Here is a 113392-nt window from a genome sequence, read left to right as displayed (position 1 = left end):
CACTCCTGGTTCCTCGACCCCGCGATCATCGACTCCGGCACACCGGATGTGCGCAATGACGAACCGCTGTTCATCCAGGACCCCGGCTCCTGGAACCGTCGCCCCACCGCGGTCACCGGTATCGACAACCTGTTTCTGGCCGGCGAATGGATCAAGACCGACCAGAACGTCACGACCATGGAGGGCGCCAACGAGGGCGGCCGCTACGCCGCCAACGGCGTACTGCAGGCGTCGGGTTACAACGGCGACATGGTGAAGATCGTCGAGTTGTTCCAGGCGCCGTGGTGGGTGCCGTTCAAGAACGCCGACCGGGCTCGTTACCGCGCGGGACTTCCGCACCTGCTGGATATCGTCGACACGAGGTGGCCGACCCGGCGGTAGCGGGAAACCGGGGTCGGTCACCTCGATCGCGCGCTACGGTCTGGGGATGCACGGACGCCTGGTCGACCCGGACTCCACCCTCGCCACCGATCCCCGCTCCGATCCCCGAATGGTCAAGGCCTTCGCGCAGTTCGGTCTCGACGGCCGACTGCCCGCCGCACCGCTGAGCGTGGACGCACCGCTCGAGGACCGCATTGCCTTCGCGACCGTGAGCGAGGAGGGGATGGGCGCGATCCTTGAAGCGTTGGCCAAGGGCCTGCCCGAGGTATCCGGGGTGACCACATCGACGACAACCATTCCCGGCCCCGACGGCAACGACATCACGCTCTACATCAGCCGCCCCGACGACGACGGCGGCCTGATACCCGCCGTCGTTCATCTGCACGGCGGCGGCATGGCGATCGGCAGCGGCGCCGACATCGGCTACATCAAGATCCGTGAATGCCTCGCCGCCACAGGGCTCGTCGTGGTCGGCGTCGAATTCCGCAACTCCGGCGGCAAACTCGGCCCGCACCCGTTCCCTGCCGGTCTCAACGACTGTGCCGCCGCGGTGCGCTGGGTGGCGGCCAATCGCACCGAGCTCGGTGTCAGCCATCTGATCGTGTCGGGGGAGTCCGGCGGCGGAAACCTCACGCTGACCGTCGCGCACAAGGCCAAACGAGAGGGCTGGCTACACGAGATCGCCGGGTGCTACGCGCAGTGCCCTTACATCTCCAACCGCTGGCTCGAAGAGTGCGATGACCTGCCCTCGCTGGCCGAGAACGACGAGTATTTCGTCAGCCGCCACCAACTTGCGCTGTTGGGTTCGATCTACAACCCCGACGGCTCCCATGCCGGCGACGCCACCTGCTGGGCGGCGGTGGCAACGGACGAGGAACTCAACGGCCTTCCGCCGCATGTTATTTCGGTCAACGAATTGGACCCGCTGCGCGACGAGGGTCTCGCCTACTACCGGCGCCTGCTGCGCGCGGGTGTTCCCGCGGTGGGCCGGGTGGTCGCGGGCACCTGTCATGGCGGTGACCTGCTGTGCGGGGCTTATATGCCCGAGGTGTTCGACGCATCCATCCGCGACGTCAGCGGGTTCGCGAAATCGCTCGGCTAGTTAGTCGTCGATATCGATGGCTGCCTGCTGGCCACCGCCAGTCGGTGCGGCGCTGTTGACGGCCGGCAGGGGCGGTTCGGACTTGGCATTCGAGGACGGCTTACCGGTCGCACCCCGGTACGGCGTGCACACGCCGACGAAAGGCACGTCCTGACATGGTCCCTGGGGCAGCGCGGCCGCAATCGAAGCTGAGGACAGTGCGGCAGCGGCGACCGCGATCGCGGCAACAGCCGATCGAACTCTCAGACCGAGCATCGTGGTTCCTTCCGCCGATGCCTACATGAACGCCGCTGTGCACCAGGATAATCCCTGCACGTCGCCGAAAACAGGTCGTCTAGCTGGTCTTACAGTTAGCCCGGTTATGAGTCTCGATCATTGCGGGCGTCCCAAATGCGTTCCGTCTGCGGGCCGACGTCGGGGTCGTGGGTTTGCTGAAAGTTGCGTCCGCCGCGGGCGTAGGTCGCGAGAACCGCTGCGGGGACGTCGGGTTCGAGGATGGGCTCGCGCAGCCAGCGGCACGGCCGCACATGCACCAGGTCGACTGCGGCGGCCTCCTCGGCGTCGTCCCGGCGGTACGGACCATCGATGCGGCCCAACCAGAAAAGCCCGTCGGCATCGCGGGTCCATACGAAGGACCCGTCTTCGGCATCGGCGAATCGGTCCACGCGGCGAGCCAGCCGCTCGCCGAAACCCGCGTCGCCGAAACCGACGAGGCCCAGAGCCAATGCCCGGTCGAGCGATTTCTGGGGGTCGATGTCGTCGCGGCGAGACCGCATCGGGGCCCGGTACACGGCGGTCATCCGCGATATTCTGCCTGTGACATGGAGACGTTCAAGCGCTATCTGATGTTTCAAGCCATGATGTTCGTCTTCGGCATCGTCGGCCCGATATTCCTGATCCTGTACTTCGCGTCCCAACCGGACCCCACCATGCGGTGGGCGTACTGGATCGGATTGTTCATTACGGCCGCAGACGTTCTGATTGCGTTGGGGCTCACGGCTTCTACGCAAACGAATCGGGAACCCGCAGACACCCGCATCGCGGTGAAGCTCCTCGAGCGGCGCCGGCGCGACTAGCTGAACGGCGCCCGTTCGTCGATTCGCCGCGACAGGCGACCTGCGCCGCGCCAGACCCGGGCGGTCCAGTCCTCGTCCTCATCGGTGACGAAGTTGCCCATCACCCGCACCGCGATGTTCATCAGCGTCGCCGACCGCATCGCGAGCGGCCCGGTTGCCGGCAGGAACCGCGGGAACGTCAGCAGCAGCGCGAGCCGCCGGGCCACCGAGAACCCGCGCGCATAGTGCGCCGACAGCACCGCGGGCCACGCCTGCGACAGATCACCGGTGCCCAGCAGTTCGGCGGCCAGCCGGCCGGTTTCGAGACCGTAGTCGATACCTTCGCCGTTGAGCGGGTTCACGCAGGCCGCAGCGTCGCCGATCAACATCCAGTTCTGCCCGGCCACACCCGACACCGCCCCGCCCATCGGCAGCAGCGCCGACAGGCCGGCGCGCGGTTCGCCGACGAAGCCCCACTCCTCACGACGTAGCCCGGTGTAATAGGACATCAGTGGCCGCAGCGCGGCGTCGGCCGGGCGCTTGGCCGTCGCGAGCGCCCCGACGCCGATGTTCACCTCGCCGTTGCCCAGAGGGAAGATCCAGCCGTATCCGGGCAGCACCGCACCTTCCGGCGAGCGCAGCTCCAGGTGCGAGGTGATCCACGGTTCGCTTGCGCGCGGCGTGCCGATGTAGCCGCGGATCGCCACGCCGTACACCGTCTCCTGATGCCATTCGCGGCCCAGCACGCGGCCCAGCGTCGAGCGGGCTCCGTCGGCGACGATCAGCTCGCCGCAACCGATCTCGGCGCCCGAATCGAGTGTCACCGCCGCCACGCGCCCGGAGGCGTCATGGCGCACGTCGACGGCTTTCGCGCCGAGCATCATCTTCGCGCCGTCGTCGACGGCGACCATGCGGATGCGGTCGTCGAGTTCGGTGCGCGGAACCGCGCTCGAGGTCGACGGAAACGACCGTCCCGGCCACTCGATCTCGACGTCCGCCCCGAAGCCGGACATCCGCAGGCCACGATGCCGCACCCGACCGTCCAGCCACGGCCCGAGGCCGAGGCGGCGCATCTCCAGCACGGCGCGCGGAGTCAGCCCGTCGCCGCAGGCCTTGTCGCGGGGGAACTGCACCTTGTCGATGACGAGGACGTCGCGGCCGTTGCGCGCCGCCCACGCGGCGGCGGCCGAACCCGCGGGGCCGGCCCCGACGACGACCACGTCCGCTCGGTTGTCCATGGTTCCCAGTATGTTGGCAGGGTGAGGACGCCAGCGACGGTGGTAGCCGGGGTGGACTTCGGAGATCCCGAATTCGCGCAGGAAGTGCGCGACGGGGTCGCCCGCATCGAAGACCTGATGGCCACTGAGCTCGGCAAAGCCGACGAGTTGATGGCCGAAGCGGTACAACACCTGTTCCAGGCCGGCGGGAAGCGGTTCCGCCCACTGTTCACGGTGCTCTCCGCCCGGCTGGGTCCGGACCCGGATGCCTGGCAGGTCACCGTCGCGGGCGCGGTCATCGAACTGGTGCACCTCGCGACGCTGTACCACGACGACGTGATGGACGAGGCGCAAGTCCGTCGCGGTGCGGACAGCGCCAACGCGCGCTGGGGCAACAACATCGCGATCCTGGCAGGCGACTACCTGTTCGCGACTGCCTCGCGTCTGGTCAGCAGGCTCGGACCCGACGCCGTTCGCATCATCGCCGACACCTTTGCCCAGCTGGTTACCGGCCAGATGCGGGAAACCCGCGGCGCGGCCGAACACGTCGATTCCGTCGAGCACTACCTGAAGGTCGTCTACGAGAAGACCGCATGCCTGATTGCGGCGTCCGGCCGGTTCGGGGCGACATTCTCGGGTGCCGACGAAGAGCAGATCGAGCGGTTGAGCCGGCTGGGCGGCATCGTCGGCACGGCTTTCCAGATCTCCGACGACATCATCGACATCGACAGCGATCCGGACGAGTCCGGCAAGGTGCCGGGCACCGACCTGCGCGAAGGTGTGCACACCCTGCCGGTGCTGTACGCGCTGCGTGACGACGGTCCCGCCGCCGACCGGTTGCGCGAGCTACTGGCCGGACCGGTGGAAAACGACGACGACGTGGCCGAGGCCCTGCGGCTGTTGCGCGGGTCACCGGGTATGACCAGGGCCAAGCAGACCGTCGCGCAGTACGCGGTGCAGGCCCGCGAGGAGCTCTCCCAGCTGCCCGAGGGGCCGGGCCGTCAGGCCCTGGCGACCCTGGTGGATTACACGGTCAACCGGCACGGCTGAGCACCGGAACTTGCGGAGCCCGCCTAAGCGTTGACTCAGCGAAGTCTTTCTTTCCGAAGGAGGAAGCGATGACCTGGCATCCGCACGCGAACACCGCCAAGACGTTCGCTCTGCTGGTGGGGTTCTCGGCGCTGATCGTGTTCATCGCCGCGCTGTTCCGCAATACGGCGCTCATCGGCCTGGCGGTGCTGTTCGCCGTCGGCATGAACGCCTACATGTATTTCAACAGCGACAAGATCGCGCTGCGGGCGATGCACGCGCAGCCCGTCACCGAAATGCAGGCCCCGGTGATGTACCGGATCGTGCGCGAGCTGGCCACCACGGCCCGCCAGCCGATGCCGCGGCTGTACATCAGCGACACCGACGCGCCGAACGCGTTCGCCACCGGCCGCAATCCGCGCAACGCCGCGGTGTGCTGTACGACCGGCATCTTGCAGATCCTCAACGAACGTGAACTGCGGGCGGTGCTCGGGCACGAACTCTCACACGTCTACAACCGCGACATCCTGATCTCGAGCGTCGCCGGCGCGATGGCCGCGGTCATCACCGCGCTCGCCAACATCGCCTACTTTGCGACGATCTTCGGCGGTAACCGCGAGGGCGCCAATCCCTTTGCGATCCTGTTGGTTTCGCTGCTCGGCCCCATCGCGGCGACGGTGATACGGCTGGCTGTGTCGCGGTCGCGGGAGTACCAGGCCGACCAGTCCGGCGCGGAGCTGACGGGCGATCCGCTGGCGTTGGCCAGCGCGCTGCGCAAGATCAGCGCCGGCGTCGAGCAGGCACCGCTGCCGCCCGACCCCAAGCTGGCCGATCAGGCGCACCTGATGATCGCCAACCCGTTCCGCGCGGGCGAGAAGATCGGCAAGCTGTTCTCGACGCACCCGCCGATCGGGGACCGCATCGCCCGCCTGGAGTCGATGGCCGGTCGAGGCCCTGGCTACTACTGACACCTCACCGGTCAGTGGTCTGTCAGCCGCAGTTCGACCATCGGCAGGGCGGTGTTCTCGGTGGTGATCGGTGCGCCCAGGGTCGATTCGAGGACCGGCTTCATCGTCTCCCACGCCCGGCGGTGCCGGTCGACGTAACGGCGCAGCGCAGCATCCGCTTCGTCGGTGCTGAGCGGACGCGCGATCGCGGGCCTCGACAACCGGGTACCGACGGACACCTTCACCCTGGGATCGGCCTGGACGTTCTTGTACCACTGCGCGCGGGTGCCGAAGCCGGAGGCGACGATGTAAGCCTCCGGGTCAGTCCGATCGAGCACCTCGAGCACCACTTGCCGGGTCTGCCCCGACTTCCGGCCGATGTGTTCCAACAACAGGATCCGCGAGCCGAAGATGAACCCGAGGCGTACCCGATACAGCCCGATCGGGGCACGCATCAGCCGACGTGACCGCAGAGCCTTGGTGCCTGCGCCCACCAACACGTCCGAGACTCGGTGAACCAGGTTCAAAAGCGCGCACATCGAGATCCTCCTTCGCTGTGCGTATTTGCCACTCCGTGGGCATGTGGTGTGTGAGCGGCCCACAGAGTCCTTGTCTGAGCGCGTAAAAGGGGAGTAGAACCGACAGTACGGACCAGCCCGACGGACGGCGAACCCCAACGGAAGGGCGGTGGGTCGGTCATGTCGTCAGCGATGTCGTTCGCCTGGCCTGCTCGGTTGGAGCAGCGGGTCGCGCGCATCTGTGCGCGGGCTCAAGATCCGCTCGAACTACTGTCTGCGGTCGCTACCGTCGTCCGGGCAAAGATCTCCTACGCCGCCGCGGGCTGGCTGCTCACCGACCCCGACACTTTGCTCATCACCGGGGTGCATGCCGAGAACGTCACACGTCAGCAGAATCTCGCACTCATCGAATGCGAGTTGACCACCGACGACGTGAACAAGTTCGTCGACCTCGCACGGCGGGAGGTCCCGGCGGCTTCGCTCGGCATCGAGACCGGCGGTGATCTGAGCCGCAGCACGCGTTGGTCGAAGATCTACCAACCCAACGGATACGGCGACGAGATGCGGGGCGTCTTCAGTTCCGGGTCGGCCACCTGGGGGCACTTCTGCCTCACCCGGCGTGCCGAGGACCCGTTCTTCACCGAGGTCGAGGTCGCCACGATGGCGAGGCTCTGCCCGCACGTGGCCAACGGCATCCGGGCGTCCCTCCAGCTCGACGGTAGGCCCGTGCCGTCCGTTCCCACGGCGCCCGCGCTGCTGATACTCGCCGACGACGGCAGCATCGAGTCGATGACACCGCAGGTCAGCGAGTGGCTGGGGCCCGTCGAGGTCGAACGTCTGGAGAGCACCATCGTGCTGCACGAGGTCGCTCACCGGGCGCGCGTTCTCGCCGAAACCGGAGTCGGCGAGCCGGCGATGGCCCGCACCAGGGGCCGCTCCGGTGACTGGCTCGTGGTGCGGGCAGTCCGTCTGGAGCGGGAGGGGGCGGAAACAGGCTGCACCGCAGTGGTTTTGGAGCAGGCGCGCCGTTCGGACATTGCCCCGCTGCTGGTTCACCTGAGCCAGCTGACCCGTCGCGAGAAGGAGGTCACCCAGCTGCTGTTGACCGGCATGTCCACCCGGGAGATCGCCGGCCGGCTGTGGATCACCGCCGAGACGTTGCGCGGTCACATCAAGGCGATCTTCGCCAAGCTAGGTGTGAACAGCCGTCCGGAGCTTGCGGCACTACTCTCGCAAGACCTCGTCCTTCGGCAGTGACTCGCGCAACTTTGGAGCCGCCAGCTGCACGGCAATGTCGTCGGCTACCCGTCTAGCCAACGTTCCAACGAATCTCGTCAGCCCCGGCCGGTACACGTAGCCGACGAAGCGAAGACCTGGCAGTACCTCGGTGCCGCGTCCGTCGCGGGGCATGCCCCGCTGGTCGAGGACATCGAGATGGGAGACCATGGCATCCAGTCCGGTTCGGTACCCGGTGGCCGCGATGATGGCATCGACCTGAACAGAGGTGCCGTCCGCAAGGACCGCTCCGTCGGGTTGGAGTCGGTCGACGGCCGCTACCACGCGAAGCGAGCGATCGCGGATCGCATCGATCACTTGACGATCGACGATTGCAGTGCCCGCGCCGCGGCGCTTGAGTCCAGCGATCGGCCCCTCCGGCGGCTTGCCGAACCCGTAATCGCTCAGATCGCCGATCATTCCGCGCTGCACGGCAAGCAGAATCTTGTCGACGAGACCGGCGGGAAGCCGGAGAAAGAGCGGCATCGGCAGGTCGAAGGGCAGCCGACCGACTTGCCGCAGAAGAATGTTCGGCGGAGTGCGCACCGCCAGCAGTACCTCTGGGCAACCCGAGCGGCTCAAGTCGTGGGCGATCTCGAGCCCGCTGGAACCCGCGCCGGCGACCAACACACGCTGACCGGCGAACCGGTCGGCGTTGCGGTACTCCGCGGTGTGCACGACCCGCCCGACGAAGCCGTTGTCGGCTGCCCAGTCGGGGAGAGCAGGCTGATTGAAGATGCCCGTTGCGACCACGACATGGCGTGTCCTGCGTGGACCGCCGTTGGTGGCAACCTTCCAACCTCCCTCGGGGAGCGGGTCGAGTCGCTGCACGTCGACACCGAGTTCGACGGCAACATGGTGGCGGCCGGCGTAGGTCAGCAGATAGTCGACGTACTGGTCGCGGGTCGGAAACTGACCGAAGCGACGCGGGAACGGGGCGCCGGGCAGAGCCGAATTGCGGCGGCATGTGTTGAAACGCAGGGCGTCGTAGCGACCTGACCAGGCGGCGCCGATCTGCCCGCCACGCTCGACGACGGTCACGTCCACTCCCCGCGCGAGCAATTCGGCGGCGCAGGACAATCCGGCCGGACCGCTGCCGATCACCAGCACGGTGTGCTCGGTTGTCATGGCGGTTCCTCCGTGAGCTTTCGCTGTGGTTACAGCGTCGGCCGAACTCGCGGTTCGCGCCATCCCGCAGGTGGGGGGTCCACCCCTCTGGCCGATGCGGGTAACACCCTGTCGACCTGCGGCGATGTGATTCGTGTGCTGCGAGTATTCCCGCTACCCCTTAGGGTGTGGACCGTGCTGAACAGGGTTTTGATCGGCGTCGTCGGGTCCGCGGGGGCGGCCCTGATCGGCGCGCACGGTATCGCCGCCGCTCAACCGTCCGAGCCGCCGGCGCCACCGGCGCCGAACGTCAACGCGCTCGCGCCGGTGAAGCTGTCGGAGTTCGCGAAGATGGACGGCCACTGGTATGCGTTCAAGACCCCCGACGGATTGACGTGCGTGCTGCAGCGCAACGGCGGCTACGGCTGCAGCGGTGCGATCCCCGCGGCACCGAACGGCGCCAACTTCGTCAGCGGCGGCCCGGGTGTGCCGCAGTTCTCGGCGACGACGGCCGATGTGTTCGCCGTCGTCGGCGACGCCAAGCCGCTGCCGGCCGGTTCGCGAATCAGCTTCCAGACCGTCAGCTGCGGCAGCGACGGCGGCGTGACGACGTGCTCGGACAGCCGAAACCAGTCCGGCTTCGTGTTGAGCCCCGCGGGCAGCCACATCATCAACGGCGGCAGGGACCCGCTGCTGGAGCGGCCCGAGGGCACGAACCCGTTTTTCAACTGAGCTAGAACCCGGCGCCGTGCACCTCGTGCCCGGGCTTCTCGACCATCAGGCCGCGGTAGGCGTCCTCGACGGAGGAGCCGTGGTTGACCACGGCGTCGACCTCGCGGGCGATCGGCATCGAAATCCCGTACTGGTCGGCGAATTCCATGATGACGCTCGCCGCCTTCACACCCTCGGCGACCTGGTTCATCGACGCGATGATCTCGTCGATCGGCTTGCCCGCACCCAACTGCTCACCGACGTGGCGGTTGCGGCTGCGCTGGCTGGTGCAGGTGACGATGAGGTCGCCGATGCCCGCCAGGCCGGCGAATGTGTCGCGGTGCCCGCCGGTCGCCTCGCCGAGTTTGGACATCTCGCGGATCGCACGGGCCATCACCATCGCGCGGGTGTTCTCGCCGATCCCCAGCGAATAGCCCATCCCGACCGCGATCGCATAGACGTTCTTCAACGCCCCGGCCATCTCCACGCCCACCACGTCGTCGGTGGTGTAGGTGCGAAACCGCTTGGTGCGGAACAGTCGTGCCAGATCCGCGGCGAGTTGCTGGTCGGGCATGGCGAGCACCGCGGCGGCGGCGTACCCCTCGGCCACCTCACGCGCGATGTTCGGCCCGGCCAGGATTCCGGCCGGATGCCCGGGCAGCACCTCGGAGACGACCTGGCTCATCCGGAAGTTGGTGCCCTGCTCGAGGCCCTTGACCAGCGATACCACCGGAACCCACGGCCGCAGCTCCTTGGCCAGCTCGGTGAGCACGCCGCGAAAGCCGTGTGACGGAACGCCCATGACGATGACGTCGGCGCATGATGCCGCTTCGGTGAAGTCCGTCGTAGCCTTCAGACCCTCGGGAAGCTCGACCTCATTGCCGAGGTACTTCGAGTTGCGGTGGTTGTCGTTGATGTCATCGGCGGTCTCCTGTGAACGCACCCACTGCAGCGTCGGCCCGCGGCGGGCGCAGATGGACGCCACGGTGGTGCCCCAGGAGCCTCCACCGAGGACGACGACTTTCGGTACACGTTGCGCAGGTGCCATGCCGATCAGGGTAGGTCGGACGGCTGATCTTCACGGGCAGTTCACGAACTGCGGCGGTCAGTCGCCGGCGAGGAAGCCGCGGACGGCGCGCTCCAACACTTGCGTCGCAGTGACCATCGCGTCGATGGAGATGCTCTCGTCGTAAACCGCCCATCCGTCGTCGCCGGGCCCGAAAGTCACCGCGGGGATACCGGCATGGCGGAACCGGATGGTGTCGTTGAACGCGGGTTTGGTGTAGCGGCGGACGGCCTCGCCGGTCACCGCGCGGTAGGCGTCGTCGATCGCGGAGACGAGCGGTTCGGAGGCGGGCACCTCAGCGGTGCCGGCGACGAACGTCGGCCCCGGTACGTAGGTCACCTGGGTCTCGATTCCCGCGGGCGCCAGTTGGCTGATCCGCTGCTGGAAGGCGAGGAGCAACTCTCCGGAGGAGACGCCGGGTCCGATGTTCACCGCGGCTACCCGCGCCACCGCCTCGAGTGGAGTGAATTGCGCCATCCCGGCCTCGCCCGCCGACAGGCCCACCACGGAAATCGGCCAGTCGCCGACCGGGTTCTGGCGGATCTGGGTGAGTGCCTCGGCGAGAAACTGCGCCGGGTTGGCGCCGGTGTCCGGTCGCCAGATGTGGCTCGACGTCCCGCGCGCGACGATGTCGATCAGCGCGTGTCCGGTCTGCGCCGTGGCCAGCGCGATGCCGTGCCGCGCACCGTCGGACCACGCCGTCGGTTCGACGGTGATCGACGCATCGGGTCGCAGCCCGTACTCGTCGACGAGATAACAGGATCCTTCGATGCCGTTGCGTTCCTCGTCGACGGTGAGCGCGACGAGCAGCGTCCCGGTCCTCGGCGGGTCCGCGACGACCCGGCGCGCCGCGGTCAGCAGCGTCGCGAGGTTCGCTCGCGTGTCCGACGTGCCCCGTGCGTAGATGCGCCCATTCAATTCCGTTGCCCGGTAAGGATTATCGGCGCAGACGGTCCAGCGGCTGGGCGGGCCGGAAGGGTAGGTGTCGAGGTGGTCGTTGAGCATCAGTGTTGGACCGGGACCGAATACCTTGGTGGCCAGCACGTTCTGTCGGGTGGGGTGTCTGTCTGCCGACCAGCCTGACGTCGAACCCCCACTCGGTGAGCAGCGCTGCGACCGGTTCGGCGATGCGTGTCTCCTCCGGCGGCCGCGCGGGCCCGTCGAGGCTGTTCTCACACCAGGGTTGGCCCGCGGACACCAAAGTCCTGGTGAGCTCGACCAGTTCGGCCCGGTCGACGGGGGTGACGGTGAGGCTCATGCTGTTTCGCTGCCGATCAGCTGCCGCAGGCCGTCGCGGTCACGCCCCTGTGCAAGTCCGAGGGTGACGAGGAGGCGGGCTCGGTGTGGGGTCAGCCCGGCCGCGAGTACCGCGCCGGTTGCCGCCAACGTGGCGACCCCGCCCGGATATCCGTACCGCGGTGCCACGCGCGCGTCAGGCGCCCGCGTCGTGATCACGACCAGCGTTCCGTCTTCGATCAGGTGTTGTGCGGCCCTGGCCTGGCCGGGTGGCAGGTTGCCTGCGCCGTTGGCGGCGACGACGACTGCGGGCCGCCCGGCTCCCGCGAACCTGAGCCCGGCGCCGTCGTCGCCCAGTGCGGCGAGCACCAGCGGCACCGGCTCGATCGGCGAGTTCGGCGCGCCGTGTGCCGCTCGCCGCGGCGGTGTGCGGAACCATTCGACATGGCCTCCGCCCACCACCCCGATCGGCCCGCGTCCGGGCGCGTCGAACGCGTCGCGTGCCACGCCGGACACCTTGAGGACCTCCCGTGCGGAGAAGATGCGACCGGAGAACACCACGACCGGGTCGATGTCAGCCCCAGAGGACGCGACGGTCAGCGCGTCAGCGAGGTTGGCCGCACCGTCGCTGTCGGGGCGTTCGCCCGCGATCATCGATCCGGTGACGACCACCGGAACCGGCCAGCTCTCGCGGTAGGCCAGCCAGGCCGACACCTCCTCGATCGAATCGGTGCCGGTCGTCACGACTATGCCGCCCACACCCTCAGCGACGAGCGCGCCGACCCGCGTCGCCAGCCGTTCCATCAGCTCGAAGTCGACCTCCGAGCCGCCAACCAGCGCCAGATCCTCGGCCCCGCCGAATCCGTCGACTCTGTCGGCCAGAGCTGTCGCGCCGCGGAAAGGGACAGCGCCAGAGTCGGTCTCGCGCATCGATATCGTGCCGCCGAGCCCGATCAACCGAATGTCACTCACTGGGCGTCACCCTCGAGCGGGGCACGCACAATGATGGCGCCGTAGTCGGGAATCTGGGCGTCGGCCGGAACGCGGCCGATGCTCTGCGCCCACCGGGCGCGGTCGGCGAGGTCGGCAGGCAGCTCGGGACCGAGGGCGGTGTTGAACTGGAACTCGCCGATGACACCTTTGACGAGTTGTTCGTCGAGACCGGTTGCCTCGGCGACAGCGGCCAGCGCGGCGGGATCGCCGTTCGTCAGCGGGGCGTCAGCCTTCTTCACGGCGGCGAGGAACTCGGTGAGTGCGGCCTGGTGGGTGGCGAGCGTGTCGGCGTTGGTGAGGTAAAGGCTGTGCTGGCTGTACTTCTCGGGGCCCTGTAGCTCGACAACGTCGTCGCCGAGCTCGGCGACGGACTTTGCGAGGGCCGGCTGGAACACGGCGACGGCATCGACGCTGCCATTGCCGAGTGCGGTGGGTATCTCGGCCGGGCCCGTCTGCACCAATTGCGCCTCGACACCGGCCTGGTCGAGGAACTTCGTCGCGAAGTAATGCGCGCTGCTGCCGAGCGGCACGGCGATGGTGCGGCCCGAAAGGTCGGGGATCGACGTGATTCCTGCCGAGCGTCGAGCCACGAAACGGCCTTCGGCCCAACGTGATCCGTCGGCGATGATACGCAAATTCGGATTCTTCAGTGCCGCGGCCGACGTCGGGACGTCACCCCCGTTGGCCACGTCGACCGCGCCGCCGGCGAGAGCCTCGAGTGCCGCGGCGCCGGTGGGGAACGGCACCACGTTGATGCTCACTCCGGAATCGGCGAAGTAACCGAGCTTCTCGGCGACGGGGACCTGCGACCAGCAGGGGTCCACCACCCATCCGACCGTCAAAGTGTCTGCGGCCTTGGCAGATTCGGCGCTACTGCAGCCGGTGATGGCGCCGATCGCGGCCAGGACGGTGGCGGCGATGGCGGTGAAGCGTCGTAGGTTCATGTGATCTCCGGGGTTAGACGATGGGGCTGGGGTCGGGACGCAGGAGGTCGTGCAAACGCCTGCGAAGCGGTGCGTAATCGGCGAATTCGGCGACACGGCTGGCGGGCCGCGGACGCGGCAGGGGATTGTCGAGATGGTCGGCGAGGGTGCCGTTCGCTCCCATCACCACGATGGATGAGGCGATCCGGAGAGCCTCGTCGACGTCATGGGTGACGAAGACGATGGTCGTTCCGGTGCGCTCCCACAGGTCGATCACGAGGTCCTGCATCTGCGAGCGGGTCAGTGCGTCGAGCGCACCGAAGGGCTCGTCCATCAACAGAACCTGCGGGCTGTTGGCGAGAGCGCGGGCGATGCCGACGCGCTGGCGCATCCCGCCGGACAGTTCGTGGGGCAGTTTGTTCTCGACATCGCGGGACAACCCGACGGCGTCGAGCAGGGTGCCGATTCGTTGTCGGCGTTGCGCGCGCGGCACTTTCGCCGCACGCAGCGCGAACGAGATGTTTCCGGCGACGGACGTCCACGGAAACAGCACGTCGCGCTGGAAGACGACGCCGCGCTCGCGGCCCGGTCCTGTCACCAAGGCACCGTTGAACGAGACCTGACCCTCGGTCGGCGTGACAAACCCCGCCATGCAGTTGAGCAGCGTCGACTTGCCGCACCCCGACGGCCCCAGCAGCGCGAGGAACGCGCCCGCGTCGACGGTCAGATCGAGATCGTCGAGCGCCCGGTTGCCGGCCGCGTATTCGACCGTGAGACCGGAGATTCCGATGCCGCCCGCCGTCATGACTGTTCCTTGGCCCAGCGGACAAGTCGATGGGTACCGCGGTGGAACAGCTGATCGGCCAGTGCGCCGACGACGCCGAGTGCGATCAGGCAGGCGAAGAGACGGTCCGGCTGGCTGAACAAGCGCGCTTGGTCGAGTCGGAACCCGAGACCTTCGGTCACGCCGGCCTGTTCGGAGGCGACGATGAGGATCAGCGACATCGCGATGCCCTGCCGCAGACCGGTGAGGATGAACGGCAACGCGGCGGGCAGGACCACCGAGGTAAAGACCTGGTGTCGCGGCGCCCCGAGGCACGCCGCGACGCGGAGGTAGTCGTCGCGGGTCGAGGAGATGCCGGCGTGGGTGTTCACCCAGACGGGGAAGAACACGCCGAGGGTGGTGAGGAACAGTTTCGATTCCTCGCCGATGCCGAACCACAGGATGGCCAGCGGTACCAGCGCGATCGCGGGAATCGGTCGGATGACCTGAATGGTGGGTTCGAGCAGTACGCGGGCGACGCGGCTGCGGCCGGTGAGGCTGCCGGTGATGATGGCCAGTGTCGAGCCCAGCAGGAACCCGCTGAGCGCGCGGCGGAAGCTTGCGGCGGCATCCTCGATCAGCGTGCCTTGGGCGTGCATGTCGAGGGTGGCGGCGACGACGTCAGCTGGGGAGGGGAGAAGGGACGGCGAGAAGATCTGCAGGTGGACGAGCAGCGTCCACAGGGCGACGACGCCGAGCAGGCTCAGCCCGGCGAGAAGGCCGAAGAGGTAGCCGCGCGACGATCGGGAAGGGATGGCGGCTTTGCGCGCCCGCGACGCCCGTGGGGTGCGAAGTATCGGCGGTGCCGCCATCGCGCCATCCCTTCGAGCCGGTGACCTGGTTGGCCGGAACGGTAAAGGGAAATCAAGATCGCGGCGCGGGCGTGCGGCCGGGTGCAAGTCGCGTGGGCGCGAATCCGCCACGGGGGGCTGTACACGACCTGCGGGGTCACGGGTAATGCGCCACCGCCGAGCGCGCTAAATAGTTTCAATCAGTTTGATCGAAGCGCGCCCGCCGCCTCATTTTTGCTTCCATGGCTGTGCCGAGGGCCGACGAACGACCCTGGCTGCAGTTTCGGCGCGCCGCCTGGGTCGCTCAGCGGTAGTTGACGAATTGCAGCGCGACGTCGAGGTCGGCCTTCTTGAGCATGGCGATGACGGCCTGCAGATCGTCGCGCTTCTTCGATGAGACCCGCACTTCGTCGCCCTGGATCTGGGCTTTGACGCCCTTGGGGCCCTCGTCGCGGATGAGCTTGGTGATCTTTTTGGCGTTCTCGCTGTCGATGCCCTGCTTGATGGTGCCGCTGACCTTGTAGGTCTTACCCGAGGCCTGCGGTTCGCCGACGTCGAAGGACTTCATCGAGATGTCGCGGCGCACCAGCTTTTCCTTGAACACGTCGATCGCGGCCTTGACGCGTTCCTCGGTCGAGCTGGTGATCGTGATGGTCTCCTCGCCCTGCCAGGCGATGGAGGTGTCGGTGCCGCGGAAGTCGAAGCGGGTGGCCAGCTCCTTGGCGGCCTGGTTCAGGGCGTTGTCGACTTCCTGGCGGTCGACCTTGCTGACGACGTCGAACGATGAATCCGCCATGGGATCGCTCCTCCTTGATGGTCGGGTGACGGTCAGGTGCCGTTTTCGTCTTCAGCCCATCCTCGTTGTACCCTGCTAGTCGCACCAAACCGGGTCGCCCGGAGGTGCACAACACCCAGGCAGGTTGCCCGAGCGGCCAATGGGAGCGGACTGTAAATCCGTCGGCTTACGCCTACGCAGGTTCGAATCCTGCACCTGCCACTCTGCATGTCAGGTCCGCTTTCGCGCGGGCCTGCCTGCCTTTGTGAGCTAGCAAATGAGGCTAGCGGCCTAAGGCAACGCCCGAAGCGCCACGCGGCGCGCCCGCGATCCCTTCAAGGCGGCGAGCGTCTCCTCCGAAGGTGCAGCCACGAGCAGCGCCACGAAATCGTCGAGCAGAGAGCTGACGTGCAATGCATACGACGGAACCGGCAGTCCGAACGCACGGTATCGATGACGGTCGGCGCAAGCGTGCACACACATCGCGGAGACCCTGTGGATCCGCTCCTCCCGGATGGGTCGCGGAATGTGCTTGGTGATGTCGCTGACCCTCTTGACGTACTCCCGATGCGAGCGCTGATGCTCCTCAGGCAGATTGGCGAGCGGACTGACCGACGAGTCGTAGCGCAGCAGCTGCTCCAAGAACGAGACGTAGAAGCAGTTCTCGTCCTCGGCCAACTCGATGAGCGGCAGCTGATGCGCCTCGATGATCGCCCGTAGATCATCGGCGGGAGCCCGGGCGGCCAGCAGCCGGCGTCGCTGAGTCAACTCCTCGAGGCGGTGCAACAGAATCGCTTGTATCAAGCCATCTTTGGACCCGAAGTGGTATTGGACCGCCGACTTGTTGGCCATGCCCGCCTCGGCGCCGATCTGGCGCAGTGGAACGCCGTCCAAGCCGCGCTGCGCGAACAACCGCTCGGCGGTGAGCACCAGCTGCTGCTTCGCCGACGGCTCCACCGGCACAGACGCGGATTTTGACATGACGCCCAGAATCCCACACTGGACGGATTAAGTCTATCGACTTAGAGTTCAGTCGACCGACTCTAAGGGGTGCACATGGCCGACCCGGCATATCAGGACGTGATGCTCGCTGATCCTGTCTTCGGGCCCGTCTGGGAACGACCGGGCCTCAGTAGGCGAGATCGCCGGTTGGTCACGCTCACCTGTGTATGCGCCCTTGAGAGCGTCGACCACATGAACCAGCACATGTACGCCGCACTTGCCAGCGGTGACATCACCTACGACGAGATCCTCGAGTTCGTACTCCAATTCGCCGTCTACTGCGGCTGGCCTCGGGCGTCCGAAGCCGAAGGAGCGGCTCGCAGCCAATGGGCACGGTTGGCCGCCGAGCGCGGTGAGGAGGTCCCCCCGCGGTCCGATCTGCCGGTGGACTCTTTAGGGCCGACCGATCACCACGTCCGCCTCGACGAGGGCGAGAAGTGCTTCGTCGAGGTCAACCTGCTTCCCCCGCCACCGCGCGACTCGCCGTACTTTCAGGCGGGCATCCTCGCGTTCGTCTTCGGCCATCTCTGGCAACGACCCGACCTCGGCCGTCGTGAGCGCCGCCTGATCACCGTCGCCGCCGTCGGAGTGTCGGGCGCGCTCGGGCCGATCTACTCGCATGTCGGCTCGGCGCTGGAGTCGGGTGATATCACCCGTGCGGAGATGAACGAGGTCATCCTGCAGTTCTCCGCCTACAGCGGATTCCCCAAGGGCCGCCTGCTGCAGACGGCCGCCGACGAATCGTGGCGGCGGATCGCGTCCGCCTCGGAAGGAGACTGATGTCGAAGCCACTCGAAGGCAAGGTCGCCTTCATCACCGGTGCCGCCCGAGGGCAGGGCCGCGCGCACGCGGTGCGGTTGGCGCGCGACGGAGCCGACATCATCGGTGTCGACATCTGCGAGGACATCGCGACGATGACGTATCCGAACGCCACGCTCGACGACCTCGAGGAAACCGAACGGCTCGTCGAGAAGGAAGGCCGCCGCATGGTGGCACGCAAAGGCGATGTCCGCAGCTTCCACGACATACAGGCCGCGGTCGACGCCGGCGTCGAGCAGCTCGGCCGTATCGACATCATCATCGCCAACGCCGGAATCGTCCGCCTTGCAGGCGAATCCGACGACTTCATGCAGGACTGGCAGGACGTCATCGATACCAACCTCACCGGCGTCTACCACACCATCCGAGCCGCCCTGCCCGTCATGCGCGACGGCAAGCGCGGCGGGTCGATCGTCATCACCAGCTCCACCGCGGGCCTGAAGGGCACCGCCTCACTCAACGCCAGCGGTAACGCCTACGCGGCTGCGAAGCGAGGCGTGGTGGCGCTGATGCAGAACCTCGCCAACTACCTTGCCCCGGAATGGATCCGCGTCAACACCATCCACCCCACCGGGGTCCTCAGCGGCATGACGCAGAACGACGCGATGAACGCGCTGATGGCACAAGCCGCGGAAGGCGGCCAGAACGCGATCTCCGGCATGGAGAACGCGCTCCCGTTGCCCATCCTTCAGCCCGAGGACGTCGCCAACGCCGTGGCCTTCCTCGTTTCCGAAGAGGCCAAGTTCATCACCGGCATTCAATGGCCGCTCGACGCCGGCTTCACGATCCGGTGAACCTGCAGGACGCCACCGCGGTCATCACCGGCGGAGCCAGCGGCATCGGCCGTGCGACCGCACACTCCCTGGCCGCGCGGGGAGCGCGGGTCGTGATCGCGGATGTCCACGCCCACAACGCCGATGACGCCTCGGCGCAACTGCGAGAGAACGGTTACACGGCCGAGGCGTTCGTATGCGACGTCGGAACCGATCACGCCTTTGCCGACCTTCGCGACTTCGCTCTGGACCGGTTCGGGTCGGTCGACATCGTGATGAACAACGTCGGCGTACTGACCAGCGGTCGACCCGACCATCTGCCGGTCAGTGAGTGGGAGCGGATCATCGATATCAATTTGATGTCCGTCGTGCGCAGCAACGCCGTCTTCCTCCCGCTTCTCATCGCGCAGGGTCACGGCCACATTGTGAACACCGCGTCGTTCGCCGGTCTCTACACGTACTCCTACGACCGGATGCCTTACGCGGCGACGAAGGCCGCGATCGTCCAGATCTCAGAAGGACTCCGGCTTTATCTGCAGCCGCAGGGGGTCGGTGTCACCGTGCTCTGCCCCGGCCCGGTGGCGACCAACATCCTCGCGACGATGCCTCCCACATTCGGTCCCGAGGTCCAAACCGGCTACCCCGGCGAACAATTTGGGATCCTTCTACCAGACGAGGTCGGCGAGCAGGTCGCCGAAGCCATCCTCAACGACACCTTCATGCTGTTCACCGACGATCAGGTTCGCGACGTCCTCGTCGAGCGCGCCTCGGACTGGAACTCCTTTATCGCCAAGCAGACCGAGAAGCTGGCCGAAAGCTGAGGCGACCGCCCCGGCCGCATTCAGCGCCGGGTGATCGCGCGGCTGACCACCTCGGCCACTTCCTGTTCGGTCAGCGCGCTGTCCTCGATCAGCGCGTGTGACAGCACGGTCCGGACGACGACCTCGGCCGCGGCGACCGGCGTCAGGGCGAGTTCGTCCGAAGGCGGTATTGCCTGCGCGACCATCGCCGCCACCGTCTGCACCAGGTTCATTCGGCTGTTGCCGACCGGCAGCCCGGCGTAGAGCAACCAGTGGGGTTCGTGGTCGCGAACGTAGACGAACGCCTGGTGAGTGCGCAGGTAGCGCAGCGCGGTGGTGACGATCGCGGCGGTCTGCGCGGTCGGGTCCGCCTGCGGGTCAAAGGCTGCGACCGTCGCGGCGATCATCGCGCCGATCTCCTGCTCGGCGATCGCGCCCAGCAACCCGTCTTTGTCGCGGAACTCGCGGTAGGCCGTGGCCCGCGAGACGCCGGCACGCTGCGCGACCTCGCGCAAGGTCAGCCGATCGAGGCCGCCCTCGGCGATCAGGTCCAAAGCGGCCCGCACCAGCTGTGCCGACGAACGAGTCCTGGCCACCGACTCTTTCTACCGCAGCACCATTGCGGCCTACCGCAAACTGAGACTAGATTGCCAATTAGTCTCAGTAAAGGAGTGCGCCCGGTGACCCAGACTCCGAGCATGTCGACCGACGGGCCCGCCCTGCCCGAACTCGATCGGTACCTGGCGTCCCTTCCGGTCAGCGAGCGGGACCAGCTGACGGCCCAGCTCGCGGCCCTCAGCGACGCCGACGTCCGAAGCCTCGGCGTCAGCGAGCCGCAACTGGCCGAATACGACTACTCGGTCGACGACATCGACGGAACCATTCCGGCCGACCTCGAAGGCACCCTGTACCGCAACGGGCCCGGCCGCTGGCAGGACCACAGCGGTCGGCCGCTGCACCATCTCTTCGACGGCGATGGCATGCTCTCGGCGTTCACCATCGCCGACGGATCGGTCCACTACAAGAACAGGTACGTGCGGACCAACCACTATCTCGGCAAGACCGGGCTGAACCCTATGGGCACCGCCGCGCCCGGTGGCATCAAGTCCAACATCGGTCGCCTTCCGCCGAACCTGGCCAATACGAACGTCGTTGAACACGCCGGCCGGCTCTACGCGCTCTGGGAAGGTGGACCGCCCCACGAAATCGACCCTGAGACACTGGAGACCACCGGCGTTCGCCGATTCGGCGGTGAGTTGCGGTGGGTGGGTTCGTATTCGGCGCATCCGAGTTTCTGTCCGCGTACCGGCGAGATGTACAACTTCGGCGTCGAGTTCATCCCACGGCCACACCTGCGGATCTATCGCACCGATCCGGCGGGCCGGCTGAAGCACTACCGTTCGGCGCGACTGCCCTACGTCGCCATGGTGCACGACTTCGCGCTCACGGAGAGCCATCTGGTGTTCGTGGTATCGCCGATCATCCCGGCGGCTTTACCGGTGCTGTTGGGGCTCAAGCCGATGGGCGACGCCATGCGGTACCGGCCCGAGAAGGGCAGCGTGTTCGTGTTGGTGCCGCGCGACGGCGGCAAGATCCGCACCATCGAATACGACCCCGTTTTGATGTTCCACCTCAGCAACGCCCACGACGACGGCGGTGACACCGTCATCGACGCAATCACGTACGACGACGGGCGACTCCTGGGGCGGCTCAACCGATTCCATGTGGCGCCCCTCGATGACGCACCCTCGACGTTCATGAGGTACCGCATCACGCGGTCGGGACGTGTCCTGGCCGAACCGCTGTCGGGGCTGCCCTGCGAATTCCCCCGGCACAACGACGCATTCGAGGGCCGCAAGCACCGGTACGCGTACCTCAACACGCGCCACCATCTTGTCTCGTTCTACGACTCGATCACCAGACTCGATCTGAGCGACAATTCCGCGGCGACGTACACCACGCCCGAGGCCGGAAACAGCTTCTGCGAACCGGTATTCGCCGCCAAACCCAACGCGACCACGGAGGACGACGGTTGGGTGCTCTCCGTCGAGTACCAGGCGCGGACGCATAAGTCTCGGCTGGTGATCTTCGACGCAGCGGATATCGCCGCCGGCCCGATCGCCGCCGCCAACCTGCGCCACCACATCCCGCAGGGCTTCCACGGCAACTTCGTCCCGCGGCCCCGGTGACGGTGTGAGGCTTCGGACGGTCCTGACGAACCGGTTATGACGCGGATCGGCGGTCAGGACGCTGCGGGACAGCGACCTTGGCGACCGACTCCATGGCCACCGCAAACCGCGGATAGATGACGGCGGGGCCCACCCAGCGCGCGAGGAAGGTTCGCAGTTCGGTGCCGGTGGGGTGTTTCTTGTTGGTGTCGACGAGGTACGAGTACAGGATCCGCAGCAAGAACTCGGCGAGCTCGCCGAGCGCCTCTTCGTCGAACCCGTTTGCCTCCCAGTCCACCTCGTACCGGTGCAGCATCGATCGGCTGAAGGCCATCGCGGTGTCGGACGACAGCGACGGTGCGAGCTCACCGCGGGACCTCTTACTCAGGATGTAGATGATGCGATCGTCGCGGGACAGGTTCTCGATCGCGAACGCCAGCCCCTCGACTACGGCGGTGACGGCGTCGGTTTCGTCGCCCACGTGATGGGCCAACTGATCGAGGAAGCCGTCGCCGGAGCGCATCACTGTCGCGAGCAGGAGCGCCTCGGTGCCCGGGAAGTAGCGGTACACCGTCTGCCGGGTCACCCCCAGCGACCGCGCGACGTCGGCGATTCGCATGGCCGAGCCGCGCTCGGCGATGATCTCGTCGGCGGCATCGAGGATGCGGCTGATCGCCTCCTCGTCAGAGGCGGGTGTGTTGCCCGACCAGCCATGGCGCCGCGCCACTAGTCGCCCACCTCCGCGCCCTGCATGTCGCGATCCTAGCGGCGGGGTTCGCCAACACCGGCCATGCCGACCGAGTACCAGTGGGCGGCGCTCTTCGGCTCCTCGTCGTATCTGTCGCACCAGCGTTCCGCGAACGGAGGGAGATTTTCGTGGGTCGGGTCATGGTTCGGCCCCTGTGATCGGACCAGGCCGGTCAGCATTGCGATCATCTCCTTCCTGGGCACGCCGGCGTAGGTGGCCTGCCCGGGCTCGGTCATTTGTCGGGCGGCGCGAGCCGCCGCGAGCAAGGACGGCGGTGTCATTCGGTCGGGCAGCAGGCGGCCGTAGTGGCCGCCGTCGGCTGCCGGGACATGCTTTTGGAACCCGCGAGAGACGATCCCGGCGATCTCGCCGAGGTGCACGGCGACGGAGCCGATCGTCCTGGCGCGATAGAGAAAGTCGCCGTGCACGGCGTTATACACCATCAGCGCGGAGCTGCGATGCTCGATCTCCTCGACGAAATGCCAGAGGAACAGCGATGCGACGCGTTCGTCGCCCGGTGCGAACAGCTTGTCCTCGTGGTCGAGGAACACCTTGAAGTAGGGCGTGAAGGTGTTCTCGATCACCGCGGTGTACGCGAGCCGCCACGCCAAAGGTTTTGTGGCAGTGAGGCGGTCGTAGGAGGCGATCACCTCGTCCATCGTCTCCTGCAGGCCCGGCCACCGCCGGACCAGCGCACGGAAGTGGCTCATGTGCGCCGCCGAGTGTTGTGCCTCCTGCCGCAGGTAGGCGTTCGCCTCCTCGGCTTGCCGTGGATCGCGCATCAGCGGGATCGCTTCGCGGGTCGCGTCGACGATGAACTTCTCGAAGCCGGGTGCGAAGAAGGTGATCAGATTGCACTGCATCGCGAACGCCGGCCGCTGCGGGTTCCAGTTGAACGGCACGTCGTCGCCGCCGAGATCGAATCGGACGCGCCGCATCTTCAGGTTGGACATCGTCGTCGGACTCCTCGTCGAGTGGGTCGATCAAATCAGACCATACGTCTTGCGAATTGTGTATTCTTCGCGAATGGGCCGATTGGCGGAATGTGATGCTCTGCTCGGTCAGCCCTTCGACGACCCGGACGATGTGATCCGCGCCGCCGTCGCCGACGCGAGCGTCCCCGCCCTGCTGATGTCGATGGTCCACATGACCGGCGACATGGGCGTGCTCGACGAAATGCCCGGCCCGTATGCGCTCATCGCGATGGACCTGCAGGGTGCGATGAGCGAACCCGACAAGCAGAAGGTACGCGACCGCGCCGTCGAGGTGATCCGCGACTACCGAGACCGCGGATGCCCCGCGCCGTTCGTGCCGGACGCCGAGCAGATGCGGGTGATGCTCAACGTGATCTCGGCGGGCACGGTGACCGAGGAGTTCGTCGACTATGTCGCCGCGGACCTGCGTTTCACCGACGCCGATCAGTGTGGACCGGTGCTGGCATCGACCGCGCAGCAGCGCCACGACTTTCCGGTCGTCGTCATCGGCTGCGGTGAAGCCGGACTGCTGGCCGGCATCAAGCTCAAGGCCGCCGGTGTGCCGTTCACGATCGTCGAGAAGCGGTCCGCGGTCGGCGGCACCTGGCTGGCCAACCGGTATCCGGGCTGCCGTGTGGACATCGCCAGCCAGTACTACACCTATTCGTTCGAACCGACCGACCACTGGCGGCACTACTATGCCGAACAACCCGAGATCCTGCAGTATCTGCAGAACGTCGCCGACAAGTACGGCGTCGTGCCGCACGTGCGCTTCGACACCGCGGTCACCGGCGCGACGTGGGACGAGAACTCGGCAACCTGGCGGGTCACCGTCCGGGGCGCCGACGGGCGAACCGAGGAACTGACCTCACGCGCCGTGATCTGCGCCGTCGGCCAGTTCAGCAACCCGGTGATCCCAGACATCAAGGGCGCCAACACCTTCAGCGGACCGTCCTTCCACACCGCCGACTGGCGTGACGACGTCGATCTGAAAGGCAAGCGGGTCGCCGTCATCGGCGCCGGCGCCAGCGGGTTTCAACTCGTGCCCGCGATCGCGGACCTGACTGAGCATGTCGACGTCTATCAGCGCACCCCGCAGTGGATGGCGCCCAACCCGATGTACCACGACGTCGTTCCCGACGGGGCACGGTGGGCGATGCGGCACCTGCCGTATTACGCGCGGTGGCTGCGGTTCGTGTCGTGGTGGCCGATCGCCGACGCGCTCGACGAACAGGTCCGCATCGACCCGCACTGGGACAACGGCGGCTTGTCGTGCAACGCGTCCAACCACGCCATCCGCGAGATGTTCATTGCGTGGATGCGCAACTTCTGCACCGACGAGGACCTGCTGGAGAAGGTCACACCCAAATACCCGCCTATGGGCAAACGGACGTTGCAGGACAACGGAACCTGGCTCACCACGCTGCAGCGCAACGATGTCGAGTTGGTCACCGACGGCATCGCCGAGATCACGTCCCACGGCGTCATCACCGTCGACGGCGTGCACCGCCGCGCCGATGTGCTGGTGTGGGCCACCGGTTTCGATGTCAACCATCAGCTCGGCCCGATCGATGTGCGCGGTCTCGACGGGCTCGCACTCAACACCGCCTGGGGTGATTCGGCGTACGCGTACCTGGGCGTCACGGTGCCGGGATTCCCGAACTTCTACTGCATGTACGGCCCAGGCACCAACGGCGTCAACGGCGCCAGCATCATCTACAACTCGGAGTGCCAGATGCGCTACATCATGGGCTGCATCGACATGCTGCTGGCCGGCGGGTACGACTCGGCGATGCCGCGGGCGGACGTCTGCGCCGACTACGACCGTCGCAACCAGGAACGTCTCAGCCAGATGGTCTACAGCCACCCTGCAATCTCGAGCAGCTACTACAAGAACGCGTCGGGTGGGTTGCCCACTCTGTACGGGTTCCGCATCTTCGACTACTGGCGATGGACGAGCCACCCCGATCCAGACGACTACGAACTGCGGAGCTCGGACAGGACCGCTGAACTCAGCCGACCTTGAGGTACTCGAGGATGGCGCTGCCGACCACTCGGGGCTGATCGACCTGCAAGAAGTGTCCGGCACCGGGAATCGTGCGCACTCGGCTACCCGGCGGGAGCGCGTCGATGACCCCGTCGAAATAACCGGGCTGGACCGCGCCGTCCTGTTCACCCTGGAGTACGAGCACCGGATGGCTGGGCAGCTTGAACCGGAACCGGTGCAGGCCCGCGTATTGCGCTGCGGGACGGGTGAATCGAACCATGGACCGGTAGTACGACACCGCTGCCTTGCGGTGGGCGAGCGAGGGCAGCGCGTCCAGCGTCGCTGCGACACCGTCGCGCACGTCCACCCCTGGTGGCGACCAATCCCTCCAGAGTCGGGGGATCACCCGGTGCAGCACCCGCTCCGGCACGAACGGCAACTGGAAGAACAGCACGTACCAGCTGCGGCGCAGTTGGATCGCGGCCATCCGCAGATTCTGGCCCAGCCCGCGCCGCGAGTTGTCCATCGCCGCGAGCGGGGGCACCGACATCACGATGTGCTCGGCGAACGGGGAGCCCGGGTAAGCGGCGAGCCCGCTGGCGGTGAACGCGCCCCAATCGTGGCCGATCAGCACCGCGTCGGCCGGTCGGCCGAGGTGCGCGTGCAGGTCGACCATGTCGCACATCAGCGCGCCCAGGTGATAGTCACCGTCGGGCGCGGGTTCCGTCGGGTCATAGCCACGCGTGAACGGCGCGATCACGCGAAAGCCGTTGTCCACCAGTATCGGTGCGAGCGTCCGCCAGCTGTACGCACTGTCCGGGAAGCCGTGCACGCAGATGGCCGGCCTTCCGTCCGCGGCTCCCCAGCTGAGCGCGCTCATCCGCAGCCGCGGGAGATCGAACTCGATGAGTTCCGGATCGGTCATTTCGTGACCATACATTAATTCACATCTGTATTGTGTGGGGTGACGATCGGCGATGAGGAGCACAGGCTCGATGAGCTTCGACGTGGTGATCAAGAACGGCCGGTACTTCGACGGAACAGGCGGTCCGTCGGCTATCCGCAACCTCGGCATCCGCGACGGCCATGTCGCCGTGGTAACCGACGAACCGATCGGCGGCGTCGAGGAGATCGACGCGTGGGGGAAGTGGGTTCTGCCCGGGTTCATCGATATTCACACCCATTACGACGTCGAGGTGCTCAACGGTCCGGGCCTGACCGAGTCGCTTCGCCACGGCGTGACCACGGTGGTGGTCGGATCGTGCTCGCTGTCGACGGTGCATGTCGGCGGCGTCGACGCGGGTGATCTGTTCGGCCGGGTGGAGGCGATACCGCGCGAGCACGTCATCGCCGCCATCGATCGGCATAAGACCTGGTCCACCGCCGAGGAGTACGCCCGGGCCCTCGAGGCGCGGCCCCTCGGGCCGAATATCACGGCGTTCATCGGCCACTCCGACATGCGCACCGCCGTCATGGGGCTCGAGCGCGCGACGACGTACGACGATCAGCCGACGAAGGCAGAACTCGCGCAGATGGAACGGTGGCTCACCGAGGCGCTCGACGCCGGCTTCATCGGCCTGTCCTCCCAACAGCTGCTGTTCGACCGGCTCGACGGCGATGTCTGCCGCTCCCGCACGCTGCCGTCGACCTACGTGAAACGGCGGGAGATGCGTCGGCTCACCCGGCTGGTGCGCCGGCGCGGCCGGGTGCTGCAGAGCGGACCCGACATACAGCATCCGCTGAAGATGGCGGCACAGCTCGTGCGATCGATCGGTGGGGTGCGCCGTCCGTTGAAGATGAGCTTTCTGGCTGCCGCCGACGCCAAGTCGAACCCGATCGGCCACAAGATCCTCACCGGCGCAGCGCGAGTCGTCAACGGGCTCGGCGGCGACTTCCGGTGGCAGCACCTGCCAGTGCCGTTCGAGGTCTACGGCGACGGCATCGATCTGGTGATCTTCGAGGAGCTCGGCGCCGGCGCCGCGGCTCTGCACCTGCGCGACGAGGTGGAACGCGACGAGCTCATACAGGCCGAGGACTATCGACTCCGGTTCCGCAAGGAGTACGACAACAAGTTCAAGATCGGGGCCTGGCACCGGGACTTCTTCGACGCCGACATCGTCGCCTGCCCCGACGAATCATTGGTGGGCAGAACCTTCGGGCAGGTCGGCTTGGACCGCGGTCTGCATCCCGTCGACGCCTTTCTCGACCTCGTGGTCCGGTACGGCAGCGCCCTGCGCTGGCGCACCGTCATCTCCAACCACCGGCCCAGAATCCTGAAGAAACTCGCCGTGGATCCGGGTATTCAGGTCGGTTTTTCCGACGCCGGTGCCCACCTGCGCAACATGGCCTTCTACAACTGCAATCTGCGCCTGCTGCGCCATGTCCAGCAGAGCGCCGAGGCCGGTGCGGAGTTCATGACGGTCGAGCACGCCGTGCACCGACTGACGGGCGAACTGGCCGACTGGTATTCGCTGGACGCGGGCCATCTGCGGGTCGGGGATCGCGCCGACGTGGCCGTGATCGACCCCGCGCACCTGGACGAATCGCTCGACGCCTACGCCGAGGAGACCGTCGATCAGTACGGGGGGCTGAGCCGGATGGTCAACCGCAACGACGACGCGGTCACGGCGGTGCTGGTCGCCGGCCGCACGGTCGTGCGCGACGGCGTCCCGACGGAGCTGGTCGGCACGGTCCGGACCGGTAGCTTCCTGCGCGCCGGCCAGACGATCCCGGCACCGGCCGAGGCGGTAGCGGCCAGTGGGTGACATCGACTACGCGCAGATCGACCCGGAACTGCGACGGATCGCGCGGATCCTGCCGAAAGGTTATGCGCTGCACCGAGGTTTGGCGGTGCCGCGCGCTTTGATGGCGCTCGCCGGGTACACCGGGCGGATGCGCGGCGTCGAAGTGGCCCGCGTGAACAGCGACGTCGCCGTCCGTGTTCACCGTCCGCGCGGTAGCGCGCCGCCCGGTCCGGCGCTGTTGTGGATCCACGGCGGCGGAACCGTGATGGGCTCTGCGGCACAGGAGGATCGGTTCTGCAGGAAGCTGGCCAACTTCACCGACGTGGCGGTCGTCGCGGTGGATCATCGCCTCGCGCCGGAGCATCCATACCCGGCGCCGCTCGAAGACTGTTACACCGCACTGCAATGGCTGACCCGGCAGCCGTGGGTGGATCCGGCGCGGGTCGCCGTCGGCGGGGCCAGCGCGGGCGGCGGATTCGCCGCGGCGGTGGCGCAGCTCGCCCATGACCGCGGCGACGTCGAACTCGCACTGCAGATGCTGGTCTACCCGATGCTCGATGATCGGACCCCTGCGGAGTCCCGGCGCCGGGTGATGTGGACTGCGCGCGACAACCGCACCGCCTGGCAGTGGTACCTCGCCGGTGCCGACCCCGAGGCGGCGGTCCCGGCGCGCCGCGCCGACCTGTCCGGGCTGGCCCCGGCGTGGATCGGCGTCGGGACCCTCGACCTCTTCCACGACGAATGCCGGGCCTACGTGCAGCGGTTACGGGACGCCGGTGTCGACGTCCACGAGGAGATCGCCGATGGCGCGTTCCACGCTTTCGATCTGATCGCCCCGAATGCCTCTGTGTCGCAGCGCTTCTTCGCCAGTCAGGTGCGCGCGCTGCGCGCATCCCTTGTCGACGATCCCGTCCGTTACTGAGGTAATCCCGTGCCACGACAAGAAGCTCTCGAGCTCACCCGCCGCGTCCTGAAGCACTTCGAGAACGACAGCCTTGACATCGCCGATCGGGTGTGGCGCGAGCCGCGCAGCGCCTACGTCGACCGCGACCGTTTCGAGGCCGACATCCGGATGCTGCGCAGCATGCCGCACGTGATCGGCTGGGGAGGCGAGGTCGCCGCCCCCGGCTCGTATGTGACGAAGGATGTGATGGGCACACCCGTTCTGGTGACACGGGCGCAGGACGGTGCGCGGCGCGCGTTCATCAATGGCTGCGCACATCGAGGCGCGCAGGTGGCCGACGGCTGCGGTGCAACGCGAACGCTCACCTGTCCCTATCACGGCTGGACCTACGGCCTGGACGGTCGGCTCAAGGGGGCGCCCGCCCGCACGATGTTCGCCGGAGCAGACCTCGAAGACCGCGGCCTGATCTCGTTACCCATCAGCATGCAGGGTGGGCTTCTGGTCGTGGGACTGTCGGCCGACGTCGATGTGTCGACGGCGCTGGACGGTATCGCGACGCCGTTGTCCGACTACGCCTTTGACCGGGTGTTCCACGTGGAGACCCGGCGCTACGACATCGCATGCAACTGGAAGCTCGCTGTCGACGTGAACTTCGAGGGTTACCACTTTCCCTTCGTCCATGCCGACACCTTGGACCCGTTGGCATCGAACAACTCGGTCTACGACATCTACGGCCGGAATATCCGCTGGGCCTTCCCGTTCCGCGAAATCGTGCAGTACCGAGATCTTTCAGAGGCCGACTGGCCCGACCAGTTCTTCGGCACGGTGGTGTACGGGCTGTTTCCCAGCTGCGTGCTGATCGAGGCACCGGGCACATCGCAGATGCTGCGCGCCTACCCGGGCAGCAACCCGGGCGAGACCGTGGTCTACCTGTCCATCTCGGCACCCGCGGAACCGGTCACCGACGACGAACGCGCCTGGTACAAGATGGGACTCGATGGCGCCGCCCAGGTTCTCGAAGGACAGGACTTTCCGATGGCCGAGGCGTGCCAGCGCGGTCTGACGGCCGGCGTCGACCACGTCGTCTTCGGCCGCAACGAGGCGCTGCTGCACCACCTCGCCGCTATGCGGAACCAAGCGCTGCTGATCTGAGGGATTGCGGGCGGCGAGCGCCCGCTCACCGGTGTAGGACAACGCCACAGCGCCGCAGGTCCTTGACCACTGCCCGCGCGAGGTCCAGTGTTTGGGTAGGTCGACCGATACGCAGGGGAGGGCCGCTGATGAGCATCGACGATGACCCGGTCACCACGCTCGATGACCTGCGCAGTGATTTGGCGCGCCGGCACAAATGGACAGCCACCGGCGGCGCCTCGGTCGACCCGGCCGTCGTCGACGCCGATATGGCGGCGCTCGACCGCGACGGCTATCTCATCTGGGAAAACCTGCTCAGCGCCGACGAGTGCGCGCAGATCAAGGAGACGGTCGCGCCGTGGCTCGCGCACACGGGCCGCAACTCGTTCGAAGGACACCGCACCCAGCGCGTCTACAGCCTGCTGAGCAGGACTCGGGTGTGCGACCGGTTGGTCGACCATCCGCGGGTGTTGGCGGTCCTCGATCGACTGCTGATGGACAACTACCTGCTGTCGGCCCTGCAGGCCATCAACATCCAGCCCGGCGAGACGGCGCAGTTGGCCCACCACGACGACGGCTTCTACCCGATCCCGCGACCACGCGAACCCCTTGCCGCCGCGACCATCTGGGCGATCGACGACTTCACCGCCGACAATGGCGCCACGGTGCTCTACCCCGGCAGTCACCGCTGGGGCAGGCGTCGCCCCGAACCGGGCGACCCCGCGATACCCGTCGTCATGCCCGCCGGTTCCTGCGTCTTCTTCGTCGGCACCCTCTGGCACGGCGGCGGCGCCAACACCACCGACGCCGCGCGACTGGCCGTCACCGCCCAGTACTGCCAGCCGTGGCTGCGGCCGATGGAGGCCTTCACGCTCTCGATATCCCGCGACACCGCGCGCGAGGTCTCCGATGACATCCGCCGCATGATCGGCTACAGCATCCATCCACCGTTCGTCGGCGCCGTCGACGGCCTGCACCCCCTGCGGCTGTTGGAGCAGCCGTAGTCGAAGATTGCACACAGGGATCTGGGCGCTAGGACACGATCCGCGCACCGGTTTCCAGCTGGGCGGTTCCCACTCAGAACGCGTCAGGATCTCCAGGCTCGGTCTCGAGTACCTCACGGTTGAAGATCAACATCTTGGCGAAGTACAGCCCGCCCGCCGACACGACGCCGAGGACGATCAGGTCGGGGACCAGGGAGTCCGAGGGTGACATCAGCGCGACCAACGAGAAAGCCACCCAGACGAGGGCGGCGATCGCCACGGGCACCTCGAAACGGCCCAGCCCGAACGCACCTTCCTTGCGGCCCAGCCGCTTTCGCACCGACAGGTACAGCACCGTGATGGCCCCATAGATCAGCGCCGGCAGGATCGTCGACCCGACAATCAGCTGCAGAAGGGCCTGACCGGGCAGCGCCACCATGAGGACGACACCCACGACGAACATCAACACGGTCGCGGGAATCGGTGTACGGGTGCGCTGGTTGACCCGCCGGAACAGGGTATAGCCGGGAAAGCGTGAATCGCGTGCCATGGCGAAAACGATGCGTGAGCACGAGGCCAGCATCACCATCGCCGCACCGAACATCGCGAACGCGATACCCGACAACAGGATTCGCTCCGTGACGGGCCCCAGCTGACCGCGAATGATCATGGCGACGGGCGATTCGCTGGTGCTGACCTCGGGGATGCTCTTGATCGCGACGGTGAGAATGAAGATGAAGATGAAGCCCAGGACAGCCGACGCGATCACCGAGGAGACGATCGCCCGGGGGACACTGCGGTACGGATCCTTGGCCTCCTCGGCCAGATTGGCCGCCGAGTCGAATCCGACCAGCGTCACCAGTCCCATCACCATCCCCGCCATCAAGCCGCCACCGATCGCGAAGTAGTCGGATGCGCCGGCGGCGACACCCCGCGAGACGACATTGTCGACGGTTCCGCTGCCGCTGTGCACCATCACCGCCCCCAGGACGATCACCAGCACGACGACGATCGTCAACTCGAGTGCGACCGCGGTCGAAGTGACCACGCCGAGCAGTCGGGTCGATGCGATGACGAGCACCGTTTGCATCGCCAGCAGCGCCAGCGTGATCAGCCGGGCGACATCCTCATCCGGTGCGATGCCCAGCAGCGGCATCAGCGCTTGACTGGCGAGCGCGTTGTCCATCGCCACCACTCCGATGGCCAGAAACCAGAACGTCAACCACCCGAAGAACCAACCGACCTTCGGGTTGGCCAATCTCGATGCCCACTGATAGGAGGACCCGCTGAGCGCGATGCGGGCGGCGAACTGCGCGACCACCAAAGCTACGAGCGTCTGCCCGACCGCCGCAACCAACCACAGCCAGATGCCGACGGGTCCCGAACTCTGAAGGACAGCACCATAACTGGCGAAGACACCGACGGCGACCGAGATGAACGCGAACGAGATCGCGAACACCTGAAACGAGCCGAGGCTCCGCTTCAGTTCGGGCGTATAGCCGCATTCCCGAGACTCGTCATCGGCGGACCGACCATGCACGACGTCCTCTGTGGTCATCCGCCCCTCCTGCACTAGATGAACAGTAGGGCACCGAATATTCCATAGACGTCAATTCCGCGCTTATCTTCGCGGCCGGTCGGTACGTTCGTTTCACTGTCCTCAGCCTTCGGAAGGTCGATTCATGACAGCGGTCGCACCGGACGACGAACTTGCCGACGAATTTGTGAGGACTGCGGCTACGAACCGGAGCTCAAACACTCCCTCGGCGCCCGTTCTGACGGTGATCGTGGGCGGGTTGTTCGTCCTCGGTGGGTTGTACTTCGTCAAGCTGCGCATGTTCAGCCGCGACGTCCTGGAGACCGAACCCGGAGAACTCAATGTCTTCAAGCACTGAAGGGTCGACCGAAACGCTGACGGGAGACGTTGTGCGGCCGGGAGATTTGGGCTACGACGCGGCGCGACTCGGCTACAACCACCTGTTCTCTCCGCAACCCGATGCGGTCGTGTTCTGCACGGGCACACAGGATGTGGTCAACGCCGTGGCATGGGCACGACGCAACGGTCTGCCCCTGCGGGTACGTAGCGGACGGCACAGCCTGGAGGGCTGGTCGGCTGTCGACCACGGCCTGGTGATCGATGTGAGCCGGATGAAGTCGACCGCCATCGACGCGGCCTCACAGGTTGCCACCGTCGGCGCCGGACTCACTCAGTTGGAAACGGTCACAGCGCTCGGCGCGACCGGTTTCGCCGCGCCGACGGGAACCGAAGGTACCGTCGGGCTTGTCGGTGCGACCCTCGGCGGCGGCTTCGGTCTGCTCACCCGCCGATACGGTATGGCGTCCGACAATCTGCTCGCGGCGGAGGTCGTCGTGGCTTCGGGCGACGACGGCGCGACGGCGATCATCACCGACGAGCAGAACAACCCCGATCTGTTGTGGGCATTACGCGGCGCCGGCAACGGCAATTTCGGCATTGTCACATCGCTGACCTACCGCATCCATCCCTTGACGCAAGCCATCCATGTCGTGGCGACGTGGTCGGGGCTCGGGCAGCTTCCGCCGGTCTTCGACGCATGGCAGCACAGCGCCCCACACGTCGACGATCGGCTCACCAGCCAGTTGGAGATCCGCCGCGAGGAGATCGTGATGGTCGCGGTACTGACCGACGGGTCCGAGGCCGATGCCAAGCAGATGCTGGCGCCGATCCTCACTGTCGGCAAGCCGCACATCTCGACCGCCGACGCGCGGTGGGCGGATGTCTACGCTGGCTTCCAGATACCACCCGCCGACGAAGCCGCGAACTGGAAGTTCCTGTCGCAGTTCATCTATGAGCCGTATCCGCCGGAAGCCATCGACCTCGTCGCATCGTTCATGTCGAGGGCTCCGACACCGGACTGCAACTATTTCACCAATGCCTTCGGTGGCGCAGTGCGGACAAGTGAGCCGTCCGGTGGTTCCGCGTTCGCGCACCGCGATGCGCTGTTCTACGCCGAACCCGGTGCGGGGTGGGGTGTCCGCGGCGGGGTCTCGGCCTCCGACGATCCGCTGACAGACGGGTGCCTGACGTGGTGCGCCGAGTTCGCGGAAGCACTGACGCCGTACGTAAGTGGCGCCTACGTCAATGTCCCGAATGCCGGTATGCCTGGATGGGAATCGGCGTACTGGGGCGACAATGTGGGGCGGTTGCGCGCGATCAAGGCGAAATACGATCCTCAGAACGTGTTCGCCTTCGAGCAGAGCCTTTCGGTCGACGCCGCCTGACCGGGGGGCGAACGGCAGACATTTCGGTCATGCGGGGCTGAACCGCACTGCAGCGATACCTTCCCGCCGCACCGCCTCTGCGAAATCCTCGACCGACGGAATGCCTCCGTCGCGAAACTTCAGGCCCATGGTCGTCTGCGCACGCCTGGGGCCGTAAGACTGTGCGAGCCGCTGCGCCAAATCGGCCACCACCCCCGGATCGGTGATGAGGTCGCCACGCATCTTCCGCGCCGTGTCTCTGTGCACCACCTCCGCGTCCGCGCCGTCCCGGAAATTGTTCTTCCACACCGTGTTGGCTATCGCGTAGAGTCCGCCGTCGATGTGGTGCGCGCTCACCGGGATCGAGAACTGCCGCCCGGATTTTCGGCCTCTGAAGTTCAGCACCATGAACTGATTACCCAACGGGCCGGCCAGCGGAGTACGCAACAGGAACCGCAGCGACGGGTTGAGAACGCGCATCAGTGCGCCGGGCGGATGCCCGGTGCTCACTGCGGGTATCTGATCTGTCATCCGCTCACGGTATGACGAATCGAGCGATCGCCGACCGGAATGCGCGCTAAAGGCCGCTCAGGTCGCCGCTGCGCAAACCGGGGTATGCCCCTGCCGCAATTTTCCGGGAGCGAAGATTCGCATCATGGCGACGAAGCACTGGGTGCGGGGGCACCATCGGGGTTGTGCCTTTCCCCCCCGACCGCGTCGCCTGCCGCAATACGCGATGATCAGGACAGCCAACGGAGTGTTCATCCGCGAGCGGCACGGAGGCCGACGAGATGTCTGAAGTCAAGTCTGCACCATCGAGTATCGCCGTCCTGACCAGCGGCGGTGACGCTGCTGGCATGAACGCGGCTGTGCGCGCGGTCGTCCTCACCGCTGCCCACCGGGGCATCGACGTGTTCGCTGTTCATGAGGGATATCACGGCCTCGTCACCGGCGGTGACCTCATTCGGCGCATGGAACCGTCTGCCGCCGATGGGATTTTGCACCTGGGCGGCACCGTCATCGGGACCGCTCGATCGAAGCGGTTCAGGACCCGCGAAGGCCGCCGCGAGGCCGCCCGCAACATGGTCGAGCGCGGAATCGACGCGCTCGTGGTGATCGGCGGCGACGGAAGTCTTGCCGGCGCCAACCTGTTCCGTCAGGAGTGGGCCGAGCTGCTCGCTGAACTGGTTGATGCCGGGACTATTACGCAGGACACGGCCGACCAACATCCCTTCCTGAGGCTTGCTGGTCTGGTTGGATCGATCGACAACGACATGTCGGGCACCGACATGACGGTCGGCGCTGACACCGCCTTGCACCGGATCATCGACGCATTGGACGCCCTGCACAGCACGGCGGCCAGCCACCAGCGCACATTCGTGGTCGAAGTGATGGGACGCAATTGCGGCTACCTCGCGCTGATGTCATCGCTGGCCACGGCGGCGAGTTGGGTCCTCATCCCGGAGCACCCGCCGAGCGCGGACTGGCGTGCGCAGATGTGTCGGGACATCAAGGCCGGCCGCTCCATCGGTCGTCGCCACAGCGTGGTCGTGGTCGCAGAGGGTGCGCGCGACCGGGACGGCATTCCGATCACCGCGGAGCAGGTTCGGACGCTGCTGGAGGACGAGCTCGGTGAGGACGTCAGAGTCACCGTGCTGGGGCATGTGCAACGTGGCGGCGTACCAAGCGCTTTCGACCGATACCTGGCCACGCAGTTCGGCTATCGCGCTGTGGAACGGCTGTTCGCCGACGAGCCACACGGACCCGCCCAGCTGATCGGGTTGCAGGGGAACCGGGTGATCACCTCGCCGCTGATGGAATGCGTCGCGCGCACGCAAGAGGTTGCCGAACGCGTGAAGTCACATGACTACGACGGCACGATGAAGCTGCGCGGCGGGAGTTTCGGAGAGTCATACCGGATTCTGCAGACGATCCAGCAGGCCGCGCCGCGAAACGACCCGGACCGAGGCTGTCGGATCGCGGTGGTACACGGCGGCGGACCGGCGCCTGGGATGAACGCTGCCGTGCGCGTCGCCGTTCGGATCGGTCTCGACCGGGGTTACACGATCCTTGCGGCCAACAACGGATTTGTTGGACTACGCGACGGTGACGTTCACGAGATGGGCTGGATGGACGTCAGCGGCTGGGTGTCGGAGGGAGGCGCCGAGATCGGCACCAATCGCTACGTTCCCGGGGCCGGTGCCATCGCTCAGATCGCCGAACAGATTGCGGCCCAACGAATCAACGGGCTCCTCGTGGCCGGCGGGTGGGCCGGCTACCGGGCCGCGTACGAGCTGCAGCGGCACCGGGACGAATACCCTGCTCTCGACATCCCGATCGTGTGTATGCCGATGACCATCAACAACGATGTGCCCGGAACCGAGTTGAGCATCGGCAGCGACACGGCGCTCAACAGCATTGTCGCCGATGTCGACAAGATACGGCGGTCAGCGGTCGCTACCCGGCGAGTCTTCGTAGTCGAAGTGATGGGCCACGACTGCGGGTTTCTCGCTCTGGTCGGCGGGTTGGCCACCGGCGCCGACCGGATCTACCTACCGGAAGACGGCATCACACTGGACGGCCTCACCGCCGATGTCCACGCCCTCACGGCCAGGTTCCGAGGTGGTAAGAGGGTTGGTTTGATTGTCCGCAGCGAAGGTTCCGATCGCGTCTACACCACGGAGTTCATCACGTCGCTGTTCCAAAAGGAAGGCGGAGGCCTGTTCGACGCCCGGGCGGAAACCCTCGGCCACGCCCAGGAAGGTGGCAACCCCTCGCCGTTCGACCGGATACAGACAACCATCATGACCGCACGCTGTATGGAATTCCTCTCCGAGCAGCTCGAAGCCGGCGGGCGGGCCAGCGCCATGATCGGATTCCAATCCGGCACACTGCGATTCACCGACCTCACTAGTTACCCGACGCTGATCGAGGAGAACGCACAGCGGCCCGCCGAGCAGCGCTGGATGGACAACCGTGACCTCGCCCTCGTCATGCGAGGCTGAGCCGACCGAACCGGAGGCGGGTATGGGAGAGCGCGACCTGTCGGTGGACTTCTACCGAGTGTCGGCGATAGGCCTTGTCGTGGTGGGGCATTGGCTCGTGGCCAACGCCACCTATTCCGACGGCGAGTTCGGCATGCTCAACGTGCTCGAGGAGATGCCGTGGACCCAGTGGCTGACGCTGTTCACCGTCGGCGCGGCCTTGGTCACGCTCACACCTGCCGATCGCGAAAGAACCACCGGCGGACGGTGAGTCGACTCCCAGCAAGCACGGCCAAGATCACGGCGAGCACCAAGGCCGGGCCCACGATCCACACGGGCCGGGTGAGCCACCACGCCGCAGTCGGCTCGCTCGACAATACGAATCCCGCTCGCTCATATAGCCACAAGAACACCACGAGCGCGGTCATGTGCCAGGTGAAGACGGGCATGGTCACGCCGTTGGCCGCCACCACCGCCCGCCAGGGTCCGCGGCGCTGCAGCCAGGCGTTGAGCCGAGGCCGGCCGAGCATCACCAGCCCGAGCTGGAAGGTGGCGAGCGCCGCGATCGGTGCCGTTGTCGGGAACATGTTGCTGGTGTCCTCGCCCTGCACGGCGACCATCGACCGCGAGTAGGGCCCGAACGTGGTCAGGACGACCAGTCCGGTGAAACCCGCAGCGGCCACCGCGGCTGCGAGTCGGCGGCCGCCGGCAATCAGCGTTCCGTCCCGCCAGAAGTAGCCGAGCTGGTGGCAGAACAGCCATACGCAGGCCGAACCGACCAGGCCCGGGGCCGGCCCGCCCCAATCCAGGCCGAGCCGCAGGAAATCGCAACCGAGGACCAGCGCGGCCAGGACCGCCAATACCCGCCAGCCCCAAGCCTGATGCAGGCGGGCCGTCAGCGGTACGGCGGCGACGACCCCGGCGTAGACGCCGATGAACCACAAGGGGACGAACACGACGATGCCCCACTCGAGTACACCGCGCCGACCGGTGGCCTGCACGATGAGATCGAAGACCAGCCAGACCGCCAGGAACGGTACGAGTGGTGTCAGCAGCCGTCGCATCCGCGCCCCGAGGAACTTCGCCGCACCGCCGCCCGCCCGGGTGACCGCCTCCCAACCCGCGAGGTTGGCGTAGCCGCCGACGAAGAAGAACACGGGCATCACCTGCAGCACCCACGTCGCCATCCATTTGCCCGGTACGTAGCCGATCGGATTGGGCATGACGAGCGCATAGTCGCCGTCCCAGTGGGTGATCGAAAGCGACCAATGCCACAGGACGACGACGCAGATGCTCGCCGCCCGTAAGAAGTCGACGACTCGATCGCGGCTGGCGGGTGTCGCGTCGACCAGCGCGTCGAGATCGGGCAGACCGCTTCGTCGGTTGTCGATCTTCGCCTCCACTTCCGATGTGACTACAGACCCAGCGACGTCTGCGCCTGCTTCAGGGTTGCCGCAGACGCCCGCAGGCCCGCGAGTTCGGGCTCCGAGAGGGACAGCTCGAGTACCTGACCGGCGCCCGCGGCGGTCACGACCGTCGGCAGTGACAGGCACACATCGCTGATCCCGTATACGCCGTTCTGCACGGTCGACACCGGCAGCACGCGGTGCTGGTCACCCAGGATCGCCTCGACGATTCGCGCGGTCGACAACCCGATGGCCAGGCTGGTCGCGCCCTTTCCGGCGATGATCTCGTAGGCGGCGTTGACGACGTCCGCCGAGATCTGGTTGCGCGTGGCTTCGTCGAACACCGCCGCGCCGCCGATGCGGAAATGCTCGGCAGGCACACCGCCGATCGACACGGTCGACCACAACGAGATCTGCGAGTCGCCGTGTTCGCCGACGATGTATCCGTGCACATTGGCGATGGCCAGATCGGCGCGCTCGGCAATGAGATAGCGAAACCTGCTGGAATCCAACACGGTCCCGGATCCGAAGATCCGTCCCGAGGGGATGTCGACTGAACGAACCGCCGCATAGGTGACGATGTCGACCGGATTGGTGACCAAGATGATGATCGCGTCGGGCGAGTGCTCGAGCAGTTGCGGGGTCAACGCCTGGGCCATCGCTACATTGCTGGTCGCGAGGTCCAGCCGGCTCTGGCCCTCATGCTGTTTGGCGCCGGCCGTGACGATCACGACCTTGGAACCGGCGGTGACGCCGACGTCGTCAGAACCGTTGATCGGGCAGTGCGGAACGAATTGGCTGCCGTGGTTCAGATCGAGCACTTCGGCGCGGAGCTTCTTGGCGTCGATGTCGTAGAGGCTCAGAGATCCCGCAGATCCGCGAATCAGGCAGGCATAGGCGATCGCGGTACCGACACCGCCCATACCGACGATGCTGACCTTAGTGGACCGTCCCCTCAATGACTCCGTCATAGCTCCATAGTTCGACGATGTCGCGTCGCGCGCGACGGTTCGGGCAGATTCGTCACCCAAGTGGCCACCACAACGGGATCACCACCATCGCGACCACGAACCACGCCATCATCGTGACAATGCCGAGCCGCCAGTAGTCGCTGAAACGATAACCACCAGGATGCATCACGATCATATTGGCCGGTGTCGCAATCGGAGTGAGTAACGATGCCGCTCCTGCGAGCGCCACCAGAATCAGCGTCGCCTGTACCGAGACACCGCTGTCGACCGCGGCCGCCACCGCGATCGGTATCACGACCAACACCGTGGCGACATTCGAGATGAACTGGCCGAGAAGCGCGGTGAGCACGAACAGCAGGCTCAGCAGTAAATATGGGCTGTGGCTTCCCACCACGTCGACGATCGGCGTGGCGATCTGCTCTGCGGCCCCGCTGGTCTGGATCGCCGTGGACAGCGGGATGAGCGCGCCGATGACGATGATCGTCTGCCACGGGATCGCGCGGTACACCAGGTCTGTCCGCACCACGCGCAACGCCACCATGGCCAGTGCAGCCAGCAAGGCCGCCCCGCCGGCGGCACGATCCCGGTCACGAGCAAAACGACCATCGCCGCAAGCACAGCAAGCGCTCGGGGCGCCGAGCGGTCCAGCGCGACGGTCTGCCGCCGTACGTCCTCGGTCGAATCGACGACCAGCATGCCGGAGGCGGTCAACCGGTCGATCGCGGACCATTGGCCACGCACCAGGATGGTGTCACCTTGGGACAGCTCGACGACACGTGCGTCGGCGTCGGCGTTCATTCGATGCACCGACAAAACGGTGACCCCGGCAACGGATAGTCCGGGAAAAGCCTTTGCGCCCAACCAGTTTGATCGAGGGGGGATCACCAGCTCCGCGAGTCCGCTGTCGCGGCCCAGCAGGTCGTCGTCGGGCCGGGTCACCACGTGCTCGATCGAGCAACCGGCGTGGTCGGCGAACGCGGCGACGATCTCGTCATCGCCTTCGACGACGAGCACGTCCCCGGGTTCCAGCCGGTGATGGTCGTCGGCGATCCGACCGCCGTGTGTCTGGGTGGTCACCAAGGTCAGCTGGTCACCGGCTGACGAGCCGGTGCCTGCGCCGTGCGCGGCGACGAGATCGCGCGCCGGCACTCTGACCGCTGCCGACCGCTCACCGACCGTCAACCGGAACAGGCGACGGTCCAAACCCCAATGGTCGACGATGCGCGGTAGGTAGTCACTGAAATCGCTGGGCAAGGTCGTCGACTCGCGGTCGGGCAGAAGCCGAGGGCCGAAAGCCACAGCCACCAGGATGGTCACCAGCACCAGCGGGACCCCGACGAGCGCGAACTCGAAATAGCCGAACCCGGGCCCCCCATAGGCGCGTGAGGCGTCGTAAACCAGCACATTGACCGGACTGCCGCCGAGCGTCAGCAGCGCTCCCGCGCTACAGCCGAATGCCAACGGGATCAACACCTTTGACGGTGGGATCCGGGCGCGGCGCGCCACCGCGGTAGTGACCGGTACCAACGCCGCGGCGGCACCGTTAACGGTGATGATTGCGCTGACCACTGCACCCAGCGCCAACACGGTGCTCACCAACCGGGTGTAAGCCCGTCCCGCCAATCGGGCCAGCGTCCCGCTGACCCAGGCCGTGACCCCGGACGCCTCCAGACCCTCGCTGACGACGAACAGTGATGCGATGAACACGATCACCGCGTCGCCGAACCCACTAAAGAGTGTTCTCGTGTCGATCAGTCCGGTGAAGTACAAAGTCAACGCGACACCGATCGCGACCACCTCGACCGGAAGCCGGTTCCAGATGAACAATGCGACGGCGACGCCGACGATCACCAGGCTCAGTGTGGCGTCGGACATGTGACCGTCTGGCTCGTGCCGGTTGTGGGGCGCTGACCGGCGATCGTCTCGGATCCGGCTTCGGTGGTGTCGGGGTCGATCAGTTCGGCGTGATGCACGATGTGTCGATTATCCCGACAATCACGTCAACGCGCCGCGAATTGCGCGAGCCGCCAGGCCCTCGGAGCTGCATCGACTCCCGAACCGGTCATGCTACGGCCGGGTGATGACGATAATGGCGCCATGACAACCCCTGCCGACCTTCGGGTTTCTCCCTGGGAATTGCGGTGGTCCGGCTTTGAGCTCGACTCGTTGCCCGACATCGAATCGATATTCGCCTTGTCGAACGGCCACATCGGGTTGCGTGGAACCCTCGACGAGGGTGAGCCGCTGGGTACACCCGGTACCTACTTGAACGGGTTCTACGAGAATCACGAATTGCCCTATGCCGAAGGCGGATACGGCTACCCCGAAGACGGCCAGACCGTCGTGAATGTGACCGACGGGAAGATCATTCAACTGTTCGTTCAGGATTCGCCGATGGACATGCGCTACGGCAGAGTGATCGAACACGAATACAGTCTGGATCTCCGCGCGGGCACACTGCGCCGCAACACCGTATGGGCCTCCCAGACAGGGCGGTGCGTACGGGTCAAGTCGGAGCGGCTGGTCTCCTTCGCCCAACGCGCCGTCGCCGCGATCCGCTACGAGGTCGAGCCGCTGGACTCGATGTTGGAACTGGTCGTGCAATCCGATCTGCTGGCCAACGAGGCGGTCGCGACCCCTGGTGACGACCCTCGGCTGGCGGCGGCACTGGATCGACCCCTGATTGCGAATTTCGCTGCGGCGACCGACAAGTCGGCAGTGCTGGTTCATCACACCAGGCGCTCGGGATTACGTGTGGCCGCCGGAATGGATCATCAGCTCGATGACATCCCGGGAAGCTCATGCGATATTCGGGCCGAAGAAGACCTCGCGCGGATGACCGTTGCCGTCGACCTGCCCAAGGGTCAGGTGCTGCGGATGACGAAGTTCCTCGCGTACGGATGGTCGAGCAGGCGCTCCACGCCGGCATTGCGCGCGCAGGTGGACGCCGGACTTGCGGCGGCAAAGCAGACCGGATGGGACAACCTGCTCAGACGGCAACGCGAGTACCTCGACTCCTTCTGGTCCCACGCAGACATCGAGATCGACGGGGATCCAGAACTCCAACACGCGATCCGGTTCGCGCTGTTTCAAGTGCTCCAGGCCGGCGCCCGAGGGGAGAGTCGACCCATATCGGCGAAGGGCCTGACGGGTACCGGCTACGGCGGGCACGCGTTCTGGGATACCGAGACCTACGTGCTGCCCGTGCTGACCCACACCATGCCGTAGGCGGCTGCGGCCGCTCTGCGCTGGCGGCATTCGACACTGGAGAAGGCTCAACGGCGCGCTGATGAACTCGCGCACAGCGGAGCCATGTTTCCGTGGCGGACGATCGACGGTGAAGAATGTTCCGGCTACTGGCCGGCGGGCACGGCGGCGGTCCACGTGACGGCCGACATCGCCTACGCGACGGCACAATACATCGCGGCGACCGGAGATCAGCAGTTCGAAAACGATTGCGGTGTGGAACTTCTCGTCGAAACCGCCCGCCTGTGGGTGAGCCTGGGCCACCATGATTCCACCGGGCAGTTCCGCATCGACGGCGTCACCGGACCCGACGAATACACGGCGCTGGTCGACAACAACCTGTTCACCAACCTCATGGCGCAGCACAATCTGACCGAAGCCGCCGATGTGTGTGAGAGGTGCCCGGCGGTCGCCCGCAGTCTCGGGGTCAGTGCCGAAGAAACCGCCCAATGGCGGGTCGCGGCGTCCAACATGGTGGTGCCGTTCAATCCCGATCTGGGAGTGCACGAGCAGTCGGAGAGCTTCACCCGGATGGCGCTGTGGGACTATGCCGCGACGTCTGCCACCGACTATCCACTTCTGCTGCACTATCCGTACTTCGAGCTGTATCGCACTCAGGTGATCAAGCAGGCGGACCTCACGCTGGCGATGTATCTGCGGGGTGACGCCTTCACCGAGGAAGAGAAGCTCCGCAACTTCGAGTACTACGAAGCGTTGACCGTCCGTGACTCGTCCTTGTCGGCTTCCGCGCAGGGGGTGATCGCCGCAGAGGTCGGCTACCTGCAGCTCGCTTACGATTACCTCGTCGAAACCGCATTCATCGATCTGCACAATCTGCACGGCAATGTCTCCAGCGGTCTGCATATCGCCGCGCTCGCCGGAACATGGCTCGTCTGCGTGGCCGGGTTCGGTGGAATGCGTTGTCGCGGTATGGAGTTGACCTTTGCGCCCGCACTTCCGAACGCGCTGAATCGCATGAAGTTCACAATTCTCTGGCGCGGCAGTTGCCTGTCGGTGGAGATGACCGCTTCTGAAGTCACATATCGACTCCAATCGGGTGACCCGGTTCAACTCACCCACTATGGGCAGGCGTTGACGGTCGGTGACGAACCCGTCAACGTGCCGATCAAGAATCCGGCCCAACGGGGAGTAGTGGAATTCCCCGCGAATCGCGCGCCGTACCGACGAGCGTGAGTCGAGCGGTCCCGTTGACCGGATCGCCGCACGAAGTGGCTAGAGCGATCCGAGATCGTCGGGCACGTCGACCGCGTGTTCGCGCAGGGCTTCGAGCGAGATGACCTCGAGCGTGCGTTCATGTGTCGACGCCAGCACCACCGGCGCGGCGAAGCCGTCCTGGTAGGCCTTCAACCAGTTCACCGCGGTGACGCACCAGCGGTCGCCCGGCCGCAGACCGGGAAAGCGGTACTCCGGTCGCGGGGTGGACAGGTCGTTGCCGATGGACCGCTGGTGCCCGAGGAACTCCGCCGTCACCACCGCGCAGATGGTGTGGCTCCCCAGATCCTCGGGCCCGGTCGAGCAGCACCCGTCCCGGTAGAAGCCGGTCATCGGGTCAGAACTGCACGGCTGGAGCGGCTCGCCGAGCACATTGAGTTCAGCCACAAGTCGTCCATCGTTTTGGAGGGTCCTAATATTCAGTAATACCCGAACGTATTCGAACCAACGAGGAGCATCCGGCATGGCCGCGCTCAGGACTGGCGACGGATTTCCCGACATCGTCGTAACCGCTGTCGCCTCGACGACAGCGTTGGCCACCGACGCCGAAGAGACCTGGCAGCTGCTACAGCAGGGTCGAAGCGGCATCCGGGCGCTCGACAAGTGGTTCGTCGACGAGTTCGACTCGCCGGTCCGTATCGGGGGCGCGATCCTCGAGGATCTCGACGAGCACCTGGACCGGGTCGAACGGCGCCGGACGTCATACATGCAGAAGATGTCCACCGTGCTGAGCCGCAGGCTCTGGGAGATAGCAGGCAATCCCGACGTCGACACCCGGAGGCTGGCGGTGTCGGTCGGGCTCGCGCTCGGCAGCACCGAGGAGATCCCGCTCCAGCACGATCTTTGGCGACAGAAGGGCCTGCGCGCCGTGTCGCCGCTGACCATCCAGATGTACATGCCCAACGGGGCGGCCGCCGCGGTGGGACTGGACCGGAAGGCGAAGGCGGGCATCATCTCGCCGGTGATGGCCGACGCCTCGGGTGCCGCGGCCATCGCGCAGGGCTGGCGACACCTCATCCTCGGCGAGGCCGACATGGTGATCTGCGGCGGGGTGGAGACCCACATCGAGGCGGTGCCGATCGCGGCGTTCAGCCTGCAGGGGCTGCTGTCGACCAGCAACGACGACCCCGCAGGCGCCTGCCGACCCTTCGACAAGGACCGCGACGGCATGGTGTTCGGCGAGGGCGGCGCGTTGATGATCATCGAAACCGAGGAGCACGCCAAGGCGCGCGGTGCGAAACCGCTGGCCCGGCTGATGGGCGCGGCCATGACCTCGGACGCCTATGACTTCACCGAGCCCGATCCCCACGGTGAGCGCGCCAGCGACGCGATCACCCGGGCGATCGAACTGGCCGGCCTGACGGCCACCGACATCGACCACATCAACGCGCACGCCACCGGGACCGTGCACGGGGATCTGGCCGAGGCCAGGGCCATCCGCAACGCGCTGGGCGACCATTCGCCCGCGGTGTACGCGCCGAAGGCGGCGTTAGGGCATTCCCTGGGGTCCGCAGGGGCGATCGAGGCCGTGTTGACGGCTCAGGCGCTGCGCGACGGGGTCGTTCCGCCCACGCTCAACCTCAAGGACCTCGACCCGCAGATCGACCTCGACGTGGTCGCCGAGAGCCCGCGCCGCGGCGACTACCGCTACGCGGTCACCAACTCGTTCGGGCTCGGCGGCTACAACGTCTCGTTGGTTTTCGGCGCCTACTAGCGGCTATTTGGTCAGCGTGAACTGTCCGACGTAGCTGACGTTGCGCGAGAAGAAGTCCGAGCAGCCGCGCAGGTACTTCATGTAGCGGTCGTAGACCTCCTGCGACGTCGCCGCGATCGCCTGATCCTTGGCGGCCTCCAGCTTCTCGGCCCACGTGTCGAGGGTGCGGACGTAGTGCGGGGTCATGTCGTCGAACTCGGCGACGGTGAAGCCGGCATTCCCCGCGAACTCGTAGACGTCCTCGTCGCACGGCACGGCGCCACCGGGGAAGATCTCCTTGGCGATGAACCGCATGAACTTCAGGTCCGACATCACGATCGGGATCCCCAACTCGGGCCAGCGCTTGAGCGGGTGGCCCATGATCGTCTGCAGCACCATCCGGCCGTCGGCGGGCATGACGCGGTGGCAGGTGTCGAAGAACGCCTTGTACTTCGTCTTGGGCCACGCCTCGAACGCCTCGATGGACACGATGCGGTCGACCGGCTCGTCGAACTCCTCCCAGCCCTTGAGCAGCACCCGCCGGGAGCGTTCCGTGTCGACAGCATCGAGGATCTGCTGACCGAGCGCGTGCTGGTTGCGGCTCAGTGTCAGCCCGACCACGTTGACGTCATAGGTCTCGATCGCGCGCTTCATCACCGAAGCCCAGCCGCAGCCGATGTCGAGCAGCGTCATCCCGGGTTGCAGGTCGAGCTTGCGCAGCGCCCGGTCGATCTTGGCGTACTGGGCCTCCTCGAGGGACATGTCGTCACGCTCGTAGAACGCACAGCTGTAGGTCCGCGTCGGATCCTGAAACAGGCCGAAGAAGTCGTTCGAGAGGTCGTAGTGGGCTTGAACGTCCTCGTACGCCACCTTCATCGTCGTCCCCGAACTATCCGACATATTCCTTTGGCCTCCTATGCGGCTACGCGACCCCGACGACCCCGTAACGACCAAGCTTTATATCGCACTTTTCCTAAACCGGCTAAGCAGCCGCCTTCTCGCACGTGAACTGGGCGACGTCGGTGTAGCCGTCCCGGAAAAGGTCGGCACAGCCGGTCAGGTATTTGCGGAAGCGCTCGTAGATCTCCTCGGAGGTGATCTCGATGGCCTCGTCCTTCTTCGCCTCCAGGTTTGCTGCCCAGGTATCGAGCGTCTTGACGTAGTGCGATTGCAGGTGCTGCTCACGGGTGACCGTGTAGCCGGCCTTGTTTGCGTGCTCGCGCACCATCGAGGCCAGTGGCAAACGTCCGCCGGGATAGATCTCGTCCATGATGAACTTGATGAATCTCACTCGGGACATCGTCAGCGGCAGGCCCTTCGCCTTGATCTCCTCGTCCTCGGGAATGATGATCGTGTGTAGCATCATCACGCCGTCGTCGTCGGGCATCCAGTTGAAGGTCTTCTTGAAGTAGTCGTCGTACTTGTTGAAGCCGAAGTGCTCGAATGCGCCGATCGAGACGATCCGGTCGACCCGGCCCTCGAATTCCTCCCACGGCTGCAGCCGGACTTCCATCTTCCGGTCGCTCTTGATGTTGGCGAACCGGTTCTCCTCGATGTGGCGCTTCTGGTTCTCGCTCAGCGTGAGGCCGATGACGTTGACGTCGTACTTCTCCACGGCCCGCTGGATCGTCGAACCCCAACCGCAGCCGATGTCGAGCAGCGTCATTCCGGGCTTGAGGCCCAGCTTGCCCAGTGACAGGTCGACCTTCGCGAGCTGCGCCTGCTCCAGCGTGTAGTCGTCCTTCTCGAAGTAGGCGCAGCTGTAGGTCTGCGACGGGTCCTGCCAGAGCTTGAAGAACTCATTGGAGATGTCGTAGTGGAACTGGACTTCCTTCTTGTCCGACCCGCGGGTCTGCGATGCGGATTTGGACAGCCATTTCGACTGCGCCTGGTCTGTCGAGCTCTGCTGTGTATCTGAGGTTCCCACCACGGTCCACCCTTAGAAACTGATCGAGGGACGAATATTCGACTATCGCGCAGTTTTCTTCGACACGATGGTGAAACAGTACCTCCGACCATTGAGGTGGTGATGGGCGGCACACGACATCGGGGCTAGATTTTCGAGGTCCGCGTCATCCAGCGCATCACCTGCCAACCGACGAACACCGGCAGCCAGATCGTCACCACCCGATAGAGCAGAACCGAGGGCACGGCGACCGCGGCGGGCATGCCGAACGCCGCCAGTCCGCCGATCAGCGCCGCCTCGACTGCGCCGATCCCGCCTGGCGTCGGTGCGGCCGAGGCCAGGGTCCCGCCGACCATCGTCACCACGGTGACAGTGATGAACGACGTGTCGCCGCCGAAGGCCTCGATCGCCGCCCACAGTGCGAACGCGTTGCCCAGCGTCGTCGCCGCACAACCGGCCATGATGATCGCCAAGCGCCGGGGCTCGCGAGCCAGTGCGATGAGGTGTCCGACCATCTCCTCCAGCCGCGGCCGCACCGCCGTCGACAGCCACCGTCGCAGCTTCGGCACCAACAGAAACGTCCCGACCAGGCCGAGCAGCACCCCGCCGATCAGGTACAGCAGCGTCACGTTGGGAACGAATCGCGACAGGTCCGCCGATACGCCGGCCGCCGTGGAGAAGAAGATGAGCAACCCCAGGTGGGTGATGACCTGGACCGACTGCTGCAGCGCCACTGCGGTGGTGGCGCGCATCGGGCTCACACCGCCCTTCTGCAGATACCGCGCGGACAGCGCCAGCCCGCCCACTCCCGCGGGCGTCGTGGTGGCGGCGAACTTGTTGGCCACCTGCATGACGATGAGCCCCCACAGGCTGACCAACCCATCGGCACACGCCCAAAGTGCCGCAGCGGCACCGAGATACGTCAGGCTCGTGGCGGCCAGGCCGAGTAGTGCCCACCACCAGTTCGCGGTGCGCAGTTCGGTGACGAACGTCGGCACCGAGGACAGGAACGGATACGCGACGTAGACCAGCGCGGCCAGCAGTACCAGCTGGATCACCTGGCTGCGGGTGAACCGCGTGACGGTCTCGGTGCGGATCTCGTCCACGCGGGTCTGACGCTTCACCTCGTCGCGCACGGTGGAGATGACGGCCTTGGCGTCGGTCACGGAGTTGCGGATGCGCATCGGCATCGCGGCCATGGTCAACCGCCGCGACGCGGTCAGCACCGCCTCGTTGCCGAACGCGTCGATCGCGGCCCGCACCGCTGAACCCGCGTCGTAGAGATGCGTCGTCGTCACCAGAAGTTGGGCGATGTCGCTGCGCAACTGGGCGTCGGTGGCGCCGTACTCGGCGTTGTCGAATCCGCCGAACAGCACCGCGTCACCGTCGACGGTGATCTCGCTGCTCCGCAGGTCGCCATGCGAGATCTGGCAGTCGTGCAGGTCGCGCAGCGACTCCCACACCCGGCCGACGGGTATCGAGTCGGTGCACTCGCTGATCGGGATTCCGCGGGGCGGGGTGTGGGCGTACAGCGTCCAGCCCCGGTCCAGCGCGGCGACGGCGATCGTCGAGGCGTTGGCGATCTTGAGCTCGCCGATCGCGATGGCCATCAACGCGCGGTGCTCGACGAGGCGTCTCATCGACGCGTGCAGCGGCGCGGTCTCCCGGTCGCGCAACCGCACCTTGCGCCACAGCTGCAGCAGCACGCCGCCGCCGCGCTGGTGCGGTCCGTACAGTTCCATCACCGCGGCGGCCTGCTGGTCTTGGCAGGTGGCGGTGAGCACGAGTGGTCCGGCGCCGGCGGGGCGCACCACCTGCAAGCCGGTGACGACGCAACCGCGCCGTGCCATCGCCCGCACCGCTCCGTCGAGGGGCACCTCCAGCCCCGGGGTCCCGACGACCAGCACCACCAGGGCCCCGACGAACCACCCGGCGGCCAGCCCCATGAGCGAGCGGGCCGGCACCACCGCGCTGACCACCAGGTGAATCGGCACGAACGCCAGCAGCAGCGTCCACCACCAGCGCCGCCATCGGGCAGGCAGCCAGGGCCCGGAGACGGTGAGCACCGCGGCGAGCATCGCGATCCAGCGCGGGTCGTCGACGAATTGGGAGGCGAACGTGTCGAGGCGCCCGGACAGGTCGAAGTGCCAGCGCGGCGCCGTCAGCCCCAGGCCGCTGATCGACAAGGCGGAGCCGGCGATGACGGCCGCGGCCGCATAGGCGCCGAGCAGCTTCCACTGCCGCGACAGGATCAGGCTGACCAGGATGACGAACGGCAGCGCGACGATCGCGATGCCGTAGACGAGGTAGACCAGGTTGGCCTGGGTCGGCGTCAGAACCGCGACGATCTCGGAGATCGAGCGTTCCAGCGCCACCCACTCGTTGCGGGTGATCAGCGAACCGGTGATGACGACCGCGAGGAGCAAGGCGGCCAGCACGACGCGGACGATGTCGTTGGTCCGCCTCGTCAAAGGCTGCAGCAGGCTGCCGGAGACGGCGATATCCCGTCCGTCAACGCGCATGTATCAACGATCTTCTCCGGTCGGGGGTCACGTCGGTAGCGACCCGCCGTCAACATAGCCGCTGACCCGTGGAAAGCGGCTCATTGGCCGACCGGGACCGCGAAGTCAGATCGCGTACTGCCTCGGCTCGTGCTGCACGGAGATCCAGTGCTCGGTGGTGAATTCGTCGACGGCCCACTGGCCGCCGAAGCGACCGATCCCGGATGCCTTCTCCCCGCCGAACGCCGTGTTGGCGTCGTCGTTGACCGGCGCGTCGTTGACGTGGGTCATCCCGGTGTCGATACGACGGGCGAAGCGCACCGCGCGTTCGACGTCGCGGCTGAAGACCGCCGACGACAGCCCGTATTCGGTGGCGTTGGCCAGCCGAAGCGCTTCCTCGTCGCCATCGGCCCGGACCACCGTCATCACCGGCCCGAAGACCTCCTCGCGGGCGGTCGCCACGTCGTTGGAGCCGGTGAGGATGTGCGGTGGCAGGCACTGGCCGGTCGGGCCGAAGGGATCGCCGCCGGTCAGCAGGGAGGCGCCGTCGCCGCGGGCGCGATCGAGCTTGTCCTGGATCGACTCGACCTGTGAGCTGTTGATGATCGGGCCGAGGTCGGTCTGTGGATCGCGCGGATCGCCGACGCGCAGCTGTTTGGTCCGGTCGACGAAACGGTCGAGAAACTCGTCGAACACGCGGGCGTCGACGATCGTCCGGTTGCCGATCATGCAGATCTGGCCTTGATGGAAGAAGGAGCCGAACACCGCGGCCCGCACGGCGAGGTCGAGATCGGCGTCGTCGAGCACGACGATGGGACCATTGCCGCCGAGTTCGAGCGCGGTGCGCTTGATCCCGGCCTTGGCCGCGATGCCTTCGCCGACGGGTGTGGAGCCGGTGAACGAGACGACGCGCGGGGTCGGGTGCGCCACGATCGCGTCACCGATCTCCGAGCCCGAACCGATGACCACGGACAACAGGCCCGGCGGCAGCCCGGCCTCCTCGAAGATCCGCGCGAGCAGCAGCCCGCCGGTCACCGGGGTGTCGCCCGCGGGTTTGAGCACCACCGCGTTGCCGACGGCGAGCGCGGGCGCCACCGAGCGGTTCGACAGCTGCATCGGGAAGTTCCACGGCGAGATCACCGCCACGACGCCGACGGGCTCGCGGTAGATGCGGCTCTCCTTGCCGGGGATGTCCGAGGGCATGATCTTGCCCTCGACGTGGTGGGGCATCGACGCGGCCTCCCACAGCACCGAGCGCACCAGGCTCCATTCGAGTTCGGCCTTGGCGAGGGTGCCGCCGGTCTCGCGGACCAACCAGCCGGTGATCTCGTCCTTGCGGGCGCCCATCACGTCTGCGGCGTCGCGCATCACCTGAGCGCGGGCCATGGGCGGTTGCGCCGCCCAATCCCGTTGCGCTTCTTCGGCGATCGCGTACGCCTGATCGAGATCGTCGGCGTCGGCCTGGGGGATCTCGGTCAGCACATCGCCGGTGTAGGGGTCGGTGTCCTGCCGGGTCTCGCCGGACGAGCCGGCACGCCACTGCTTGCCGATCGGCATGGTGTCGAAGTCGGGATAGGCGCTCATGAGATTTGGATCGCGATCTTGGTGTGGGGGCTGTCGGCCTGTGCCTGCCATGCGCGCGGAGCCTCGTCGAGGGGGTAGCGCTCGGTGTCGACGCGGATGCGCCCGGCCGCGGCGTGCCCGGTGAGTTCGTCGTATCCCGCGCGCATCACGTCGGCACCCATCAGGTTGTTGTTGTGCCCGATGTGGGTGCGGCCCATCAGCTTGGCAAAGGGGGCGGCGGCGGTCGCTCCCGCGCCCTGCCCGACCGTGATCAGTGTCGCCCCGACGGTGGACGCGTCGAGCGCGGCAAGGAACGGATCGCCGTACACCATGTCGATGACGACGTCGTAGCCGTCGCCGGATTCGTTCATCAGCGCCTCGGGGTCGTCATCCTGTCCGAGTCGGACCACCGCGTCGGCGCCGAGTTCACGCACCTCCTCCAGTGCGTCTGGGTTGCGACCGGCGCCAACGACATGCTTCGCGCCGAGCAGCTTGGCGGCCTGCACCGCGATGCGGCCCACCACGCCGGTGGCGCCGAGCACCAGCACGGACTTGCCGTCGGACACGTCGGCGTGCCGGGTCAGCGGCAGCCAGGCGGCCAGTCCCGCTATCCCGAGCGCCACGGCGAGGTCGTCGTCGAGAGCGTCGGGGATGGGAAACGTCAGCGCGGGATCGACGCGGCACCGCTGGGCCCACGACCCGAACGGTTCAGGTGGCGAGTCGAAATACACGCGGTGACCGTCGGTGGTGGTGCCGACACCTTCTTTGCCCACAACCGAAGGCGTCACGGGTTCGCCCATCGCGCCGGATGCGAGGGCCAGGTCGACCGGATTGCAGCCGGCGAGGCGAACGTCGACGACTTCGGTCTCGGGGCCGTCGGGTTCGTCGAATTCCCTGACCGTCGGTGTCTTGCCGGGCGCTTCGAGCACGGCGGCGCGCATGGGGCTCCTTCCGTTGGGTTCACGATCGGGCTACCCGGTGTAGGCGGTGTTATGCGTGGCGTTCGACCGAACGGTTGGCGGTCGGCTGTTCCATATCGCGCGTCCCGCTCGTACTCTATTAGGCATGAGTACAACAACGACGACGGCGCTGCCGCCGGGTCCTCGGCTCCCGTCGTTCGCACTGCTGTTGCTGATGATGCGGTGGTGGCCGCAGATCGTGTCGATATGCCAACGCCGCTACGGCAACGTGTTCACGCTGACCAATTCCATGGTGGGCTCGATGGTCTATCTCTCCGATCCCGCCGACATCAAGACGGTGTTCGCCGGAGACCCGCGGATTTACCATGCCGGCGAAGCGAATTCGATGCTGGCGGGACTCTTGGGGGACAGCTCGGTGCTCGTTGTCGACGACGAAGTGCACCGCGAGCGCCGCCGACTGATGATGGCGCCGTTCCACCGTGACGCGGTGGCGCGTCAAGCCGACGTGATGGCCGAGATCGCGGCGGAGAACATCGCCGGTTGGCCGGTCGGCAGGCCGTTCTCGGTGGCGCCGAAGATGTCGGAGATCACCCTCGAGGTGATCCTGCGGACCGTGATCGGCGCCAGCGATCCGCAACGGCTGGCGGCGCTGCGCGAGGTGATGCCGCAACTGCTGAATGTCGGGCCGTGGGCGTCGGTGGCGATCGCCAAACCCAAGCTGTTGAGACATCGACTCTGGCAGCGGTTGCGCCGCAACATGGATCGCGCCGACCAACTCTTGTATGCCGAGATCGCGGACCGTCGCGCCGATCCGGACCTCGCCGAGCGCACCGATGCACTGGCGATGCTGGTACGTGCGGGGGTCGACGACGGCGCCGGGATGAGCGATCGAGAATTGCGCGATCAACTGATCACGCTGCTGGTCGCCGGACATGACACCACCGCGACAGGGTTGTCCTGGGCCCTGGAGCGGTTGACCCGCAATCCGGATGTGTTGTCAAAGGCTGTGCGGGCGGCGGAATCCGGTGACGACGAGTATCTGGACGCGATCGCCAAGGAGACGCTGCGGATCCGCCCGGTCGTTCCCGATGTCGGCCGAATCCTCACCGAGCCGGTGGAGATCGCCGGCTATCGGCTACCCGCGGGGGTGATGGTGGTTCCGAGCATCACGCTGGTGCACGACGATGCCGCTATCTATCCCGAGCCTGACCGGTTCGATCCGGATCGCATGGTCGGCGCGACGCTGAGCCCGACGACGTGGTTGCCGTTCGGCGGCGGCAATCGCCGTTGTCTCGGTGCGGGATTCGCGATGGTGGAGATGCGCGTGGTGCTCCGTGAAGTGCTGCGGCGCGTCGAGCTGGCGACCACCACCTCTGCAGGCGAGCGGCAGAAGCTCAAGCACGTGATCATGACACCGCATCGCGGTGCGCGAATCACGGTGTTGGCGAGTAAGATTGACGCGTCGACGGCAGCGGATCAAGCTGCATCAAGATCCGCCACCGCCGACACGTCACCCGCGACGCAGAACTGATCAGGGGATGTCGGTGGCGGGCACGCTGCCGCAACCGACTCCGGGAATGCACCCGGCGGCGCCTTGCGGTCCGGCGACACCGGACGGTCCGCCGGGGATGGCGCCCGCGGCACCTTCGGGTCCGGCTGTGCCACCCGGGCCGCCGGGGATGGCGCCCGTCGCGCCTTGCGGTCCGGCCGCGCCCGCGGGGCCGCCGGGGATCGCGCCCGCGGCACCTTCGGGTCCGGCCACACCGGCCGGCCCACCGGGGATCGCACCCGCGGCGCCCTCGGGTCCGGCCACACCGGCCGGTCCGCCGGGAACAGCACCGGCCGCGGCCGGTGCTGTTCCCGGCGGACCGGCCGGTGTGGCCGGACCCGAGGGCGCCGCGGGTGCGATCCCCGGTGGGCCGGCCGGTGTGGCCGGACCCGAAGGTGCCGCGGGCGCGATCCCCGGCGGCCCCGCGGGCGCGGCCGGACCGCAAGGCGCGACGGGCGCCATCCCCGGCGGCCCGGGTGGCACAGCCGGACCCGAAGGTGCCGCGGGCGCCATCCCCGGCGGACCGTCCGGTGTCGCCGGACCGCAAGGCGCCGCCGGGTGCATTCCCGGAGTCGGTTGCGGCAGCGTGCCCGCCACCGACATCCCCTGATCAGTTCTGCGTCGCGGGTGACGTGTCGGCGGTGGCGGATCTTGATGCAGCTTGATCCGCTGCCGTCGACGCGTCAATCTTACTCGCCAACACCGTGATTCGCGCACCGCGATGCGGTGTCATGATCACGTGCTTGAGCTTCTGCCGCTCGCCTGCAGAGGTGGTGGTCGCCAGCTCGACGCGCCGCAGCACTTCACGGAGCACCACGCGCATCTCCACCATCGCGAATCCCGCACCGAGACAACGGCGATTGCCGCCGCCGAACGGCAACCACGTCGTCGGGCTCAGCGTCGCGCCGACCATGCGATCCGGATCGAACCGGTCAGGCTCGGGATAGATAGCGGCATCGTCGTGCACCAGCGTGATGCTCGGAACCACCATCACCCCCGCGGGTAGCCGATAGCCGGCGATCTCCACCGGCTCGGTGAGGATTCGGCCGACATCGGGAACGACCGGGCGGATCCGCAGCGTCTCCTTGGCGATCGCGTCCAGATACTCGTCGTCACCGGATTCCGCCGCCCGCACAGCCTTTGACAACACATCCGGATTGCGGGTCAACCGCTCCAGGGCCCAGGACAACCCTGTCGCGGTGGTGTCATGTCCGGCGACCAGCAGCGTGATCAGTTGATCGCGCAATTCTCGATCGCTCATCCCGGCGCCGTCGTCGACCCCCGCACGTACCAGCATCGCCAGTGCATCGGTGCGCTCGGCGAGGTCCGGATCGGCGCGACGGTCCGCGATCTCGGCATACAAGAGTTGGTCGGCGCGATCCATGTTGCGGCGCAACCGCTGCCAGAGTCGATGTCTCAACAGCTTGGGTTTGGCGATCGCCACCGACGCCCACGGCCCGACATTCAGCAGTTGCGGCATCACCTCGCGCAGCGCCGCCAGCCGTTGCGGATCGCTGGCGCCGATCACGGTCCGCAGGATCACCTCGAGGGTGATCTCCGACATCTTCGGCGCCACCGAGAACGGCCTGCCGACCGGCCAACCGGCGATGTTCTCCGCCGCGATCTCGGCCATCACGTCGGCTTGACGCGCCACCGCGTCACGGTGGAACGGCGCCATCATCAGTCGGCGGCGCTCGCGGTGCACTTCGTCGTCGACAACGAGCACCGAGCTGTCCCCCAAGAGTCCCGCCAGCATCGAATTCGCTTCGCCGGCATGGTAAATCCGCGGGTCTCCGGCGAACACCGTCTTGATGTCGGCGGGATCGGAGAGATAGACCATCGAGCCCACCATGGAATTGGTCAGCGTGAACACGTTGCCGTAGCGGCGTTGGCATATCGACACGATCTGCGGCCACCACCGCATCATCAGCAACAGCAGTGCGAACGACGGGAGCCGAGGACCCGGCGGCAGCGCCGTCGTCGTTGTTGTACTCATGCCTAATAGAGTACGAGCGGGACGCGCGATATGGAACAGCCGACCGCCAACCGTTCGGTCGAACGCCACGCATAACACCGCCTACACCGGGTAGCCCGATCGTGAACCCAACGGAAGGAGCCCCATGCGCGCCGCCGTGCTCGAAGCGCCCGGCAAGACACCGACGGTCAGGGAATTCGACGAACCCGACGGCCCCGAGACCGAAGTCGTCGACGTTCGCCTCGCCGGCTGCAATCCGGTCGACCTGGCCCTCGCATCCGGCGCGATGGGCGAACCCGTGACGCCTTCGGTTGTGGGCAAAGAAGGTGTCGGCACCACCACCGACGGTCACCGCGTGTATTTCGACTCGCCACCTGAACCGTTCGGGTCGTGGGCCCAGCGGTGCCGCGTCGATCCCGCGCTGACGTTTCCCATCCCCGACGCTCTCGACGACGACCTCGCCGTGGCGCTCGGGATAGCGGGACTGGCCGCCTGGCTGCCGCTGACCCGGCACGCCGACGTGTCCGACGGCAAGTCCGTGCTGGTGCTCGGCGCCACCGGCGTGGTGGGCCGCATCGCGGTGCAGGCCGCCAAGCTGCTCGGCGCGAAGCATGTCGTTGGCGCCGGTCGCAACCCAGACGCACTGGAGGAGGTGCGTGAACTCGGCGCCGACGCGGTGGTCCGACTCGGACAGGATGACGACCCCGAGGCGCTGATGAACGAATCCGGCGACGGCTACGACGTCGTCATCGACATGGTGTACGGCGATCCGTTCCTTGCCGCGCTCGACGCGTCCACCGTCGGGGCGACACTGATCACGGTCGGGCAGGGCGCGGGAGCGACCGCCGCCGCCCCCTTTGCCAAGCTGATGGGCCGCACCCACATCGGGCACAACAACAACCTGATGGGTGCCGACGTGATGCGCGCGGGATACGACGAACTCACCGGGCACGCCGCGGCCGGGCGCATCCGCGTCGACACCGAGCGCTACCCCCTCGACGAGGCTCCGCGCGCATGGCAGGCACAGGCCGACAGCCCCCACACCAAGATCGCGATCCAAATCTCATGAGCGCCTATCCCGACTTCGACACCATGCCGATCGGCAAGCAGTGGCGTGCCGGCTCGTCCGGCGAGACCCGGCAGGACACCGACCCCTACACCGGCGATGTGCTGACCGAGATCCCCCAGGCCGACGCCGACGATCTCGATCAGGCGTACGCGATCGCCGAAGAAGCGCAACGGGATTGGGCGGCGCAACCGCCCATGGCCCGCGCTCAGGTGATGCGCGACGCCGCAGACGTGATGGGCGCCCGCAAGGACGAGATCACCGGCTGGTTGGTCCGCGAGACCGGCGGCACCCTCGCCAAGGCCGAACTCGAATGGAGCCTGGTGCGCTCGGTGCTGTGGGAGGCCGCGTCGATGCCCCACCACGTCGAGGGCAAGATCATGCCCTCGGACATCCCCGGCAAGGAGAGCCGCATCTACCGCGAGCCCGTCGGCGTCGTGGCGGTGATCTCGCCGTGGAACTTCCCGATGCAGCTGTCGAACCGCTCGGTGGCGCCCGCGCTCGCCGTCGGCAACGCGGTGGTGCTCAAACCCGCGGGCGACACCCCGGTGACCGGCGGGCTGCTGCTCGCGCGGATCTTCGAGGAGGCCGGGCTGCCGCCGGGCCTGTTGTCCGTGGTCATCGGTTCGGGCTCGGAGATCGGTGACGCGATCGTGGCGCACCCGACCCCGCGCGTCGTCTCGTTCACCGGCTCCACACCCGTCGGCGAAGGCATCGCGGCCAAGGCCGGGATCAAGCGCACCGCGCTCGAACTCGGCGGCAATGGTCCCATCGTCGTGCTCGACGACGCCGATCTCGACCTCGCCGTGCGGGCCGCGGTGTTCGGCTCCTTCTTCCATCAAGGCCAGATCTGCATGATCGGCAACCGGACGATCGTCGACGCCCGCGTGTTCGACGAGTTTCTCGACCGTTTCGTCGACCGGACCAAACAGCTGCGCGTCGGCGATCCGCGCGATCCACAGACCGACCTCGGCCCGATCATCAACAGCTCACAGGTCGAGTCGATCCAGGACAAGCTCGATCGCGCCCGCGGCGACGGCGCCTCCCTGCTGACCGGCGGCGATCCCTTCGGCCCGACCGGCCAGTGCCTGCCACCGCACATCCTCACCGGCTCCAACGACGTGGCGACCGCCCGCGAGGAGGTCTTCGGGCCGGTGATGACGGTGGTCCGGGCCGATGGCGACGAGGAAGCGCTTCGGCTGGCCAACGCCACCGAATACGGGCTGTCGTCGGCGGTCTTCAGCCGCGACGTCGAACGCGCGGTGCGCTTCGCCCGTCGTATCGACACCGGGATGACCCACGTCAACGACGCGCCGGTCAACGACGACGCCAACACGGCGTTCGGCGGGGAGAAGGCATCCGGGATCGGTCGCTTCGGCGGCCAGTGGGCCGTCGACGAATTCACCACCGAGCACTGGATCTCCGTGCAGCACGAGCCGAGGCAGTACGCGATCTGACTTCGCGGTCCCGGTCGGCCAATGAGCCGCTTTCCACGGGTCAGCGGCTATGTTGACGGCGGGTCGCTACCGACGTGACCCCCGACCGGAGAAGATCGTTGATACATGCGCGTTGACGGACGGGATATCGCCGTCTCCGGCAGCCTGCTGCAGCCTTTGACGAGGCGGACCAACGACATCGTCCGCGTCGTGCTGGCCGCCTTGCTCCTCGCGGTCGTCATCACCGGTTCGCTGATCACCCGCAACGAGTGGGTGGCGCTGGAACGCTCGATCTCCGAGATCGTCGCGGTTCTGACGCCGACCCAGGCCAACCTGGTCTACCTCGTCTACGGCATCGCGATCGTCGCGCTGCCGTTCGTCATCCTGGTCAGCCTGATCCTGTCGCGGCAGTGGAAGCTGCTCGGCGCCTATGCGGCCGCGGCCGTCATCGCCGGCTCCGCCTTGTCGATCAGCGGCCTGGGGCTGACGGCGCCGCGCTGGCACTTCGACCTGTCCGGGCGCCTCGACACGTTCGCCTCCCAATTCGTCGACGACCCGCGCTGGATCGCGATGCTCGCCGCGGTGCTCACCGTCTCCGGGCCCTGGCTGCCTGCCCGATGGCGGCGCTGGTGGTGGACGCTGCTGCTGGCGTTCGTGCCGATTCACCTGGTGGTCAGCGCGGTGGTGCCGGCCCGCTCGCTCATGGGGCTGGCCGCCGGGTGGTTCGTCGGGGCCCTGGTGGTGCTGGTCGTCGGGACCCCGGGGCTGGAGGTGCCCCTCGACGGAGCGGTGCGGGCGATGGCACGGCGCGGTTGCGTCGTCACCGGCTTGCAGGTGGTGCGCCCCGCCGGCGCCGGACCACTCGTGCTCACCGCCACCTGCCAAGACCAGCAGGCCGCCGCGGTGATGGAACTGTACGGACCGCACCAGCGCGGCGGCGGCGTGCTGCTGCAGCTGTGGCGCAAGGTGCGGTTGCGCGACCGGGAGACCGCGCCGCTGCACGCGTCGATGAGACGCCTCGTCGAGCACCGCGCGTTGATGGCCATCGCGATCGGCGAGCTCAAGATCGCCAACGCCTCGACGATCGCCGTCGCCGCGCTGGACCGGGGCTGGACGCTGTACGCCCACACCCCGCCCCGCGGAATCCCGATCAGCGAGTGCACCGACTCGATACCCGTCGGCCGGGTGTGGGAGTCGCTGCGCGACCTGCACGACTGCCAGATCTCGCATGGCGACCTGCGGAGCAGCGAGATCACCGTCGACGGTGACGCGGTGCTGTTCGGCGGATTCGACAACGCCGAGTACGGCGCCACCGACGCCCAGTTGCGCAGCGACATCGCCCAACTTCTGGTGACGACGACGCATCTCTACGACGCGGGTTCAGCGGTGCGGGCCGCGATCGACGCGTTCGGCAACGAGGCGGTGCTGACCGCGTCGCGGCGGTTGACCATGGCCGCGATGCCGATGCGCATCCGCAACTCCGTGACCGACGCCAAGGCCGTCATCTCCACCGTGCGCGACGAGGTGAAGCGTCAGACCCGCGTGGACGAGATCCGCACCGAGACCGTCACGCGGTTCACCCGCAGCCAGGTGATCCAGCTGGTACTGCTGGCCGCGCTGGTCTACGTCGCGTATCCGTTCCTGTCCTCGGTGCCGACGTTCGTCACCGAACTGCGCACCGCGAACTGGTGGTGGGCACTACTCGGCCTGGCCGCCACGAGCCTGACGTATCTCGGTGCCGCTGCGGCACTTTGGGCGTGTGCCGATGGGTTGGTCAGCCTGTGGGGGCTCATCGTCATGCAGGTGGCCAACAAGTTCGCCGCCACCACGACGCCCGCGGGAGTGGGCGGGCTGGCGCTGTCCGCGCGGTATCTGCAGAAGGGCGGTGTGAGCCCGATGCGCGCCACCACCGCAGTGGCGCTGCAGCAGTCGGTCCAGGTCATCACCCACCTGGGGTTGCTCATCTTCTTCTCCACGGCGGCCGGCGTATCGGCGGACCTGTCGCGATTCGTTCCCAACGTGACGCTGCTGTACCTGATCGGCGGGGTGCTGCTCGGCCTGGTCGGGACGTTTCTGTTGGTGCCGAAGCTGCGACGGTGGCTGTCGACGGCGGTGCGGCCGCGGCTGGAGGAGATGGTCGGACACCTCATCGCACTGGCTCGCGAGCCCCGGCGCTTGGCGATCATCATGGCCGGTTGTGCGGCGACGACGCTGGGCAACGCGTTCGCACTGTGGGCGGCGATCGAGGCCTTCGGCGGCGACACGTCGTTCATCACTGTCACCGTGGTGACGATGGTCGGCGGGACCCTGGCCTCGGCCGCACCGACGCCAGGCGGGATCGGCGCAGTCGAGGCGGCGCTGATCGGCGGACTGGCGGCGTTCGGCATGCCCGCCGCGGTCGCCGTGCCCTCGGTTCTGCTCTATCGGGTGGTGACGATCTGGCTGCCGGTGTTCGTCGGTTGGCAGGTGATGCGCTGGATGACGCGGACCTCGAAAATCTAGCCCCGATGTCGTGTGCCGCCCATCACCACCTCAATGGTCGGAGGTACTGTTTCACCATCGTGTCGAAGAAAACTGCGCGATAGTCGAATATTCGTCCCTCGATCAGTTTCTAAGGGTGGACCGTGGTGGGAACCTCAGATACACAGCAGAGCTCGACAGACCAGGCGCAGTCGAAATGGCTGTCCAAATCCGCATCGCAGACCCGCGGGTCGGACAAGAAGGAAGTCCAGTTCCACTACGACATCTCCAATGAGTTCTTCAAGCTCTGGCAGGACCCGTCGCAGACCTACAGCTGCGCCTACTTCGAGAAGGACGACTACACGCTGGAGCAGGCGCAGCTCGCGAAGGTCGACCTGTCACTGGGCAAGCTGGGCCTCAAGCCCGGAATGACGCTGCTCGACATCGGCTGCGGTTGGGGTTCGACGATCCAGCGGGCCGTGGAGAAGTACGACGTCAACGTCATCGGCCTCACGCTGAGCGAGAACCAGAAGCGCCACATCGAGGAGAACCGGTTCGCCAACATCAAGAGCGACCGGAAGATGGAAGTCCGGCTGCAGCCGTGGGAGGAATTCGAGGGCCGGGTCGACCGGATCGTCTCGATCGGCGCATTCGAGCACTTCGGCTTCAACAAGTACGACGACTACTTCAAGAAGACCTTCAACTGGATGCCCGACGACGACGGCGTGATGATGCTACACACGATCATCATTCCCGAGGACGAGGAGATCAAGGCGAAGGGCCTGCCGCTGACGATGTCCCGAGTGAGATTCATCAAGTTCATCATGGACGAGATCTATCCCGGCGGACGTTTGCCACTGGCCTCGATGGTGCGCGAGCACGCAAACAAGGCCGGCTACACGGTCACCCGTGAGCAGCACCTGCAATCGCACTACGTCAAGACGCTCGATACCTGGGCAGCAAACCTGGAGGCGAAGAAGGACGAGGCCATCGAGATCACCTCCGAGGAGATCTACGAGCGCTTCCGCAAATACCTGACCGGCTGTGCCGACCTTTTCCGGGACGGCTACACCGACGTCGCCCAGTTCACGTGCGAGAAGGCGGCTGCTTAGCCGGTTTAGGAAAAGTGCGATATAAAGCTTGGTCGTTACGGGGTCGTCGGGGTCGCGTAGCCGCATAGGAGGCCAAAGGAATATGTCGGATAGTTCGGGGACGACGATGAAGGTGGCGTACGAGGACGTTCAAGCCCACTACGACCTCTCGAACGACTTCTTCGGCCTGTTTCAGGATCCGACGCGGACCTACAGCTGTGCGTTCTACGAGCGTGACGACATGTCCCTCGAGGAGGCCCAGTACGCCAAGATCGACCGGGCGCTGCGCAAGCTCGACCTGCAACCCGGGATGACGCTGCTCGACATCGGCTGCGGCTGGGCTTCGGTGATGAAGCGCGCGATCGAGACCTATGACGTCAACGTGGTCGGGCTGACACTGAGCCGCAACCAGCACGCGCTCGGTCAGCAGATCCTCGATGCTGTCGACACGGAACGCTCCCGGCGGGTGCTGCTCAAGGGCTGGGAGGAGTTCGACGAGCCGGTCGACCGCATCGTGTCCATCGAGGCGTTCGAGGCGTGGCCCAAGACGAAGTACAAGGCGTTCTTCGACACCTGCCACCGCGTCATGCCCGCCGACGGCCGGATGGTGCTGCAGACGATCATGGGCCACCCGCTCAAGCGCTGGCCCGAGTTGGGGATCCCGATCGTGATGTCGGACCTGAAGTTCATGCGGTTCATCGCCAAGGAGATCTTCCCCGGTGGCGCCGTGCCGTGCGACGAGGACGTCTACGAGTTCGCGGGGAATGCCGGCTTCACCGTCGCCGAGTTCGACGACATGACCCCGCACTACGTCCGCACCCTCGACACGTGGGCCGAGAAGCTGGAGGCCGCCAAGGATCAGGCGATCGCGGCGACGTCGCAGGAGGTCTACGACCGCTACATGAAGTACCTGCGCGGCTGCTCGGACTTCTTCTCGCGCAACGTCAGCTACGTCGGACAGTTCACGCTGACCAAATAGCCGCTAGTAGGCGCCGAAAACCAACGAGACGTTGTAGCCGCCGAGCCCGAACGAGTTGGTGACCGCGTAGCGGTAGTCGCCGCGGCGCGGGCTCTCGGCGACCACGTCGAGGTCGATCTGCGGGTCGAGGTCCTTGAGGTTGAGCGTGGGCGGAACGACCCCGTCGCGCAGCGCCTGAGCCGTCAACACGGCCTCGATCGCCCCTGCGGACCCCAGGGAATGCCCTAACGCCGCCTTCGGCGCGTACACCGCGGGCGAATGGTCGCCCAGCGCGTTGCGGATGGCCCTGGCCTCGGCCAGATCCCCGTGCACGGTCCCGGTGGCGTGCGCGTTGATGTGGTCGATGTCGGTGGCCGTCAGGCCGGCCAGTTCGATCGCCCGGGTGATCGCGTCGCTGGCGCGCTCACCGTGGGGATCGGGCTCGGTGAAGTCATAGGCGTCCGAGGTCATGGCCGCGCCCATCAGCCGGGCCAGCGGTTTCGCACCGCGCGCCTTGGCGTGCTCCTCGGTTTCGATGATCATCAACGCGCCGCCCTCGCCGAACACCATGCCGTCGCGGTCCTTGTCGAAGGGTCGGCAGGCGCCTGCGGGGTCGTCGTTGCTGGTCGACAGCAGCCCCTGCAGGCTGAACGCCGCGATCGGCACCGCCTCGATGTGGGTCTCCACCCCGCCGCAGATCACCATGTCGGCCTCGCCGAGGATGAGGTGTCGCCAGCCCTGCGCGATGGCCGCGGCACCCGAGGCGTCGGCCATCACCGGCGAGATGATGCCCGCCTTCGCCTTCCGGTCCAGTCCCACCGCGGCGGCCGCCCCGTTGGGCATGTACATCTGGATGGTCAGCGGCGACACGGCGCGCAGGCCCTTCTGTCGCCAAAGATCGTGCTGGAGCGGGATCTCCTCGGTGCTGCCGAGCGCGAGCCCGACCGACACCGCCAGCCTCCGGGTGTCGACGTCGGGATTGCCTGCTATCTCCCAGAGCCTGCGGCTCAGCACGGTGGACATCTTCTGCATGTATGACGTCCGGCGCCGTTCGACCCGGTCCAGGTGCTCGTCGAGATCCTCGAGGATCGCGCCCCCGATACGGACCGGCGAGTCGAACTCGTCGACGAACCACTTGTCGAGCGCCCGGATGCCGCTTCGACCCTGCTGTAGCAGCTGCCAGGTCTCTTCGGCGTCGGTGGCCAACGCTGTCGTCGAGGCGACAGCGGTTACGACGATGTCGGGAAATCCGTCGCCAGTCCTGAGCGCGGCCATGCCGGATGCTCCTCGTTGGTTCGAATACGTTCGGGTATTACTGAATATTAGGACCCTCCAAAACGATGGACGACTTGTGGCTGAACTCAATGTGCTCGGCGAGCCGCTCCAGCCGTGCAGTTCTGACCCGATGACCGGCTTCTACCGGGACGGGTGCTGCTCGACCGGGCCCGAGGATCTGGGGAGCCACACCATCTGCGCGGTGGTGACGGCGGAGTTCCTCGGGCACCAGCGGTCCATCGGCAACGACCTGTCCACCCCGCGACCGGAGTACCGCTTTCCCGGTCTGCGGCCGGGCGACCGCTGGTGCGTCACCGCGGTGAACTGGTTGAAGGCCTACCAGGACGGCTTCGCCGCGCCGGTGGTGCTGGCGTCGACACATGAACGCACGCTCGAGGTCATCTCGCTCGAAGCCCTGCGCGAACACGCGGTCGACGTGCCCGACGATCTCGGATCGCTCTAGCCACTTCGTGCGGCGATCCGGTCAACGGGACCGCTCGACTCACGCTCGTCGGTACGGCGCGCGATTCGCGGGGAATTCCACTACTCCCCGTTGGGCCGGATTCTTGATCGGCACGTTGACGGGTTCGTCACCGACCGTCAACGCCTGCCCATAGTGGGTGAGTTGAACCGGGTCACCCGATTGGAGTCGATATGTGACTTCAGAAGCGGTCATCTCCACCGACAGGCAACTGCCGCGCCAGAGAATTGTGAACTTCATGCGATTCAGCGCGTTCGGAAGTGCGGGCGCAAAGGTCAACTCCATACCGCGACAACGCATTCCACCGAACCCGGCCACGCAGACGAGCCATGTTCCGGCGAGCGCGGCGATATGCAGACCGCTGGAGACATTGCCGTGCAGATTGTGCAGATCGATGAATGCGGTTTCGACGAGGTAATCGTAAGCGAGCTGCAGGTAGCCGACCTCTGCGGCGATCACCCCCTGCGCGGAAGCCGACAAGGACGAGTCACGGACGGTCAACGCTTCGTAGTACTCGAAGTTGCGGAGCTTCTCTTCCTCGGTGAAGGCGTCACCCCGCAGATACATCGCCAGCGTGAGGTCCGCCTGCTTGATCACCTGAGTGCGATACAGCTCGAAGTACGGATAGTGCAGCAGAAGTGGATAGTCGGTGGCAGACGTCGCGGCATAGTCCCACAGCGCCATCCGGGTGAAGCTCTCCGACTGCTCGTGCACTCCCAGATCGGGATTGAACGGCACCACCATGTTGGACGCCGCGACCCGCCATTGGGCGGTTTCTTCGGCACTGACCCCGAGACTGCGGGCGACCGCCGGGCACCTCTCACACACATCGGCGGCTTCGGTCAGATTGTGCTGCGCCATGAGGTTGGTGAACAGGTTGTTGTCGACCAGCGCCGTGTATTCGTCGGGTCCGGTGACGCCGTCGATGCGGAACTGCCCGGTGGAATCATGGTGGCCCAGGCTCACCCACAGGCGGGCGGTTTCGACGAGAAGTTCCACACCGCAATCGTTTTCGAACTGCTGATCTCCGGTCGCCGCGATGTATTGTGCCGTCGCGTAGGCGATGTCGGCCGTCACGTGGACCGCCGCCGTGCCCGCCGGCCAGTAGCCGGAACATTCTTCACCGTCGATCGTCCGCCACGGAAACATGGCTCCGCTGTGCGCGAGTTCATCAGCGCGCCGTTGAGCCTTCTCCAGTGTCGAATGCCGCCAGCGCAGAGCGGCCGCAGCCGCCTACGGCATGGTGTGGGTCAGCACGGGCAGCACGTAGGTCTCGGTATCCCAGAACGCGTGCCCGCCGTAGCCGGTACCCGTCAGGCCCTTCGCCGATATGGGTCGACTCTCCCCTCGGGCGCCGGCCTGGAGCACTTGAAACAGCGCGAACCGGATCGCGTGTTGGAGTTCTGGATCCCCGTCGATCTCGATGTCTGCGTGGGACCAGAAGGAGTCGAGGTACTCGCGTTGCCGTCTGAGCAGGTTGTCCCATCCGGTCTGCTTTGCCGCCGCAAGTCCGGCGTCCACCTGCGCGCGCAATGCCGGCGTGGAGCGCCTGCTCGACCATCCGTACGCGAGGAACTTCGTCATCCGCAGCACCTGACCCTTGGGCAGGTCGACGGCAACGGTCATCCGCGCGAGGTCTTCTTCGGCCCGAATATCGCATGAGCTTCCCGGGATGTCATCGAGCTGATGATCCATTCCGGCGGCCACACGTAATCCCGAGCGCCTGGTGTGATGAACCAGCACTGCCGACTTGTCGGTCGCCGCAGCGAAATTCGCAATCAGGGGTCGATCCAGTGCCGCCGCCAGCCGAGGGTCGTCACCAGGGGTCGCGACCGCCTCGTTGGCCAGCAGATCGGATTGCACGACCAGTTCCAACATCGAGTCCAGCGGCTCGACCTCGTAGCGGATCGCGGCGACGGCGCGTTGGGCGAAGGAGACCAGCCGCTCCGACTTGACCCGTACGCACCGCCCTGTCTGGGAGGCCCATACGGTGTTGCGGCGCAGTGTGCCCGCGCGGAGATCCAGACTGTATTCGTGTTCGATCACTCTGCCGTAGCGCATGTCCATCGGCGAATCCTGAACGAACAGTTGAATGATCTTCCCGTCGGTCACATTCACGACGGTCTGGCCGTCTTCGGGGTAGCCGTATCCGCCTTCGGCATAGGGCAATTCGTGATTCTCGTAGAACCCGTTCAAGTAGGTACCGGGTGTACCCAGCGGCTCACCCTCGTCGAGGGTTCCACGCAACCCGATGTGGCCGTTCGACAAGGCGAATATCGATTCGATGTCGGGCAACGAGTCGAGCTCAAAGCCGGACCACCGCAATTCCCAGGGAGAAACCCGAAGGTCGGCAGGGGTTGTCATGGCGCCATTATCGTCATCACCCGGCCGTAGCATGACCGGTTCGGGAGTCGATGCAGCTCCGAGGGCCTGGCGGCTCGCGCAATTCGCGGCGCGTTGACGTGATTGTCGGGATAATCGACACATCGTGCATCACGCCGAACTGATCGACCCCGACACCACCGAAGCCGGATCCGAGACGATCGCCGGTCAGCGCCCCACAACCGGCACGAGCCAGACGGTCACATGTCCGACGCCACACTGAGCCTGGTGATCGTCGGCGTCGCCGTCGCATTGTTCATCTGGAACCGGCTTCCGGTCGAGGTGGTCGCGATCGGTGTCGCGTTGACTTTGTACTTCACCGGACTGATCGACACGAGAACACTCTTTAGTGGGTTCGGCGACGCGGTGATCGTGTTCATCGCATCACTGTTCGTCGTCAGCGAGGGTCTGGAGGCGTCCGGGGTCACGGCCTGGGTCAGCGGGACGCTGGCCCGATTGGCGGGACGGGCTTACACCCGGTTGGTGAGCACCGTGTTGGCGCTGGGTGCAGTGGTCAGCGCAATCATCACCGTTAACGGTGCCGCCGCGGCGTTGGTACCGGTCACTACCGCGGTGGCGCGCCGCGCCCGGATCCCACCGTCAAAGGTGTTGATCCCGTTGGCATTCGGCTGTAGCGCGGGAGCGCTGCTGACGCTCGGCGGCAGTCCGGTCAATGTGCTGGTTTACGACGCCTCACGCGCCTATGGGGGGCCCGGGTTCGGCTATTTCGAGTTCGCGCTCGTCGGGGTCCCGCTGGTGCTGGTGACCATCCTGGTGGCTGTGGCTTTCGGCCCTCGGCTTCTGCCCGACCGCGAGTCGACGACCTTGCCCAGCGATTTCAGTGACTACCTACCGCGCATCGTCGACCATTGGGGTTTGGACCGTCGCCTGTTCCGGTTGACGGTCGGTGAGCGGTCGGCAGCGGTCAGAGTGCCGGCGCGCGATCTCGTCGCCGCGCACGGCGCAGGCACCGGCTCGTCAGCCGGTGACCAGCTGACCTTGGTGACCACCCAGACACACGGCGGTCGGATCGCCGACGACCATCACCGGCTGGAACCCGGGGACGTGCTCGTCGTCGAAGGCGATGACGAGATCGTCGCCGCGTTCGCCGACCACGCCGGTTGCTCGATCGAGCACGTGGTGACCCGGCCCGACGACGACCTGCTGGGCCGCGACAGCGGACTCGCGGAGCTGGTGATCCCCCCTCGATCAAACTGGTTGGGCGCAAAGGCTTTTCCCGGACTATCCGTTGCCGGGGTCACCGTTTTGTCGGTGCATCGAATGAACGCCGACGCCGACGCACGTGTCGTCGAGCTGTCCCAAGGTGACACCATCCTGGTGCGTGGCCAATGGTCCGCGATCGACCGGTTGACCGCCTCCGGCATGCTGGTCGTCGATTCGACCGAGGACGTACGGCGGCAGACCGTCGCGCTGGACCGCTCGGCGCCCCGAGCGCTTGCTGTGCTTGCGGCGATGGTCGTTTTGCTCGTGACCGGGATCGTGCCGCCGGCGGGGCGGCCTTGCTGGCTGCACTGGCCATGGTGGCGTTGCGCGTGGTGCGGACAGACCTGGTGTACCGCGCGATCCCGTGGCAGACGATCATCGTCATCGGCGCGCTCATCCCGCTGTCCACGGCGATCCAGACCAGCGGGGCCGCAGAGCAGATCGCCACGCCGATCGTCGACGTGGTGGGAAGCCACAGCCCATATTTACTGCTGAGCCTGCTGTTCGTGCTCACCGCGCTTCTCGGCCAGTTCATCTCGAATGTCGCCACGGTGTTGGTCGTGATACCGATCGCGGTGGCGGCCGCGGTCGACAGCGGTGTCTCGGTACAGGCGACGCTGATTCTGGTGGCGCTCGCAGGAGCGGCATCGTTACTCACTCCGATTGCGACACCGGCCAATATGATCGTGATGCATCCTGGTGGTTATCGTTTCAGCGACTACTGGCGGCTCGGCATTGTCACGATGATGGCGTGGTTCGTGGTCGCGATGGTGGTGATCCCGTTGTGGTGGCCACTTGGGTGACGAATCTGCCCGAACCGTCGCGCGCGACGCGACATCGTCGAACTATGGAGCTATGACGGAGTCATTGAGGGGACGGTCCACTAAGGTCAGCATCGTCGGTATGGGCGGTGTCGGTACCGCGATCGCCTATGCCTGCCTGATTCGCGGATCTGCGGGATCTCTGAGCCTCTACGACATCGACGCCAAGAAGCTCCGCGCCGAAGTGCTCGATCTGAACCACGGCAGCCAATTCGTTCCGCACTGCCCGATCAACGGTTCTGACGACGTCGGCGTCACCGCCGGTTCCAAGGTCGTGATCGTCACGGCCGGCGCCAAACAGCATGAGGGCCAGAGCCGGCTGGACCTCGCGACCAGCAATGTAGCGATGGCCCAGGCGTTGACCCCGCAACTGCTCGAGCACTCGCCCGACGCGATCATCATCTTGGTCACCAATCCGGTCGACATCGTCACCTATGCGGCGGTTCGTTCAGTCGACATCCCCTCGGGACGGATCTTCGGATCCGGGACCGTGTTGGATTCCAGCAGGTTTCGCTATCTCATTGCCGAGCGCGCCGATCTGGCCATCGCCAATGTGCACGGATACATCGTCGGCGAACACGGCGACTCGCAGATCTCGTTGTGGTCGACCGTGTCGATCGGCGGTGTGCCTGCCGAGCATTTCCGCATCGGCGGCGCGGCGGTGTTCGACGAAGCCACGCGCAACCAGATCTCGGCGGACGTCGTCAACGCCGCCTACGAGATCATCGCCGGAAAGGGCGCGACCAGCCTGGCCATCGGGTTGTCGACCGCGCGAATCGTCGAGGCGATCCTGGGTGACCAGCACCGCGTGCTGCCGGTGTCGACCGTGCAGAACGGCGTATACGGGATCAGCGATGTGTGCCTGTCACTGCCGACGGTCGTGACCGCCGCGGGCGCCGGTCAGGTACTCGAGCTGTCCCTCTCGGAGCCCGAACTCGCGGGCCTGCGGGCGTCTGCGGCAACCCTGAAGCAGGCGCAGACGTCGCTGGGTCTGTAGTCACATCGGAAGTGGAGGCGAAGATCGACAACCGACGAAGCGGTCTGCCCGATCTCGACGCGCTGGTCGACGCGACACCCGCCAGCCGCGATCGAGTCGTCGACTTCTTACGGGCGGCGAGCATCTGCGTCGTCGTCCTGTGGCATTGGTCGCTTTCGATCACCCACTGGGACGGCGACTATGCGCTCGTCATGCCCAATCCGATCGGCTACGTACCGGGCAAATGGATGGCGACGTGGGTGCTGCAGGTGATGCCCGTGTTCTTCTTCGTCGGCGGCTACGCCAACCTCGCGGGTTGGGAGGCGGTCACCCGGGCGGGCGGCGGTGCGGCGAAGTTCCTCGGGGCGCGGATGCGACGGCTGCTGACACCACTCGTACCGTTCCTGGCGGTCTGGCTGGTCTTCGATCTCATCGTGCAGGCCACCGGTCGGCGCGGTGTACTCGAGTGGGGCATCGTCGTGTTCGTCCCCTTGTGGTTCATCGGCGTCTACGCCGGGGTCGTCGCCGCCGTACCGCTGACGGCCCGCCTGCATCAGGCTTGGGGCTGGCGGGTATTGGCGGTCCTGGCCGCGCTGGTCCTCGGTTGCGATTTCCTGCGGCTCGGCCTGGATTGGGGCGGGCCGGCCCCGGGCCTGGTCGGTTCGGCCTGCGTATGGCTGTTCTGCCACCAGCTCGGCTACTTCTGGCGGGACGGAACGCTGATTGCCGGCGGCCGCCGACTCGCAGCCGCGGTGGCCGCTGCGGGTTTCACCGGACTGGTCGTCCTGACCACGTTCGGGCCCTACTCGCGGTCGATGGTCGCCGTGCAGGGCGAGGACACCAGCAACATGTTCCCGACAACGGCACCGATCGCGGCGCTCGCCACCTTCCAGCTCGGGCTGGTGATGCTCGGCCGGCCTCGGCTCAACGCCTGGCTGCAGCGCCGCGGACCCTGGCGGGCGGTGGTGGCGGCCAACGGCGTGACCATGCCCGTCTTCACCTGGCACATGACCGCGCTCGTGGTGTTCTTGTGGCTATATGAGCGAGCGGGATTCGTATTGTCGAGCGAGCCGACTGCGGCGTGGTGGCTCACCCGGCCCGTGTGGATCGTGGGCCCGGCCTTGGTGCTCGCCGTGATCTTGGCCGTGCTTGCTGGGAGTCGACTCACCGTCCGCCGGTGGTTCTTTCGCGATCGGCAGGTGTGAGCGTGACCAAGGCCGCGCCGACGGTGAACAGCGTCAGCCACTGGGTCCACGGCATCTCCTCGAGCACGTTGAGCATGCCGAACTCGCCGTCGGAATAGGTGGCGTTGGCCACGAGCCAATGCCCCACCACGACAAGGCCTATCGCCGACACTCGGTAGAAGTCCACCGACAGGTCGCGCTCTCCCATACCCGCCTCCGGTTCGGTCGGCTCAGCCTCGCATGACGAGGGCGAGGTCACGGTTGTCCATCCAGCGCTGCTCGGCGGGCCGCTGTGCGTTCTCCTCGATCAGCGTCGGGTAACTAGTGAGGTCGGTGAATCGCAGTGTGCCGGATTGGAATCCGATCATGGCGCTGGCCCGCCCGCCGGCTTCGAGCTGCTCGGAGAGGAATTCCATACAGCGTGCGGTCATGATGGTTGTCTGTATCCGGTCGAACGGCGAGGGGTTGCCACCTTCCTGGGCGTGGCCGAGGGTTTCCGCCCGGGCGTCGAACAGGCCTCCGCCTTCCTTTTGGAACAGCGACGTGATGAACTCCGTGGTGTAGACGCGATCGGAACCTTCGCTGCGGACAATCAAACCAACCCTCTTACCACCTCGGAACCTGGCCGTGAGGGCGTGGACATCGGCGGTGAGGCCGTCCAGTGTGATGCCGTCTTCCGGTAGGTAGATCCGGTCGGCGCCGGTGGCCAACCCGCCGACCAGAGCGAGAAACCCGCAGTCGTGGCCCATCACTTCGACTACGAAGACTCGCCGGGTAGCGACCGCTGACCGCCGTATCTTGTCGACATCGGCGACAATGCTGTTGAGCGCCGTGTCGCTGCCGATGCTCAACTCGGTTCCGGGCACATCGTTGTTGATGGTCATCGGCATACACACGATCGGGATGTCGAGAGCAGGGTATTCGTCCCGGTGCCGCTGCAGCTCGTACGCGGCCCGGTAGCCGGCCCACCCGCCGGCCACGAGGAGCCCGTTGATTCGTTGGGCCGCAATCTGTTCGGCGATCTGAGCGATGGCACCGGCCCCGGGAACGTAGCGATTGGTGCCGATCTCGGCGCCTCCCTCCGACACCCAGCCGCTGACGTCCATCCAGCCCATCTCGTGAACGTCACCGTCGCGTAGTCCAACAAATCCGTTGTTGGCCGCAAGGATCGTGTAACCCCGGTCGAGACCGATCCGAACGGCGACGCGCACGGCAGCGTTCATCCCAGGCGCCGGTCCGCCGCCGTGTACCACCGCGATCCGACAGCCTCGGTCCGGGTCGTTTCGCGGCGCGGCCTGCTGGATCGTCTGCAGAATCCGGTATGACTCTCCGAAACTCCCGCCGCGCAGCTTCATCGTGCCGTCGTAGTCATGTGACTTCACGCGTTCGGCAACCTCTTGCGTGCGCGCGACGCATTCCATCAGCGGCGAGGTGATCACCCGGTTCCCCTGCAACCCGATCAGCTGGGCGGGTCCGTGTGGCTCGTCGGCGAACAGCCGTTCCACAGCGCGATAGCCGAACTGCGTGGCCAGGTATCGGTCGAAAGCGCTTGGTACGCCGCCACGTTGCACATGCCCCAGCACGGTGACTCTGACGTCCTCACCGAGCTCGTCCTCCAGCAGCGTCCGAACCTGCTCCGCGGTGATCGGAATGCCGTCCCGGTCGCGCGCACCCTCTGCGACCACGACCACGCTGTGGCGACGACCGATGGAGCGGCCGGCCTTGATGTCCCGACACATCTGCGCACGCCAGTCCGCGCTCGGCGGGTGCTCCGGGATGAGGACCCAACTCGCCGCCGTGGCCAGCGATGACATCAGCGCGAGGTAGCCGCAATTGCGTCCCATCACTTCGACCACGAATGTGCGCTGGTGGCTGGCCGCCGTGCTGTGCAGGGCGTCCAATGCGTCGATGATCCGGTGCAAGGCGGTGTCAGCGCCGACCGTCATGTCGGTGCCCGACATGTCGTTGTCGATCGATCCAACCAGACCAGCAAGCCTCAGGAAGGGATGTTGGTCGGCCGTGTCCTGCGTAATAGTCCCGGCATCAACCAGTTCAGCGAGCAGCTCGGCCCACTCCTGACGGAACAGGTTGGCGCCGGCAAGACTTCCGTCGCCGCCGATCACCACGAGCGCGTCGATTCCGCGCTCGACCATGTTGCGGGCGGCCTCGCGGCGGCCTTCGCGGGTCCTGAACCGCTTCGATCGAGCGGTCCCGATGACGGTGCCGCCCAGGTGCAAAATCCCATCGGCGGCAGACGGTTCCATGCGCCGAATGAGGTCACCGCCGGTGACGAGGCCGTGATATCCCTCATGAACAGCGAACACGTCGATGCCCCGGTGGGCAGCGGTGAGGACGACCGCGCGCACAGCCGCGTTCATGCCAGCAGCGTCACCGCCGCTGGTCAGGACGGCGATACTCGATGGTGCAGACTTGACTTCAGACATCTCGTCGGCCTCCGTGCCGCTCGCGGATGAACACTCCGTTGGCTGTCCTGATCATCGCGTATTGCGGCAGGCGACGCGGTCGGGGGGGAAAGGCACAACCCCGATGGTGCCCCCGCACCCAGTGCTTCGTCGCCATGATGCGAATCTTCGCTCCCGGAAAATTGCGGCAGGGGCATACCCCGGTTTGCGCAGCGGCGACCTGAGCGGCCTTTAGCGCGCATTCCGGTCGGCGATCGCTCGATTCGTCATACCGTGAGCGGATGACAGATCAGATACCCGCAGTGAGCACCGGGCATCCGCCCGGCGCACTGATGCGCGTTCTCAACCCGTCGCTGCGGTTCCTGTTGCGTACTCCGCTGGCCGGCCCGTTGGGTAATCAGTTCATGGTGCTGAACTTCAGAGGCCGAAAATCCGGGCGGCAGTTCTCGATCCCGGTGAGCGCGCACCACATCGACGGCGGACTCTACGCGATAGCCAACACGGTGTGGAAGAACAATTTCCGGGACGGCGCGGACGCGGAGGTGGTGCACAGAGACACGGCGCGGAAGATGCGTGGCGACCTCATCACCGATCCGGGGGTGGTGGCCGATTTGGCGCAGCGGCTCGCACAGTCTTACGGCCCCAGGCGTGCGCAGACGACCATGGGCCTGAAGTTTCGCGACGGAGGCATTCCGTCGGTCGAGGATTTCGCAGAGGCGGTGCGGCGGGAAGGTATCGCTGCAGTGCGGTTCAGCCCCGCATGACCGAAATGTCTGCCGTTCGCCCCCCGGTCAGGCGGCGTCGACCGAAAGGCTCTGCTCGAAGGCGAACACGTTCTGAGGATCGTATTTCGCCTTGATCGCGCGCAACCGCCCCACATTGTCGCCCCAGTACGCCGATTCCCATCCAGGCATACCGGCATTCGGGACATTGACGTAGGCGCCACTTACGTACGGCGTCAGTGCTTCCGCGAACTCGGCGCACCACGTCAGGCACCCGTCTGTCAGCGGATCGTCGGAGGCCGAGACCCCGCCGCGGACACCCCACCCCGCACCGGGTTCGGCGTAGAACAGCGCATCGCGGTGCGCGAACGCGGAACCACCGGACGGCTCACTTGTCCGCACTGCGCCACCGAAGGCATTGGTGAAATAGTTGCAGTCCGGTGTCGGAGCCCTCGACATGAACGATGCGACGAGGTCGATGGCTTCCGGCGGATACGGCTCATAGATGAACTGCGACAGGAACTTCCAGTTCGCGGCTTCGTCGGCGGGTGGTATCTGGAAGCCAGCGTAGACATCCGCCCACCGCGCGTCGGCGGTCGAGATGTGCGGCTTGCCGACAGTGAGGATCGGCGCCAGCATCTGCTTGGCATCGGCCTCGGACCCGTCGGTCAGTACCGCGACCATCACGATCTCCTCGCGGCGGATCTCCAACTGGCTGGTGAGCCGATCGTCGACGTGTGGGGCGCTGTGCTGCCATGCGTCGAAGACCGGCGGAAGCTGCCCGAGCCCCGACCACGTCGCCACGACATGGATGGCTTGCGTCAAGGGATGGATGCGGTAGGTCAGCGATGTGACAATGCCGAAATTGCCGTTGCCGGCGCCGCGTAATGCCCACAACAGATCGGGGTTGTTCTGCTCGTCGGTGATGATCGCCGTCGCGCCGTCGTCGCCCGAAGCCACGACGACCTCCGCCGCGAGCAGATTGTCGGACGCCATACCGTATCGGCGGGTGAGCAGACCGAAGCCGCCGCCGAGGGTCGCACCGACAAGCCCGACGGTACCTTCGGTTCCCGTCGGCGCGGCGAAACCGGTCGCGCCGAGCGCTGTGACCGTTTCCAACTGAGTGAGTCCGGCGCCGACGGTGGCAACCTGTGAGGCCGCGTCGATGGCGGTCGACTTCATCCGGCTCACATCGATCACCAGGCCGTGGTCGACAGCCGACCAGCCCTCCAGGCTGTGCCGTCCGCTACGTACCCGCAGGGGCAGACCGTTGCGTCGTGCCCATGCCACGGCGTTGACCACATCCTGTGTGCCCGTGCAGAACACGACCGCATCGGGTTGCGGAGAGAACAGGTGGTTGTAGCCGAGTCGCGCCGCGTCGTAGCCCAAATCTCCCGGCCGCACAACGTCTCCCGTCAGCGTTTCGGTCGACCCTTCAGTGCTTGAAGACATTGAGTTCTCCGGGTTCGGTCTCCAGGACGTCGCGGCTGAACATGCGCAGCTTGACGAAGTACAACCCACCGAGGACGAACAACCCGCCCACGATCACCGTCAGAACGGGCGCCGAGGGAGTGTTTGAGCTCCGGTTCGTAGCCGCAGTCCTCACAAATTCGTCGGCAAGTTCGTCGTCCGGTGCGACCGCTGTCATGAATCGACCTTCCGAAGGCTGAGGACAGTGAAACGAACGTACCGACCGGCCGCGAAGATAAGCGCGGAATTGACGTCTATGGAATATTCGGTGCCCTACTGTTCATCTAGTGCAGGAGGGGCGGATGACCACAGAGGACGTCGTGCATGGTCGGTCCGCCGATGACGAGTCTCGGGAATGCGGCTATACGCCCGAACTGAAGCGGAGCCTCGGCTCGTTTCAGGTGTTCGCGATCTCGTTCGCGTTCATCTCGGTCGCCGTCGGTGTCTTCGCCAGTTATGGTGCTGTCCTTCAGAGTTCGGGACCCGTCGGCATCTGGCTGTGGTTGGTTGCGGCGGTCGGGCAGACGCTCGTAGCTTTGGTGGTCGCGCAGTTCGCCGCCCGCATCGCGCTCAGCGGGTCCTCCTATCAGTGGGCATCGAGATTGGCCAACCCGAAGGTCGGTTGGTTCTTCGGGTGGTTGACGTTCTGGTTTCTGGCCATCGGAGTGGTGGCGATGGACAACGCGCTCGCCAGTCAAGCGCTGATGCCGCTGCTGGGCATCGCACCGGATGAGGATGTCGCCCGGCTGATCACGCTGGCGCTGCTGGCGATGCAAACGGTGCTCGTCATCGCATCGACCCGACTGCTCGGCGTGGTCACTTCGACCGCGGTCGCACTCGAGTTGACGATCGTCGTCGTGCTGGTGATCGTCCTGGGGGCGGTGATGGTGCACAGCGGCAGCGGAACCGTCGACAATGTCGTCTCGCGGGGTGTCGCCGCCGGCGCATCCGACTACTTCGCGATCGGTGGCGGCTTGATGGCGGGGATGGTGATGGGACTGGTGACGCTGGTCGGATTCGACTCGGCGGCCAATCTGGCCGAGGAGGCCAAGGATCCGTACCGCAGTGTCCCCCGGGCGATCGTCTCCTCGGTGATCGCGTCGGCTGTCCTGGGCTTCATCTTCATCTTCATTCTCACCGTCGCGATCAAGAGCATCCCCGAGGTCAGCACCAGCGAATCGCCCGTCGCCATGATCATTCGCGGTCAGCTGGGGCCCGTCACGGAGCGAATCCTGTTGTCGGGTATCGCGTTCGCGATGTTCGGTGCGGCGATGGTGATGCTGGCCTCGTGCTCACGCATCGTTTTCGCCATGGCACGCGATTCACGCTTTCCCGGCTATACCCTGTTCCGGCGGGTCAACCAGCGCACCCGTACACCGATTCCCGCGACCGTGTTGATGTTCGTCGTGGGTGTCGTCCTCATGGTGGCGCTGCCCGGTCAGGCCCTTCTGCAGCTGATTGTCGGGTCGACGATCCTGCCGGCGCTGATCTATGGGGCCATCACGGTGCTGTACCTGTCGGTGCGAAAGCGGCTGGGCCGCAAGGAAGGTGCGTTCGGGCTGGGCCGTTTCGAGGTGCCCGTGGCGATCGCCGCCCTCGTCTGGGTGGCTTTCTCGTTGGTCGCGCTGATGTCACCCTCGGACTCCCTGGTCCCCGACCTGATCGTCCTCGGCGTCGTGTCGGCGGGCGGGCTGTACTTCGCCAAGATGTTGATCTTCAACCGTGAGGTACTCGAGACCGAGCCTGGAGATCCTGACGCGTTCTGAGTGGGAACCGCCCAGCTGGAAACCGGTGCGCGGATCGTGTCCTAGCGCCCAGATCCCTGTGTGCAATCTTCGACTACGGCTGCTCCAACAGCCGCAGGGGGTGCAGGCCGTCGACGGCGCCGACGAACGGTGGATGGATGCTGTAGCCGATCATGCGGCGGATGTCATCGGAGACCTCGCGCGCGGTGTCGCGGGATATCGAGAGCGTGAAGGCCTCCATCGGCCGCAGCCACGGCTGGCAGTACTGGGCGGTGACGGCCAGTCGCGCGGCGTCGGTGGTGTTGGCGCCGCCGCCGTGCCAGAGGGTGCCGACGAAGAAGACGCAGGAACCGGCGGGCATGACGACGGGTATCGCGGGGTCGCCCGGTTCGGGGCGACGCCTGCCCCAGCGGTGACTGCCGGGGTAGAGCACCGTGGCGCCATTGTCGGCGGTGAAGTCGTCGATCGCCCAGATGGTCGCGGCGGCAAGGGGTTCGCGTGGTCGCGGGATCGGGTAGAAGCCGTCGTCGTGGTGGGCCAACTGCGCCGTCTCGCCGGGCTGGATGTTGATGGCCTGCAGGGCCGACAGCAGGTAGTTGTCCATCAGCAGTCGATCGAGGACCGCCAACACCCGCGGATGGTCGACCAACCGGTCGCACACCCGAGTCCTGCTCAGCAGGCTGTAGACGCGCTGGGTGCGGTGTCCTTCGAACGAGTTGCGGCCCGTGTGCGCGAGCCACGGCGCGACCGTCTCCTTGATCTGCGCGCACTCGTCGGCGCTGAGCAGGTTTTCCCAGATGAGATAGCCGTCGCGGTCGAGCGCCGCCATATCGGCGTCGACGACGGCCGGGTCGACCGAGGCGCCGCCGGTGGCTGTCCATTTGTGCCGGCGCGCCAAATCACTGCGCAGGTCATCGAGCGTGGTGACCGGGTCATCGTCGATGCTCATCAGCGGCCCTCCCCTGCGTATCGGTCGACCTACCCAAACACTGGACCTCGCGCGGGCAGTGGTCAAGGACCTGCGGCGCTGTGGCGTTGTCCTACACCGGTGAGCGGGCGCTCGCCGCCCGCAATCCCTCAGATCAGCAGCGCTTGGTTCCGCATAGCGGCGAGGTGGTGCAGCAGCGCCTCGTTGCGGCCGAAGACGACGTGGTCGACGCCGGCCGTCAGACCGCGCTGGCACGCCTCGGCCATCGGAAAGTCCTGTCCTTCGAGAACCTGGGCGGCGCCATCGAGTCCCATCTTGTACCAGGCGCGTTCGTCGTCGGTGACCGGTTCCGCGGGTGCCGAGATGGACAGGTAGACCACGGTCTCGCCCGGGTTGCTGCCCGGGTAGGCGCGCAGCATCTGCGATGTGCCCGGTGCCTCGATCAGCACGCAGCTGGGAAACAGCCCGTACACCACCGTGCCGAAGAACTGGTCGGGCCAGTCGGCCTCTGAAAGATCTCGGTACTGCACGATTTCGCGGAACGGGAAGGCCCAGCGGATATTCCGGCCGTAGATGTCGTAGACCGAGTTGTTCGATGCCAACGGGTCCAAGGTGTCGGCATGGACGAAGGGAAAGTGGTAACCCTCGAAGTTCACGTCGACAGCGAGCTTCCAGTTGCATGCGATGTCGTAGCGCCGGGTCTCCACGTGGAACACCCGGTCAAAGGCGTAGTCGGACAACGGCGTCGCGATACCGTCCAGCGCCGTCGACACATCGACGTCGGCCGACAGTCCCACGACCAGAAGCCCACCCTGCATGCTGATGGGTAACGAGATCAGGCCGCGGTCTTCGAGGTCTGCTCCGGCGAACATCGTGCGGGCGGGCGCCCCCTTGAGCCGACCGTCCAGGCCGTAGGTCCAGCCGTGATAGGGACAGGTGAGCGTTCGCGTTGCACCGCAGCCGTCGGCCACCTGCGCGCCTCGATGTGCGCAGCCATTGATGAACGCGCGCCGCGCACCGTCCTGCGCCCGTGTCACCAGAACGGGTGTGCCCATCACATCCTTCGTCACATACGAGCCGGGGGCGGCGACCTCGCCTCCCCAGCCGATCACGTGCGGCATGCTGCGCAGCATCCGGATGTCGGCCTCGAAACGGTCGCGGTCGACGTAGGCGCTGCGCGGCTCGCGCCACACCCGATCGGCGATGTCAAGGCTGTCGTTCTCGAAGTGCTTCAGGACGCGGCGGGTGAGCTCGAGAGCTTCTTGTCGTGGCACGGGATTACCTCAGTAACGGACGGGATCGTCGACAAGGGATGCGCGCAGCGCGCGCACCTGACTGGCGAAGAAGCGCTGCGACACAGAGGCATTCGGGGCGATCAGATCGAAAGCGTGGAACGCGCCATCGGCGATCTCCTCGTGGACGTCGACACCGGCGTCCCGTAACCGCTGCACGTAGGCCCGGCATTCGTCGTGGAAGAGGTCGAGGGTCCCGACGCCGATCCACGCCGGGGCCAGCCCGGACAGGTCGGCGCGGCGCGCCGGGACCGCCGCCTCGGGGTCGGCACCGGCGAGGTACCACTGCCAGGCGGTGCGGTTGTCGCGCGCAGTCCACATCACCCGGCGCCGGGACTCCGCAGGGGTCCGATCATCGAGCATCGGGTAGACCAGCATCTGCAGTGCGAGTTCGACGTCGCCGCGGTCATGGGCGAGCTGCGCCACCGCCGCGGCGAATCCGCCGCCCGCGCTGGCCCCGCCGACGGCGACCCGCGCCGGATCCACCCACGGCTGCCGGGTCAGCCATTGCAGTGCGGTGTAACAGTCTTCGAGCGGCGCCGGGTATGGATGCTCCGGCGCGAGGCGATGATCCACCGCGACGACCGCCACGTCGGTGAAGTTGGCCAGCTTCCTGCAGAACCGATCCTCCTGTGCCGCAGAGCCCATCACGGTTCCGCCGCCGTGGATCCACAACAGCGCCGGACCGGGCGGCGCGCTACCGCGCGGACGGTGAACACGGACGGCGACGTCGCTGTTCACGCGGGCCACTTCGACGCCGCGCATCCGCCCGGTGTACCCGGCGAGCGCCATCAAAGCGCGCGGCACCGCCAAACCTCGGTGCAGCGCATAACCTTTCGGCAGGATCCGCGCGATCCGTCGCAGTTCCGGGTCGATCTGCGCGTAGTCGATGTCACCCACTGGCCGCTACCGCCTCGGCCGGTGCCGGGATCGTCTGGCCGGCGCGCAGGAAGCTACCGGTCCGGACCGTGCCGACCAGCTCCGTCGGGACGCCGTCGCGCACGACCGTGCGGCCGGCGACCAGCACCGCCGTGACCGCGTCGTCGTTGCGGTTGACCATCCGGCTCAGCCCCCCGTACTGATCGACGGTCTCCTCGGCGTAGGCGTCGAGCGATTCGTCCAGGTGCGCGGGGTCGATCACGGCCACGTCGGCGCGATCCCCGACCCGCAGATGGCCCGCGTCCAGCGAATACCAGTCGGCCAGTTCGCCCGTCAGTCGGTGCACGGCGTGCTCGACCGTCATGAACTCCGCACCGGCCTCGGCGCTCTGCTGGACATGGCGCAGCAGGCGCAGATTGCAGTTGTAGAAGGCCATGTTGCGCAGGTGGGCACCGGCGTCGGAAAAACCGACCTGAATACCCGGATCCACGGCGAGTTTCTTCAGGATTCTGGGCCGGTGGTTGGAGATGACGGTGCGCCAGCGCAGGGCGCTGCCGTACCGGACCACGAGGTCGAGAAAGGCGTCGACGGGATGCAGACCGCGGTCCAAGCCGACCTGCCCGAAGGTTCTGCCCACCAATGATTCGTCGGGGCAGGCGACGATGTCGGCGTCGAAGAAGTCCCGGTGCCAGGCCCCGATCTTGAACTTGTTGTCGTACTCCTTGCGGAACCGGAGTCGATAGTCCTCGGCCTGTATGAGCTCGTCGCGTTCCACCTCGTCGCGCAGGTGCAGAGCCGCGGCGCCGGCGCCGAGCTCCTCGAAGATCACCAGATCGATGCCGTCGCCGTAGACCTCGAACGGCACTGGCAGGTGCTGCCACCGGAAGTCGCCGCCGAGCCCGTTGACGACTCGCGCTGCGCCGGTGAGGATCTTGTGGCCGATCGGGTTCGACTTGGCGTCGGCGGCAGCCAGAAAGCTCATCTTCAACGGACGGCGCACCCCACCGATCGATCGCACGAGCTGTGCCGCCATCTTCAGCGGATGCTGTATGTCGGGTCCGCTCTGCAGCACCCGGCCGCGCCGGCGCACCAGCCGGGTGAGCCGACGCATCTCCCGCCGTTTCACGTAGGTCGACGGCAGCGTGCGGGAGCGGCAGACATCGCCGTCGAGCCGGTCGAACAGCAGCTGTTGGGAGGACAGGCCGATGAAGCCGGCGTCGAGCGCCTCGGTGAGCCACCGTTCCATCTGCGCGAGTTCTGCCTTCGTCGGCTGATCGTCGTACGTCGTCGCGCGCTCGAGCCCCATGACGGCGGTGCGCATGTCGGAGTGGCCGATGAACGCCGTGATATTCGGCCCGAGGGGCCGCGCCTCGAGGGCCCGGGCGTACTCCTCGGCGGTGGACCAGGTCTTATGCCGATCGATGGCGGCGATGACGTGCTCGCGCGGTATCGCCTCCACCCGGCCGAACAGATCACCCGCGTCGACGCCGCCGACATGCACCGTCGACAGCGAGCACGATCCGACCACCACCGTGGTCACGCCGTGGCGAAGCGACTCGGTCAGGCCCGGACCGTTGAGCACCTCGACGTCGTAATGGGTGTGAATATCGATGAACCCGGGCAGAACCCACTTCCCCCACGCGTCGATCTCCTCGACGCCGCCGATCGGTTCGTCGGTTACCACGGCGACATGGCCGTCGCGGATGCCGAGGTTGCGGATAGCCGACGGACCGCCTGTTCCGTCGAAGTACCGGCCGTTCTTGATCACCACGTCGAAGCTCATCGAGCCTGTGCTCCTCATCGCCGATCGTCACCCCACACAATACAGATGTGAATTAATGTATGGTCACGAAATGACCGATCCGGAACTCATCGAGTTCGATCTCCCGCGGCTGCGGATGAGCGCGCTCAGCTGGGGAGCCGCGGACGGAAGGCCGGCCATCTGCGTGCACGGCTTCCCGGACAGTGCGTACAGCTGGCGGACGCTCGCACCGATACTGGTGGACAACGGCTTTCGCGTGATCGCGCCGTTCACGCGTGGCTATGACCCGACGGAACCCGCGCCCGACGGTGACTATCACCTGGGCGCGCTGATGTGCGACATGGTCGACCTGCACGCGCACCTCGGCCGACCGGCCGACGCGGTGCTGATCGGCCACGATTGGGGCGCGTTCACCGCCAGCGGGCTCGCCGCTTACCCGGGCTCCCCGTTCGCCGAGCACATCGTGATGTCGGTGCCCCCGCTCGCGGCGATGGACAACTCGCGGCGCGGGCTGGGCCAGAATCTGCGGATGGCCGCGATCCAACTGCGCCGCAGCTGGTACGTGCTGTTCTTCCAGTTGCCGTTCGTGCCGGAGCGGGTGCTGCACCGGGTGATCCCCCGACTCTGGAGGGATTGGTCGCCACCAGGGGTGGACGTGCGCGACGGTGTCGCAGCGACGCTGGACGCGCTGCCCTCGCTCGCCCACCGCAAGGCAGCGGTGTCGTACTACCGGTCCATGGTTCGATTCACCCGTCCCGCAGCGCAATACGCGGGCCTGCACCGGTTCCGGTTCAAGCTGCCCAGCCATCCGGTGCTCGTACTCCAGGGTGAACAGGACGGCGCGGTCCAGCCCGGTTATTTCGACGGGGTCATCGACGCGCTCCCGCCGGGTAGCCGAGTGCGCACGATTCCCGGTGCCGGACACTTCTTGCAGGTCGATCAGCCCCGAGTGGTCGGCAGCGCCATCCTCGAGTACCTCAAGGTCGGCTGAGTTCAGCGGTCCTGTCCGAGCTCCGCAGTTCGTAGTCGTCTGGATCGGGGTGGCTCGTCCATCGCCAGTAGTCGAAGATGCGGAACCCGTACAGAGTGGGCAACCCACCCGACGCGTTCTTGTAGTAGCTGCTCGAGATTGCAGGGTGGCTGTAGACCATCTGGCTGAGACGTTCCTGGTTGCGACGGTCGTAGTCGGCGCAGACGTCCGCCCGCGGCATCGCCGAGTCGTACCCGCCGGCCAGCAGCATGTCGATGCAGCCCATGATGTAGCGCATCTGGCACTCCGAGTTGTAGATGATGCTGGCGCCGTTGACGCCGTTGGTGCCTGGGCCGTACATGCAGTAGAAGTTCGGGAATCCCGGCACCGTGACGCCCAGGTACGCGTACGCCGAATCACCCCAGGCGGTGTTGAGTGCGAGCCCGTCGAGACCGCGCACATCGATCGGGCCGAGCTGATGGTTGACATCGAAACCGGTGGCCCACACCAGCACATCGGCGCGGCGGTGCACGCCGTCGACGGTGATGACGCCGTGGGACGTGATCTCGGCGATGCCGTCGGTGACCAACTCGACATCGTTGCGCTGCAGCGTGGTGAGCCAGGTTCCGTTGTCCTGCAACGTCCGTTTGCCCATAGGCGGGTATTTGGGTGTGACCTTCTCCAGCAGGTCCTCGTCGGTGCAGAAGTTGCGCATCCACGCAATGAACATCTCGCGGATGGCGTGGTTGGACGCGTTGCACGACAAGCCGCCGTTGTCCCAGTGCGGGTCGATGCGGACCTGTTCGTCGAGCGCGTCGGCGATCGGCCACCACGACACGAACCGCAGCCACCGCGCGTAATACGGCAGGTGCCGCATCGCCCACCGTGCCCCGTCGGGAACGACGTCGTGGTACATCGGGTTGGGCGCCATCCACTGCGGGGTGCGCTGATAGACGTCGACATGCTCAGTCAGGTCCGCGATCGCGGGCACGAGTTGAAACCCGCTGGCGCCGGCGCCGATGACGGCGACCCGCTTGCCTTTCAGATCGACGTCGTCACGCCAGTCGGCGGTGTGGAAGGACGGTCCGCTGAAGGTGTTGGCGCCCTTGATGTCTGGGATCACCGGGTTGCTGAACTGGCCGACGGCGCAGATCACGGCGCGTGAGGTCAGTTCCTCGGTTCGCCCGTCGGCGCCCCGGACGGTGACCCGCCAGGTTGCCGAGTTCTCGTCCCACGTCGCGCCGGTGACCGCGGTGTCGAAGCGCACGTGCGGCACGACGCCGTACTTGTCGGCGACGTTCTGCAGATACTGCAGGATCTCGGGTTGTTCGGCATAGTAGTGCCGCCAGTGGTCGGTCGGTTCGAACGAATAGGTGTAGTACTGGCTGGCGATGTCCACACGGCAGCCCGGATACCGGTTGGCCAGCCAGGTGCCGCCGACCGCGGACCGCTTCTCGACGATCGTGAACGGCACACCGGCGGCCTTGAGCTTGATGCCGGCCAGCAGTCCGGCTTCACCGCAGCCGATGACGACGACCGGAAAGTCGTGGCGCTGCTGCGCGGTCGATGCCAGCACCGGTCCACACTGATCGGCGTCGGTGAAACGCAGGTCCGCGGCGACATAGTCGACGAACTCCTCGGTCACCGTGCCCGCCGAGATCACGTTGAGCATCACCCGCATCTGCTCGGCGTCCGGCACGAACGGCGCGGGGCATCCGCGGTCTCGGTAGTCGCGGATCACCTCGACGGCGCGGTCGCGTACCTTCTGCTTGTCGGGTTCGCTCATCGCACCCTGCAGGTCCATCGCGATGAGCGCATACGGGCCGGGCATTTCGTCGAGCACGCCCATGTCGCCGGTCATGTGGACCATCGACATCAGCAGGGCGGGGACGCTCGCGTCGGCGACGGCGGCGCGGATCACATCGTCCGGGTCGTCGAAGGGCTGACCGAGCAGAGCATCACATTCCGCCAATCGGCCCATTCGCGAAGAATACACAATTCGCAAGACGTATGGTCTGATTTGATCGACCCACTCGACGAGGAGTCCGACGACGATGTCCAACCTGAAGATGCGGCGCGTCCGATTCGATCTCGGCGGCGACGACGTGCCGTTCAACTGGAACCCGCAGCGGCCGGCGTTCGCGATGCAGTGCAATCTGATCACCTTCTTCGCACCCGGCTTCGAGAAGTTCATCGTCGACGCGACCCGCGAAGCGATCCCGCTGATGCGCGATCCACGGCAAGCCGAGGAGGCGAACGCCTACCTGCGGCAGGAGGCACAACACTCGGCGGCGCACATGAGCCACTTCCGTGCGCTGGTCCGGCGGTGGCCGGGCCTGCAGGAGACGATGGACGAGGTGATCGCCTCCTACGACCGCCTCACTGCCACAAAACCTTTGGCGTGGCGGCTCGCGTACACCGCGGTGATCGAGAACACCTTCACGCCCTACTTCAAGGTGTTCCTCGACCACGAGGACAAGCTGTTCGCACCGGGCGACGAACGCGTCGCATCGCTGTTCCTCTGGCATTTCGTCGAGGAGATCGAGCATCGCAGCTCCGCGCTGATGGTGTATAACGCCGTGCACGGCGACTTTCTCTATCGCGCCAGGACGATCGGCTCCGTCGCCGTGCACCTCGGCGAGATCGCCGGGATCGTCTCTCGCGGGTTCCAAAAGCATGTCCCGGCAGCCGACGGCGGCCACTACGGCCGCCTGCTGCCCGACCGAATGACACCGCCGTCCTTGCTCGCGGCGGCTCGCGCCGCCCGACAAATGACCGAGCCCGGGCAGGCCACCTACGCCGGCGTGCCCAGGAAGGAGATGATCGCAATGCTGACCGGCCTGGTCCGATCACAGGGGCCGAACCATGACCCGACCCACGAAAATCTCCCTCCGTTCGCGGAACGCTGGTGCGACAGATACGACGAGGAGCCGAAGAGCGCCGCCCACTGGTACTCGGTCGGCATGGCCGGTGTTGGCGAACCCCGCCGCTAGGATCGCGACATGCAGGGCGCGGAGGTGGGCGACTAGTGGCGCGGCGCCATGGCTGGTCGGGCAACACACCCGCCTCTGACGAGGAGGCGATCAGCCGCATCCTCGATGCCGCCGACGAGATCATCGCCGAGCGCGGCTCGGCCATGCGAATCGCCGACGTCGCGCGGTCGCTGGGGGTGACCCGGCAGACGGTGTACCGCTACTTCCCGGGCACCGAGGCGCTCCTGCTCGCGACAGTGATGCGCTCCGGCGACGGCTTCCTCGATCAGTTGGCCCATCACGTGGGCGACGAAACCGACGCCGTCACCGCCGTAGTCGAGGGGCTGGCGTTCGCGATCGAGAACCTGTCCCGCGACGATCGCATCATCTACATCCTGAGTAAGAGGTCCCGCGGTGAGCTCGCACCGTCGCTGTCGTCCGACACCGCGATGGCCTTCAGCCGATCGATGCTGCACCGGTACGAGGTGGACTGGGAGGCAAACGGGTTCGACGAAGAGGCGCTCGGCGAGCTCGCCGAGTTCTTGCTGCGGATCCTGTACTCGTACCTCGTCGACACCAACAAGAAACACCCCACCGGCACCGAACTGCGAACCTTCCTCGCGCGCTGGGTGGGCCCCGCCGTCATCTATCCGCGGTTTGCGGTGGCCATGGAGTCGGTCGCCAAGGTCGCTGTCCCGCAGCGTCCTGACCGCCGATCCGCGTCATAACCGGTTCGTCAGGACCGTCCGAAGCCTCACACCGTCACCGGGGCCGCGGGACGAAGTTGCCGTGGAAGCCCTGCGGGATGTGGTGGCGCAGGTTGGCGGCGGCGATCGGGCCGGCGGCGATATCCGCTGCGTCGAAGATCACCAGCCGAGACTTATGCGTCCGCGCCTGGTACTCGACGGAGAGCACCCAACCGTCGTCCTCCGTGGTCGCGTTGGGTTTGGCGGCGAATACCGGTTCGCAGAAGCTGTTTCCGGCCTCGGGCGTGGTGTACGTCGCCGCGGAATTGTCGCTCAGATCGAGTCTGGTGATCGAGTCGTAGAACGAGACAAGATGGTGGCGCGTGTTGAGGTACGCGTACCGGTGCTTGCGGCCCTCGAATGCGTCGTTGTGCCGGGGGAATTCGCAGGGCAGCCCCGACAGCGGTTCGGCCAGGACACGTCCCGACCGCGTGATGCGGTACCTCATGAACGTCGAGGGTGCGTCATCGAGGGGCGCCACATGGAATCGGTTGAGCCGCCCCAGGAGTCGCCCGTCGTCGTACGTGATTGCGTCGATGACGGTGTCACCGCCGTCGTCGTGGGCGTTGCTGAGGTGGAACATCAAAACGGGGTCGTATTCGATGGTGCGGATCTTGCCGCCGTCGCGCGGCACCAACACGAACACGCTGCCCTTCTCGGGCCGGTACCGCATGGCGTCGCCCATCGGCTTGAGCCCCAACAGCACCGGTAAAGCCGCCGGGATGATCGGCGATACCACGAACACCAGATGGCTCTCCGTGAGCGCGAAGTCGTGCACCATGGCGACGTAGGGCAGTCGCGCCGAACGGTAGTGCTTCAGCCGGCCCGCCGGATCGGTGCGATAGATCCGCAGGTGTGGCCGTGGGATGAACTCGACGCCGAAGTTGTACATCTCGCCGGTACGCGGACAGAAACTCGGATGCGCCGAATACGAACCCACCCACCGCAACTCACCGCCGAATCGGCGAACGCCGGTGGTCTCCAGTGTCTCAGGGTCGATTTCGTGGGGCGGTCCACCTTCCCAGAGCGCGTAGAGCCGGCCGGCGTGTTCAACGACGTTCGTATTGGCCAGGTTCGGCGGAAGGCGACCGATGTTGGACTTGATGCCACCGGGCGCGGCGGTGCCCATAGGGTTCAGCCCGGTCTTGCCGAGATAGTGGTTGGTCCGCACGTACCTGTTCTTGTAGTGGACCGATCCGTCGGCGATGGTGAACGCCGAGAGCATGCCATCGCCGTCGAAGAGATGGTGCAGCGGCCGACCGCTGTGGTCCTGCCAGCGGCCGGGCCCGTTGCGGTACAGGGTGCCTTCGAGGTCGGCCGGAATGGTTCCGTCGATGTCGTCGACCGAGTAGTCGTATTCGGCCAGTTGCGGCTCGCTGACGCCGAGGCTTCGGACGTCGGCGTCGCTGAGGGCCGCGAGCTGGGCCGTCAGCTGGTCCCGCTCGCTGACCGGAAGGGACGCCAGGTACCGATCGAGTTCGGGCAGGGCGGGCCCGTCGGTCGACATGCTCGGAGTCTGGGTCACCGGGCGCACTCCTTTACTGAGACTAATTGGCAATCTAGTCTCAGTTTGCGGTAGGCCGCAATGGTGCTGCGGTAGAAAGAGTCGGTGGCCAGGACTCGTTCGTCGGCACAGCTGGTGCGGGCCGCTTTGGACCTGATCGCCGAGGGCGGCCTCGATCGGCTGACCTTGCGCGAGGTCGCGCAGCGTGCCGGCGTCTCGCGGGCCACGGCCTACCGCGAGTTCCGCGACAAAGACGGGTTGCTGGGCGCGATCGCCGAGCAGGAGATCGGCGCGATGATCGCCGCGACGGTCGCAGCCTTTGACCCGCAGGCGGACCCGACCGCGCAGACCGCCGCGATCGTCACCACCGCGCTGCGCTACCTGCGCACTCACCAGGCGTTCGTCTACGTTCGCGACCACGAACCCCACTGGTTGCTCTACGCCGGGCTGCCGGTCGGCAACAGCCGAATGAACCTGGTGCAGACGGTGGCGGCGATGGTCGCGCAGGCAATACCGCCTTCGGACGAACTCGCCCTGACGCCGGTCGCCGCGGCCGAGGTCGTCGTCCGGACCGTGCTGTCACACGCGCTGATCGAGGACAGCGCGCTGACCGAACAGGAAGTGGCCGAGGTGGTCAGCCGCGCGATCACCCGGCGCTGAATGCGGCCGGGGCGGTCGCCTCAGCTTTCGGCCAGCTTCTCGGTCTGCTTGGCGATAAAGGAGTTCCAGTCCGAGGCGCGCTCGACGAGGACGTCGCGAACCTGATCGTCGGTGAACAGCATGAAGGTGTCGTTGAGGATGGCTTCGGCGACCTGCTCGCCGACCTCGTCTGGTAGAAGGATCCCAAATTGTTCGCCGGGGTAGCCGGTTTGGACCTCGGGACCGAATGTGGGAGGCATCGTCGCGAGGATGTTGGTCGCCACCGGGCCGGGGCAGAGCACGGTGACACCGACCCCCTGCGGCTGCAGATAAAGCCGGAGTCCTTCTGAGATCTGGACGATCGCGGCCTTCGTCGCCGCGTAAGGCATCCGGTCGTAGGAGTACGTGTAGAGACCGGCGAACGACGCGGTGTTCACAATGTGGCCGTGACCCTGCGCGATGAGAAGCGGGAGGAAGACGGCGTTGCTGCGCACGACGGACATCAAATTGATATCGATGATCCGCTCCCACTCACTGACCGGCAGATGGTCGGGTCGACCGCTGGTCAGTACGCCGACGTTGTTCATCACGATGTCGACCGACCCGAACCGGTCCAGAGCGAAGTCGCGAAGGTCGGCAAAGGCGTGATCGGTTCCGACGTCGCATACGAACGCCTCGGCCGTGTAACCGTTCTCTCGCAGTTGCGCCGAGGCGTCATCGGCGTTGTGGGCGTGGACATCCGCGATCACGACCCGCGCTCCCCGCGCGGCCAGGGAGTGTGCGGTCGCACGGCCGATGCCGCTGGCTCCGCCGGTGATGACCGCGGTGGCGTCCTGCAGGTTCACCGGATCGTGAAGCCGGCGTCGAGCGGCCATTGAATGCCGGTGATGAACTTGGCCTCTTCGGAAACGAGGAAGGCCACGGCGTTGGCGACGTCCTCGGGCTGAAGGATGGGCAACGGGAGCGCGTTCTCCATGCCGGAGATCGCGTTCTGGCCGCCTTCCGCGGCTTGTGCCATCAGCGCGTTCATCGCGTCGTTCTGCGTCATGCCGCTGAGGACCCCGGTGGGGTGGATGGTGTTGACGCGGATCCATTCCGGGGCAAGGTAGTTGGCGAGGTTCTGCATCAGCGCCACCACGCCTCGCTTCGCAGCCGCGTAGGCGTTACCGCTGGCGTTGAGTGAGGCGGTGCCCTTCAGGCCCGCGGTGGAGCTGGTGATGACGATCGACCCGCCGCGCTTGCCGTCGCGCATGACGGGCAGGGCGGCTCGGATGGTGTGGTAGACGCCGGTGAGGTTGGTATCGATGACGTCCTGCCAGTCCTGCATGAAGTCGTCGGATTCGCCTGCAAGGCGGACGATTCCGGCGTTGGCGATGATGATGTCGATACGGCCGAGCTGCTCGACGCCGGCGTCGACCGCGGCCTGTATGTCGTGGAAGCTGCGGACATCGCCTTTGCGTGCCACCATGCGGCGGCCTTCCTTCTCGACGAGCCGTTCGGTTTCCTCGAGGTCGTCGAGCGTGGCGTTCGGATACGTCATCGTCGCGATGTCCTCGCAGATGTCGACACCGATGATGTCGGCTCCGTCGCGCGCCAACCGCACCGCGTGCGCGCGGCCCTGCCCTCGGGCGGCACCGGTGATGAAGGCGACCTTGCCTTCGAGTGGCTTCGACATCAGTCTCCTTCCGAGGCGGACGCGATCCGCCGCCACGATTCGTCGGCGGCCGTCTGCAGCAGGCGGCCCTTGGGGAATCCGCTGTAGGCGGAGAACTGCAGGATGACCTCGTTCATCTCCGCACGGGTGATATCACCCGACTCCAGCGCCGAGCCGACATGCGAGTAGATCGGCCCGAGCGCGCCCGACACTCCGACGGCGGCGACGGTGATCAGGCGGCGCTCACGACGGCCGAGGTCGGGTCGTTGCCAGAGATGGCCGAAGACGAACGCGAGGATGCCCGCCTGAAAGTACGGCGAGTCGCGCGGTGGCGGGGGAAGCAGGTTGACCTCGACGAAGCACTTCTCGCCCTCGTCGAGGCGGACGTGGTGATCGGTCGGCCCTAAAGAGTCCACCGGCAGATCGGACCGCGGGGGGACCTCCTCACCGCGCTCGGCGGCCAACCGTGCCCATTGGCTGCGAGCCGCTCCTTCGGCTTCGGACGCCCGAGGCCAGCCGCAGTAGACGGCGAATTGGAGTACGAACTCGAGGATCTCGTCGTAGGTGATGTCACCGCTGGCAAGTGCGGCGTACATGTGCTGGTTCATGTGGTCGACGCTCTCAAGGGCGCATACACAGGTGAGCGTGACCAACCGGCGATCTCGCCTACTGAGGCCCGGTCGTTCCCAGACGGGCCCGAAGACAGGATCAGCGAGCATCACGTCCTGATATGCCGGGTCGGCCATGTGCACCCCTTAGAGTCGGTCGACTGAACTCTAAGTCGATAGACTTAATCCGTCCAGTGTGGGATTCTGGGCGTCATGTCAAAATCCGCGTCTGTGCCGGTGGAGCCGTCGGCGAAGCAGCAGCTGGTGCTCACCGCCGAGCGGTTGTTCGCGCAGCGCGGCTTGGACGGCGTTCCACTGCGCCAGATCGGCGCCGAGGCGGGCATGGCCAACAAGTCGGCGGTCCAATACCACTTCGGGTCCAAAGATGGCTTGATACAAGCGATTCTGTTGCACCGCCTCGAGGAGTTGACTCAGCGACGCCGGCTGCTGGCCGCCCGGGCTCCCGCCGATGATCTACGGGCGATCATCGAGGCGCATCAGCTGCCGCTCATCGAGTTGGCCGAGGACGAGAACTGCTTCTACGTCTCGTTCTTGGAGCAGCTGCTGCGCTACGACTCGTCGGTCAGTCCGCTCGCCAATCTGCCTGAGGAGCATCAGCGCTCGCATCGGGAGTACGTCAAGAGGGTCAGCGACATCACCAAGCACATTCCGCGACCCATCCGGGAGGAGCGGATCCACAGGGTCTCCGCGATGTGTGTGCACGCTTGCGCCGACCGTCATCGATACCGTGCGTTCGGACTGCCGGTTCCGTCGTATGCATTGCACGTCAGCTCTCTGCTCGACGATTTCGTGGCGCTGCTCGTGGCTGCACCTTCGGAGGAGACGCTCGCCGCCTTGAAGGGATCGCGGGCGCGCCGCGTGGCGCTTCGGGCGTTGCCTTAGGCCGCTAGCCTCATTTGCTAGCTCACAAAGGCAGGCAGGCCCGCGCGAAAGCGGACCTGACATGCAGAGTGGCAGGTGCAGGATTCGAACCTGCGTAGGCGTAAGCCGACGGATTTACAGTCCGCTCCCATTGGCCGCTCGGGCAACCTGCCTGGGTGTTGTGCACCTCCGGGCGACCCGGTTTGGTGCGACTAGCAGGGTACAACGAGGATGGGCTGAAGACGAAAACGGCACCTGACCGTCACCCGACCATCAAGGAGGAGCGATCCCATGGCGGATTCATCGTTCGACGTCGTCAGCAAGGTCGACCGCCAGGAAGTCGACAACGCCCTGAACCAGGCCGCCAAGGAGCTGGCCACCCGCTTCGACTTCCGCGGCACCGACACCTCCATCGCCTGGCAGGGCGAGGAGACCATCACGATCACCAGCTCGACCGAGGAACGCGTCAAGGCCGCGATCGACGTGTTCAAGGAAAAGCTGGTGCGCCGCGACATCTCGATGAAGTCCTTCGACGTCGGCGAACCGCAGGCCTCGGGTAAGACCTACAAGGTCAGCGGCACCATCAAGCAGGGCATCGACAGCGAGAACGCCAAAAAGATCACCAAGCTCATCCGCGACGAGGGCCCCAAGGGCGTCAAAGCCCAGATCCAGGGCGACGAAGTGCGGGTCTCATCGAAGAAGCGCGACGATCTGCAGGCCGTCATCGCCATGCTCAAGAAGGCCGACCTCGACGTCGCGCTGCAATTCGTCAACTACCGCTGAGCGACCCAGGCGGCGCGCCGAAACTGCAGCCAGGGTCGTTCGTCGGCCCTCGGCACAGCCATGGAAGCAAAAATGAGGCGGCGGGCGCGCTTCGATCAAACTGATTGAAACTATTTAGCGCGCTCGGCGGTGGCGCATTACCCGTGACCCCGCAGGTCGTGTACAGCCCCCCGTGGCGGATTCGCGCCCACGCGACTTGCACCCGGCCGCACGCCCGCGCCGCGATCTTGATTTCCCTTTACCGTTCCGGCCAACCAGGTCACCGGCTCGAAGGGATGGCGCGATGGCGGCACCGCCGATACTTCGCACCCCACGGGCGTCGCGGGCGCGCAAAGCCGCCATCCCTTCCCGATCGTCGCGCGGCTACCTCTTCGGCCTTCTCGCCGGGCTGAGCCTGCTCGGCGTCGTCGCCCTGTGGACGCTGCTCGTCCACCTGCAGATCTTCTCGCCGTCCCTTCTCCCCTCCCCAGCTGACGTCGTCGCCGCCACCCTCGACATGCACGCCCAAGGCACGCTGATCGAGGATGCCGCCGCAAGCTTCCGCCGCGCGCTCAGCGGGTTCCTGCTGGGCTCGACACTGGCCATCATCACCGGCAGCCTCACCGGCCGCAGCCGCGTCGCCCGCGTACTGCTCGAACCCACCATTCAGGTCATCCGACCGATTCCCGCGATCGCGCTGGTACCGCTGGCCATCCTGTGGTTCGGCATCGGCGAGGAATCGAAACTGTTCCTCACCACCCTCGGCGTGTTCTTCCCCGTCTGGGTGAACACCCACGCCGGCATCTCCTCGACCCGCGACGACTACCTCCGCGTCGCGGCGTGCCTCGGGGCGCCGCGACACCAGGTCTTTACCTCGGTGGTCCTGCCCGCCGCGTTGCCGTTCATCCTCACCGGTCTGCGGCAGGGCATCGCGATGTCGCTGATCCTCATCGTCGCCTCCGAACAGGCCGGCGTGACCGAAGGTCTCGGGTTCCGACTCGACCAAGCGCGCTTGTTCAGCCAGCCGGACCGTCTCTTCGCCTGCCTGATCGCACTCGGCGTCGTCGGCGCACTGGCCGATCAGCTGTTCCACCGCGGTACCCATCGACTTGTCCGCTGGGCCAAGGAACAGTCATGACGGCGGGCGGCATCGGAATCTCCGGTCTCACGGTCGAATACGCGGCCGGCAACCGGGCGCTCGACGATCTCGATCTGACCGTCGACGCGGGCGCGTTCCTCGCGCTGCTGGGGCCGTCGGGGTGCGGCAAGTCGACGCTGCTCAACTGCATGGCGGGGTTTGTCACGCCGACCGAGGGTCAGGTCTCGTTCAACGGTGCCTTGGTGACAGGACCGGGCCGCGAGCGCGGCGTCGTCTTCCAGCGCGACGTGCTGTTTCCGTGGACGTCCGTCGCCGGAAACATCTCGTTCGCGCTGCGTGCGGCGAAAGTGCCGCGCGCGCAACGCCGACAACGAATCGGCACCCTGCTCGACGCCGTCGGGTTGTCCCGCGATGTCGAGAACAAACTGCCCCACGAACTGTCCGGCGGGATGCGCCAGCGCGTCGGCATCGCCCGCGCTCTCGCCAACAGCCCGCAGGTTCTGTTGATGGACGAGCCCTTCGGTGCGCTCGACGCACTGACCCGCTCGCAGATGCAGGACCTCGTGATCGACCTGTGGGAGCGCACCGGAACGACCATCGTCTTCGTCACCCATGACGTCGACGAGGCTCTCCGGATCGCCTCATCCATCGTGGTGATGGGAGCGAACGGCACCCTCGCCGACCATCTCGACAATCCCCTGCCGCGTCCGCGGCCCGCCAGCCGTGTCGCCGAATTCGCCGATTACGCACCGCTTCGCAGGCGTTTGCACGACCTCCTGCGTCCCGACCCCAGCCCCATCGTCTAACCCCGGAGATCACATGAACCTACGACGCTTCACCGCCATCGCCGCCACCGTCCTGGCCGCGATCGGCGCCATCACCGGCTGCAGTAGCGCCGAATCTGCCAAGGCCGCAGACACTTTGACGGTCGGATGGGTGGTGGACCCCTGCTGGTCGCAGGTCCCCGTCGCCGAGAAGCTCGGTTACTTCGCCGATTCCGGAGTGAGCATCAACGTGGTGCCGTTCCCCACCGGCGCCGCGGCACTCGAGGCTCTCGCCGGCGGCGCGGTCGACGTGGCCAACGGGGGTGACGTCCCGACGTCGGCCGCGGCACTGAAGAATCCGAATTTGCGTATCATCGCCGACGGATCACGTTGGGCCGAAGGCCGTTTCGTGGCTCGACGCTCGGCAGGAATCACGTCGATCCCCGACCTTTCGGGCCGCACCATCGCCGTGCCGCTCGGCAGCAGCGCGCATTACTTCGCGACGAAGTTCCTCGACCAGGCCGGTGTCGAGGCGCAATTGGTGCAGACGGGCCCGGCCGAGATACCCACCGCACTCGGCAATGGCAGCGTCGATGCCGTCGCCGTGTTCCAGCCGGCCCTCGCAAAGTCCGTCGCCGAGCTCGGCGACGACGTTGTCGAGCTACAGGGCCCCGAGAAGTACAGCCAGCACAGCCTTTACCTCACCAACGCCGACACGCTCGCCACCCACCAGGCCGCACTCACCGAGTTCCTCGCCGCCGTGAAGAAGGCTGACGCCCCGCTGACGAACGGCGATCCCGCCGCGCTGGCCGCTGTCGCCGAGGCAACCGGTCTCGACGAACAACTCGTCAAAGGTGTCATCGGCGAGTTCCAGTTCAACACCGCCCTCGGTCCCGAGCTGCCTGCCGACCTCGCCGACCGCGCCCGGTGGGCGCAGAGCATCGGCCGCGTTCCGGCCGACGCCCAGATTCCCGACTACGGCGCCATCATTGTGCGTGCCCCGCTCGAGGGTGACGCCCAGTGAGTGACATTCGGTTGATCGGGCTCGGCGGCACGATATCGATGCGCGAGACCGACTCTGGCGCTGTCCCTTTCCGCGGCGCGACAGCTCTGGCCGACAGAGTCGACGGATTCGGCGGGGCCGAGGATCTGGCGCTGGTTGGCGGCTCGGAGGTCGACTTCGAGCTGATGGAACGGCTGGCGACGCGGGTCGGCGCGCTCGTCGCTGAGGGTGTGGGCGGCATAGTCGTGACGACCGGCACCGATTCGATCGAGGAGGTGTCGGCCTGGCTGGCCTACCGCGAGAGCTGGCCGGTTCCGGTGGTCGTCACCGGATCGATGATCGCGGGCGAACGCCCCGACAGCGACGGTGCGGCCAACCTCGCTGACGCGCTGACCGTCGCGTCCTCTGGGGCTGACATCGACCCGGTCGTGGTGTTCTCCGGTCGCATCTTCTCCGCACGGGAGGTCCTCAAGGTGTCCGGCGTGGCACGCGACGCGTTCGACGCGCCCGGACGCGGGCCGATCGGGGTGGTGGGCGGAGGCCATGTCGAATGGTTCCGCACACCGCCGCGGCGAGCGGCACACGGCGCGCCGAACTCGCCGATCGAGCCGGTGCCGCTGGTGCTCGCCGCACTGGGCGACGACGGCGCCGGGCTCAGGTTCGCGGGAGCCGGGCGGCCCGCAGTCGTCGTCGCCGCCAACGGCGCAGGCAACCTGCCACCCGGCCAGGCCAGGGCCGCACAACACCTGATCGAAGACGGAACGCTGGTCGTGATCACGACGCGGGCGCCTGACGCGCGCGTGGCACCGCGGTACGGATATCCGGGCGGGGTCGCCACGTTGGCGGCAACCGGCGCGGTACTCGCGGCCGGGCTGACCCCACACCGAGCCCGCCTCCTCGTCACCCTCGGACTTGCACAGGGGCGTGACCGCGACGGCCTGCGGCAGCTGATCGGCAGCGAAACAGCATGAGCCTCACCGTCACCCCCGTCGACCGGGCCGAACTGGTCGAGCTCACCAGGACTTTGGTGTCCGCGGGCCAACCCTGGTGTGAGAACAGCCTCGACGGGCCCGCGCGGCCGCCGGAGGAGACACGCATCGCCGAACCGGTCGCAGCGCTGCTCACCGAGTGGGGGTTCGACGTCAGGCTGGTCGGCAGACAGACACCCCACCCGACAGAACGTGCTGGCCACCAAGGTATTCGGTCCCGGTCCAACACTGATGCTCAACGACCACCTCGACACCTACCCTTCCGGCCCGCCCAGCCGCTGGACCGTCTGCGCCGATAATCCTTACCGGGCAACGGAATTGAATGGGCGCATCTACGCACGGGGCACGTCGGACACGCGAGCGAACCTCGCGACGCTGCTGACCGCGGCGCGCCGGGTCGTCGCGGACCCGCCGAGGACCGGGACGCTGCTCGTCGCGCTCACCGTCGACGAGGAACGCAACGGCATCGAAGGATCCTGTTATCTCGTCGACGAGTACGGGCTGCGACCCGATGCGTCGATCACCGTCGAACCGACGGCGTGGTCCGACGGTGCGCGGCACGGCATCGCGCTGGCCACGGCGCAGACCGGACACGCGCTGATCGACATCGTCGCGCGCGGGACGTCGAGCCACATCTGGCGACCGGACACCGGCGCCAACCCGGCGCAGTTTCTCGCCGAGGCACTCACCCAGATCCGCCAGAACCCGGTCGGCGACTGGCCGATTTCCGTGGTGGGCCTGTCGGCGGGCGAGGCCGGGATGGCGCAATTCACTCCACTCGAGGCGGTGGCGCGGGTAGCCGCGGTGAACATCGGACCCGGCGTCTCCTCCGGAGAGTTGCTCCTCGCCTTCCAGCAGCGGATCAGCCAACTGGCGCCCGCGGGAATCGAGACCCAGGTGACCTACGTACCGGGGCCGACGTTCGTCGCCGGCACCGCTGAGGTGCCCGCCTCCGAACCGCTCGTCTCCGCGATCGACGACGCCTACCGCGCGGTGACCGGCGAGGCCGTCCGCCGCTACACCAAACCCGCGTTCAACGACACCATCCGGTTCCGCCATGCCGGTATCCCCGCGGTGACTTTCGGGCCCGGCGACGACGGATGGGCGGTTTACGACGAGAGCATCTCCATCGACGCGATGGTCACTGCGACGCAAGTGTTGGAGCGCGCCGTCCGCGGCTTCCTCGCCGGCGACTGACCGCCGCAGTTCGTGAACTGCCCGTGAAGATCAGCCGTCCGACCTACCCTGATCGGCATGGCACCTGCGCAACGTGTACCGAAAGTCGTCGTCCTCGGTGGAGGCTCCTGGGGCACCACCGTGGCGTCCATCTGCGCCCGCCGCGGGCCGACGCTGCAGTGGGTGCGTTCACAGGAGACCGCCGATGACATCAACGACAACCACCGCAACTCGAAGTACCTCGGCAATGAGGTCGAGCTTCCCGAGGGTCTGAAGGCTACGACGGACTTCACCGAAGCGGCATCATGCGCCGACGTCATCGTCATGGGCGTTCCGTCACACGGCTTTCGCGGCGTGCTCACCGAGCTGGCCAAGGAGCTGCGGCCGTGGGTTCCGGTGGTATCGCTGGTCAAGGGCCTCGAGCAGGGCACCAACTTCCGGATGAGCCAGGTCGTCTCCGAGGTGCTGCCCGGGCATCCGGCCGGAATCCTGGCCGGGCCGAACATCGCGCGTGAGGTGGCCGAGGGGTACGCCGCCGCCGCGGTGCTCGCCATGCCCGACCAGCAACTCGCCGCGGATCTGGCACGACTGTTCCGCACCAAGCGGTTTCGCACCTACACCACCGACGACGTGGTGGGCGTGGAGATGGCCGGGGCGTTGAAGAACGTCTATGCGATCGCGGTCGGGATGGGCTATTCGCTGGGGATCGGCGAGAACACCCGCGCGATGGTGATGGCCCGTGCGATCCGCGAGATGTCCAAACTCGGCGAGGCGACCGGCGGGCACCGCGACACATTCGCCGGCCTGGCGGGCATCGGCGACCTCATCGTCACCTGCACCAGCCAGCGCAGCCGCAACCGCCACGTCGGTGAGCAGTTGGGTGCGGGCAAGCCGATCGACGAGATCATCGCGTCGATGAACCAGGTCGCCGAGGGTGTGAAGGCGGCGAGCGTCATCATGGAATTCGCCGACCAGTACGGGATTTCGATGCCGATCGCCCGCGAGGTCGACGCCGTGGTCAACCACGGCTCCTCCGTCGAGGACGCCTACCGCGGCCTGATGGTCGAGAAGCCCGGGCACGAGGTGCACGGCGCCGGGTTCTAGCTCAGTTGAAAAACGGGTTCGTGCCCTCGGGCCGCTCCAGCAGCGGGTCCCTGCCGCCGTTGATGATGTGGCTGCCCGCGGGGCTCAACACGAAGCCGGACTGGTTTCGGCTGTCCGAGCACGTCGTCACGCCGCCGTCGCTGCCGCAGCTGACGGTCTGGAAGCTGATTCGCGAACCGGCCGGCAGCGGCTTGGCGTCGCCGACGACGGCGAACACATCGGCCGTCGTCGCCGAGAACTGCGGCACACCCGGGCCGCCGCTGACGAAGTTGGCGCCGTTCGGTGCCGCGGGGATCGCACCGCTGCAGCCGTAGCCGCCGTTGCGCTGCAGCACGCACGTCAATCCGTCGGGGGTCTTGAACGCATACCAGTGGCCGTCCATCTTCGCGAACTCCGACAGCTTCACCGGCGCGAGCGCGTTGACGTTCGGCGCCGGTGGCGCCGGCGGCTCGGACGGTTGAGCGGCGGCGATACCGTGCGCGCCGATCAGGGCCGCCCCCGCGGACCCGACGACGCCGATCAAAACCCTGTTCAGCACGGTCCACACCCTAAGGGGTAGCGGGAATACTCGCAGCACACGAATCACATCGCCGCAGGTCGACAGGGTGTTACCCGCATCGGCCAGAGGGGTGGACCCCCCACCTGCGGGATGGCGCGAACCGCGAGTTCGGCCGACGCTGTAACCACAGCGAAAGCTCACGGAGGAACCGCCATGACAACCGAGCACACCGTGCTGGTGATCGGCAGCGGTCCGGCCGGATTGTCCTGCGCCGCCGAATTGCTCGCGCGGGGAGTGGACGTGACCGTCGTCGAGCGTGGCGGGCAGATCGGCGCCGCCTGGTCAGGTCGCTACGACGCCCTGCGTTTCAACACATGCCGCCGCAATTCGGCTCTGCCCGGCGCCCCGTTCCCGCGTCGCTTCGGTCAGTTTCCGACCCGCGACCAGTACGTCGACTATCTGCTGACCTACGCCGGCCGCCACCATGTTGCCGTCGAACTCGGTGTCGACGTGCAGCGACTCGACCCGCTCCCCGAGGGAGGTTGGAAGGTTGCCACCAACGGCGGTCCACGCAGGACACGCCATGTCGTGGTCGCAACGGGCATCTTCAATCAGCCTGCTCTCCCCGACTGGGCAGCCGACAACGGCTTCGTCGGGCGGGTCGTGCACACCGCGGAGTACCGCAACGCCGACCGGTTCGCCGGTCAGCGTGTGTTGGTCGCCGGCGCGGGTTCCAGCGGGCTCGAGATCGCCCACGACTTGAGCCGCTCGGGTTGCCCAGAGGTACTGCTGGCGGTGCGCACTCCGCCGAACATTCTTCTGCGGCAAGTCGGTCGGCTGCCCTTCGACCTGCCGATGCCGCTCTTTCTCCGGCTTCCCGCCGGTCTCGTCGACAAGATTCTGCTTGCCGTGCAGCGCGGAATGATCGGCGATCTGAGCGATTACGGGTTCGGCAAGCCGCCGGAGGGGCCGATCGCTGGACTCAAGCGCCGCGGCGCGGGCACTGCAATCGTCGATCGTCAAGTGATCGATGCGATCCGCGATCGCTCGCTTCGCGTGGTAGCGGCCGTCGACCGACTCCAACCCGACGGAGCGGTCCTTGCGGACGGCACCTCTGTTCAGGTCGATGCCATCATCGCGGCCACCGGGTACCGAACCGGACTGGATGCCATGGTCTCCCATCTCGATGTCCTCGACCAGCGGGGCATGCCCCGCGACGGACGCGGCACCGAGGTACTGCCAGGTCTTCGCTTCGTCGGCTACGTGTACCGGCCGGGGCTGACGAGATTCGTTGGAACGTTGGCTAGACGGGTAGCCGACGACATTGCCGTGCAGCTGGCGGCTCCAAAGTTGCGCGAGTCACTGCCGAAGGACGAGGTCTTGCGAGAGTAGTGCCGCAAGCTCCGGACGGCTGTTCACACCTAGCTTGGCGAAGATCGCCTTGATGTGACCGCGCAACGTCTCGGCGGTGATCCACAGCCGGCCGGCGATCTCCCGGGTGGACATGCCGGTCAACAGCAGCTGGGTGACCTCCTTCTCGCGACGGGTCAGCTGGCTCAGGTGAACCAGCAGCGGGGCAATGTCCGAACGGCGCGCCTGCTCCAAAACCACTGCGGTGCAGCCTGTTTCCGCCCCCTCCCGCTCCAGACGGACTGCCCGCACCACGAGCCAGTCACCGGAGCGGCCCCTGGTGCGGGCCATCGCCGGCTCGCCGACTCCGGTTTCGGCGAGAACGCGCGCCCGGTGAGCGACCTCGTGCAGCACGATGGTGCTCTCCAGACGTTCGACCTCGACGGGCCCCAGCCACTCGCTGACCTGCGGTGTCATCGACTCGATGCTGCCGTCGTCGGCGAGTATCAGCAGCGCGGGCGCCGTGGGAACGGACGGCACGGGCCTACCGTCGAGCTGGAGGGACGCCCGGATGCCGTTGGCCACGTGCGGGCAGAGCCTCGCCATCGTGGCGACCTCGACCTCGGTGAAGAACGGGTCCTCGGCACGCCGGGTGAGGCAGAAGTGCCCCCAGGTGGCCGACCCGGAACTGAAGACGCCCCGCATCTCGTCGCCGTATCCGTTGGGTTGGTAGATCTTCGACCAACGCGTGCTGCGGCTCAGATCACCGCCGGTCTCGATGCCGAGCGAAGCCGCCGGGACCTCCCGCCGTGCGAGGTCGACGAACTTGTTCACGTCGTCGGTGGTCAACTCGCATTCGATGAGTGCGAGATTCTGCTGACGTGTGACGTTCTCGGCATGCACCCCGGTGATGAGCAAAGTGTCGGGGTCGGTGAGCAGCCAGCCCGCGGCGGCGTAGGAGATCTTTGCCCGGACGACGGTAGCGACCGCAGACAGTAGTTCGAGCGGATCTTGAGCCCGCGCACAGATGCGCGCGACCCGCTGCTCCAACCGAGCAGGCCAGGCGAACGACATCGCTGACGACATGACCGACCCACCGCCCTTCCGTTGGGGTTCGCCGTCCGTCGGGCTGGTCCGTACTGTCGGTTCTACTCCCCTTTTACGCGCTCAGACAAGGACTCTGTGGGCCGCTCACACACCACATGCCCACGGAGTGGCAAATACGCACAGCGAAGGAGGATCTCGATGTGCGCGCTTTTGAACCTGGTTCACCGAGTCTCGGACGTGTTGGTGGGCGCAGGCACCAAGGCTCTGCGGTCACGTCGGCTGATGCGTGCCCCGATCGGGCTGTATCGGGTACGCCTCGGGTTCATCTTCGGCTCGCGGATCCTGTTGTTGGAACACATCGGCCGGAAGTCGGGGCAGACCCGGCAAGTGGTGCTCGAGGTGCTCGATCGGACTGACCCGGAGGCTTACATCGTCGCCTCCGGCTTCGGCACCCGCGCGCAGTGGTACAAGAACGTCCAGGCCGATCCCAGGGTGAAGGTGTCCGTCGGTACCCGGTTGTCGAGGCCCGCGATCGCGCGTCCGCTCAGCACCGACGAAGCGGATGCTGCGCTGCGCCGTTACGTCGACCGGCACCGCCGGGCGTGGGAGACGATGAAGCCGGTCCTCGAATCGACCCTGGGCGCACCGATCACCACCGAGAACACCGCCCTGCCGATGGTCGAACTGCGGCTGACAGACCACTGACCGGTGAGGTGTCAGTAGTAGCCAGGGCCTCGACCGGCCATCGACTCCAGGCGGGCGATGCGGTCCCCGATCGGCGGGTGCGTCGAGAACAGCTTGCCGATCTTCTCGCCCGCGCGGAACGGGTTGGCGATCATCAGGTGCGCCTGATCGGCCAGCTTGGGGTCGGGCGGCAGCGGTGCCTGCTCGACGCCGGCGCTGATCTTGCGCAGCGCGCTGGCCAACGCCAGCGGATCGCCCGTCAGCTCCGCGCCGGACTGGTCGGCCTGGTACTCCCGCGACCGCGACACAGCCAGCCGTATCACCGTCGCCGCGATGGGGCCGAGCAGCGAAACCAACAGGATCGCAAAGGGATTGGCGCCCTCGCGGTTACCGCCGAAGATCGTCGCAAAGTAGGCGATGTTGGCGAGCGCGGTGATGACCGCGGCCATCGCGCCGGCGACGCTCGAGATCAGGATGTCGCGGTTGTAGACGTGTGAGAGTTCGTGCCCGAGCACCGCCCGCAGTTCACGTTCGTTGAGGATCTGCAAGATGCCGGTCGTACAGCACACCGCGGCGTTGCGCGGATTGCGGCCGGTGGCGAACGCGTTCGGCGCGTCGGTGTCGCTGATGTACAGCCGCGGCATCGGCTGGCGGGCCGTGGTGGCCAGCTCGCGCACGATCCGGTACATCACCGGGGCCTGCATTTCGGTGACGGGCTGCGCGTGCATCGCCCGCAGCGCGATCTTGTCGCTGTTGAAATACATGTAGGCGTTCATGCCGACGGCGAACAGCACCGCCAGGCCGATGAGCGCCGTATTGCGGAACAGCGCGGCGATGAACACGATCAGCGCCGAGAACCCCACCAGCAGAGCGAACGTCTTGGCGGTGTTCGCGTGCGGATGCCAGGTCATCGCTTCCTCCTTCGGAAAGAAAGACTTCGCTGAGTCAACGCTTAGGCGGGCTCCGCAAGTTCCGGTGCTCAGCCGTGCCGGTTGACCGTGTAATCCACCAGGGTCGCCAGGGCCTGACGGCCCGGCCCCTCGGGCAGCTGGGAGAGCTCCTCGCGGGCCTGCACCGCGTACTGCGCGACGGTCTGCTTGGCCCTGGTCATACCCGGTGACCCGCGCAACAGCCGCAGGGCCTCGGCCACGTCGTCGTCGTTTTCCACCGGTCCGGCCAGTAGCTCGCGCAACCGGTCGGCGGCGGGACCGTCGTCACGCAGCGCGTACAGCACCGGCAGGGTGTGCACACCTTCGCGCAGGTCGGTGCCCGGCACCTTGCCGGACTCGTCCGGATCGCTGTCGATGTCGATGATGTCGTCGGAGATCTGGAAAGCCGTGCCGACGATGCCGCCCAGCCGGCTCAACCGCTCGATCTGCTCTTCGTCGGCACCCGAGAATGTCGCCCCGAACCGGCCGGACGCCGCAATCAGGCATGCGGTCTTCTCGTAGACGACCTTCAGGTAGTGCTCGACGGAATCGACGTGTTCGGCCGCGCCGCGGGTTTCCCGCATCTGGCCGGTAACCAGCTGGGCAAAGGTGTCGGCGATGATGCGAACGGCGTCGGGTCCGAGCCTGCTGACCAGACGCGAGGCAGTCGCGAACAGGTAGTCGCCTGCCAGGATCGCGATGTTGTTGCCCCAGCGCGCGTTGGCGCTGTCCGCACCGCGACGGACTTGCGCCTCGTCCATCACGTCGTCGTGGTACAGCGTCGCGAGGTGCACCAGTTCGATGACCGCGCCCGCGACGGTGACCTGCCAGGCATCCGGGTCCGGACCCAGCCGGGCGGAGAGCACCGTGAACAGTGGGCGGAACCGCTTCCCGCCGGCCTGGAACAGGTGTTGTACCGCTTCGGCCATCAACTCGTCGGCTTTGCCGAGCTCAGTGGCCATCAGGTCTTCGATGCGGGCGACCCCGTCGCGCACTTCCTGCGCGAATTCGGGATCTCCGAAGTCCACCCCGGCTACCACCGTCGCTGGCGTCCTCACCCTGCCAACATACTGGGAACCATGGACAACCGAGCGGACGTGGTCGTCGTCGGGGCCGGCCCCGCGGGTTCGGCCGCCGCCGCGTGGGCGGCGCGCAACGGCCGCGACGTCCTCGTCATCGACAAGGTGCAGTTCCCCCGCGACAAGGCCTGCGGCGACGGGCTGACTCCGCGCGCCGTGCTGGAGATGCGCCGCCTCGGCCTCGGGCCGTGGCTGGACGGTCGGGTGCGGCATCGTGGCCTGCGGATGTCCGGCTTCGGGGCGGACGTCGAGATCGAGTGGCCGGGACGGTCGTTTCCGTCGACCTCGAGCGCGGTTCCGCGCACCGAACTCGACGACCGCATCCGCATGGTCGCCGTCGACGACGGCGCGAAGATGATGCTCGGCGCGAAAGCCGTCGACGTGCGCCATGACGCCTCCGGGCGCGTGGCGGCGGTGACACTCGATTCGGGCGCCGAGATCGGTTGCGGCGAGCTGATCGTCGCCGACGGAGCCCGCTCGACGCTGGGCCGCGTGCTGGGCCGCGAATGGCATCAGGAGACGGTGTACGGCGTGGCGATCCGCGGCTACATCGGCACGCCGCGCGCAAGCGAACCGTGGATCACCTCGCACCTGGAGCTGCGCTCGCCGGAAGGTGCGGTGCTGCCCGGATACGGCTGGATCTTCCCTCTGGGCAACGGCGAGGTGAACATCGGCGTCGGGGCGCTCGCGACGGCCAAGCGCCCGGCCGACGCCGCGCTGCGGCCACTGATGTCCTATTACACCGGGCTACGTCGTGAGGAGTGGGGCTTCGTCGGCGAACCGCGCGCCGGCCTGTCGGCGCTGCTGCCGATGGGCGGGGCGGTGTCGGGTGTGGCCGGGCAGAACTGGATGTTGATCGGCGACGCTGCGGCCTGCGTGAACCCGCTCAACGGCGAAGGTATCGACTACGGTCTCGAAACCGGCCGGCTGGCCGCCGAACTGCTGGGCACCGGTGATCTGTCGCAGGCGTGGCCCGCGGTGCTGTCGGCGCACTATGCGCGCGGGTTCTCGGTGGCCCGGCGGCTCGCGCTGCTGCTGACGTTCCCGCGGTTCCTGCCGGCAACCGGGCCGCTCGCGATGCGGTCGGCGACGCTGATGAACATCGCGGTGCGGGTGATGGGCAACTTCGTCACCGATGAGGACGAGGACTGGACCGCCCGGGTCTGGCGCGGCGCAGGTCGCCTGTCGCGGCGAATCGACGAACGGGCGCCGTTCAGCTAGTCGCGCCGGCGCCGCTCGAGGAGCTTCACCGCGATGCGGGTGTCTGCGGGTTCCCGATTCGTTTGCGTAGAAGCCGTGAGCCCCAACGCAATCAGAACGTCTGCGGCCGTAATGAACAATCCGATCCAGTACGCCCACCGCATGGTGGGGTCCGGTTGGGACGCGAAGTACAGGATCAGGAATATCGGGCCGACGATGCCGAAGACGAACATCATGGCTTGAAACATCAGATAGCGCTTGAACGTCTCCATGTCACAGGCAGAATATCGCGGATGACCGCCGTGTACCGGGCCCCGATGCGGTCTCGCCGCGACGACATCGACCCCCAGAAATCGCTCGACCGGGCATTGGCTCTGGGCCTCGTCGGTTTCGGCGACGCGGGTTTCGGCGAGCGGCTGGCTCGCCGCGTGGACCGATTCGCCGATGCCGAAGACGGGTCCTTCGTATGGACCCGCGATGCCGACGGGCTTTTCTGGTTGGGCCGCATCGATGGTCCGTACCGCCGGGACGACGCCGAGGAGGCCGCCGCAGTCGACCTGGTGCATGTGCGGCCGTGCCGCTGGCTGCGCGAGCCCATCCTCGAACCCGACGTCCCCGCAGCGGTTCTCGCGACCTACGCCCGCGGCGGACGCAACTTTCAGCAAACCCACGACCCCGACGTCGGCCCGCAGACGGAACGCATTTGGGACGCCCGCAATGATCGAGACTCATAACCGGGCTAACTGTAAGACCAGCTAGACGACCTGTTTTCGGCGACGTGCAGGGATTATCCTGGTGCACAGCGGCGTTCATGTAGGCATCGGCGGAAGGAACCACGATGCTCGGTCTGAGAGTTCGATCGGCTGTTGCCGCGATCGCGGTCGCCGCTGCCGCACTGTCCTCAGCTTCGATTGCGGCCGCGCTGCCCCAGGGACCATGTCAGGACGTGCCTTTCGTCGGCGTGTGCACGCCGTACCGGGGTGCGACCGGTAAGCCGTCCTCGAATGCCAAGTCCGAACCGCCCCTGCCGGCCGTCAACAGCGCCGCACCGACTGGCGGTGGCCAGCAGGCAGCCATCGATATCGACGACTAACTAGCCGAGCGATTTCGCGAACCCGCTGACGTCGCGGATGGATGCGTCGAACACCTCGGGCATATAAGCCCCGCACAGCAGGTCACCGCCATGACAGGTGCCCGCGACCACCCGGCCCACCGCGGGAACACCCGCGCGCAGCAGGCGCCGGTAGTAGGCGAGACCCTCGTCGCGCAGCGGGTCCAATTCGTTGACCGAAATAACATGCGGCGGAAGGCCGTTGAGTTCCTCGTCCGTTGCCACCGCCGCCCAGCAGGTGGCGTCGCCGGCATGGGAGCCGTCGGGGTTGTAGATCGAACCCAACAGCGCAAGTTGGTGGCGGCTGACGAAATACTCGTCGTTCTCGGCCAGCGAGGGCAGGTCATCGCACTCTTCGAGCCAGCGGTTGGAGATGTAAGGGCACTGCGCGTAGCACCCGGCGATCTCGTGTAGCCAGCCCTCTCGTTTGGCCTTGTGCGCGACGGTCAGCGTGAGGTTTCCGCCGCCGGACTCCCCCGACACGATCAGATGGCTGACACCGAGCTCGGTGCGATTGGCCGCCACCCAGCGCACCGCGGCGGCACAGTCGTTGAGACCGGCAGGGAACGGGTGCGGGCCGAGTTTGCCGCCGGAGTTGCGGAATTCGACGCCGACCACGACGAGCCCTGTGGCGGCGAGGCATTCACGGATCTTGATGTAGCCGATGTCGGCGCCGCTGCCGATCGCCATGCCGCCGCCGTGCAGATGAACGACGGCGGGTATCAGGCCGCCGTCGTCGTCGGGGCGGCTGATGTAGAGCGTGATGTCGTTGCCGTCGGGGCCGGGAATGGTTGTCGTCGATGTGGTCACCCCGGATACCTCGGGCAGGCCCTTGGCCAACGCTTCAAGGATCGCGCCCATCCCCTCCTCGCTCACGGTCGCGAAGGCAATGCGGTCCTCGAGCGGTGCGTCCACGCTCAGCGGTGCGGCGGGCAGTCGGCCGTCGAGACCGAACTGCGCGAAGGCCTTGACCATTCGGGGATCGGAGCGGGGATCGGTGGCGAGGGTGGAGTCCGGGTCGACCAGGCGTCCGTGCATCCCCAGACCGTAGCGCGCGATCGAGGTGACCGACCCCGGTTTCCCGCTACCGCCGGGTCGGCCACCTCGTGTCGACGATATCCAGCAGGTGCGGAAGTCCCGCGCGGTAACGAGCCCGGTCGGCGTTCTTGAACGGCACCCACCACGGCGCCTGGAACAACTCGACGATCTTCACCATGTCGCCGTTGTAACCCGACGCCTGCAGTACGCCGTTGGCGGCGTAGCGGCCGCCCTCGTTGGCGCCCTCCATGGTCGTGACGTTCTGGTCGGTCTTGATCCATTCGCCGGCCAGAAACAGGTTGTCGATACCGGTGACCGCGGTGGGGCGACGGTTCCAGGAGCCGGGGTCCTGGATGAACAGCGGTTCGTCATTGCGCACATCCGGTGTGCCGGAGTCGATGATCGCGGGGTCGAGGAACCAGGAGTGCAGCATGGTGTCGTCGACGACCCTGTCGGTGTCGTTGAGGTGCGCCTTGATCTGGGCCCAGGCCTCCCTGGCGATCTCTTGCGGCGTACAGTCCCTCGCGCTTCGACGATTGAAGTTGCCTGGTGTGGTCCAGTCCGAGATGATCGCGGACAGACAGTCTTTGACGCTGCCGTCGCCGTAGTTCGTGAGGCTCTTCTTCCAGAACTGCTCCTCGCTGATCGAGGTGATGGCCCAACCGGAGTCGACGTAGTTGACGTGGCCCTTGGTGACGTCGACGCGTTCTTTGAGGTAGAACATCAGACCGTTCATCCACTCCGTGCGCAGCAGGGCGATGTTGGCCAGCTGCGGGTCGGCCTCGAGCACATCCGGCGTGAGCACCGCGGCGAGCTTTTCACACGGTATCGCCGAGACGTACCAGTCCGCGGTGACCTGCCGTGGCATCCCGCCGGTGCTCACGACGGTCGCGGACTCGATGTGCCTACCGTTGGGGGTGAGACGGGCCAGTGCCTCACCGACGCGGAACGTCACACCCTGCGCACGCAGGTGGTCGACCCACGGGTCGAGCCACTGCGAGCTGGTCGGGCCGTTGAGTACGCGGTCGAATCCCTTGTTGTCGGAGTCATTTCCGAGGAGCAGGATCGACCAGACGGAGGCTTCGCCGACGAGTCCGATCGAATGTGCGCTCGCATCTTTGGATTTCGATGCGGCAAGGTTGCGGATGATGCCGTCGGCGAGGTATCGGTTGTACTCCGGCGACTTCCTGTTCGCGCCGATGTAGTCCTCCCACGTCATGTTCTCCCATTGCCCGAGTTTGCGTTCGGTGCTGCTGGTGACGTAGACGGCGAGCTTCTGCGCCGCGTAGATCGCTTCCCACGGCGGCAACTGGAACAGCGTCTCGAACACCGTCGCGACGGAGTCGATGAACGCCTTCGGGGTGATCGGATTCGGGATCATCGGCAGCGGGAACGGGAGCGGGATCGTCAGGTCGTGGCGTCCGAGCCCGGAGTGCAGATACGACGTCGCGCGGGTCAGGTTGTCCCAGGTGCCGTTTCGGTTGCCGGGGAACGGAACTCGCCGCATCGTGTCGGTGACGTTGCGGTAGAAGCCGGGGAAGAATCGGAAGCCGTGTTCGGCGGGCAGCGGTGTCGAACCGGAGTTGGGTACGGGGATCGATCTGGCCTTGCCACCGAGCGCCTTGCGCTCGTACACGGTCACGGCGTAGCCGCGCTCGACGAGTTCGTGAGCGGCGGTGAGCCCTGCGATGCCCGCTCCGAACACCGCGACCGACTTGCCCGGCGCTGCGCGGGCCGTCGGCGGCATCGCCATCAGGGCGGCCGCGGTGGCCGTTCCCATCACGAACGACCGGCGCGACAACCGTCGCGATCCGACCCCACCCGACATCCCGCCACCGCCTTGTTCGCGGACCCCCGTCGTCGCAATAAGTTAACGGTGATTCTCGTCACAACGGCGCGCGACACGCCGGGGTTGCAGTGGTTTCGTGCTGCTGATGTTGCCGTCAGCGCAGGGGTTTGGTGGCGGCGTGCAGCGCCACGATTCCCCCGGTGAGGTTTCGCCAGCGCACCGAGGACCAACCGGCGCCGGCGATATGGTGGGCCAGTTGCGTCTGGTCGGGCCATGCGCGGATCGACTCGGCGAGGTAGACGTAGGCCTCCGGGTTGGAGGACACGGCTCGGGCGATTCTCGGAAGCGCCTGCATGAGGTACTCCTTGTACGCCGTGGCGAACAACCGGTTCGTCGGCGTGGAGAATTCGCAGACCACCAGCCGTCCTCCGGGGCGGGTGACGCGGGCCATCTCACGCAGACCCGCCGCGTGGTCCACGACGTTGCGCAGACCGAAGCTGATCGTCACCGCGTCGAACACGCCGTCGTCGAACGGCAGTCGCGTGGCGTCACCGGCCACCTTGGGCACATCCCGGGAAGCGCCGGCGGCCAGCATGCCGACCGAGAAGTCCGCGGCCACGCACCACGCCCCCGAGGTCGCCAGTTCGACGGTCGACACGGCCGTGCCCGCCGCGAGATCGAGCACCTTGTCCTGCGGGCCGATGCGCAATGCCGCCCGCGTCGCCCGCCGCCAGAAGCGGTCCTGACCCAGCGACATCACGGTGTTGGTCAGGTCGTAGCGCCGGGCCACCGCGTCGAACATCGACGCCACATCGCGTGGGTTCTTCTCCAGCGTCGCGCGGCCCATGAGTTTCACCGTAGCTGTGAAGATGCTCGAAGCGGGAATGTGGAGGACGTGCACAGGGGATATAGGGAGCATGAGCGAAAAGGTTTGGTTCATCACCGGTACGTCGCGGGGCTTTGGACGCGAGTGGACGATCGCGGCGCTCGAGCGCGGTGACAAGGTCGCGGCGACGGCGCGCGACGTGTCCTCACTGGACGATCTCGTCAGAGATACGGCGATGCGTTGCTGCCCCTGGCGTTGGACGTCACCGATCGTGAGGCGGACTTCGCGGCGGTCAAGCAGGCCCACGACCACTTCGGGCGGCTGGACATCGTCGTCAACAACGCCGGCTACGGGCATTTCGGCTTCATCGAGGAGGTGACCGAACAGGAGGCGCGCGACCAGATCGAGACGAACGTGTTCGGCGCGCTGTGGGTCACTCAGGCCGCGCTGCCGTACCTGCGCGCGCAGGGCAGCGGGCACATCATCCAGGTGTCGTCGATCGGCGGAATCACCGCGTTCCAGAACGTCGGTATCTACCACGCATCGAAGTGGGCCCTGGAGGGGTTGTCGCAGTCGCTGGCGCAGGAGGTGGCTCCGTTCGGGGTGCACGTCACGCTGATCGAACCGGGTGGTTTCTCGACCGACTGGGCCGGCTCGTCGTCTCGGCGCTCGAAGCCGCTGCCGGATTACCGAGAGGTGCACGAAGAGGCCGACCGGATCCGCAGTCAGCGTGTGGCCAAGCCCGGCGATCCGCAGGCGTCGGCGCGGGCGCTGCTCAAGGTCGTCGATGCCGAAACTCCTCCGCTACGAGTGTTTTTCGGTGATCTACCGCTGCAGTTGGCCAAGGCCGACTACGAGAATCGGCTCAAGACCTGGGAGGAATGGCAGCCGGTCGCCGTCGAGGCGCAGGGCTGACGTCGTCCTGTCAGGGGCTCGAGCCCTGCGGCCCTCAGGCCGCCCAATCTCCTGGTGGCGCCGGCCCACCGGGTTCACCGGCACCGTCGACGGGCGTCGCGGCGCTCGATTGGGTCTCGCCGGGCTGGCCGTCGTCAGCAGGTTCGGGCGGTGCAGCGGTGTCGTCTATCCGGCCGCCGTCATCGGGTTCGGACGACGCAGCGGTGTCGTCTATCCGGCCACCGTCATTGGGTTCAGGCGACGTAGCGGTGTCGTCTGTCCGGCTGTCGTCATCGGGTTCGGGTGACGCAGCGTTGTCGTTGTCGACTTCTCGGCTGTCGTCAGCAGCATCGGGTGACGCGGCGGTGTCGTTGTCGACTATCCGGCCGCCATCGTCGGGTTCGGGCGACGCAGCGTTGTCGTCGTCGACTGTCTGGCTGTGGGTTTCGTGTTCTTCGGGTGGGCGCAGGAGCCGTTCGGGTCGGTGGTAGTAGTTCAGCCGTGCCTGGCCGGTGTCGAGTCCGGGTGGTGGCAGCCATTCGACCTCGCAGCGCTCGTTCATTCGGGTGGTCCAGCCGCCGTCTTCGTCGACGCTGCGGTTGTCGGTTCCGCAGGCCAGTCCGAGTTCGTCGACGTTGGTGTTACCGCCTTTGGACCAGTCGGCCGACACGTGATGCACTTGGCAGCCGTAGGCGCCCACAGTGCAGCACGGTTTGGTGCAGCCGCCATCGCGCGCGATGAGCATGATCCGCTGCGCCGGGGTGGCGATGCGCTTGGCGCGGAACAGATCCAGGGCTGATCCGGTCGCGTCGTCGAAGACCGCCAGGTAGTGGTTGGCGTGGCCGGCCAGCCGGATCACATCGGCGATCGGCATGAGTGTGCCGCCGCCGGTGGTGCCGACCCCGGCCCGTGATTCCAATTCCCTCAGGGTGGTGCGAATGATGAGCGACACCGGCAGCCCGTTGAGCTGACCGAGCTCACCGCTCATCAAGGCGATGCGCCCGACGGCGATCATCGCGTCGTGTTGGCGCTGGGCCAGGCTGCGGTGGTCGTTGTCGATCTGGGCCTGTGTCGGGGTCCCCGATGTGCAGGGTTGGGGATCGTCGGGATTGCACATCCCTGGTGCGGCGTACTTGGCGAAAATCACTTCCCACACCGCCCACGCTTCGGGTGTCAGCGTCCCAGAAATCCCGATCATCGCGTCGGAGCGTTGTTTTGCCTTGGTGAGCCCGCGTTTGCGGGCGCGCTCGGTGTCATCGGGCTCGGGCCCGTCCTGATCGAGCAAGAACAGCGTCAGATCGGCGCTGTCCTTGAGTTCCTTGGGGCCGAC

At 66.5% G+C, this 113392-nt stretch carries 106 protein-coding genes, 2 tRNA genes and 5 pseudogenes (1 of these 113 cut by a window edge); 56 read left to right on the top strand and 57 right to left on the bottom strand.

What is annotated here, in order from left to right; genetic code table 11:
- On the top strand, positions 1-381 hold the end of the coding sequence (locus AU072_RS12195) for a hydroxysqualene dehydroxylase (RefSeq protein WP_064414062.1). Its footprint begins 1401 nt before the window's first position; the window shows 381 of its 1782 coding nt (coding positions 1402-1782); its start codon lies off the left edge, out of view; the stop codon is at positions 379-381.
- A gap of 46 nt (positions 382-427) precedes the next feature.
- Positions 428-1483: an alpha/beta hydrolase gene (locus AU072_RS12200; protein ID WP_064414063.1), complete on the top strand. Its 1056-nt coding sequence runs from the start codon at positions 428-430 to the stop codon at positions 1481-1483.
- On the opposite strand, the gene AU072_RS28155 is transcribed toward AU072_RS12200, so the two are convergent.
- Both AU072_RS28155 and AU072_RS12205 read right to left on the bottom strand, forming a co-directional pair.
- Positions 1484-1738 carry a hypothetical protein gene (locus AU072_RS28155; protein WP_133147282.1) on the bottom strand — a complete coding sequence of 85 codons (255 nt, stop codon included), beginning with the start codon at positions 1736-1738 and terminating at the stop codon, positions 1484-1486. It lies immediately after the preceding gene.
- 104 nt (positions 1739-1842) lie between these two features.
- Positions 1843-2283: a GAF domain-containing protein gene (locus AU072_RS12205; protein WP_120271046.1), complete on the bottom strand. Its 441-nt coding sequence runs from the start codon at positions 2281-2283 to the stop codon at positions 1843-1845.
- A gap of 21 nt (positions 2284-2304) precedes the next feature.
- Here AU072_RS12205 and AU072_RS12210 point away from each other — a divergent pair, with 21 nt between their 5' ends.
- The gene (locus AU072_RS12210; protein ID WP_064414107.1) at positions 2305-2559 is read left to right on the top strand and encodes a hypothetical protein; all 255 of its coding nucleotides are present in this window, start codon (positions 2305-2307) and stop codon (positions 2557-2559) included.
- Here AU072_RS12210 and menJ (AU072_RS12215) read toward each other — a convergent pair.
- The gene (gene menJ / locus AU072_RS12215; protein ID WP_064414064.1) at positions 2556-3776 is read right to left on the bottom strand and encodes a menaquinone reductase MenJ; all 1221 of its coding nucleotides are present in this window, start codon (positions 3774-3776) and stop codon (positions 2556-2558) included. The genes AU072_RS12210 and menJ (AU072_RS12215) overlap by 4 nt on opposite strands.
- Before the next feature lie 21 nt (positions 3777-3797).
- On the opposite strand from menJ (AU072_RS12215), the gene grcC1 (AU072_RS12220) reads away from it, so the two are divergent.
- Together grcC1 (AU072_RS12220) and htpX (AU072_RS12225) are read left to right on the top strand one after the other, a co-directional pair.
- Positions 3798-4805 carry a nonaprenyl/(2E,6E)-farnesyl/geranylgeranyl diphosphat synthase gene (gene grcC1, locus AU072_RS12220; RefSeq protein ID WP_174523785.1) on the top strand — a complete coding sequence of 336 codons (1008 nt, stop codon included), beginning with the start codon at positions 3798-3800 and terminating at the stop codon, positions 4803-4805.
- A 68-nt stretch (positions 4806-4873) separates the two neighbouring features.
- On the top strand, positions 4874-5752 hold the full coding sequence (htpX, locus tag AU072_RS12225) for a zinc metalloprotease HtpX (protein WP_064414066.1): 879 nt from the start codon (positions 4874-4876) through the stop codon (positions 5750-5752).
- Between the two features lie 11 nt (positions 5753-5763).
- Here htpX (AU072_RS12225) and AU072_RS12230 read toward each other — a convergent pair whose 3' ends face one another.
- Complete coding sequence (locus tag AU072_RS12230) at positions 5764-6270, bottom strand: nitroreductase family deazaflavin-dependent oxidoreductase (RefSeq protein ID WP_064414067.1); 507 nt, start codon at positions 6268-6270, stop codon at positions 5764-5766.
- A gap of 159 nt (positions 6271-6429) precedes the next feature.
- On the opposite strand from AU072_RS12230, the gene AU072_RS12235 reads away from it, so the two are divergent.
- Positions 6430-7506, top strand: a complete 1077-nt coding sequence (locus AU072_RS12235) for a helix-turn-helix transcriptional regulator (RefSeq protein ID WP_064414068.1) — start codon at positions 6430-6432, stop codon at positions 7504-7506.
- Here the strand turns inward: AU072_RS12235 and AU072_RS12240 are convergent.
- The gene (locus AU072_RS12240; RefSeq protein WP_064414069.1) at positions 7474-8652 is read right to left on the bottom strand and encodes a flavin-containing monooxygenase; all 1179 of its coding nucleotides are present in this window, start codon (positions 8650-8652) and stop codon (positions 7474-7476) included. The two genes, AU072_RS12235 and AU072_RS12240, sit on opposite strands and share 33 nt — an antisense overlap.
- 174 nt (positions 8653-8826) lie before the next feature.
- Between AU072_RS12240 and AU072_RS12245 the strand changes: the two genes are divergently transcribed.
- Positions 8827-9363, top strand: a complete 537-nt coding sequence (locus tag AU072_RS12245) for a hypothetical protein (RefSeq protein WP_064414109.1) — start codon at positions 8827-8829, stop codon at positions 9361-9363.
- A gap of 1 nt (position 9364) precedes the next feature.
- On the opposite strand, the gene AU072_RS12250 is transcribed toward AU072_RS12245, so the two are convergent.
- The 8 genes from AU072_RS12250 to AU072_RS12280 form a co-directional block, all read right to left on the bottom strand.
- Positions 9365-10390, bottom strand: coding sequence for an NAD(P)H-dependent glycerol-3-phosphate dehydrogenase (locus tag AU072_RS12250; protein WP_064414070.1), 1026 nt, complete (start codon positions 10388-10390; stop codon positions 9365-9367).
- Between the two features lie 57 nt (positions 10391-10447).
- Positions 10448-11413, bottom strand: coding sequence for a M20 family metallopeptidase (locus AU072_RS12255; RefSeq protein WP_133147285.1), 966 nt, complete (start codon positions 11411-11413; stop codon positions 10448-10450).
- The gene (locus tag AU072_RS28305) at positions 11346-11666 is read right to left on the bottom strand and encodes a hypothetical protein (RefSeq protein WP_133147284.1); all 321 of its coding nucleotides are present in this window, start codon (positions 11664-11666) and stop codon (positions 11346-11348) included. Before AU072_RS28305 ends, AU072_RS12255 begins: the two co-directional genes overlap by 68 nt.
- Positions 11663-12616, bottom strand: a complete 954-nt coding sequence (locus tag AU072_RS12260) for an asparaginase (RefSeq protein ID WP_064414072.1) — start codon at positions 12614-12616, stop codon at positions 11663-11665. Before AU072_RS12260 ends, AU072_RS28305 begins: the two co-directional genes overlap by 4 nt.
- Positions 12613-13581, bottom strand: coding sequence for an ABC transporter substrate-binding protein (locus tag AU072_RS12265; protein WP_064414073.1), 969 nt, complete (start codon positions 13579-13581; stop codon positions 12613-12615). The genes AU072_RS12260 and AU072_RS12265 overlap by 4 nt, the downstream gene beginning before the upstream one ends.
- Positions 13582-13594: 13 nt before the next feature.
- On the bottom strand, positions 13595-14365 hold the full coding sequence (locus AU072_RS12270; protein ID WP_064414074.1) for an ABC transporter ATP-binding protein: 771 nt from the start codon (positions 14363-14365) through the stop codon (positions 13595-13597).
- Positions 14362-15195, bottom strand: coding sequence for an ABC transporter permease (locus AU072_RS12275; protein ID WP_064414075.1), 834 nt, complete (start codon positions 15193-15195; stop codon positions 14362-14364). Before AU072_RS12275 ends, AU072_RS12270 begins: the two co-directional genes overlap by 4 nt.
- A 283-nt stretch (positions 15196-15478) precedes the next feature.
- Positions 15479-15970, bottom strand: a complete 492-nt coding sequence (locus AU072_RS12280) for a YajQ family cyclic di-GMP-binding protein (RefSeq protein ID WP_064414076.1) — start codon at positions 15968-15970, stop codon at positions 15479-15481.
- Positions 15971-16088: 118 nt separating this feature from the next.
- On the opposite strand from AU072_RS12280, the gene AU072_RS12285 reads away from it, so the two are divergent.
- A tRNA-Tyr gene (locus tag AU072_RS12285) sits at positions 16089-16171 on the top strand.
- 69 nt (positions 16172-16240) lie between these two features.
- Here the strand turns inward: AU072_RS12285 and AU072_RS12290 are convergent.
- Positions 16241-16930 (bottom strand): TetR/AcrR family transcriptional regulator, encoded by a 690-nt coding sequence (locus AU072_RS12290; RefSeq protein ID WP_064414077.1) that lies wholly within the window; start codon positions 16928-16930, stop codon positions 16241-16243.
- A gap of 75 nt (positions 16931-17005) precedes the next feature.
- On the opposite strand from AU072_RS12290, the gene AU072_RS12295 reads away from it, so the two are divergent.
- The 3 genes from AU072_RS12295 to AU072_RS12305 are packed head-to-tail and all read left to right on the top strand — an operon-like array spanning position 17006 to position 19364.
- Entirely contained in the window at positions 17006-17731 is a 726-nt protein-coding gene (locus AU072_RS12295; RefSeq protein WP_064414078.1) for a carboxymuconolactone decarboxylase family protein, read from the top strand.
- Positions 17731-18564 (top strand): mycofactocin-coupled SDR family oxidoreductase, encoded by an 834-nt coding sequence (locus AU072_RS12300; RefSeq protein WP_064414079.1) that lies wholly within the window; start codon positions 17731-17733, stop codon positions 18562-18564. Before AU072_RS12295 ends, AU072_RS12300 begins: the two co-directional genes overlap by 1 nt.
- Positions 18531-19364 (top strand): SDR family oxidoreductase, encoded by an 834-nt coding sequence (locus AU072_RS12305; protein ID WP_064414080.1) that lies wholly within the window; start codon positions 18531-18533, stop codon positions 19362-19364. Before AU072_RS12300 ends, AU072_RS12305 begins: the two co-directional genes overlap by 34 nt.
- Before the next feature lie 20 nt (positions 19365-19384).
- On the opposite strand, the gene AU072_RS12310 is transcribed toward AU072_RS12305, so the two are convergent.
- Positions 19385-19939, bottom strand: a complete 555-nt coding sequence (locus tag AU072_RS12310; protein WP_064414081.1) for a TetR/AcrR family transcriptional regulator — start codon at positions 19937-19939, stop codon at positions 19385-19387.
- 84 nt (positions 19940-20023) lie between these two features.
- On the opposite strand from AU072_RS12310, the gene AU072_RS12315 reads away from it, so the two are divergent.
- Positions 20024-21532 (top strand): carotenoid oxygenase family protein, encoded by a 1509-nt coding sequence (locus AU072_RS12315; protein ID WP_235629916.1) that lies wholly within the window; start codon positions 20024-20026, stop codon positions 21530-21532.
- 34 nt (positions 21533-21566) lie between these two features.
- Here the strand turns inward: AU072_RS12315 and AU072_RS12320 are convergent, their stop codons facing one another.
- Entirely contained in the window at positions 21567-22238 is a 672-nt protein-coding gene (locus AU072_RS12320; RefSeq protein ID WP_064414083.1) for a TetR/AcrR family transcriptional regulator, read from the bottom strand.
- Positions 22239-22273: 35 nt separating this feature from the next.
- The gene (locus AU072_RS12325) at positions 22274-23212 is read right to left on the bottom strand and encodes a metal-dependent hydrolase (RefSeq protein WP_064414084.1); all 939 of its coding nucleotides are present in this window, start codon (positions 23210-23212) and stop codon (positions 22274-22276) included.
- Positions 23213-23285: 73 nt separating this feature from the next.
- Between AU072_RS12325 and AU072_RS12330 the strand changes: the two genes are divergently transcribed.
- Entirely contained in the window at positions 23286-25259 is a 1974-nt protein-coding gene (locus AU072_RS12330; protein ID WP_064414085.1) for a flavin-containing monooxygenase, read from the top strand.
- Here AU072_RS12330 and AU072_RS12335 read toward each other — a convergent pair.
- A complete protein-coding gene (locus AU072_RS12335; RefSeq protein WP_064414110.1) occupies positions 25246-26145 on the bottom strand; it encodes an alpha/beta fold hydrolase in 900 nt (299 codons plus the stop codon). The genes AU072_RS12330 and AU072_RS12335 overlap by 14 nt on opposite strands.
- 70 nt (positions 26146-26215) lie before the next feature.
- Here AU072_RS12335 and AU072_RS12340 point away from each other — a divergent pair, with 70 nt between their 5' ends.
- The 4 genes from AU072_RS12340 to AU072_RS12355 all read left to right on the top strand — a co-directional run bounded on the left by AU072_RS12340 (position 26216) and on the right by AU072_RS12355 (position 31003).
- Positions 26216-27985: an N-acyl-D-amino-acid deacylase family protein gene (locus AU072_RS12340; RefSeq protein WP_064414086.1), complete on the top strand. Its 1770-nt coding sequence runs from the start codon at positions 26216-26218 to the stop codon at positions 27983-27985.
- Positions 27978-28886: an alpha/beta hydrolase gene (locus AU072_RS12345; RefSeq protein WP_064414087.1), complete on the top strand. Its 909-nt coding sequence runs from the start codon at positions 27978-27980 to the stop codon at positions 28884-28886. Before AU072_RS12340 ends, AU072_RS12345 begins: the two co-directional genes overlap by 8 nt.
- A 9-nt stretch (positions 28887-28895) precedes the next feature.
- Positions 28896-30020, top strand: a complete 1125-nt coding sequence (locus tag AU072_RS12350) for an aromatic ring-hydroxylating oxygenase subunit alpha (protein WP_064414088.1) — start codon at positions 28896-28898, stop codon at positions 30018-30020.
- Between the two features lie 128 nt (positions 30021-30148).
- Positions 30149-31003, top strand: a complete 855-nt coding sequence (locus tag AU072_RS12355; protein WP_064414089.1) for a phytanoyl-CoA dioxygenase family protein — start codon at positions 30149-30151, stop codon at positions 31001-31003.
- Positions 31004-31076: 73 nt separating this feature from the next.
- Here the strand turns inward: AU072_RS12355 and AU072_RS12360 are convergent, their stop codons facing one another.
- The gene (locus tag AU072_RS12360) at positions 31077-32540 is read right to left on the bottom strand and encodes an amino acid permease (RefSeq protein ID WP_064414090.1); all 1464 of its coding nucleotides are present in this window, start codon (positions 32538-32540) and stop codon (positions 31077-31079) included.
- Positions 32541-32664: 124 nt separating this feature from the next.
- Between AU072_RS12360 and AU072_RS12365 the strand changes: the two genes are divergently transcribed.
- Both AU072_RS12365 and AU072_RS12370 read left to right on the top strand, forming a co-directional pair.
- Entirely contained in the window at positions 32665-32877 is a 213-nt protein-coding gene (locus AU072_RS12365) for a hypothetical protein (protein ID WP_064414091.1), read from the top strand.
- Positions 32861-34243: an FAD-binding oxidoreductase gene (locus tag AU072_RS12370; protein ID WP_064414092.1), complete on the top strand. Its 1383-nt coding sequence runs from the start codon at positions 32861-32863 to the stop codon at positions 34241-34243. The genes AU072_RS12365 and AU072_RS12370 overlap by 17 nt, the downstream gene beginning before the upstream one ends.
- A gap of 27 nt (positions 34244-34270) precedes the next feature.
- On the opposite strand, the gene AU072_RS12375 is transcribed toward AU072_RS12370, so the two are convergent.
- Positions 34271-34753, bottom strand: a complete 483-nt coding sequence (locus AU072_RS12375) for a hypothetical protein (RefSeq protein ID WP_064414093.1) — start codon at positions 34751-34753, stop codon at positions 34271-34273.
- A gap of 260 nt (positions 34754-35013) precedes the next feature.
- On the opposite strand from AU072_RS12375, the gene AU072_RS12380 reads away from it, so the two are divergent.
- Positions 35014-37227 (top strand): 6-phosphofructokinase, encoded by a 2214-nt coding sequence (locus AU072_RS12380; RefSeq protein WP_064414094.1) that lies wholly within the window; start codon positions 35014-35016, stop codon positions 37225-37227.
- Positions 37199-37477, top strand: a complete 279-nt coding sequence (locus tag AU072_RS12385) for a hypothetical protein (RefSeq protein WP_133147283.1) — start codon at positions 37199-37201, stop codon at positions 37475-37477. Before AU072_RS12380 ends, AU072_RS12385 begins: the two co-directional genes overlap by 29 nt.
- On the opposite strand, the gene AU072_RS12390 is transcribed toward AU072_RS12385, so the two are convergent.
- The 4 genes and pseudogenes from AU072_RS12390 to AU072_RS28990 all read right to left on the bottom strand — a co-directional run.
- Positions 37437-38609 carry an acyltransferase family protein gene (locus AU072_RS12390; protein WP_064414096.1) on the bottom strand — a complete coding sequence of 391 codons (1173 nt, stop codon included), beginning with the start codon at positions 38607-38609 and terminating at the stop codon, positions 37437-37439. The genes AU072_RS12385 and AU072_RS12390 overlap by 41 nt on opposite strands.
- Before the next feature lie 11 nt (positions 38610-38620).
- A complete protein-coding gene (locus tag AU072_RS12395) occupies positions 38621-39583 on the bottom strand; it encodes an L-lactate dehydrogenase (protein WP_064414097.1) in 963 nt (320 codons plus the stop codon).
- Between the two features lie 52 nt (positions 39584-39635).
- Entirely contained in the window at positions 39636-40124 is a 489-nt protein-coding gene (locus tag AU072_RS28580) for an SLC13 family permease (RefSeq protein ID WP_235629918.1), read from the bottom strand.
- An 806-nt stretch (positions 40125-40930) separates the two neighbouring features.
- Positions 40931-41458: pseudogene (locus AU072_RS28990) on the bottom strand (SLC13 family permease); the annotation flags it as partial.
- A 222-nt stretch (positions 41459-41680) separates the two neighbouring features.
- Between AU072_RS28990 and AU072_RS12405 the strand changes: the two are divergent.
- Positions 41681-44023 (top strand): annotated as a pseudogene (locus AU072_RS12405) (glycoside hydrolase family 65 protein).
- A 39-nt stretch (positions 44024-44062) separates the two neighbouring features.
- Here AU072_RS12405 and AU072_RS12410 read toward each other — a convergent pair.
- On the bottom strand, positions 44063-44449 hold the full coding sequence (locus tag AU072_RS12410; RefSeq protein ID WP_064414098.1) for a DUF2237 family protein: 387 nt from the start codon (positions 44447-44449) through the stop codon (positions 44063-44065).
- A gap of 76 nt (positions 44450-44525) precedes the next feature.
- Between AU072_RS12410 and AU072_RS12415 the strand changes: the two genes are divergently transcribed.
- The gene (locus AU072_RS12415) at positions 44526-45776 is read left to right on the top strand and encodes a KasA/KasB family beta-ketoacyl-ACP synthase (protein ID WP_064414099.1); all 1251 of its coding nucleotides are present in this window, start codon (positions 44526-44528) and stop codon (positions 45774-45776) included.
- Positions 45777-45779: 3 nt separating this feature from the next.
- Here the strand turns inward: AU072_RS12415 and AU072_RS12420 are convergent, their stop codons facing one another.
- From AU072_RS12420 to AU072_RS12440, 5 genes are all read right to left on the bottom strand, one after another.
- Positions 45780-46655: a cyclopropane mycolic acid synthase family methyltransferase gene (locus AU072_RS12420; RefSeq protein ID WP_165595615.1), complete on the bottom strand. Its 876-nt coding sequence runs from the start codon at positions 46653-46655 to the stop codon at positions 45780-45782.
- Between the two features lie 82 nt (positions 46656-46737).
- A complete protein-coding gene (locus AU072_RS28455; RefSeq protein ID WP_064414101.1) occupies positions 46738-47685 on the bottom strand; it encodes a cyclopropane mycolic acid synthase family methyltransferase in 948 nt (315 codons plus the stop codon).
- 122 nt (positions 47686-47807) lie between these two features.
- Entirely contained in the window at positions 47808-50183 is a 2376-nt protein-coding gene (locus tag AU072_RS12430; protein WP_064414102.1) for a lysylphosphatidylglycerol synthase transmembrane domain-containing protein, read from the bottom strand.
- Between the two features lie 105 nt (positions 50184-50288).
- A complete protein-coding gene (locus AU072_RS12435; protein ID WP_064414103.1) occupies positions 50289-51746 on the bottom strand; it encodes an aldehyde dehydrogenase family protein in 1458 nt (485 codons plus the stop codon).
- On the bottom strand, positions 51743-52666 hold the full coding sequence (locus AU072_RS12440; protein ID WP_064414104.1) for a quinone oxidoreductase family protein: 924 nt from the start codon (positions 52664-52666) through the stop codon (positions 51743-51745). Before AU072_RS12440 ends, AU072_RS12435 begins: the two co-directional genes overlap by 4 nt.
- A 124-nt stretch (positions 52667-52790) precedes the next feature.
- Here AU072_RS12440 and AU072_RS12445 point away from each other — a divergent pair, with 124 nt between their 5' ends.
- Positions 52791-54176 (top strand): cytochrome P450, encoded by a 1386-nt coding sequence (locus tag AU072_RS12445; RefSeq protein ID WP_064414105.1) that lies wholly within the window; start codon positions 52791-52793, stop codon positions 54174-54176.
- Here the strand turns inward: AU072_RS12445 and AU072_RS27980 are convergent, their stop codons facing one another.
- On the bottom strand, positions 54177-54458 hold the full coding sequence (locus AU072_RS27980; RefSeq protein ID WP_064414106.1) for a hypothetical protein: 282 nt from the start codon (positions 54456-54458) through the stop codon (positions 54177-54179).
- A 64-nt stretch (positions 54459-54522) separates the two neighbouring features.
- Between AU072_RS27980 and AU072_RS27985 the strand changes: the two genes are divergently transcribed.
- On the top strand, positions 54523-54804 hold the full coding sequence (locus AU072_RS27985) for a hypothetical protein (RefSeq protein WP_064414106.1): 282 nt from the start codon (positions 54523-54525) through the stop codon (positions 54802-54804).
- Here AU072_RS27985 and AU072_RS12460 read toward each other — a convergent pair whose 3' ends face one another.
- Positions 54805-56190 (bottom strand): cytochrome P450, encoded by a 1386-nt coding sequence (locus AU072_RS12460; RefSeq protein WP_064414105.1) that lies wholly within the window; start codon positions 56188-56190, stop codon positions 54805-54807.
- 124 nt (positions 56191-56314) lie between these two features.
- Here AU072_RS12460 and AU072_RS12465 point away from each other — a divergent pair, with 124 nt between their 5' ends.
- From AU072_RS12465 to AU072_RS12485, 5 genes are all read left to right on the top strand, one after another.
- Entirely contained in the window at positions 56315-57238 is a 924-nt protein-coding gene (locus AU072_RS12465; protein ID WP_064414104.1) for a quinone oxidoreductase family protein, read from the top strand.
- On the top strand, positions 57235-58692 hold the full coding sequence (locus tag AU072_RS12470) for an aldehyde dehydrogenase family protein (RefSeq protein ID WP_064414103.1): 1458 nt from the start codon (positions 57235-57237) through the stop codon (positions 58690-58692). Before AU072_RS12465 ends, AU072_RS12470 begins: the two co-directional genes overlap by 4 nt.
- 105 nt (positions 58693-58797) lie before the next feature.
- Entirely contained in the window at positions 58798-61173 is a 2376-nt protein-coding gene (locus tag AU072_RS12475) for a lysylphosphatidylglycerol synthase transmembrane domain-containing protein (RefSeq protein WP_064414102.1), read from the top strand.
- Positions 61174-61295: 122 nt separating this feature from the next.
- Positions 61296-62243 carry a cyclopropane mycolic acid synthase family methyltransferase gene (locus AU072_RS28460; RefSeq protein ID WP_064414101.1) on the top strand — a complete coding sequence of 316 codons (948 nt, stop codon included), beginning with the start codon at positions 61296-61298 and terminating at the stop codon, positions 62241-62243.
- Positions 62244-62325: 82 nt separating this feature from the next.
- Positions 62326-63201 carry a cyclopropane mycolic acid synthase family methyltransferase gene (locus AU072_RS12485; RefSeq protein WP_165595615.1) on the top strand — a complete coding sequence of 292 codons (876 nt, stop codon included), beginning with the start codon at positions 62326-62328 and terminating at the stop codon, positions 63199-63201.
- A gap of 3 nt (positions 63202-63204) precedes the next feature.
- Here the strand turns inward: AU072_RS12485 and AU072_RS12490 are convergent, their stop codons facing one another.
- Positions 63205-64455: a KasA/KasB family beta-ketoacyl-ACP synthase gene (locus AU072_RS12490; RefSeq protein ID WP_064414099.1), complete on the bottom strand. Its 1251-nt coding sequence runs from the start codon at positions 64453-64455 to the stop codon at positions 63205-63207.
- A 76-nt stretch (positions 64456-64531) separates the two neighbouring features.
- Here AU072_RS12490 and AU072_RS12495 point away from each other — a divergent pair, with 76 nt between their 5' ends.
- Positions 64532-64918 (top strand): DUF2237 family protein, encoded by a 387-nt coding sequence (locus tag AU072_RS12495; protein ID WP_064414098.1) that lies wholly within the window; start codon positions 64532-64534, stop codon positions 64916-64918.
- A gap of 39 nt (positions 64919-64957) precedes the next feature.
- Here AU072_RS12495 and AU072_RS12500 read toward each other — a convergent pair.
- Positions 64958-67300, bottom strand: a pseudogene (locus AU072_RS12500) (glycoside hydrolase family 65 protein).
- A gap of 222 nt (positions 67301-67522) precedes the next feature.
- On the opposite strand from AU072_RS12500, the pseudogene AU072_RS28985 reads away from it, so the two are divergent.
- From AU072_RS28985 to AU072_RS12515, 4 genes and pseudogenes are all read left to right on the top strand, one after another.
- A pseudogene (locus tag AU072_RS28985) lies at positions 67523-68770 on the top strand (SLC13 family permease); the annotation flags it as partial.
- Positions 68668-69345, top strand: a complete 678-nt coding sequence (locus tag AU072_RS28595) for an SLC13 family permease (RefSeq protein ID WP_328586864.1) — start codon at positions 68668-68670, stop codon at positions 69343-69345. The pseudogene AU072_RS28985 and the gene AU072_RS28595, both read left to right, overlap by 103 nt.
- A gap of 52 nt (positions 69346-69397) precedes the next feature.
- Positions 69398-70360, top strand: coding sequence for an L-lactate dehydrogenase (locus AU072_RS12510; RefSeq protein ID WP_064414097.1), 963 nt, complete (start codon positions 69398-69400; stop codon positions 70358-70360).
- A gap of 11 nt (positions 70361-70371) precedes the next feature.
- Positions 70372-71544 carry an acyltransferase family protein gene (locus tag AU072_RS12515; RefSeq protein WP_064414096.1) on the top strand — a complete coding sequence of 391 codons (1173 nt, stop codon included), beginning with the start codon at positions 70372-70374 and terminating at the stop codon, positions 71542-71544.
- On the opposite strand, the gene AU072_RS12520 is transcribed toward AU072_RS12515, so the two are convergent.
- Positions 71504-71731: a hypothetical protein gene (locus AU072_RS12520; RefSeq protein WP_064414095.1), complete on the bottom strand. Its 228-nt coding sequence runs from the start codon at positions 71729-71731 to the stop codon at positions 71504-71506. The genes AU072_RS12515 and AU072_RS12520 overlap by 41 nt on opposite strands.
- A gap of 22 nt (positions 71732-71753) precedes the next feature.
- Positions 71754-73967: a 6-phosphofructokinase gene (locus tag AU072_RS12525; protein WP_064414094.1), complete on the bottom strand. Its 2214-nt coding sequence runs from the start codon at positions 73965-73967 to the stop codon at positions 71754-71756.
- A 260-nt stretch (positions 73968-74227) separates the two neighbouring features.
- Between AU072_RS12525 and AU072_RS12530 the strand changes: the two genes are divergently transcribed.
- Positions 74228-74710 carry a hypothetical protein gene (locus AU072_RS12530; RefSeq protein WP_064414093.1) on the top strand — a complete coding sequence of 161 codons (483 nt, stop codon included), beginning with the start codon at positions 74228-74230 and terminating at the stop codon, positions 74708-74710.
- 27 nt (positions 74711-74737) lie between these two features.
- Here AU072_RS12530 and AU072_RS12535 read toward each other — a convergent pair whose 3' ends face one another.
- Together AU072_RS12535 and AU072_RS12540 are read right to left on the bottom strand one after the other, a co-directional pair.
- Positions 74738-76120, bottom strand: coding sequence for an FAD-binding oxidoreductase (locus tag AU072_RS12535; protein WP_064414092.1), 1383 nt, complete (start codon positions 76118-76120; stop codon positions 74738-74740).
- Entirely contained in the window at positions 76104-76316 is a 213-nt protein-coding gene (locus tag AU072_RS12540) for a hypothetical protein (RefSeq protein ID WP_064414091.1), read from the bottom strand. The genes AU072_RS12535 and AU072_RS12540 overlap by 17 nt, the downstream gene beginning before the upstream one ends.
- A gap of 124 nt (positions 76317-76440) precedes the next feature.
- Between AU072_RS12540 and AU072_RS12545 the strand changes: the two genes are divergently transcribed.
- Positions 76441-77904, top strand: a complete 1464-nt coding sequence (locus AU072_RS12545) for an amino acid permease (RefSeq protein WP_064414090.1) — start codon at positions 76441-76443, stop codon at positions 77902-77904.
- A 73-nt stretch (positions 77905-77977) separates the two neighbouring features.
- Here AU072_RS12545 and AU072_RS12550 read toward each other — a convergent pair whose 3' ends face one another.
- The 4 genes from AU072_RS12550 to AU072_RS12565 form a co-directional block, all read right to left on the bottom strand.
- Entirely contained in the window at positions 77978-78832 is an 855-nt protein-coding gene (locus tag AU072_RS12550) for a phytanoyl-CoA dioxygenase family protein (protein ID WP_064414089.1), read from the bottom strand.
- 128 nt (positions 78833-78960) lie between these two features.
- A complete protein-coding gene (locus AU072_RS12555) occupies positions 78961-80085 on the bottom strand; it encodes an aromatic ring-hydroxylating oxygenase subunit alpha (protein WP_064414088.1) in 1125 nt (374 codons plus the stop codon).
- A gap of 9 nt (positions 80086-80094) precedes the next feature.
- Positions 80095-81003 carry an alpha/beta hydrolase gene (locus tag AU072_RS12560; RefSeq protein ID WP_064414087.1) on the bottom strand — a complete coding sequence of 303 codons (909 nt, stop codon included), beginning with the start codon at positions 81001-81003 and terminating at the stop codon, positions 80095-80097.
- The gene (locus AU072_RS12565; protein ID WP_064414086.1) at positions 80996-82765 is read right to left on the bottom strand and encodes an N-acyl-D-amino-acid deacylase family protein; all 1770 of its coding nucleotides are present in this window, start codon (positions 82763-82765) and stop codon (positions 80996-80998) included. The genes AU072_RS12560 and AU072_RS12565 overlap by 8 nt, the downstream gene beginning before the upstream one ends.
- A 70-nt stretch (positions 82766-82835) precedes the next feature.
- Here AU072_RS12565 and AU072_RS12570 point away from each other — a divergent pair, with 70 nt between their 5' ends.
- The gene (locus tag AU072_RS12570) at positions 82836-83735 is read left to right on the top strand and encodes an alpha/beta fold hydrolase (protein ID WP_064414110.1); all 900 of its coding nucleotides are present in this window, start codon (positions 82836-82838) and stop codon (positions 83733-83735) included.
- Here the strand turns inward: AU072_RS12570 and AU072_RS12575 are convergent.
- Positions 83722-85695, bottom strand: coding sequence for a flavin-containing monooxygenase (locus AU072_RS12575; protein ID WP_064414085.1), 1974 nt, complete (start codon positions 85693-85695; stop codon positions 83722-83724). The two genes, AU072_RS12570 and AU072_RS12575, sit on opposite strands and share 14 nt — an antisense overlap.
- 73 nt (positions 85696-85768) lie before the next feature.
- Between AU072_RS12575 and AU072_RS12580 the strand changes: the two genes are divergently transcribed.
- Together AU072_RS12580 and AU072_RS12585 are read left to right on the top strand one after the other, a co-directional pair.
- Positions 85769-86707, top strand: a complete 939-nt coding sequence (locus AU072_RS12580; protein WP_064414084.1) for a metal-dependent hydrolase — start codon at positions 85769-85771, stop codon at positions 86705-86707.
- A 35-nt stretch (positions 86708-86742) separates the two neighbouring features.
- A complete protein-coding gene (locus AU072_RS12585; protein ID WP_064414083.1) occupies positions 86743-87414 on the top strand; it encodes a TetR/AcrR family transcriptional regulator in 672 nt (223 codons plus the stop codon).
- A 34-nt stretch (positions 87415-87448) separates the two neighbouring features.
- Here the strand turns inward: AU072_RS12585 and AU072_RS12590 are convergent, their stop codons facing one another.
- On the bottom strand, positions 87449-88957 hold the full coding sequence (locus AU072_RS12590) for a carotenoid oxygenase family protein (protein ID WP_235629916.1): 1509 nt from the start codon (positions 88955-88957) through the stop codon (positions 87449-87451).
- Positions 88958-89041: 84 nt separating this feature from the next.
- On the opposite strand from AU072_RS12590, the gene AU072_RS12595 reads away from it, so the two are divergent.
- Positions 89042-89596 carry a TetR/AcrR family transcriptional regulator gene (locus tag AU072_RS12595; RefSeq protein ID WP_064414081.1) on the top strand — a complete coding sequence of 185 codons (555 nt, stop codon included), beginning with the start codon at positions 89042-89044 and terminating at the stop codon, positions 89594-89596.
- 20 nt (positions 89597-89616) lie between these two features.
- Here AU072_RS12595 and AU072_RS12600 read toward each other — a convergent pair whose 3' ends face one another.
- Genes AU072_RS12600 through AU072_RS12610 form a run of 3 tightly spaced genes read right to left on the bottom strand, consistent with a single transcriptional unit; the run spans position 89617 to position 91975 of the window.
- Positions 89617-90450: an SDR family oxidoreductase gene (locus tag AU072_RS12600; protein ID WP_064414080.1), complete on the bottom strand. Its 834-nt coding sequence runs from the start codon at positions 90448-90450 to the stop codon at positions 89617-89619.
- Positions 90417-91250 carry a mycofactocin-coupled SDR family oxidoreductase gene (locus tag AU072_RS12605; RefSeq protein WP_064414079.1) on the bottom strand — a complete coding sequence of 278 codons (834 nt, stop codon included), beginning with the start codon at positions 91248-91250 and terminating at the stop codon, positions 90417-90419. Before AU072_RS12605 ends, AU072_RS12600 begins: the two co-directional genes overlap by 34 nt.
- Positions 91250-91975 carry a carboxymuconolactone decarboxylase family protein gene (locus tag AU072_RS12610; protein ID WP_064414078.1) on the bottom strand — a complete coding sequence of 242 codons (726 nt, stop codon included), beginning with the start codon at positions 91973-91975 and terminating at the stop codon, positions 91250-91252. The genes AU072_RS12605 and AU072_RS12610 overlap by 1 nt, the downstream gene beginning before the upstream one ends.
- 75 nt (positions 91976-92050) lie before the next feature.
- Between AU072_RS12610 and AU072_RS12615 the strand changes: the two genes are divergently transcribed.
- A complete protein-coding gene (locus AU072_RS12615; RefSeq protein WP_064414077.1) occupies positions 92051-92740 on the top strand; it encodes a TetR/AcrR family transcriptional regulator in 690 nt (229 codons plus the stop codon).
- 69 nt (positions 92741-92809) lie between these two features.
- On the opposite strand, the gene AU072_RS12620 is transcribed toward AU072_RS12615, so the two are convergent.
- A tRNA-Tyr gene (locus tag AU072_RS12620) sits at positions 92810-92892 on the bottom strand.
- A 118-nt stretch (positions 92893-93010) separates the two neighbouring features.
- Here AU072_RS12620 and AU072_RS12625 point away from each other — a divergent pair.
- From AU072_RS12625 to AU072_RS12655, 8 genes are all read left to right on the top strand, one after another.
- Positions 93011-93502, top strand: coding sequence for a YajQ family cyclic di-GMP-binding protein (locus AU072_RS12625; RefSeq protein ID WP_064414076.1), 492 nt, complete (start codon positions 93011-93013; stop codon positions 93500-93502).
- 283 nt (positions 93503-93785) lie between these two features.
- A complete protein-coding gene (locus tag AU072_RS12630; RefSeq protein ID WP_064414075.1) occupies positions 93786-94619 on the top strand; it encodes an ABC transporter permease in 834 nt (277 codons plus the stop codon).
- The gene (locus tag AU072_RS12635; RefSeq protein ID WP_064414074.1) at positions 94616-95386 is read left to right on the top strand and encodes an ABC transporter ATP-binding protein; all 771 of its coding nucleotides are present in this window, start codon (positions 94616-94618) and stop codon (positions 95384-95386) included. The genes AU072_RS12630 and AU072_RS12635 overlap by 4 nt, the downstream gene beginning before the upstream one ends.
- A 13-nt stretch (positions 95387-95399) precedes the next feature.
- Positions 95400-96368, top strand: coding sequence for an ABC transporter substrate-binding protein (locus tag AU072_RS12640; RefSeq protein WP_064414073.1), 969 nt, complete (start codon positions 95400-95402; stop codon positions 96366-96368).
- Positions 96365-97318 carry an asparaginase gene (locus AU072_RS12645; RefSeq protein WP_064414072.1) on the top strand — a complete coding sequence of 318 codons (954 nt, stop codon included), beginning with the start codon at positions 96365-96367 and terminating at the stop codon, positions 97316-97318. Before AU072_RS12640 ends, AU072_RS12645 begins: the two co-directional genes overlap by 4 nt.
- Positions 97315-97635, top strand: coding sequence for a hypothetical protein (locus AU072_RS28160; protein WP_133147284.1), 321 nt, complete (start codon positions 97315-97317; stop codon positions 97633-97635). The genes AU072_RS12645 and AU072_RS28160 overlap by 4 nt, the downstream gene beginning before the upstream one ends.
- Complete coding sequence (locus tag AU072_RS12650; protein ID WP_133147285.1) at positions 97568-98533, top strand: M20 family metallopeptidase; 966 nt, start codon at positions 97568-97570, stop codon at positions 98531-98533. Before AU072_RS28160 ends, AU072_RS12650 begins: the two co-directional genes overlap by 68 nt.
- Before the next feature lie 57 nt (positions 98534-98590).
- Positions 98591-99616 carry an NAD(P)H-dependent glycerol-3-phosphate dehydrogenase gene (locus AU072_RS12655; RefSeq protein ID WP_064414070.1) on the top strand — a complete coding sequence of 342 codons (1026 nt, stop codon included), beginning with the start codon at positions 98591-98593 and terminating at the stop codon, positions 99614-99616.
- A 1-nt stretch (position 99617) separates the two neighbouring features.
- Here the strand turns inward: AU072_RS12655 and AU072_RS12660 are convergent, their stop codons facing one another.
- Positions 99618-100154: a hypothetical protein gene (locus tag AU072_RS12660; RefSeq protein WP_064414109.1), complete on the bottom strand. Its 537-nt coding sequence runs from the start codon at positions 100152-100154 to the stop codon at positions 99618-99620.
- A 174-nt stretch (positions 100155-100328) separates the two neighbouring features.
- Between AU072_RS12660 and AU072_RS12665 the strand changes: the two genes are divergently transcribed.
- Positions 100329-101507, top strand: a complete 1179-nt coding sequence (locus AU072_RS12665) for a flavin-containing monooxygenase (RefSeq protein ID WP_064414069.1) — start codon at positions 100329-100331, stop codon at positions 101505-101507.
- Here AU072_RS12665 and AU072_RS12670 read toward each other — a convergent pair.
- Positions 101475-102551: a helix-turn-helix transcriptional regulator gene (locus AU072_RS12670; RefSeq protein ID WP_064414068.1), complete on the bottom strand. Its 1077-nt coding sequence runs from the start codon at positions 102549-102551 to the stop codon at positions 101475-101477. The genes AU072_RS12665 and AU072_RS12670 overlap by 33 nt on opposite strands.
- 159 nt (positions 102552-102710) lie before the next feature.
- On the opposite strand from AU072_RS12670, the gene AU072_RS12675 reads away from it, so the two are divergent.
- Positions 102711-103217 (top strand): nitroreductase family deazaflavin-dependent oxidoreductase, encoded by a 507-nt coding sequence (locus AU072_RS12675; RefSeq protein ID WP_064414067.1) that lies wholly within the window; start codon positions 102711-102713, stop codon positions 103215-103217.
- Between the two features lie 11 nt (positions 103218-103228).
- Here AU072_RS12675 and htpX (AU072_RS12680) read toward each other — a convergent pair whose 3' ends face one another.
- Both htpX (AU072_RS12680) and grcC1 (AU072_RS12685) read right to left on the bottom strand, forming a co-directional pair.
- Positions 103229-104107: a zinc metalloprotease HtpX gene (htpX, locus tag AU072_RS12680; protein WP_064414066.1), complete on the bottom strand. Its 879-nt coding sequence runs from the start codon at positions 104105-104107 to the stop codon at positions 103229-103231.
- 68 nt (positions 104108-104175) lie between these two features.
- Positions 104176-105183: a nonaprenyl/(2E,6E)-farnesyl/geranylgeranyl diphosphat synthase gene (gene grcC1 / locus AU072_RS12685; RefSeq protein ID WP_174523785.1), complete on the bottom strand. Its 1008-nt coding sequence runs from the start codon at positions 105181-105183 to the stop codon at positions 104176-104178.
- Between the two features lie 21 nt (positions 105184-105204).
- Here grcC1 (AU072_RS12685) and menJ (AU072_RS12690) point away from each other — a divergent pair, with 21 nt between their 5' ends.
- Complete coding sequence (menJ, locus tag AU072_RS12690; RefSeq protein WP_064414064.1) at positions 105205-106425, top strand: menaquinone reductase MenJ; 1221 nt, start codon at positions 105205-105207, stop codon at positions 106423-106425.
- Here menJ (AU072_RS12690) and AU072_RS12695 read toward each other — a convergent pair.
- On the bottom strand, positions 106422-106676 hold the full coding sequence (locus AU072_RS12695; protein WP_064414107.1) for a hypothetical protein: 255 nt from the start codon (positions 106674-106676) through the stop codon (positions 106422-106424). The two genes, menJ (AU072_RS12690) and AU072_RS12695, sit on opposite strands and share 4 nt — an antisense overlap.
- 21 nt (positions 106677-106697) lie before the next feature.
- Here AU072_RS12695 and AU072_RS12700 point away from each other — a divergent pair, with 21 nt between their 5' ends.
- The gene (locus tag AU072_RS12700) at positions 106698-107138 is read left to right on the top strand and encodes a GAF domain-containing protein (protein ID WP_120271046.1); all 441 of its coding nucleotides are present in this window, start codon (positions 106698-106700) and stop codon (positions 107136-107138) included.
- A gap of 104 nt (positions 107139-107242) precedes the next feature.
- Positions 107243-107497, top strand: coding sequence for a hypothetical protein (locus tag AU072_RS28165; protein WP_133147282.1), 255 nt, complete (start codon positions 107243-107245; stop codon positions 107495-107497).
- Here the strand turns inward: AU072_RS28165 and AU072_RS12705 are convergent, their stop codons facing one another.
- The 3 genes from AU072_RS12705 to AU072_RS12715 all read right to left on the bottom strand — a co-directional run bounded on the left by AU072_RS12705 (position 107498) and on the right by AU072_RS12715 (position 111189).
- Entirely contained in the window at positions 107498-108553 is a 1056-nt protein-coding gene (locus tag AU072_RS12705) for an alpha/beta hydrolase (protein WP_064414063.1), read from the bottom strand. It lies immediately after the preceding gene.
- A 46-nt stretch (positions 108554-108599) separates the two neighbouring features.
- On the bottom strand, positions 108600-110381 hold the full coding sequence (locus tag AU072_RS12710; protein ID WP_064414062.1) for a hydroxysqualene dehydroxylase: 1782 nt from the start codon (positions 110379-110381) through the stop codon (positions 108600-108602).
- Between the two features lie 115 nt (positions 110382-110496).
- Positions 110497-111189: a demethylmenaquinone methyltransferase gene (locus tag AU072_RS12715; protein ID WP_064414061.1), complete on the bottom strand. Its 693-nt coding sequence runs from the start codon at positions 111187-111189 to the stop codon at positions 110497-110499.
- Positions 111190-111259: 70 nt separating this feature from the next.
- Here AU072_RS12715 and AU072_RS12720 point away from each other — a divergent pair.
- Positions 111260-112083 (top strand): annotated as a pseudogene (locus AU072_RS12720) (SDR family oxidoreductase).
- Between the two features lie 34 nt (positions 112084-112117).
- On the opposite strand, the gene AU072_RS12725 reads toward AU072_RS12720, so the two are convergent.
- On the bottom strand, positions 112118-113392 hold a 1275-nt coding region (locus AU072_RS12725), incomplete at its 5' end, for a DUF222 domain-containing protein (protein WP_120271047.1).

Source organism: Mycolicibacterium novocastrense, from assembly GCF_001499835.1.
Classification (GTDB): Bacteria; Actinomycetota; Actinomycetes; order Mycobacteriales; family Mycobacteriaceae; genus Mycobacterium; species Mycobacterium novocastrense.
This window is presented reverse-complemented; position numbering and strand designations above follow the sequence as displayed.

What these genes read in the sequence shown, in the direction of transcription:
- AU072_RS12375 (WP_064414093.1), bottom strand. Translation starts at nt 34,753, where the DNA reads ATGACAGATCAGATACCCGCAGTGAGCACCGGGCATCCGCCCGGCGCA.
- AU072_RS28165 (WP_133147282.1), top strand. Translation starts at nt 107,243, where the DNA reads ATGCTCGGTCTGAGAGTTCGATCGGCTGTTGCCGCGATCGCGGTCGCC.
- AU072_RS12270 (WP_064414074.1), bottom strand. Translation starts at nt 14,365, where the DNA reads ATGACGGCGGGCGGCATCGGAATCTCCGGTCTCACGGTCGAATACGCG.
- AU072_RS12605 (WP_064414079.1), bottom strand. Translation starts at nt 91,250, where the DNA reads ATGTCGAAGCCACTCGAAGGCAAGGTCGCCTTCATCACCGGTGCCGCC.
- AU072_RS12420 (WP_165595615.1), bottom strand. Translation starts at nt 46,655, where the DNA reads ATGTCGGATAGTTCGGGGACGACGATGAAGGTGGCGTACGAGGACGTT.
- AU072_RS12325 (WP_064414084.1), bottom strand. Translation starts at nt 23,212, where the DNA reads ATGTCCAACCTGAAGATGCGGCGCGTCCGATTCGATCTCGGCGGCGAC.
- AU072_RS12305 (WP_064414080.1), top strand. Translation starts at nt 18,531, where the DNA reads ATGGCCGCTCGACGCCGGCTTCACGATCCGGTGAACCTGCAGGACGCC.
- AU072_RS12530 (WP_064414093.1), top strand. Translation starts at nt 74,228, where the DNA reads ATGACAGATCAGATACCCGCAGTGAGCACCGGGCATCCGCCCGGCGCA.
- AU072_RS12235 (WP_064414068.1), top strand. Translation starts at nt 6,430, where the DNA reads ATGTCGTCAGCGATGTCGTTCGCCTGGCCTGCTCGGTTGGAGCAGCGG.
- AU072_RS12290 (WP_064414077.1), bottom strand. Translation starts at nt 16,930, where the DNA reads ATGTCAAAATCCGCGTCTGTGCCGGTGGAGCCGTCGGCGAAGCAGCAG.
- AU072_RS12445 (WP_064414105.1), top strand. Translation starts at nt 52,791, where the DNA reads ATGAGTACAACAACGACGACGGCGCTGCCGCCGGGTCCTCGGCTCCCG.
- AU072_RS12630 (WP_064414075.1), top strand. Translation starts at nt 93,786, where the DNA reads ATGGCGGCACCGCCGATACTTCGCACCCCACGGGCGTCGCGGGCGCGC.
- AU072_RS12465 (WP_064414104.1), top strand. Translation starts at nt 56,315, where the DNA reads ATGCGCGCCGCCGTGCTCGAAGCGCCCGGCAAGACACCGACGGTCAGG.
- AU072_RS12440 (WP_064414104.1), bottom strand. Translation starts at nt 52,666, where the DNA reads ATGCGCGCCGCCGTGCTCGAAGCGCCCGGCAAGACACCGACGGTCAGG.
- AU072_RS12210 (WP_064414107.1), top strand. Translation starts at nt 2,305, where the DNA reads ATGGAGACGTTCAAGCGCTATCTGATGTTTCAAGCCATGATGTTCGTC.
- AU072_RS28580 (WP_235629918.1), bottom strand. Translation starts at nt 40,124, where the DNA reads ATGGTGGCGTTGCGCGTGGTGCGGACAGACCTGGTGTACCGCGCGATC.
- AU072_RS12550 (WP_064414089.1), bottom strand. Translation starts at nt 78,832, where the DNA reads ATGAGCATCGACGATGACCCGGTCACCACGCTCGATGACCTGCGCAGT.
- AU072_RS28155 (WP_133147282.1), bottom strand. Translation starts at nt 1,738, where the DNA reads ATGCTCGGTCTGAGAGTTCGATCGGCTGTTGCCGCGATCGCGGTCGCC.
- AU072_RS12240 (WP_064414069.1), bottom strand. Translation starts at nt 8,652, where the DNA reads ATGACAACCGAGCACACCGTGCTGGTGATCGGCAGCGGTCCGGCCGGA.
- AU072_RS12250 (WP_064414070.1), bottom strand. Translation starts at nt 10,390, where the DNA reads ATGGCACCTGCGCAACGTGTACCGAAAGTCGTCGTCCTCGGTGGAGGC.
- AU072_RS12365 (WP_064414091.1), top strand. Translation starts at nt 32,665, where the DNA reads ATGACAGCGGTCGCACCGGACGACGAACTTGCCGACGAATTTGTGAGG.
- AU072_RS12230 (WP_064414067.1), bottom strand. Translation starts at nt 6,270, where the DNA reads ATGTGCGCGCTTTTGAACCTGGTTCACCGAGTCTCGGACGTGTTGGTG.
- AU072_RS12520 (WP_064414095.1), bottom strand. Translation starts at nt 71,731, where the DNA reads ATGGGAGAGCGCGACCTGTCGGTGGACTTCTACCGAGTGTCGGCGATA.
- AU072_RS12265 (WP_064414073.1), bottom strand. Translation starts at nt 13,581, where the DNA reads ATGAACCTACGACGCTTCACCGCCATCGCCGCCACCGTCCTGGCCGCG.
- AU072_RS28305 (WP_133147284.1), bottom strand. Translation starts at nt 11,666, where the DNA reads ATGAGCCTCACCGTCACCCCCGTCGACCGGGCCGAACTGGTCGAGCTC.
- AU072_RS12275 (WP_064414075.1), bottom strand. Translation starts at nt 15,195, where the DNA reads ATGGCGGCACCGCCGATACTTCGCACCCCACGGGCGTCGCGGGCGCGC.
- htpX (WP_064414066.1), bottom strand. Translation starts at nt 104,107, where the DNA reads ATGACCTGGCATCCGCACGCGAACACCGCCAAGACGTTCGCTCTGCTG.
- AU072_RS12570 (WP_064414110.1), top strand. Translation starts at nt 82,836, where the DNA reads ATGACCGATCCGGAACTCATCGAGTTCGATCTCCCGCGGCTGCGGATG.
- AU072_RS12610 (WP_064414078.1), bottom strand. Translation starts at nt 91,975, where the DNA reads ATGGCCGACCCGGCATATCAGGACGTGATGCTCGCTGATCCTGTCTTC.
- menJ (WP_064414064.1), top strand. Translation starts at nt 105,205, where the DNA reads ATGGACAACCGAGCGGACGTGGTCGTCGTCGGGGCCGGCCCCGCGGGT.
- AU072_RS12430 (WP_064414102.1), bottom strand. Translation starts at nt 50,183, where the DNA reads ATGCGCGTTGACGGACGGGATATCGCCGTCTCCGGCAGCCTGCTGCAG.
- AU072_RS12650 (WP_133147285.1), top strand. Translation starts at nt 97,568, where the DNA reads ATGCTCAACGACCACCTCGACACCTACCCTTCCGGCCCGCCCAGCCGC.
- AU072_RS12665 (WP_064414069.1), top strand. Translation starts at nt 100,329, where the DNA reads ATGACAACCGAGCACACCGTGCTGGTGATCGGCAGCGGTCCGGCCGGA.
- AU072_RS12370 (WP_064414092.1), top strand. Translation starts at nt 32,861, where the DNA reads ATGTCTTCAAGCACTGAAGGGTCGACCGAAACGCTGACGGGAGACGTT.
- AU072_RS12360 (WP_064414090.1), bottom strand. Translation starts at nt 32,540, where the DNA reads ATGACCACAGAGGACGTCGTGCATGGTCGGTCCGCCGATGACGAGTCT.
- AU072_RS12675 (WP_064414067.1), top strand. Translation starts at nt 102,711, where the DNA reads ATGTGCGCGCTTTTGAACCTGGTTCACCGAGTCTCGGACGTGTTGGTG.
- AU072_RS12395 (WP_064414097.1), bottom strand. Translation starts at nt 39,583, where the DNA reads ATGACGGAGTCATTGAGGGGACGGTCCACTAAGGTCAGCATCGTCGGT.
- AU072_RS12715 (WP_064414061.1), bottom strand. Translation starts at nt 111,189, where the DNA reads ATGGGCCGCGCGACGCTGGAGAAGAACCCACGCGATGTGGCGTCGATG.
- AU072_RS12655 (WP_064414070.1), top strand. Translation starts at nt 98,591, where the DNA reads ATGGCACCTGCGCAACGTGTACCGAAAGTCGTCGTCCTCGGTGGAGGC.
- AU072_RS12205 (WP_120271046.1), bottom strand. Translation starts at nt 2,283, where the DNA reads ATGACCGCCGTGTACCGGGCCCCGATGCGGTCTCGCCGCGACGACATC.
- AU072_RS12640 (WP_064414073.1), top strand. Translation starts at nt 95,400, where the DNA reads ATGAACCTACGACGCTTCACCGCCATCGCCGCCACCGTCCTGGCCGCG.
- AU072_RS12615 (WP_064414077.1), top strand. Translation starts at nt 92,051, where the DNA reads ATGTCAAAATCCGCGTCTGTGCCGGTGGAGCCGTCGGCGAAGCAGCAG.
- AU072_RS12490 (WP_064414099.1), bottom strand. Translation starts at nt 64,455, where the DNA reads ATGGCCGCGCTCAGGACTGGCGACGGATTTCCCGACATCGTCGTAACC.
- AU072_RS12280 (WP_064414076.1), bottom strand. Translation starts at nt 15,970, where the DNA reads ATGGCGGATTCATCGTTCGACGTCGTCAGCAAGGTCGACCGCCAGGAA.
- AU072_RS12565 (WP_064414086.1), bottom strand. Translation starts at nt 82,765, where the DNA reads ATGAGCTTCGACGTGGTGATCAAGAACGGCCGGTACTTCGACGGAACA.
- AU072_RS12670 (WP_064414068.1), bottom strand. Translation starts at nt 102,551, where the DNA reads ATGTCGTCAGCGATGTCGTTCGCCTGGCCTGCTCGGTTGGAGCAGCGG.
- AU072_RS12300 (WP_064414079.1), top strand. Translation starts at nt 17,731, where the DNA reads ATGTCGAAGCCACTCGAAGGCAAGGTCGCCTTCATCACCGGTGCCGCC.
- menJ (WP_064414064.1), bottom strand. Translation starts at nt 3,776, where the DNA reads ATGGACAACCGAGCGGACGTGGTCGTCGTCGGGGCCGGCCCCGCGGGT.
- AU072_RS12710 (WP_064414062.1), bottom strand. Translation starts at nt 110,381, where the DNA reads ATGTCGGGTGGGGTCGGATCGCGACGGTTGTCGCGCCGGTCGTTCGTG.
- AU072_RS12435 (WP_064414103.1), bottom strand. Translation starts at nt 51,746, where the DNA reads ATGAGCGCCTATCCCGACTTCGACACCATGCCGATCGGCAAGCAGTGG.
- AU072_RS12705 (WP_064414063.1), bottom strand. Translation starts at nt 108,553, where the DNA reads ATGCACGGACGCCTGGTCGACCCGGACTCCACCCTCGCCACCGATCCC.
- AU072_RS12510 (WP_064414097.1), top strand. Translation starts at nt 69,398, where the DNA reads ATGACGGAGTCATTGAGGGGACGGTCCACTAAGGTCAGCATCGTCGGT.
- AU072_RS12525 (WP_064414094.1), bottom strand. Translation starts at nt 73,967, where the DNA reads ATGTCTGAAGTCAAGTCTGCACCATCGAGTATCGCCGTCCTGACCAGC.
- AU072_RS12460 (WP_064414105.1), bottom strand. Translation starts at nt 56,190, where the DNA reads ATGAGTACAACAACGACGACGGCGCTGCCGCCGGGTCCTCGGCTCCCG.
- AU072_RS12380 (WP_064414094.1), top strand. Translation starts at nt 35,014, where the DNA reads ATGTCTGAAGTCAAGTCTGCACCATCGAGTATCGCCGTCCTGACCAGC.
- AU072_RS12695 (WP_064414107.1), bottom strand. Translation starts at nt 106,676, where the DNA reads ATGGAGACGTTCAAGCGCTATCTGATGTTTCAAGCCATGATGTTCGTC.
- AU072_RS12700 (WP_120271046.1), top strand. Translation starts at nt 106,698, where the DNA reads ATGACCGCCGTGTACCGGGCCCCGATGCGGTCTCGCCGCGACGACATC.
- AU072_RS12200 (WP_064414063.1), top strand. Translation starts at nt 428, where the DNA reads ATGCACGGACGCCTGGTCGACCCGGACTCCACCCTCGCCACCGATCCC.
- AU072_RS12340 (WP_064414086.1), top strand. Translation starts at nt 26,216, where the DNA reads ATGAGCTTCGACGTGGTGATCAAGAACGGCCGGTACTTCGACGGAACA.
- AU072_RS12535 (WP_064414092.1), bottom strand. Translation starts at nt 76,120, where the DNA reads ATGTCTTCAAGCACTGAAGGGTCGACCGAAACGCTGACGGGAGACGTT.
- AU072_RS28595 (WP_328586864.1), top strand. Translation starts at nt 68,668, where the DNA reads ATGGTCCGCGATCGACCGGTTGACCGCCTCCGGCATGCTGGTCGTCGA.
- AU072_RS28160 (WP_133147284.1), top strand. Translation starts at nt 97,315, where the DNA reads ATGAGCCTCACCGTCACCCCCGTCGACCGGGCCGAACTGGTCGAGCTC.
- AU072_RS12580 (WP_064414084.1), top strand. Translation starts at nt 85,769, where the DNA reads ATGTCCAACCTGAAGATGCGGCGCGTCCGATTCGATCTCGGCGGCGAC.
- AU072_RS12470 (WP_064414103.1), top strand. Translation starts at nt 57,235, where the DNA reads ATGAGCGCCTATCCCGACTTCGACACCATGCCGATCGGCAAGCAGTGG.
- AU072_RS12635 (WP_064414074.1), top strand. Translation starts at nt 94,616, where the DNA reads ATGACGGCGGGCGGCATCGGAATCTCCGGTCTCACGGTCGAATACGCG.
- AU072_RS12295 (WP_064414078.1), top strand. Translation starts at nt 17,006, where the DNA reads ATGGCCGACCCGGCATATCAGGACGTGATGCTCGCTGATCCTGTCTTC.
- AU072_RS12415 (WP_064414099.1), top strand. Translation starts at nt 44,526, where the DNA reads ATGGCCGCGCTCAGGACTGGCGACGGATTTCCCGACATCGTCGTAACC.
- AU072_RS12330 (WP_064414085.1), top strand. Translation starts at nt 23,286, where the DNA reads ATGGGCCGATTGGCGGAATGTGATGCTCTGCTCGGTCAGCCCTTCGAC.
- AU072_RS12485 (WP_165595615.1), top strand. Translation starts at nt 62,326, where the DNA reads ATGTCGGATAGTTCGGGGACGACGATGAAGGTGGCGTACGAGGACGTT.
- AU072_RS12355 (WP_064414089.1), top strand. Translation starts at nt 30,149, where the DNA reads ATGAGCATCGACGATGACCCGGTCACCACGCTCGATGACCTGCGCAGT.
- AU072_RS12545 (WP_064414090.1), top strand. Translation starts at nt 76,441, where the DNA reads ATGACCACAGAGGACGTCGTGCATGGTCGGTCCGCCGATGACGAGTCT.
- htpX (WP_064414066.1), top strand. Translation starts at nt 4,874, where the DNA reads ATGACCTGGCATCCGCACGCGAACACCGCCAAGACGTTCGCTCTGCTG.
- AU072_RS12255 (WP_133147285.1), bottom strand. Translation starts at nt 11,413, where the DNA reads ATGCTCAACGACCACCTCGACACCTACCCTTCCGGCCCGCCCAGCCGC.
- AU072_RS12575 (WP_064414085.1), bottom strand. Translation starts at nt 85,695, where the DNA reads ATGGGCCGATTGGCGGAATGTGATGCTCTGCTCGGTCAGCCCTTCGAC.
- AU072_RS12625 (WP_064414076.1), top strand. Translation starts at nt 93,011, where the DNA reads ATGGCGGATTCATCGTTCGACGTCGTCAGCAAGGTCGACCGCCAGGAA.
- AU072_RS12335 (WP_064414110.1), bottom strand. Translation starts at nt 26,145, where the DNA reads ATGACCGATCCGGAACTCATCGAGTTCGATCTCCCGCGGCTGCGGATG.
- AU072_RS12475 (WP_064414102.1), top strand. Translation starts at nt 58,798, where the DNA reads ATGCGCGTTGACGGACGGGATATCGCCGTCTCCGGCAGCCTGCTGCAG.
- AU072_RS12540 (WP_064414091.1), bottom strand. Translation starts at nt 76,316, where the DNA reads ATGACAGCGGTCGCACCGGACGACGAACTTGCCGACGAATTTGTGAGG.
- AU072_RS12600 (WP_064414080.1), bottom strand. Translation starts at nt 90,450, where the DNA reads ATGGCCGCTCGACGCCGGCTTCACGATCCGGTGAACCTGCAGGACGCC.